This is a genomic window from Aquirufa sp., assembly GCF_044342065.1.
Classification (GTDB): domain Bacteria; phylum Bacteroidota; class Bacteroidia; order Cytophagales; family Spirosomataceae; genus Aquirufa.
In genome coordinates, this window is record NZ_JBIIQN010000006.1 from 1 (window position 1) to 103,177 (window position 103,177).

The following is a 103,177-nucleotide window of genomic DNA, read 5'->3' on the forward strand; positions in this document are numbered from 1 at the left end:
ATACATCGAAAATGTCATTTAAAAAGACGAGAAAACTGAACAGCGATTTCCAAAAAGTGACCATCTCATTGGCATCACCGGAGTCGATTCTTGAAAGTTCAAACGGTGAGGTAACTCAACCGGAGACAATTAACTACCGTACCTACAAACCCGAAATGGGCGGTTTGTTCTGCGAGCGTATTTTCGGTCCAACCAAGGACTGGGAGTGTCATTGCGGAAAATATAAGCGTATTCGCTACAAAGGCATCATCTGCGACCGTTGCGGTGTAGAGGTGACGGAGAAAAAAGTACGTCGTGAGCGTATGGGCCACATCGAATTAGTGGTTCCCGTAGCACACATCTGGTACTTCCGTAGCTTACCGAACAAAATCGGTTACATGCTTGGATTATCTACGAAGAAATTAGATCAGATTATCTACTACGAGCGGTACTGTGTCGTTCAAGCAGGTATGTACGCGGAAGAAGGAAAGATCGGTAGCCAATACCTTGATTTCTTAACAGAAGACGAGTACTTAGATATCTTAGATAAATTACCTCGCGAGAACCAACACCTGCCTGATGAAGATCCACAGAAATTCATCGCGAAAATGGGTGCTGACGCGTTAAACATGTTATTAACACGCATCGACTTAGATAGCTTATCGGCTGATCTTCGTCACGCGGCTGATACAGAATCTTCTCAACAACGTAAGGCTGAGGCTTTGAAGCGTTTGAAAGTAGTAGAAGCATTCCGTGAATCAGTAGGTCGTATCGACAACCGTCCTGAGTGGATGATCATCAAAATGGTTCCAGTAATTCCACCAGAATTACGTCCATTGGTGCCATTAGATGGAGGTCGTTTCGCGACATCTGACTTGAACGATTTATACCGTCGTGTGATTATCCGTAACAACCGTTTGAAGCGTTTGATCGAGATCAAAGCGCCAGAGGTAATCTTACGTAACGAAAAACGTATGTTGCAAGAGGCTGTTGACAGTTTATTCGACAACTCACGTAAAGTAAATGCGGTTCGTTCGGAAGGTAACCGTGCCTTGAAGTCTCTTTCTGATATGTTGAAAGGTAAGCAAGGTCGTTTCCGTCAAAACTTATTAGGTAAGCGTGTCGATTATTCAGGTCGTTCGGTTATCGTGGTAGGTCCAGAATTGAAAATGCACGAATGTGGTCTTCCAAAAGACATGGCAGCTGAATTATTCAAGCCGTTTGTTATCCGTAAGTTGATCGAACGTGGTATCGTAAAAACAGTTAAGTCTGCGAAGAAGATTGTTGACCGTAAAGATCCAGTAGTTTGGGATATTTTGGAAAACGTCATGAAAGGACACCCAGTTCTTTTAAACCGTGCTCCTACGTTACACCGTTTGGGTATCCAAGCATTCCAACCGAAATTAATCGAAGGAAAAGCGATCCAATTGCACCCATTAACTTGTACGGCATTTAACGCCGACTTTGACGGTGACCAGATGGCGGTTCACGTTCCACTAGGACATGAAGCGATTTTGGAAGCCTCTTTATTAATGCTTGCATCGCATAACATCTTGAACCCAGCGAATGGTGCGCCTATTACGGTACCATCTCAGGACATGGTGTTAGGTTTATATTATGTAACAAAAGGACGTAAGTCGACACCAGATCACAAAGTGGCTGGTGAGGGATCTCGTTTCTACGGATTTGAGGAGGTTGTTATCGCCTTGAACGAGAAGAAATTGTCTAAGCACGCGAACATCGTGGTGAAAGCTACGGTACGTAAAGAAGATGGTACATTGGTTCAAGAAATGGTGGAAACTGTTGCGGGTCGTGTATTATTCAACTTATGTGTTCCTGAGCAAGTAGGTTACATCAATGAGTTATTGACGAAGAAGAAGTTGCAACAAATCATCTCACACGTTCACAAGATCTGTGGTATGGCTCGTACAGCGCAATTCTTGGATGATATCAAAGAATTAGGTTTCCAACAAGCCTTCCACGGTGGTTTATCGATGGGTATTGGTGATGTTCAAATTCCTGCGGAGAAAGCTTCATTAGTGAAGAAAGCACAGGATGATGTTCAAGCAGTTTGGGACAACTACTTAATGGGTTTAATCACAGATAACGAGCGTTACAATGCAGTTATTGACATCTGGACAAAAGTTAACTCGAAAATTACCGAGACTTTGATGAAGCAGATGGAAGAGGACAACCAAGGATTTAACGCGATCTACATGATGATGCACTCTGGAGCCCGTGGTTCTCGTGAGCAAATTCGTCAACTAGGGGGTATGCGTGGTTTGATGGCGAAACCTCAGAAGAACTTACAAGGTTCGGTAGGTGAAATCATCGAAAACCCAATCCTTTCTAACTTTAAAGAAGGTCTTGACGTATTAGAGTACTTTATCTCAACACACGGTGCGCGTAAAGGTTTGGCAGATACTGCCTTGAAAACAGCCGATGCGGGTTACTTGACACGTCGTCTACATGACGTGGCTCAAGACGTTATCGTGAATGAAGAAGATTGTGGTACGTTACGTGGTATTGAAGTATTCCCATTGAAAGACAATGAGGAAATCATCGAGCCATTATCTGAACGTATCTTAGGCCGCGTTTCTGTACATGACGTTATTGATCCAGTTTCTGGTGAAATGATCGTTGGGTCAGGCGAAGAGATCACTGAAATTGCAGCACAAAAAATCGACGAAACAGCTATTGATTCGGTAGAAATTCGCTCGGTATTAACTTGTGAAACACGTAGTGGTGTTTGTGCGAAATGTTATGGACGTAACTTGTCTACGGCACGTATGGTGAACATCGGTGAGGCTGTTGGTGTAATTGCATCACAATCCATCGGTGAGCCGGGAACACAGTTGACATTACGTACCTTCCACGTGGGTGGTACAGCTCAAAACGTTTCTTTGGATGCGAGCGTGAAAGCGAAGTTTGATGGTATTGTCAACTTTGAAGAAGTTCGTTCGGTAAGTTCAACGGATGCAGATGGTAACCCAACTGAAATCGTTATGGGTCGTTCGGGTGAAGTTCAGATTGTTAACCCAGCAAATAAGCAGGTGTTGATTTCGAACAACGTACCTTACGGTTCATTCCTACGTGTAAAAGAAGGGCAAGCGATTAAAAAAGGCGATGAAATTTGCGTTTGGGATCCTTACAATGCCGTAATCTTATCAGAAGCTGAAGGTAAAATTGAATTCGAGGCAATCGAAGAAAACAATACCTACAAGGAAGAAGCTGATGAGCAAACAGGTATGCGTGAGAAGGTAATCATCGAATCGAAAGATAAGACGAAAAACCCATCCGTATTGGTTGTTGCTAAAGGCAAGGATAACTTGGTTTACAACGTACCGGTAGGTGCGCGTTTGGCGATTGACGAAGGAGATAAAATCAAAGCGGGTCAAATCATCGCGAAGATTCCACGTGCGGCAGGTAAAACACGTGACATTACGGGAGGTCTTCCGCGTGTAACGGAGTTATTCGAAGCGCGTAATCCATCTAACCCAGCGGTTGTTTCTGAAATCGATGGTGTTATCTCATACGGTGTTATCAAGCGTGGTAACCGCGAGATTATCGTTACGCCAAAAGAAGGAACAGAGCGTCACTACTTAGTACCATTGACTCGTTTTATTTTGGTACAAAACAATGACTTCGTACGTGCAGGTATGCCATTATCTGATGGAGCCATTACCCCTTCTGATATCTTGAAAATCAAAGGACCTACAGCGGTTCAAGAATACTTAGTAAATGAGATTCAAGATGTATACCGTCTTCAAGGGGTAAAAATCAACGATAAGCACATTGAATGTATTGTACGTCAAATGATGCAGAAAGTTGAAATCCTAGAGCCAGGTGATACGCAATTCTTACAAGGTCAAAACGTAGATCGTTTTGTCTTCCGTCAAGAAAATGATACCATCTTGGATAAAAAAGTAGTTACTGATGCAGGTGATTCAGAAAAGTATAAAGCAGGTATGATTCTTTCAGCACGTGCTTTACGCGATGAGAACTCATCATTGAAGCGTCGTGATATGAAGTTGATGAAAGTTCGTGATGCGCAAGCAGCGGTATCTTCTTCAAACTTACAAGGTATCACACAAGCATCTTTAGGTACAGATTCATTCATCTCAGCTGCATCGTTCCAAGAAACAACGAAAGTTCTTTCTGAAGCATCGATTCGTGCAAAAGTGGACACCTTAGACGGCTTGAAAGAGAACGTTATCGTAGGTCACTTGATTCCAGCTGGTACAGGTGTACGTCGTTATAAAAACATCTTAGTAAACTCAGCAGATGAGTTGAAGCAGTTGGAAAAAGCGACAGCATCTGAAGTAGAAGAAGTAAAAGAATTAGCAGCAGGTAACTAATTTAACTAGCCGCTTTTGCGTTGAGAACCCTGAACATTTCCGTTCAGGGTTCTTTTTTTATCAGCTTCTTGATAAATACTTTTTTCGAATAAGGTTTTCTCGTTTTCCTTGCCAAATTATGGGCATGGTCACTATCAAACAACAAGACGCAAAAGATTGTGGAATCGCCTGCTTGGCCGCTATAGGCAAGCATTATGGCTTACACCTTCCTATGGTTACAATTAGGCTCTGGGCGCAAACGGATTTGCAAGGAACCAACTTGCTAGGTATGTTACATGCAGCTAAGCAGATGGGCTTCGAGTCGAAGGCTTTACGCGGAACGCGCGAGCAATTAATTAGCCTTCCATTACCAGCAATCGTCCATGGCGTGATTGAACAACGCTTAACGCACTTTATGGTGATTAGTGAGCTGAATGATCACTATGTGAAGGTCATGGATCCTACCTTTGGAGAAACACGGAAAATAACCTGGCCTGAGTTTGAGAAATTTTGGACGGGAATAGTCTTATTGATCCAGCCAGCAGAAAATTTTCAAGCCTACAATGCGCAAACTCCGCTATATGCACGTTTCTGGAAAATGATTTATCCCTTCAAGTTCCGGCTTTTGTTTAGTTGGCTAGCTGCAACATTCTATACTTTTTTGGGTCTGACTACGAGTCTATTTATCCAACAAATTGCGGATGTTATCATTCCGCAAAAAAACCTTGACATGCTTCAGCATTATGCCATAGGAATGGCGGGCATTTTATTGCTTCAATTCGGCTTTCAAGCGTTTAAATCACACTATGTATTGGATACGGGACATCAATTAGACCGTGGAATCATGGGAAGTTATTTTTCTCATATTTATAATCTGCCACAACGATTTTTTGATACATACCGAGTAGGTGAAATTATGTCACGCGTGAGTGATGCGGTCAAAATAAGGCATTTTGCGAATGAAGTTTTACTTGATATTCTATTGAATGCCAGTATCGTTTTAACAGCTTTTGGGGTATTATTCTACTGGGATGCCCGCTTGGCTTGGTACATGAGTAGCATGATTCCGCTGCACTTACTTGTATTTTATTTTGCTAGCCGCTGGAATAAGGAACAAGAACGCAATATGATGGAACAAACGGCTCATCTAGAAAACCACCTGGTAGAATCCCTGAGCAACATACGAACACTCAAGCTTTTTCAAGCCCAGGACTTTCTAAAGCAAAAAACCATTCATTTACTCGATAAGTTTCTAGGGATGGTTCTTCAATCCAACCGGCTGAATTTTTTTTCTGACTTTATGGTTCAATGCATCCGCGCATTTTTCACCTTGTTACTCCTTTGGAAAGGGGGAGAATTGGTAATCCAAGAAAGCCTAAGCATAGGTGAATTATTTGCTCTTTTTGCCTTGTATGGCTATTTTTCAGGACCTTTGGCTCAGCTTATTCAAGCAAATAAAGCGCATCAATCTGCCCACATTGCAAGTGAACGCTTTCACGATGTGATGGAAATGCTTCCAGATGATGTAGGGCTAAAAAAACCACATGCCGACTTTACGAATATATCATTCCAGCAAATCAGTTTTCAATATGGATTTAGAAGGAACATACTAAAGAATTTAACTATTCAAATTAGGGCCGGAGAATTCACGGGGATTGTTGGTGAAAGCGGCTCCGGTAAAAGCACCATTTTCCATTTACTTCAAAAAATTTATACCCCCCAAACGGGAAAAATTTCTTGGGATGGTGAATCTTTTGATTACATCTCGACAGAGCAATTACGTGCGAAAATTGCTTGCGTTCCTCAAGAAATCGCATTATTTAATGGAAGTATTAGTGAAAACATTGCCTTGGGAGAAATCTCACCCAATGTAGATCGCGTTAAAAACCTATCTAAACGTATCGGATTAGATCCCATTATCAAGCAATTCGAACACGGATTAGAAACGATCATTGGTGAAAATGGTATTGCATTATCAGGTGGCCAAAAACAACGAATTGCAATTGCGCGCGCGCTTTACCGCCAACCTGAAGTACTACTATTGGATGAAGCCACAGCTGCTTTGGACTCCACGGCCGAAGCTCAAATACTTCAGGTCATTCGGGAAGAAGTGCGAACCATAGTATTGATTAGTCACCGCATGCATAATTTCAAAAATGCAGACCTCATATATGTGATTGATGCCGGGACCTGTGTGGAATCAGGTAATCACAGCACCTTAATGGAGGCAAGAAATGTATATTTCAATTTATGCGAAAAACAAAATGCCATTTTGGTTTAATCTGTCCACACACTTTTGTAAATTCAAATCTTATAACTATTGACCATGGAAAACCCTACAGAAGAGAACCAATTAAATATCGAATTGCCTGAAGAACTAGCGGAAGGCGCTTATGTAAACTTGGCATTAATTGCCCACTCCCCATCCGAATTTGTCATGGATTTTATCCGCATTTTACCTGGGATTCCGAAAGGAAAAGTAAAGTCCCGCGTCGTTATGACACCGGATCATGCCTACCGCTTGTTGCAAGCATTGCAAGAAAATGTTCAACGTTATGAAGATAGTTTTGGCACGATAAATAAAGAGGGAGGAGATCCAGGCTTCCAATTTCCCATGTCATATAATGGGCCCATAGGCGAGGCGTAATCGTTTTAAAAAAATTATCTATACCAAAGCCCGAATTATTTCGGGCTTTTTGGGTAAAAAAGGGTTTATTTAGCCTTTTAACCTGAAAGAACAACTCTAACATTAGGCATGTCCATATTAAATAAACAAAATTTAGCAGCCGGATTTTCTTCCAAAATAAAGGTTCTGTATCCTAACCCAGCCGTCTTTGACTATCCTGAAAAAGTCTTGCAATTTGGAACAGGGGTTTTATTGCGCGGGCTAGTTGATTATTTCATTGATAAGGCAAATAATGCAGGTCAATTCAAAGGTCGAATAGTTGTGGTTAAATCAACGGATCGTCCAGGCGCTGACACATTCACTGAACAAGATGGGCTATTCACTCAATGTATCAAAGGCATCGAAGAGGGTGTTGCCATCGAGGAAACGATTATTAATGCCTCCATCTCCAGAACAATAACAGCTGCTACGGCTTGGAATGAAATTTTAGCATGTGCTAAAAGTCCTGATATGCAGGTTATTATTTCGAACACCACGGAAGTAGGCATTCAATATCATGCAAATGATCCCATTGAAGGAGCTTGTCCAAAATCATTCCCAGCTAAATTAGTAGCATTCTTGTATGCCCGATGGCAACATTTTAAAGGTGCGCCCAACACGGGTATGGTCATCATTCCTACCGAGTTAATCATCAATAATGGGGATGCGCTGAGAGAAATCGTGTTTAAATTAGTTGCTGACCATCAATTACCTGATGCGTTTACCACTTGGTTACAACAAGAAAACCATTTCTGTAATTCATTGGTGGATCGCATTGTACCTGGTGCCCCAGATGCAGAAACGGCCGCCACACTTTATAAAGACTTAGGCTATGAAGACAAAAACATGCTTGTTTCAGAGGTCTATAGATTATGGGCTATTCAGGGTGGCGCAAAGGTTCGGGAAGTATTAAGTTTCGCCAAAACCGATTCGGGAGTTGTCATAGCAGAGGATATCGAAATACACCGTGAGTTAAAATTACGTTTATTAAACGGTACGCATTCCTTGATGTGTGGAATGTCTTACTTGTTGGGTTTTCGACTAGTGAAAGACGCCATGGCAAATAGCTATTTGAGCAAATTAATCATGAATTTAATGCTAAGTGAATTAGCCTTAGCCATTCCATATAAAATGGATTTTAAAGTGGCTGATCGTTTTGGTCGGGCGGTGTTAGATCGTTTCAAAAACCCATTCATCAACCATAAATTGATTGATATCACGGTACAATACACAACGAAAATGCGCATGCGTAATATTCCTTTGTTGGTGAATTACTACAAGGAATTTGGCAAGGCACCAGAGCTTTTTGCCATGGGATTTGCGGCATATTTACAATTCATGCAGGCTGTGAAGGAAGAAAACGGCAAATATTACGGAGATTCAAATGGTGAATTGTATCCGATTAATTGCGATTATGCTGGGTACTTTTACGAGGCATGGAAAGATTTTGATTTGAATAAAGTATTATCAGACACTAAACTTTGGGGTGAAGATTTAAGCGCTTTGCCTGGATTTGTGGCGGCTGTACAAAAATACATTTAAGGACTTCTGGAATAATTATGAAAGCATTTTTAAACGAAGATTTTTTATTACAAACGCCAACGGCGCAAAAACTTTATCATGATTTTGCGGCTAAGATGCCCATCATCGATTATCATAATCACTTGGTGCCCCAACAAATTGCGGAGGATAAGCAATTCGACAATATTACCCAAATCTGGCTATACGGTGATCATTACAAATGGCGTGCGATGCGTGCGCATGGGGTAGATGAAAAATACATTACTGGTAATGCAAGCGATGAGGAGAAATTCATGAAATGGGCGGAAACGGTTCCATATACGATGCGTAATCCTTTGTATCACTGGACACATTTGGAATTACAACGGTATTTTGGCGTTACGGAATTGCTTAATGCGGAGTCTGGCAAACGCATTTACGATCATTGTTCCGCTTTGCTCCGCACAAAAGAATTCTCTGTAAAAAATCTATTGCTAAAAATGAATGTGAAGGCGCTATGTACGACGGATGATCCGATTGACGATTTAGCGTATCATAAGCAAATCGCAGCGAGTGGTTTTAGCATTAAAGTCCTGCCCACATTCCGTCCTGACAAAGCAATGGGGGTAGATGATGAAGTGATTTTTGTCGAATATGTGCAGGCTTTAGCAGAGGCGGCTGGTCACTCGATTCGCAGTTTATCAGATTACAAAGCAGCGATCAAATCTCGCCATGATTTCTTCCATGATGCAGGATGCCGCTTAAGCGATCATGGCTTGGAACACATCTATGCGGATGAATTTACAAGTGAAGAAATCGAATTGATATTTGAGCGTTTAATAACGGGAAAGCTAATCAGTAAAAAAGAGAAGTGGCAATTTAAATCGGCCATGCTTGTCTATTTCGCCCATTTAGATCATGCTCGGGGTTGGACGCAGCAATTCCATTTAGGCGCTTTGCGTAACAACAACGCGCGATTATTAGGCGCATTGGGGCCCGATACTGGGTTTGATTCGATTGGTGATTTTGAACAAGCAAAACCCTTGTCAGCATTTTTAAATCATCTTGATTCAACAAACCAATTGGCAAAAACCATTTTGTATAATTTAAATCCAAGAGATAACGAATTATTTGCGGCCATGACGGGTAATTTCCAAGATGGCACCCTTGTAGGAAAAATACAATTCGGGTCTGGTTGGTGGTTTTTGGATCAAAAAGATGGTATGGAAAAGCAGATTAATGCACTTTCAAACATGGGTATGTTAAGTCACTTTGTCGGCATGTTAACTGATTCGCGTAGTTTCCTATCTTTCCCGAGACATGAATATTTCCGAAGAATCTTATGTAATTTACTTGGCCAAGATGTAGAAAACGGTGAATTGCCGGCAGACATCCCTTGGTTAGGGAAATTGGTTGAGGACATCTCTTACAAAAATGCCTCGTCATTTTTTAATTTTGAATAAAGCATGAAAAAAGTAGTAACGTTTGGGGAAATTATGGGGCGATTAAGCCCTCCGGGCTATAGCCGAATTATACAGACACAAAACTTCAATATTACCTATGGTGGTGGTGAAGCTAATGTAGCTGGAGGTTTAGCACATCTTGGTATACCGGCTAAGCATGTGACGCGTTTCCCGGCGAATGAGTTAGGAAAAGCAGCTGCAGGATATTATGCTCAAGTGGGTGTTGATACTTCGCATATTGTTTATGGAGAAGGACGTTTGGGTTTATACTTTGTGGAGTTTGGAGCAGCGATGCGCCCGAGTAAAGTGACCTATGATCGAGCAGATTCTGCATTTGCCAACTTGAGTCCATCGGAATTTAACTGGCAAGAAATATTTAAAGATGCGTGCTGGTTCCACTGGACCGGCATTAGCCCAGCGATCTCAGAATCGGCAGCTCAAGCTTTACGCGAAGCAATCTCGGTAGCTAATGCGATGGGAATCACAGTTTCTGCCGATGTAAATTATCGCAAAAATTTGTGGCAATATGGGAAAAGCGTACAAGAAGTTATGCCGGACTTAATTGAAGGTTGTGACATCATTGTTTGTGGAAAAGGAGATGCGGAGGATATTTTAGGCATCGTGCCAGACGACAGTGTAAAAAGTGGTTGGCATTCCATTTGCAAGCAAATCATGGCCCAATACCCGCGTTTGAAAAAAATCATAAATACCAAACGAGGTCAAATTTCCGCCTCGCAAAATACGCTTTCAGCGGTGTCCTTTGATGGAGATAAAGTGTTGAAATCTGAAACAGTTGAAATTAGTCAAATTGTTGATCGCATTGGTGGCGGCGATGCCTTCATGGCGGGCTACATTTATGGAAATCTAATTTACATGGATGAAGCAAAGTCTTTGTCATTTGGAGTAGCAGCCTCCGCGTTAAAACATACCATAGAAGGCGATATCAATCGAGCGAATTTGGATGAAATTGAATTAGTAATGAAAGGCGATCTGACTGGTCGCTTAAACCGATAATCATGGCAAGAAATAGTTCTTCAGTTGTATACCAACGAATTACCGAAACACCCATCGTACCCCTTTTTTTTAATGCGGATTTAGGTGTCGCTAAACAAGTCTTAAAAGCTTGTTATGATGGCGGAATTCGCGTATTTGAGTTTACGAACCGCGGTATAGAAGCCCCGGTAATCTTTGCCAAACTAATCGAATTTTGTGAGAAGGAGTGTCCAGATTTAGTCTTGGGTATTGGTACAATATATGACGCAAAGCAAGCATCTGAATTCATTCAAATGGGGGCTGATTTTATGTTGCAACCTTTCACTACGCCGGAAGTAGGCGAAATTTGTGCTAAACACGATGTACCTTGGATGCCAGGTACGATGACCTTAACGGAGATCCGTAATGCGGAGGTCCTAGGTGCTAAAATTGTGAAAATTTTTCCTGGTAATGTGGTTGGACCAGGATTCGTTAAAGCTATCAAAGGACCCATGCCACATAGTAAAATCATGGTAACGGGTGGCGTTGAGCCAACGCACGAAAGCATGAAATCCTGGTTTGATGCGGGTGCGGCAGCGGTAGGAATGGGCTCACAATTATTTCCTCCAGCCTTAATAGCCAAACAAGATTATCAAAGTATTTCGAATACCATCAGTGATTTAATACACATTTATAAGGGCTTAAAATAAGCCTTAAAAACCCCATAACCATGAATAAAATTGGAAATTATCGTTGGAGAATAAGTTCATTGCTCTTTTTCGCGACAACAATCAACTATTTAGACCGACAAGTAATTAGTCTATTAAAGCCGTTAGTAGCACATGAGTTTGGATGGGATGGACCAAATGGTGAATCAAACTATATGTATGTACATATGGCCTTTCAAGCATCTTATGCGATTGGACTTTTAGGGTTTGGTGGTATTATAGATCGCATCGGTACAAAATTAGGGTATACCATTTCCATCATTGCATGGAGTTTAGCGGCCATGCTACATGCGTTGGCTTCTGGTACTATGAGTTTTGCATTTATGCGTGCATTGTTGGGATTGGGAGAATCGGGTAATTTCCCTGCTGCCATTAAAACGACAGCAGAATGGTTCCCTAAAAATGAAAGAGCCTTAGCAACCGGTATTTTTAACTCAGGAGCTAACATTGGGGCAGTCGTTGCGCCGATCGTTGTACCTTGGATTTTTAGTCAATTCGGATGGCAAATGGTGTTTATTGCTACCGGTGCCGTTGGTTTTATTTGGTTGATTTTTTGGTGGTTATACTATGAAGTCCCTTTGAAACAAAAGAACCTAACTAAGGAAGAGTATGATTACATTCATGCGGACATGGATGAAAAAGATGAGAATCAAGAACCGGTTAAATGGGGACGATTATTTAGATTTAAACAAACCTATGCGTTCTTATTTGGCAAATTATTAACAGATCCCATTTGGTGGATTTTATTAACTCAGTTACCTTCCTACTTTAAGAGCCAGTTTGGTTTGGACTTAGGTAAACCTAGTCTAGAATTAGTGGTTGTATACACTGCAACAACGGTAGGTAGTATTGGTGGGGGCTGGCTATCTGGGATGCTTATTAATAAAGGATGGGCATTTTACAATGCCCGCAAAATTTCCATGTTAGGATTTGCTTTAGCAGTAGTACCTATTATGTTAGCCAGCTATTGTGATAACATTTGGCAAGCGGTTGCCTTGATTTCATTGGCGGCGGCAGCGCATCAGGCTTGGAGTGCGAATATTTACTCCATTGCTACGGATATGTTCCCTAAGAAAGCGGTAAGTTCTGTCATTGGAATTGGGGGAATGGCTGGTTCCGTAGGCGGAATTATCTTTTTCTTTTATGTAGGTTCGCTATTGGATCATTACAAATTAATAAATGAATTAAATGCAGGTTATAACTACATCTTCTTATGCTGTGGCCCTGCTTATTTGTTGGCTTGGGCAATTATCTATACGCTCGCACCTAAATTAGAAACAGCAAGGATCGACGACTAGTCTCACTATTTCGCGGAATATAATTTAAGGTTTGGTGAATATTATTTGGTCACCAAACCTTAATTTTTACGTAACATTCTATTAATCAAGGCTTGATAGTTAGCATGTATTTTTGTTAAACGAAAATATATGCCATGCGGCCAACCTACAAGACCATCGTCATCTCCGACTTACACCTAGGGAGTAAGGGAGCAAAAGCCAAAGAGGTAAACGAATTCCTTCGGACACATTCCTGCCACCAGCTTATCTTAAATGGAGACATCATTGATGGCTGGCAATTGAAAAAAGGGGGCTCTTGGAAGAAAAAACACACTGGATTCTTTCGTGCCGTATTAAAAATGATGGACCGTTTTGATACGGAGGTCATCTACTTACGCGGAAATCACGATGATTTTTTGGACCAAATTTTGCCTTTGAAAATTGGTAAACAATTCTCGATCCGACAAGATTACATGTTGAGCTCGCACGGCAAAAAATACTTCATCACACACGGTGATATTTTCGATAGCATTACCAGCCAAATGAAATGGCTAGCCTATTTGGGAGATATCGGTTATACCTTTCTATTGTGGTTGAATAAGTGGTACAATCAATACCGTACTTGGCAAGGAAAACCCTATTATTCTTTATCGCAAGTCATCAAGCAGAAGGTAAAAGCGGCCGTAAATTTCATTTCGGATTTTGAAGAGAAATTAACAGAATTAGCCAAAGCTAAAGAAGCCGATGGCATTATATGTGGACATATTCACAAAGCCGAAATCAAACAAATAGACGGGATTACCTACATGAACTCAGGGGATTGGGTAGAATCATTAACCGCTTTAGTTGAGACACATTCGGGAGAATGGCAATTACTTGATTACACCACATTTGATTTAAAAACAGAACTAAGCGACATATTATGGGCAGATTCATCTTTACCGTTCAAGGCGAAGGTCGCGGGCATTTAACCCAAGCAATCTCGCTAACTCAAATTGCCCGAGAGGCGGGACACGAGGTCGTTGGCTATGCTGTTGGTTCATTTGAAGGCCGAAAAATCCCACCATTTTTTGCAGAATTTATTGGAGATACCCCCATCATCCAATACGAAAGTCCCTCCATTAATTATGGCAAAGGGAAATCGGTGCAGCTCGGAAAAACTGCCCTGCAGGCGTTTACGAAATTTGGCACTTATTGGAAAAGCGCGACACAACTAGGTGATTTCATTGATGAATTAAAGCCCGATGGTATTGTCAACTTCTATGAGTCCATCACCGGATTATACTTTCTAAAATCTGGATCTAAAACGCCATGCATGTCTATCGGACATCAGTACCTTTTATTAAATGAACATTTCGAATCCATTGAAGAAAAAGCCTTAGATCGTTTTTTACTGAATATCAACACCAAGATTACGGCGATAGGTTCTCGGAAATTATTGGGTTTATCCTTTCGACCAATCCCGAACGATCCAAAACGTAACATCATAACAGTTCCTCCTCTGCTTCGTCAAGAGGTTAAATCAATTCAACCGCAAGCGGGGGAAAGCTGGCTAGTATATTTAACTCACTACCGCTTAGCGGATGAAATCATGGCTTGGTCAGAAAAACATCCGGAAGTTAAATTGGATTGTTTTTGGGATAATCCGACGCGTAAAACAGAATATGCATATTCTGAATCGTTAACTTTTCATCCCATCGATGCAGAAAAATATTTGGAGAAAATGACGCATTGCGCAGGTTTGATTTCGACAGCAGGTTTTGAATCCGTAGCTGAAGCGATGTACTTAGGTAAACCTGTAATGATGGTTCCTGTACCGAATCACATTGAACAAATGATCAATGCACACGATGGAGAATTATCGGGCGCAGGCGTACGAGCAGGGTCGTTTGACCTAAATGTTTTCAACGATTATTTACCACATCATAAACTCGTGCAAGAACGCTATCAGTACTGGGTTTCTCAAGCTAATTTTGGCTATCTATTGACCGACTTAATTCGTAAACCTTTTCATGCTCCGAAATTTAGTCCGAAGAATGAAGGGGGCTTATCTACCACGTGGTAAAAATTAAGGCAGCTATAACACCTGCCTTACATATTGCTAAAAATTAACTTGTGCTTGAATGCGGAGCAAATTTCCGGTTTGTAAATTTTCTTTTAATTTAAAATCCTCCGCACGCCTTGTTGACATAGTATACATCGTCACAAGCTCAAAATTCTTGTTTGGCTGCCATTCGATTCCAATCTCCGTTTCATTTACTCGGTAACTCCGGGCGTCCAGTTCATGTTTTTTACCCCCTTCATAATTCTGAATACGTAAAAAAGGAATCAACACCTGTTTGTTAAGGTCAAGCTTATAAGAAAAGGTAGCATATCCCCCAGAAAGCCTTCTGTTTTCGATGCTGCCTGTTTTCTTGTCAAATTCGGGGCCTGTTCCCACATTGTATTCTGCTTGAATACCAAAAGGCTTCGGATATAAAACAAAACTAGCAGCTACGCGCTCATCGAGATATGTTTTCGTACTATTTGATTTCACTCCCGCGCTCAACTGATCGGATGCCATGGTCCATTGACCAGAATATGCCTGAATCCCTGCCTCAATAACTTGATTTTTAATTTCCAACGGATAGGATAACCTTGCCACAATATGAGGCTCATCATTTAACTCAGGTTTATTGGCTGTCTGACCATTATACGCACCAAAGGCAAATACACCATAATCTCCAGACCCTTTTAATCCATCATTCACCAATGAACTAAATAATTTTCTCGTTTTAGCAGGAGCCCAATAGAAAAAAACTCCTAAATCACGTTCATTGGATGCCGCACTATTCAAAGCATCATTCCGATCCAAAGGCAGCCGATTTTGACTTGACTGCATATTTTCAAAACCAAAAGGTATTTTACTTTGACCTACACGGAAACGAAATTCATTATCCTTATCTAATCCTAAATCAAAATATGCATCCCGCAATTGACCGAAATGTAAGCCTGTTGAAGAAGCGCTACTTGCGAAATCAGGTTGAATGTAAAAATAAACACGCTCATTAATCTGGCCGCTGAAAATAATGCGGAGTCGGCGAATAAAAAAACCTCCATTATCTCCTATACTACGGTCGCCTTGCTCAGACTTCAACTTATCATTTGTTTCAAACAATCGGTTGTAGCGTACTTGGCCATATCCACGAATACTGAAGGAATCATACCATTTTTTAGTACTTGGTGCCGACTGGCCTACGGAATCTAAAGACAAAAGCATAGCTAGTGTCCCGAAGAAAAGGGAAACTTTTTTCATTTTTATATTGGTGTTTGATATGCGTGTCCTTGTACTCAAAGTACAAGGACCTTACTAGAATTTACCCCGCAATCCAGCGGAAAAGAACAAATAAAGTTGCTGAAAGAATAATTGTAACAGGGAGCGTTAATACCCATGCCATAACGATATTTTTTACCGTTCCCCCTTGCAAGTTTTTAATTCCACGATTCGCAACCATAGTTCCTGCGATACCTGATGATAATACGTGCGTTGTACTTACGGGCCACTTGTAAGCTGTTGCTAATCCAATGGTTATCGATGCAATCAACTCCGCAGAAGCTCCTTGCGCATATGTCAAGTGGTTTTTCCCAATTTTCTCACCGATGGTTACAACGATTCGTTTCCAACCAACCATAGTTCCTAGACCTAATGATAATGCCACAATCCACATCACCCAAGCAGGTGCAAAGTCTGTTACGCCAGCAATCCCTGTTGACGAAGTCGAACCAAAACTAAAGAATGGTGCCTTATCTCCGGCAGTTGCTTTCTTTAAAATCTTCTTATCTCCTGCAGATAAATCTACCGACTCGCTTTCTAATAATTTCTTAGCATGTTTATTAATATTCAAAGCAGCTTTGCGAATATCAAATTTCTGTATTGTGGTCAATTTTGCGGGCGATAAGCCCGAAGCAATAATTACATCTAAATCAGTACTTGCGTCCATGATTTTATGATAGCTTTCACGTTCCTTTTCAGAAAGAGGTAGCGTGTCAATTTTAGCGGTAACAGCCTTAACTGTTGACAAACTAGCTTTCACCTCATTTAGATTTAAGTTTGTATTCACCGCAAAATATCCGGGTAAAAAGGCAATCAAAATAACCATAACTAATCCAATCCCCTTTTGGCCATCATTTCTACCATGAAAGAAAGAAACTAACGTACATGTCGTCACTAAAATAGCTCGAATCCACATCGGTGGAGGAGTGTCCTTTTTGGGTTCCTTAAATATAGCCTTGTTCTTGATCGACTTCTTTAAGATGTACATTAAGATAATTGCCGCAGCAAAACCAAACAAAGGAGATAACAATAAGGCTTGACCAATCTCAATCGCCTTATCCCAGTTGATGGCAGAAACACCTTTTGTAGAATTTTCAGGCAATAGGGCATGACCCACACCAATACCTATTATAGATCCAATTAAAGTATGAGAACTAGACGCCGGTATACCAAGATACCACGTTCCAAGATTCCATAAAATAGCGGATAATAATAGCGCGAGAGCCATTGCCATCGAATGATACACATTAGAATCAATGAGTAGTTCAGTGGGTAACAATCCGATAATACTCATCGTAACACCTACTCCGCCTGTCAATAAACCTAAGAAATTCATGAATCCTGACCATACAACAGCTTGCGTTGGTTTCAATGAATGCGTGTAAATTACCGTTGCCACCGCATTAGCTGTATCGTGAAAACCATTCACAAATTCGAAGGCACACGCTGCAAATAGGCAGAAAAATAACAAGAATAGCAAAGTTGGATCGAGTCCGAACATGATAGGTTTATTTATATTGGTGATAATTACGGCACAAAAGTAGGCCTTCATCATCTTTCCAATGTTAAGAAATTGTTAACAAAGTGTAATCTAAAGATTACGTTTACATTTTTTTAATCTAACGCTGCTCACTTTTAAATGTCAATCCCATGGTTGAAGCAACTTTATGAATCAACTCTTTTTGATAGATCTGCTCAGAAGTTTTCACCTCTCCCAAACTAGGCACATTCGCGCCGATCATGGCATACCATATTTCATGGCAGTCTTTCACTTTCTCGCCATGCGATGTCCATTCTGATTTAATGGCATCACCACGTCCATGATCGGTTGTAACCAACAAGGTAGTTTTTCCCTTATAATCAAGATCTGTATTCACAAAATTCCAAATCTCAGCAATAAAGGCATCTACCCGGTGGGCGGCATCTAAATAATGATTATAAGTTCCCTCATGCGCAAATTCATCCGTATCGCCGTACGAAATATACATTGCTTTGGGCTTTTTATTTTTTAAATAATCCATTGCTTGGTAATGCGTAAAAACGTCCAATACCTCCGCGTTGCCAAAAGCCCGAAAAGAATCTTTTGTCATGCGGGAAAGCAATTCGCTATCTTTCGTTTTGACATAACTTTGATAGGAATCAAATGCATTAATTACGGGAAAACCGGAACGCTTCTCATTCAAGATCCGATCAAATGCATCCCAAGCACCAAAAGCGGCTACCTTACCTTTGTAGGCTGGTAACGCGTTCAAGTACTCAAAAAAGTTTGTGTTGGGGTTAGGCTTGTAATCATTCGCATTAACTGCGGTATCTACTTGCCCCGTTAAAATCTCGCTGTATCCAGGATACGAAAACCAATACGGATTAGCTACATTAACCAGAGAGCCAGCAGCCCGATTTCCGTGTATTTGACCTTGTTTCTGCATGGTAGACCACATAAAGGGCAATAATTTCTTTCTGCTCTCTTCCGCTGTTTTACCTCCATAGGTTTCAACTAATCGAAGGCTATCCCCGTGGTGATACTTCTTTGATTTAACTATTTCGGCGTCTAATCCGGTGAATACCTCTTGCCAACGAAACCCGTCAGTCGTTATCACAATCACCCGATGATCAACTGATTGTTGGCCTATCGCACCAAAAGAGAGCAAAGCCGCTAGTAAGGTATATTTCCACTTCATGTTAAAAAGGTTTGGTTTCTGACTCAAAGCTAATTTACACATTTAACCCAAAGATTAACAACGTGTAATTTTCTTGATTGACAAGAAATGTCGGCAGGAAACCTACCGACATTTACTTCAATACACCAATATAAAATCTTAATTGCCTTTTGTTGGAAAACGAGTCCATCCTGTCGTCCAGCTTGGCTTTTCTAGTTTTAAAATTTCAGCATTTGTAGACTCAATCTCCGTGTTTCCATCTGCCAAGGCCTTTGTTTTCACATCCGCAGAACTGATGATTGACGTTGCTCCACTAATAAAATTCCTTGAGGTATTGGTGGTAAAGGTGCCTATTTTATTGTTTTTGAAGATTGACTTCCCATCCTTATAGGCTTGTGCTGTCTCATTACTTTCCAAGCTAAAGCCCCCTTTCATGTAGCCTATAAACGTGGAGTTACTTACTTCAAACTGAGTAGCACGTCTCCAACGCATCGCTAGGTTGTGATTAGAAAGTGCCGTTGGATCATTTGGTCCAATTAATGTTAGGTTATCTAATACTGGACGCGTAAACGGAGTCGCTGAAGAGCCTGTTCCGTCATTATCGCATTCGATTCCATTTCCTGCATCGCCTGTATCTACGAATTGTGGATCACGTCTTGAAATAGAGAATGAAACTTTACCCGTGTACCCAAAATCAAAATCATAATCATCGTCCGCTGTTGCATAGGCATATAAATACTTAGGGGATACCGTTCCTCCAAAGAATTCAAATGCATCGTCATTGGCATAGATTGTCTGTACATTTTCAATCACCGTCTTGCTACCTACAGCTCCCAAAGTCAAGGCATTGATTTCAGAGTTAGGTAAAGCGGCAATACCCGCGTATTCAATACGCACAAATTTCATCACACCACTGTTATCCTCATCATTTGAGCCGCCATAAGCGCGGCCAATACCTCCTTCTATAGTAGGCTCCGACGTACGGTTCGTTTTGGCTCTTCCTAGGATTACGATTCCTCCCCAATCCCCTGGAGTACGTTCGCCAGCAGGTCTACCAGAGGTAAATACGATTGGCTTAGCTGCAGTACCTTCAGCTTGAATTTTAGCCCCTCGCTCGATGCACAAAGCGCCCTTCTCCGAGATATCACTTTTAATAACTGTTCCAGGTTGAATAATTAATGTAGCTCCATCGGTTACGTAAACGTATCCTTTTAATGTCCACTCCTTGTCCGCAGTCAAAGTAGTCGTTACAGAAATGTTACCACTTAACGTAGTTGTGGATGGCACGTTGATAGGGGCAACATCGCCACCTAAATCCTTTGAGCAGCTAAATGTCGCTAAAGCTGCAACGATAAAAAGTAATTTTTTCATGTTAGAAGTTGTAATTAACGGTGAGTGAAACAGATGTTTCGTTGTTTGTTTTTATTAAATCACGTGATGGCTTTTGGTAGAAAACAGTAGGCTGAGCAAGCATATCGCTTACCGCCAATTTAATTTCCCCCTTATTATATTTTCTTAAGAAAACGATATCAATAACGTCTCTTGAGTTTTCAAAAATGTCTGGATACCCTTGAAAACCAACTGATGCAATACGATCACCAACTCGGTTATAGGTTAGGTTGATGGTATTATTTCCTTTATGGAAATTTAACCCTCCATTCAATGCATAATTAGATTGGCCTTGCAACTGGCGTTTAACACCTTGCACTTCAACCTCCGATTGAATTAATGCCATGTTTGAGTAAAGATCCAACCAAGAATTAATCGACTTTCTGAATTCCATTTCTAAACCATAAACAATGGCGGATGGAGGATTCGTGTAGGTCAAAGCTAGATTTGAAGGAACTGAACCATCGGCTACAATTTGCTCAATAGGTTTAATGAATTTTTTTCCAAAAACGCCAACAGAGAAGATCTCTCCCGCGTTAGGATAGAGTTCCCACTTAAAGTCCACATTGTAGATATCGGATTTTTCTAGGTCTTTATTTCCTAATAACTGCGCGTTACGAACGAAGTCATAGTAAGCAAAATTCGCTACCTCACGGAACTCCGGCCTAGCTAATGTTTTACTTAAAGAAGTTCTCCATTTCGTTTTCTCTGTAGCAGCATAGGTTAAATTCAACGAAGGTAAAAGATCTAAATATTCCCGTTGAACGTTTACTTTTTGGCCACTAAAGTCCGCCGTCCCAATCGTAAATACGTTATATTCTGTTCTCAAACCCGTGTTTAGCTTAAGTAAACCGATTTCTTTTTCGTACATCACATATCCACTTGCTAAGTCAAAATCCGCCGTGTAACGATCTGTATTATTCGTTATCTCACCTAACATATCGATGGTTTCATACCGGAAAACACGCGCCTTGAAATTTCTGTATTTCTTCAAATAACCCATCCCTACCTTAAAATCACCTATGGACTTATTTATCGCTGCATTCCCTGAATTTTCATCCATCACACTCCAAAAACGGTAAGTATCTCTCCATGCTGTTAGGAATGGATCACCCGAGTTCAAATACGATGCAGTTGGATTTACACGGTAATCGGGCTGATCACGAAGCATTAAGTTATAGCCCACGTTAAAATCCCAAGTCTTGATTTTCGCATCAAACTGGGTATTAACTACCATTTTGCGAATCGCATTTGAAGAATTACTGAATACATTCTGTACGTTATCGTAGTTCTCTCCTGTTCTATTTAAGAAGTAATCTTCTGTTTGGTAATTCGCGATAGTTTTCCAACTATAACGATTTTCGCCTAAATAAACCACATTCAATAAACCGCTTAACGACTTCGTTTGGGAGAAGTTAATGTCTTTGTATTTATAGGCTAAATCCGTAGAGGACAAATAATCAATCCGCTCGGTTGTATTTGAGGAGAAGGTATTTCTTGCAGTAGAACTAAATAATACGTTCCAATTATTTTTCTTTACCCCAAAAGAAACACTACCGTTGATATTGGGAATACTTGATGACTCGGTGATCCCTGGTGAATCAATCAATTTGGTATAGGCACGCTTATCTCCGTTACCACTCACTCGAAAAGTATTTGTCGCAGGGAAAATAGACGGGAAAGCGACAGATTCAATTAATTTAAAGTTTTGAAAAGTAGATAAAGAACCATAACTCACCCCTAAGGAAGCAGAGGCAAAATCACCCGAAACTTCTTTAGTTGTAATCTGAACTAAACCTCCAGCAAAATCACCAGGCAAATTAGCCGCAGCCCCTTTATTAATAATAATATTATCAATTAATGCCGTCGGAATAATGTCAAAAGAAAAGGCACGACGATCTGGTTCCGTTGAAGGCAATTGTGTTTTATTTAATAAGGCAGAATTATAACGATCTGCAAGACCACGTACAAGTACGAATCTATCATTCTGGATCGTTACACCACTCACACGCTTCAACGCGTCACTTACGTTTCTATCGGGGGTTTTCTTAATTGATTCAATCGATAAACCATCTGCCACAATGTAACTGGCTTTTAACGTATTAATTAACGCAGATGCCGTTTCCTTCTTAACTACAGTCCGTACAACTACGTCAGAGAGTAACTTGCTATCCTCTTCTAATTCAATAGAAACGATGACGGGTTCAGAACCAACGACAAATGAATTGTTGACAAATTCTTTGTACCCCACATAACTTGAACTTAACGTATACTTCCCTGGGGCTACATTTTGAAATATAAATTTACCATCGACGTCAGACGATGCTCCAATGTTTTTCCCTGAAGTAGGATTCTTTAACCAGATCGTAACACCAATAAGTGTCTCTTTAGATGATTTTACAACTCCTGAAACTTGAGTTTGACCAAAAGAAAGTAAAGGTATTAAAAATAATAAAATGAATAATTGGTGTTTAAATGAATACATGATGGAATTGGTGTGAAATAATTTATTGCTTGAATTAATCATGCAACAAAATTATACTAGCCAATTCTGGATACGATTAAGCCAATGTAAGGCTTTCGTTATGTCAATGTTAAAAGGATATTCTTACACTTAACAATTCCGTAACATGAAATCCTCCATTTAATTTTTTGACTAAATTTCAACAAATCAAAGGCGATTTATAGTACTATTTGAAGAATTATAATTTTTTTAAGAAGAACTTTCTTGAAAAAATTAAATTTTACACGGAATTAATTTGGAGGTAATGTAGAAAGCCTAGTTTTGGGTCAACAAACGGAAATAATTCCGCCTAAGTTTAAAACATCAAGCATTATGAAAAAGCTCATCATTTACGCAGTAGCTATTGCCTACTTCACAACGAGCATGTCCATGACTTCTAACGCAATGGCAACAGAAGTAAGCTTACCCGTAAGCATCAACCAAGTGGGAAAAATGAAATTCCTCGTTAGCGCTGATCCGAATTCGAAACTTGTTGTCATCATTACCGATGCAGATCAAAATATCATACACCGAGAAGCTATCGTGAACCAGAAACTCTACAACTTCTCGAATTTACTTGACGGGAAGTATAAAATGGAAATCATGAATGCCAAAAAGCAAGTCATCCAAACCAAAACATTTAACATACGTACTGAAACGAAACGCGATTTAGTCGCTGTGCAGTAAGCAAGTCATCAAGTGAAAGATTAAGGATAAAAGGGCGCGGATTTTCTGCGCCTTTTTTTATCAATTCGCACATCAAATTACCCGTCAAAATTTCCTATTTTTGCTCCCCCCATTGATACTAAAATAATTACCCTATGGATTACCTGGCAGGTCTGAATGAGCCCCAACGAAAAGCTGTTGAACACATCGATGGTCCCTTAATGATCATTGCGGGTGCCGGCTCAGGGAAAACCCGCGTTTTGACCTATAGAACCGCCCATTTAATTGCCAATGGCGTCGATGCGTTTAGTATTTTGTTGTTGACATTTACCAACAAAGCCTCTGGGGAAATGCGTCATCGTATTGAAACCGTGATTGGGGCGCAAGCCAAAAACATCTGGATGGGGACATTTCACTCCGTCTTTGCCAAAATCCTGCGATTTGAGGGAGAGCGTTTGGGGTATACATCGAACTTCTCGATCTACGATACAGATGATTCAAAATCGCTTATCCGTGCGCTTATCAAAGAACAAAATCTCGACGATAAAATTTATAAAGTCAATCTAGTTTTAAACCGTATTTCCAACGCAAAAAACCGATTGATTGGACCAGAACAATATATCAATAGCCCTGTTTTAGAACAAGAAGATCGCTATGCCAAGATCCCCATGATGGGGCAGCTTTACAAGTTGTATTGTGCACGCTGCTTCCAAGCTAATGCCATGGATTTTGACGATTTACTCTTCCAAACCAATATCCTCTTCCGTGATCACTTGGATGTGTTGCATAAATACCAACATAAATTCAAACATGTCATGGTGGATGAGTTTCAAGATACCAACGTATCTCAATACCTGATAACCAAAAAACTTTCGGCTGTTCATCGCAATATTTGTGTAGTAGGTGACGATGCCCAGAGTATTTATGCCTTCCGTGGCGCTGATATCCAAAATATTTTAAACTTCGAGCGGGACTATTCTGATTTGACCACTATCAAACTAGAGGAGAATTACCGGTCAACCAAAGCCATTGTTGCCGTAGCAAATTCGGTGATTTCAAGAAATAAAAACCAACTGAAAAAAGACGTATTTACTTCCAATGAAGATGGTGACCAGATTGAAATCATCCGAGCAGGAAGTGACAACGAAGAAGGGCGGATCATCGCATCCACAATTTTTGAAACCTGCCAAAAACAAGGCTTGCGCTTCTCCGATTTTGCTATTTTGTATCGTACAAATGCGCAATCACGTTCATTTGAGGAATCACTTCGTCGCTTAAATATCAAATACCGGATCATCGGAGGTTTGTCATTCTACCAACGAAAAGAGATCAAAGATGTCTTGGGTTACTTGCGTTTTGTTGTGAATCAACAAGATGAAGAAGCATTTAAGCGGATCATAAACTTACCCAAAAGAGGAATCGGGGATACCACCATTGCGAAAATTTCGGTAACGGCTGCTGAACAAAATTCAACGGTTTGGGAAGTTGTATCCAATATCAATCAATTTCAAGGCGTGCGTGGCACGGCTCCGATTGAACAATTCGCCGACTTGATTAAGTCGTATAAACTGATGGTCGAAGTCGAGCAAAAAGATGCCTATGAAGTGGCCAGCCATGTGGCAAAAACCTCGGGGCTAGTTCGCGAATTGTATGAGGACAAAACGGTGGAAGGATTAGCGCGCTACCAAAACGTGCAAGAATTACTGAATGCCATCAAACAATTTGTCGATTCGGAGGAAAATGAAGATAAATCGCTATCGACCTTTTTACAGTCGGTTTCCTTGCTAACGAATGCAGATACCACCGAAGATCCAAACGACAAGGACAAAGTAACCTTAATGACGGTTCACTCGGCCAAAGGCTTGGAATTTAAACAGGTGTTTTTGGTAGGTATGGAAGAAGACCTTTTCCCAAGCCAAATGATGTTGCAAAGTCAAGCCGACCTTGAGGAGGAGCGTCGTTTATTCTACGTAGCGATTACCCGAGCCGAGAAAAAACTGATGATCTCTTATGCGGAATCCCGTTACCAGTTTGGCCGTTTAAAGAGTTGTGAACCGAGTAGGTTCATTGATGAACTCGATAGCACTTACCTAAAAATGGCGAAAACGCCAGGGAAAAAAGACACCTCTAATTTCCGCCCAGTACAAAAAACGGGATTTGTGGAAAAATCCACGAGTGCGAGCGCGGCACAGTTAATTCAAAAACCGAAGCAAAATACGAATTACCAACATGTTCCTTCGGCAAATTTTATTCAATCTGACCCGATGAGTTTAGAAGCAGGCCAAAAGGTGGAACATCAGAAATTTGGGTTTGGAACCATACAGAAATTAGAGGTCAATGGAGCCGAACGCAAAGCACATATAGTATTTGAAAAGGGCGTAGGTGAAAAAACCTTGTTACTCAGTTTTGCGAAATTGATGATTATCGCTTAGCCGTATAGTATATGTGTGCTGGGCTAGATAATGTAGCTATTTCTGAGATTGTGGCGTAACCTTTATTTAAACCATCAAAAGCCAATGCTTCCCCTTGAGGTTCTAAGATGCTTGGTACTACACGCGGTTTACGACGCAGCGCATCGGCAATACTTTCTTTTTTTTCCTTTTTCCAATAATATATTTCTAAGTAATTTCTTACAATAATTTCCTCGTTTGAGGACGCGACATTCCCATCTGTGATGTAGTAAATTTTCTTCAATAGGCTTAGGTTTGATGTAGGCACAGAAAAATTCAATTCACAGATAAATTGTGCTGTTTGAATTCCATGATAAGCAAACGCATCTGAAGGCAATCGATACAGCCGCTTATGGTCTTCCCTTTTTGAAATAAAATAAAGCTCCCCGGAAATTTGATCAATAAGCATGCACTCCATGTCGCGTGAGCCGTCAGGTAATTTAAACTCAAGACTTTGTGTGGCTTTTATCACCCTACGAAGTGGATCGGTTAATTGGAGAGAGGGCTCCAAAAAGCGATGAACGTGGTAACTCGAATTCCGTGCCAAGTTATCCCCTATGTCGGCAACATATAAATAGGTTTGCCCTGTACGATTACGCCAGCGACCCATAGCTTCCCAGTCTCGGTTATGAAGTCCCGCTAACGTAAACTCAGCCTTGCCTTGACCTGTTTGACTTACCAAAAACATCCTATTTAAATCTTTCGAATCATTGATTACCCAATAATGTTCTGGATTGCGCTGGGACGCCACCATACCGGAGGCCTCGTCTATCTCTATGTTGGCCAATATCCCTAAATCCTTCGTTCCTTGAAAATTCGTTCGTGTAAACTCTTCTTCAGCGATGTAAAATGACTGACACGCCCAAACGAGTAAACCCACTAAAATAACTTGAACGCGACTCCTTCTTCTCACTTTTTCTTAAAATAATATAAGTGTGTGGGAGATAAATCAGGGGATTCTGAGATTGTATAATAACCAGAACCGTTGTGAGAATAGCTTACGCCTTCACCTTGCGGTTCTAATTTGTATGGAACTGCTTTTGCTGTACGAAGTAATGCCTCAGGTATACTCTCGCCGGCTTTACGTTTCCAATAATAAATCCCTATGTAATTACGAATCAGAATCTCGGTATTGTCTGGTGAAACGCATCCTCCGGTGATGTAATAGGCTTGTTGAATTTTTAAGTCATTTGTAAAGGGAACTGAAAAAGACAAATCCTGGACATATTCAGCAATGGTATTTGTTCCATTTACGACTTGCGATGCTGGAATTTTGTATAAACGCTTGTTGTTTTCTCGTTTGGAAATAATAAAAATATCTTTTGTTTTCTGGTCTATGAGCAAGGTTTCCATATCACGAAACCCATCAGGTAGGGTAAACGAAAGCTTCTTTACATCAGTCAATACGGTATAGGAATTACTTGTAATTTTCAAATCTTTAAACCAATAGATTACATAATTGGGGTTATTCAAAAAATTATCCCCTATGTCGGCAACATACACTGTCGCAGAGCCATTTGCTTCCCCTACAACCGCTAAATCTTCCCAATCACGTTGGGTTGCGCCACTTAGCAGGTATTCTTTTTTCCCTTTACCTAAGGAATCAATTAAATAAAGCATGGGGCCTTGAGGGTCTGAATCATTGGTTACCCAAAAATATCCTGGATTTTCCCGACTAGCCGCGATTCCGGACGATTCAGTTAATCGGGTGTTTTCTAGAATGCCTAAATCGAGAGCGTCATTGTACGAAGACTCCCCAGCCTTAGGGTCAGTAGGTTCTGGCATGAACTTGATGCAAGATGACAAACACAGGCTCATCAAGGATATTAATCCGTATGTTATTTGCTTAAACCTCATTCTCAGACACTTTTTCCTCTTTTTTTGTACTACTTACTTTTACCTTCTTGATGCGACGTGCATCTACTGACTGAATTTTAAATTTAAACGATTCATAGGTGAGCTCCTCCCCTGAATTTGGAATACGCCCAAACAATTCTATCATTAATCCTCCTAAGGTTTCGCTTTCTCCCTTCGCTTTTTCAAAGTAAACAGATTCCAAATCAAAAACTCGACAAAAATCATTTAAGGATGTTTTAGCTTCGAATAAATAATTTTGATCATCGAGTTGTTTATAATCGGCAGTTTCAACATCAAATTCATCATTAATTTCGCCTACAATTTCTTCTATAATATCTTCCATGGTAACTAAGCCTTCCGTTTCTCCATATTCATTCACCACGACCGCCATGTGTACACGCTTCTCTTGAAAATCATAAAGTAAATCATCAATTTTCTTATTTTCTGGAACAAAAAAAGGCTGATGAAGTAATGAAATCCAATCAAACTTTTCGTCTTCCTCCACGTGAACAAGCAAATCTTTGATGTATAAAATACCTTCTATTTTATCAATGGTTTCTTTAAAAACTGGAACGCGTGAGTATCCATTCTTATTTATCTTATCCATCAATTCATGAAAGTCCATTTCGGTGTCAAAAGCCACAATATCGCGTCGTGCTTTCATGACTGACTTCACGGATGTATTCCCAAAATTTAAAATCCCCCGTAGGATATCCTTTTCTTGCTCTGTCGTATTTTCATCCGTTGTAATCTCCAATGCATGATTTAACTCATGCGCGGTGAGGGTATAGGATTTCTTTTCAATACGTTTTTCAATCAGATTCGAGATAGCTAAAAGCGATTTAGAAAGCGGAGTAAATACCCAAGTAAAAAATTGAATTAACGTAGCTGAGAACGTCGCAAATCGAATATTATTTTGTTGGGCCCAAACCTTCGGAATCAATTCGCCGAAAAAGGTGATGATGAAGGTTACCCCAAATAGTAAAAACAAGGTAATAACTAAAGCTATTTCTGGATCCTCTGGAACACCTAAAATCATCCCCGTCAAATAATTTGAAAGTGTAATAAAGATGATATTCACGAAATTGATTGCAATTAACAAAGTAGCGAGAAGCTGTTGTGGCTTATCCAACAGCCGACTCACAGCCTTTTCTGCAGGATTATCACTCTCTCGTAGCGCTGAACGCTGATCTGCATTCAGTGAAAAAAATGCTACCTCAGAACCAGCCAATAGGGCTGAAAGTAAGAGAAGAGCAATCAAAAGAAGCCCGATAAAAAACACCGAACTAAGGGACAGATTGGGATCTACGAAGCCCAATAAATGAATGGGAAAGGGGTCAGCCTCCATAATTTTTGTGCACAATAAGCACAAATTTAAGAAAAAGGGAATAGAGTCATCCTAAATTCCCCATTCTTATTTAAAATTTAAAATGGCAACACATCGTCATCCTCTTGCATCACACTTGGAAATGGGTTTTCATTCGCCGCAGGGGCATTTAAATTTACTGCCTGAGGCTTTGGACGTTCAGGTAAATCGTTTCCTTTTTCATTCCTTCCACCAATTAAATTCATGCTCGTAGCGCGAATTCGATAGCCACGAACGGTGGCCCCCGTTTTATCTTGCCATTCCTCCGAACGAATTTTTCCTTCAATATAGACCTGATTGCCTTTTCGCAAATATTGCTCGGCGATGTTAGCCAAATTATCCCAAAGCTCTACCCGATGCCATTCGGTTTGTTCGACGCGTTGTCCATCTTTTCCTGTGTAGGCCTCAGACGTTGCGATATTGATATTCGCCACTTTGACCCCATTGGGTAATGCCCGCACTTCGGGATCTCCCCCCAAATTGCCTAATAAAATTACTTTGTTTACGCCTGCCATAATTGTCTTGTTTAAAAGGTTAGGTAATTGAACAGCCAAATGTACTGCTTCTAGCCTTCCAATATTTCCTTCAGTGCAATATTATCAGTAATCAGATTTAATAACAAGACAGGCTTGCCTAATTGCTCGAATTCGGATGACAAAATCCATTGATAATTATCGGGCAATTCAAAAGTATAATTGGTCGGTAATCGAACCAACCAAGCTTCTGATACTATTTTCTGGTGGCTTAATACATGAATCCCTGGACTTTCTAAAGGAAGAGCAAAGGGCATAATCAGTGACAAAAAAGGATATAAATTTATTGCTTCTGAAAGATCAGTTGACTCCACACAAAAGAACTCCCAAAGCCCTTGCCAAATATCTTTGGCATGCCGCTGATGTACAAGCAAGCGGCCTGATTGTTCAATCACCACATATTTAAAATGACGTATTCGTTGGGCTTTTGCCTTTGTCTTGACAGGAAGATCTTGAATCCGACTGTTTCGGTAAGCATAACAAGTGGTAATGAGTGGGCATTCAACACAATTGGGGGCTGGACTACATAGCAAAGCGCCAAACTCCATAATGGCTTGATTGAAGCGAGCAGGGTCAGACCTTGGAATTAATTCCTGGGCAAGCGAGGTAAATTCTTTACGGGCAGAGGCGTGTAAAATATCCGTTTCAACCCCAAAATATCGAGCTAAGACACGAAATACATTTCCGTCGACCACTGGGCTTGCTTCACCAAAGGCAAAAGAAGCGATGGCTGCAGCTGTGTAGGGCCCTACGCCTGGCAACTGAAGTAACTCAACATAGGTATTTGGAAATTTTCCAGCTCGTGTTTCCACTAAAAATTTGGCTGTTTTGTGCAAATTTCGGGCCCTGCTGTAATAACCTAAACCCTGCCAAAGGCGAAACAAGGTCGTTTCATCGGCAGCTGCCAAATCAAAAACGGTAGGAAAAGCTTCAGATAAGGTATAGAAATAGGGCAACCCCTGAACGACACGAGTTTGTTGCAGGATGATTTCTGATAACCAAATCAGATAAGGATCTTGCGTTCTACGCCAAGGAAGGTCTCTGGCATGGTCTTTATACCAAGAAATCAAGGTTTCAGCAAAAGGATGCGCTTGGCTTTTTTTCATAGCTTGTTCAAAGATAGTTGGCCAATCAGAAGCAAAAAAATAAATATCGCTTTTTCATTTGCCCCTTTTAAAGAAAAACCTTACTTTTGTATCCCTTTTGAAAGCAAGAGGGAACGAAATAGAATCAACGATTTAATAAAGACTCATTACCGTGACTAAGGCAGATGTAATTGCTGAGATTTCCAGCAAAACAGGGATAGATAAAAAAGATGTATCTGAAACGTTAGAAAACTTCTTTGAGGTTGTTAAAGACAACCTAGCGAAACAAGAAAATATTTATGTTCGTGGTTTCGGAAGTTTTATAAATAAGAAAAGAGCGAAGAAAATTGCTCGTAATATTTCTAAAAACACGTCAATTACAATTGATGAGCATTATGTGCCAAGCTTTAAGCCTGCCAAAGTGTTTATCGAACAAGTTAAAACAAGCACTGACCCTGCGAAAGCTTAATCCATTTTGAATTAAGTTTAATGGTCAATAAAATGAAGAAGACAACAGGAATCATTTTATGTTTAGGCCTAGCAATAAGTGCCCTCATCTTCCAATTACCCAAAGGGAATGTGAGTAATAAAACGGAAACCTCTGTGGCTGGAGGGGCCAACCGAGATGCTGCGGCAAAAGAATCTGCGCAAAAGGAATCCGAAACCAGCCATGCAACTCCATTAACACCGGAGCAGCAAAAACAAATTGCAGGTTTAAAAGTAAAGCTGCAAGAAGCCAAGACAGAAGCACAGCAAGTTGACGCATTAGAAAAACTCGCAAGTGCATTCATTGGCGCTGATAAATATGATAGTGCCGCATTTTATGCAGCAAACTACGCAGATAATCATGCAAGTTTGACGCATATTTTACGCGCCGGACAACTGTATTTTGAGGCACAAACCTACGCGATCAACGCCAAAAAGGGTCAAAACTTAGGCGAAAAAGCGCGTAATTATTTTGAAAAAGCGTTGTCAATTGATCCGAATAACCTTTTGGTTAAAACGAATTTAGCGATGACTTATGTAGATACGCCTACCCCAATGAAAGGCATTAGCCTTTTACGGGAAGTGATTGAACAGGAGCCGACTTTCGTGCCGGCGATTTTCAATTTGGGTATATTAGCCATTAAATCGAATCAGTTTGGCAAAGGTCAAGAACGATTCACCCAGATATTGAAGCTGGAACCGAACAATTACAAAGCCGCCTTAAACCTCGGATTTTGTTTGGCCCAGTTAGATAAAAAAGAAGAGGCCAAAAAAGTTCTTAAGCGCGTTCTGAACGAAAGTAAAGATGCTGAAGAAACAAAAGCCGCAAAAGAATTGCTAGCAGAAATGTAGCATTAAATACTGTAGAGGCGCCGTTTTATGTGCCTTCGCAACATTAGAAAGCTGAAAATCAGCTTGGTAAATTATTAAAAACTTAAACGCTAAAAGCTATGCCTTGCGGAAAGAAAAGAAAACGTCATAAGATTTCAACGCACAAAAGAAAAAAACGTCTTCGTAAGAATCGTCATAAGAAGAAGTAATATAAGGTTAACAGTTTCATTATGAGATTGTAAGCAAAACCCAAGAACAGGCATTTTATTTAGCAATAAATAGCCTGTTTTTGGCGTTTAATTTCCTGTATATTTTATATTCGGACTTAGGTCTGAATTAAACCTTCTTCTTGTAAAATTGTGAGCAATGAATTAATCATTAATTCTACACCCAAGGGTGATAGAATAGCCCTTTTGCAAGACAAAAGGATTGTAGAATACCACATTGAACAATCTGAACCCCAATTCTCTGTCGGAGATATTTACCTGGGGACGATTAAAAAATTGGTATCTGGATTAAACGCCGCCTTTATTGATATTGGTTATGAGAAAGATGCATTCTTGCATTACCATGATCTTGGACCTAATTTGGCCACACTCCAAAAATTCACACGCGATGTCCTGAATAAAAAAGGGAAAAACGTTAAGTTGGAAAATTATAAGTTGGAGTCTGAAATAGACAAATTAGGTAAAATCGATAAAGTGCTGACTCGAGGACAATTAGCACTTGTGCAGGTTGTCAAAGAGCCTATCTCAACGAAAGGCCCGCGCCTTTCTTGCGATATTTCCATAGCTGGACGCTTTTTGGTGTTGGTCCCATTTTCAAATGGGGTCAATATTTCGAAAAAAATAACGTCAAAAGCAGAGCGGAACCGACTTCAAAAATTAATGACGTCCATCAAACCCAAAAATTATGGGGTGATCGTTCGTACCGTTGCTGAAGGCAAAGCCGTGGAAGAAATGGAGCGCGACTTGAAAGAGTCCATCGCGAAATGGGAGGAGGGAATCAAAAAGTTAATTGATGCCAAACCCACAGATCGTATTATCGGCGAAATGAGCCGTGCAACATCCATGTTACGCGACTTATTAAACAACGATTTCGATAATGTAATTGTGGATAGCCAAGAGCTTTACAATGAAGCCAAGGATTATGTACACAACGTAGCTCCGGAAAAAGAAAAGATTGTTAAGCTCCACGTAGGTAAAACAAAATTATTCGAACAGGTAGGCATTGAAAAGCAATTGAAAATGCTGTTCGGCCGTTCGGTATCCTTACCAGGTGGAGGCTACTTAATTGTAGAACATACCGAAGCATTACACGTTATCGACGTTAACTCGGGAAATAAATCAAATTCGGAAGATGATCAAGAGGCTACGGCTTTAAGTGTCAACCGGGAGGCTGCCAAAGAGATAGCGCGTCAATTACGCTTACGCGACATGGGTGGAATTATTGTGATTGACTTCATCGACATGAAGAAGGCGGAAAATCGCAAATTGATTCAAGACATCATGCGCGATGAAATGCGAGGAGATCGATCTAAATACACCATTCTTCCCCTGACAAAATTCGGCTTAATGCAAATTACGCGTCAACGGGTTCGTCCGGAAATGAATGTGTCAACGCATGAAACCTGCCCAAGTTGTGGCGGTACAGGATCAATTACAGCGAGTATTGCTGTATCTGAGATTGTAGCACAGCATGTGGAACATTTGGTATTGAAACAAAATGAGAAGAAATTAACTATTTTGGTTCATCCATTCTTGCATGCCTACTTCACCAAAGGATTCCCTTCCATTCGAATGAACTGGTTTTTAAAGTATAAAACCTGGATTTCCATGATGGAAGACTCCTCGTTTGGCATTACAGAATTTAAATTCTTAAACCAAAACGGAGATGAAATCGAAATCTCTTCTTAGAATACTCATTGTATGTCAATTAACACTGCCATTGGCCTTTCAAGCGGAAGGTCAATGGTGGAAGTTAACTGAAGACGCCGAAAAAGAGCGCTCAAAAGGCATGCTTCTGTTAACTTCGGAAGTACAAATTGAAGCCACTACCGCTATCAATCAAATGTACAATTATCACTTTCCTGAAGCGGAAAGAGAATTCAATTATCTTAAGGTTAAATATCCCAACCACCCGCTTCCCGACTTTCTGCTTGGGTTAATGCAATGGTGGAAAATAGTTCCCAATACGGAAAATGAGGTATATGACAACCGATTAATCGAGTACATGGATAGCAGTATCAGCAAAGCCGAGAAAATCTGGGACGATACAGAGAATCCTGAAGCGGCCTTTTTTATGGCTGCGGCATACGCCTTTAAAGGGCGCTTACATGCAGAACGTAAGAACTGGACACGCGCGACACTCGCTGCAAAAAATGCATTAAAATACTTAGAACATTCGCGCAAATTTGCTGACTTCAGCCCTGAGTTGATGTTTGGCGATGGTCTATATAATTATTATTACCATTTCATTAAACAGAATTTTCCACTCTTGCGACCTGTTCTATGGCTTTTTCCCAAAGCCAACAAAATGCAAGGCGTCGCTCAATTGGAAAAAGTTAGCTACCAAGCATTCTATACCCGTACCGAAGCGCGTTATTTCCTTTTGCAGATTTATGCCATGGAAAATATGACGGATAAGTCATATGACTTAGCCAAGTATACGCATGAAAATTACCCGGATAACCCATTTTTCCATCGCTATCACGCGCGTGCTGCGTTTATTGTCGGGAAAATGGATGAGGCAATGGAACAATCTAAAGAAATTCTAGCACGAATCGCCAGGCACCAAGTAGGTTATGAAGCCGTTTCAGGTCGATATGCAAGTTATATTTTAGGCTATTACCAACTGTATGTCTATAAAAATCGGGCAGATGCTAAACAGTTATTCCAGCAATGCATGGACTTTAGTAAGCAGACTAATGCAATGGAGTCTGGCTATTATTGGGCATCTGTCCTGGGATTAGCTCGAATCGCTTTTCAAGAGAATGATTACGACAAGACAGTCGACTATTGTAAGGAGGTTTTAGATAAGGCTGAAAAGAAATCGGCCCAACACGTGGAGGCCAAAAAATTATTATCAGAGGCAAAAAAGGCCCGCAGAAAAAGGAAATAATTGCGTTGGTGAGAATTTAGTACCTTTGTAATTATATGGAAATGAACGCCGCATTGATCAAAAAATACTTTCCGGAAATTACGGAAAAACAAGAAGCACAATTTGATATGCTCCTTCCATTATACAAGGAATGGAATGAAAAAATCAATGTAGTTTCGCGTAAGGATATTGAAAACTTGCTGCTTCATCACGTGTTGCATTCCTTAGCCATAGCCAAATTTCTGCCTTTTAGACCCGGCACCGAAATCCTCGATGTAGGTACAGGAGGTGGATTCCCAGGCATCCCTCTAGCTATTCTGTATCCTGAAACGCATTTCCTTTTAGTTGATAGTATTGGCAAAAAAATCAAAGTGGTGGAAGGTGTAGCCGAGGCTTTAGAATTAAGTAACGTTGAGGCAAAACACATGCGCGCAGAAGACGTAGATCAAGATTTTGAATTTATTATTAGTCGGGCAGTAACCCGACTGACGCCATTTTATTATTGGGTCAAAAATAAAATCAGCCCTAATCATTTTCATACGCAACGTAACGGATTATTGTTATTAAAGGGGGGAGAATTAACAGAAGAAATCGCTGAATTAGGAAAAAAGGTGAAGGTTACTGCACTGACATCTTATTTTAAAGAAGAATTTTTTGAAACCAAAAAACTCGTTTACGTGCCGATGTAATTAGGATTTTATGCAGAAACGATCAGTCGCATTATGTACGTTTAATGGTGCAGAATTCCTTTCGAAACAATTGGAATCCATCAAACAGCAGACCCTGCCTATTCACGAAATGGTGGTTTGTGACGATGGATCGTCCGATGAAACACTAGCCATTTTAGAGCGATTCAGCAAGCAGGTTCCATTTTCGGTGCAGGTACATCAAAACCCCGTTAACCTGGGAAGTAGTAAGAATTTTGAAAAATGCATTAAGCTCTGTGAAGGGGATTTGATTTTTCTTTGTGATCAAGATGATGTCTGGGAACCTCAAAAAGTAGAGCAAATTGTGCACTATTTAACTGAACATCCTGAACATGAGGCGGTCTTTTCCAATGCTACCATGATTGACCAGGCTGGATTTCCTACGGGAAAAACCTCATTTGATCAAATTGAATTTACAGCTGAAATTCAGTCAATATGGCAAGCCGGAGGCTCATTCCGCATCCTACTAAAAGGATATATTGTAACTGGGGCGGCATTAGCTATCAAAAAAAGAGCATTAAAAAACATTTCTCCGGTTCCCAACATTACAAAAGAACTCATACATGATGGTTGGATTGCACTCAATTTGAGCATAAACAACCAAATCGGCTTCATTAATACCTGTTTAATTCAATACCGAGAACATTCAAACCAACAAGTAGGTTTTAAAAGCAAACCAGCACGTGTTTCGTTATTGAAACGCTTTACACGCGCTCGAGAGGAAAAATTAAGTACATTGCGCAAAAAAGCCGATATTGCAAATGCGATGCTGTTGCATTTTGAAGGGCTACCTCACGTAGAATCGAAAATCATTGCAGCATTAAATTCCCGGGAAGCCTTTTATCGTATGCGCGCAAACCTCCCGGCGAATCGATTGGCCCGGATTGTACCAGTAATTAAACACGCATTAAATGGTTCTTACAAGGAAGAGGAAGGCGGCAAGTGGTGGCGGCCAGTACTAGGCGATTTAGTAGAATAAATATGGAAAAAGTAGCCATAGTCATCCCACTTTATAAATCTCAATTAAATCTTGGGGAAGAACTCTCCTTACTTCAATGTATAAAAGTTTTGGGAAAACACCCGATTCGATTCGTAGCTCCCGAATCACTTGATCTTTCATTTTTATCTACTTGGATAGATGATATACAATCCATTCGATTTAATGACGATTATTTTAAAAGTCCAAAGACCTATAATAAACTATTAACTAGTCAAGAATTTTACCAAGCTTTTTTAAATGTTGAATACATCCTAATTTACCAATTAGATGCGTATGTATTTGAAGACAGGCTCTTAGAATGGTGTGGCAAAGGATATGACTATGTAGGAGCGCCTAAGCTAAGAAAGCACCACGTAGCAAGTCAGCCATCATGCCTACCGGTTTTAATGAATGGTGGAATATCATTGAGAAAAGTGAAACCTTTACTGCGGTATATCCGCCTATACCAACTGTTTTTTAATGCCTGGTTAGCCAATGAAGATGCCATGTTTTCATTTGCTCAACGGCGCGTATATCCATTTCGATTTCTCCTAAAATTGCCAAGTTGGAAAGAGGCAATGTCATTTGCGATAGAGCAAAATCCAGAAACCTGCTATAAAATATTAGGCAAATTACCTTTTGGATGTCACGCATGGGAACGTTACCAACCCCGATTTTGGAAACAATTTATCCCTACGAAATTTTAACTAACAAATTAGACTGCTTCAGGTTGAAAAAGTAAACGCATGGTGCGTACTTTCCGACGAGAAATCGGAATGATTTCATCATTGATTAACCGAATAGCTTTTTGAGATTTAAAGTCAATGTGGCGTATCGCAGCTGGATTAATTAATGCTGACTTGGACGGACGAATAAAGCCCCCATCTTCGAGTACATCAGCAAAGTATTTAAGGGTTCTGCAGGATAGAAATTTTCTTCCATCCCGCATGATGATATGTGAATAGTTGCCTTCACCTCGAACTAACAGAATATCAAATGCAAGGACATGAGTTCCATCAAGAATGAAAGCAGGCAAAGCAAGCAACTTCTCTTCAAACAACATAAATTCTCTAATTAATAGCCTATTGGGGTCTATTCGAAATTAGACTACTTCAAGCCCAAAAAGGAAAAAAATTGAGTTATTTGCGTTATTGCTTATTTTTGGTCTTTATTCATTTATTAAAAGGCTGGCAGGTAAATGTGTAATATGTGAATAATGACATAGATTTGCCAATAAAGGTCATCAAGTGCCTTATGTAAGCCGAATAAAACAACACAAAGCGGATAGTAAACATGATAAAAAACGATATTATTGCATCGCGAAAAACAAGATATATATGAAAAACAGAAGATTTGGTAGAACCAATTGGCAAGTAAGTGAAATGGGATATGGTATGTGGGGCTTAGCGGGTTGGACGGGCTCAGATATCCAAGAAGTAAATCAATCACTGGATTTGGCAGTTGATTTAGGTGCAAATTTTTTTGATACCGCTTGGGGATATGCCGAAGGTAAAAGCGAAGAAATTTTAGGTGGATTAATCAAACGAAACCCCGGGAAAAAATTGTACGCGGCAACAAAAATTCCACCGAAAAATTTCATTTGGCCATCAAAGTCACATTTCAAATTGGCGGACTGTTTCCCAGCTTCACACATTATCGAATACACAGAAAAAAGTCTGAAAAATTTGGGCGTTGAGCAAATTGACCTTCAACAGTTCCACGTTTGGGAAGACGCTTGGGCACAAGATGAAGAGTGGCAAAAAGCAGTGGAACAATTAACTGCCGCGGGGAAGGTGGCGCATTGGGGAATTTCCGTTAATCGATGGGAGCCTACCAATTGCTTAAATACGCTAGAAACAGGCTTAATTTCGTCTGTTCAAGTAATCTACAACATCTTTGATCAGAATCCAGAAGATTTGTTATTCCCCTTATGTAAGAAACTTGATGTGGGAATAATCGCTCGAGTACCTTTCGATGAAGGAAGTTTAACAGGCTTAATGACATACGATACAACATTCCCGGCAGATGACTGGCGTTCAACGTATTTCGTACCTGAAAATCTTATATCAAGTGTTGATCATGCCAATGCCTTAAAACCACTGGTTCCCGAAGGTATGAATTTGCCTGAAATGGCTTTGCGCTTTATTCTTTCTAACCCTGATGTAGGGACGATCATTCCAGGGATGCGAAAGCAAAATCACGTAAAAAGTAATATTGCGTGTTCGGATGGGAATGGCTTAGCTAAGTCCCTTGTCGAAGAACTACGTGCACATCGCTGGGATCGCCAACCTACTGAATGGTCCCAATAGATTGATCAAAAAGCTCTTTAAGCTTAGGCTCTTCACGAAATCCCGATGTTTTTTGGATTAATTTTCCCTGACGAAAAACCAAAAAACTCGGGATTTCGTCAATTCCATGGGCTTGTAATATAGCTTGATTTCCATCGGCTTCTACTTTTATGACAGTCACCTTGCCTTTGTACTCCCCTGCCAATTTATCAACCATTGGCATCATTTTAAGGCATGGGGCACACCATTTTGCATAAAAATCCACCACTACAGCATCATTTTCTTTCGCTAATTTTTCAAAGTCAGTAAGACTCCAGGCGGCATCGTGCTGAACGGCAGGCACACCCTCCAGCGGCATCATTTTGGTAGTCCATTTTAAGTACCCTCCTTTCAGTTCGGTAACTTGAAAGCCTTTTGAACGCATGAGTTCGGCAGCTTGTGCGGACCTGCCACCTGAGAGACAATAAATTAAAACGGGTTTACTTTTATCTAGTTTATCTACTTCCTGACCGAAAGCCTCAGACCGAAAATCAATATTTCGGGCTTTTGGTAAATGACCGCCGCCGAACTCCCCAGCGGTTCGCACATCCAGCAAAAGTGCTTGAGGAAGTTCAGTAATTTTGGTCGAAAAGGATTCAACCTCAAGCACTTGTGAAAATGCTTGACCTGTACAAAAAGTCAAAAACAGGACTAGAAAGGAAAATTTTTTCATTTAAATGAGATGACAGGTTATATAATCATGAATAAACACAAAAACGACGGAAATTATTTAAATTTTGCGTTATTTTGCAAGGCAATTTAAGCAATTACATCGTAATCATTTATTCACAATAACAATAAAAAGATGAGTGCAATACAGTACGTACACGCCAGACAAATTTTAGATTCACGCGGAAATCCAACAATCGAAGTAGATATTAAAACCGAAGACGGTGCTTTTGGAAGAGCTGCAGTTCCTTCAGGAGCTTCTACAGGTATCCATGAGGCGGTTGAACTTCGTGACGAAGATAAATCCGTTTATGTTGGTAAAGGAGTTTTAAAGGCAGTTGAGAACGTAAATAGAGCTATTGCTGAAGAATTGTGGGGCTTAGAAGTTTCAGAGCAAAACATGATTGATCGTTTAATGATAGAGTTAGACGGCACATCAAACAAAGGAAAATTAGGCGCCAATGCCATTTTAGGTGTTTCTATGGCAGTTGCTAAAGCAGCGGCTCAAGAAGCAGGCCTACCATTATATCGTTACATTGGGGGTGTCAACGCAAACACATTACCTGTGCCCATGATGAACATCTTGAATGGTGGTTCTCATGCTGATAACTCAATTGATTTCCAAGAATTCATGGTAATGCCAGCGAAAGCTGAGTCATTCTCGCATGCTTTGCGTATGGGAACCGAAGTTTTCCACGCATTGAAAGGGGTATTGAAATCAAAAGGCTATTCGACAAACGTAGGTGATGAAGGTGGTTTTGCACCAAACATCAAGTCGAACGAGGAAGCAATCGAAATCGTATTGCAATCAATCGAGAAAGCAGGTTACAAGCCAGGTGAAGAAATCTTCATCGCCATGGATGCTGCTGCTTCTGAATTCTATGATGAGAAAACAGGTCTTTATACCTTCAAAAAATCTGATGGTAAGCAATTGAACAACATGGAAATGGCTGCTTACTGGAAGACTTGGGCTGATAAATACCCAATCATTTCGATTGAAGATGGTATGGCAGAAGATGATTGGGCGGGCTGGGCTGAACAAACTAAATTGATCGGTTCGAAATGCCAACTAGTTGGTGATGATTTATTCGTTACTAACGTGAAGCGTTTACAAGAAGGTATTGAAAAAGGAGTAGCAAACGCTGTTTTAGTTAAAGTAAACCAAATCGGCTCTTTGACTGAAACGATTGATACGGTTAACTTAGCAAAACGTAATTCATATAAAAATATCATGTCACACCGTTCAGGGGAGACAGAAGATGCAACAATCGCCGACTTAGCTGTGGCATTGAACACGGGCCAAATCAAAACTGGTTCAGCATCTCGTTCTGACCGTATGGCTAAATACAACCAATTACTACGTATTGAAGAAGAATTGGGAGCGAATGCCTATTTCCCAGGATTAAATTTCTAAATAATACATGGAGCGTATTAAACAGCTTTTTTTGGGACCAAACCGGTTTTATTGGGTTTCAACTAGCATCCTTCTCGTATGGATGCTTGTTTTGGACTCCAATGATATAACCGTTCAGTTTCGTCTTTGGAATGAGTTACGACAGCTCGAAAATGAAAAAGTGTATTACCAACAAAAAAAGAAGGAACTCGAAAAAGAGCGCCGAATGGTTATCGGCAATCCATCCTTGTTGGAAAAATTTGCGCGTGAAAAATATCTGATGAAAAAACCCAAAGAAGATATTTTTGTGATTGTTGATGAAAATAATCAACCCATAGAACGCTAACAAAAAAGCCCTTCAATTGAAGGGCTTTTTTTATATCTTAATATCCTTACTTGAGATGGGAGACTTCTCGGCAGGGTTTCCTTTCCAAATACTCCAAGGATCCGTTTTTTGACGAGTTAAATTTGCCCCCATGGCAATTAATGTTCCCTCTCCTATCGTGGTTTGATCACGGATTGTAGCGTTCACTCCAATAAAACTATAATCCCCAACGTGACAACCACCAGATAGAACAACATGTGAAGTAAAAAATACATGATCCCCTATCGTACCATGATGACCAATATGGTTTCCAGACCATAAAACAACATTATTGCCAATCTTAACGTAAGGCTGAATAGTATTGTCTTCTAAAATAAAACAATTTTCACCAATCTGATCTGTCAAAACCGTCGCACGGGTACTGACATAAGAAATGTAAGAATAACCCTTTTCCAAACCTTGCTCATAGACCCGCGCCCGAACACGATTCATATTTTTCTCCGTCAATGGTGCAAAGAATTTGTATTCCGCTGGCGAATAAACCTGCTCAACAGTCTCAAATGGAACTAAAGGCAACCCATGAAAGATTGGCTCTTGAATGAAATCTTGCTCAACCGTAAATGCCACTACTTCATGTTCTGAATCGTTTTGCAAATAATAGAGTGCAAGTTCTGCAGTCCGCGTATTACCAAAAATGATAACTTTAGCCATAGATTACTTTAAAAGTTCAAAGGTAGAAAGAGAAACTCTAATTCCTCAACGTTGAAGAAAGTTATTTAGTAAATGGTCGCCAATTCAACAATATTTGCTTTAGGCCTCTAAATTTCCCGATTAAAACAAGGCAACACCTGTCATTTCTTTGGGTTGCGCTACTCCCATCAACTTTAAAATAGTAGGTGATACGTCGCCTAATTTGCCATTTTGCAGTTCTGGATGAAAATCATTGTCAACTAAAATACAAGGAACCAAGTTGGTTGAGTGCGCCGTGTTTGGAGATCCATCTTCATTCATCATTACATCCGCATTTCCATGATCCGCAATGATAATGAATGAGTATCCATGTGCTAAACCCGCCTTTACAACAGCCTCCGCACAGGAATCCACGGTTTCAACCGCCTTCACAACCGCTTCAAATACACCGGTATGCCCCACCATATCTGGATTCGCAAAATTCAAACAAACAAAATCAACCTCTTCTTTTTCCAATTCAGGAATTAAAGCATCGCGTAAATCTGCTGCCGACATTTCCGGCTGTAAATCGTACGTGGCGACTTTAGGTGAATTGCGCAAAATATTTTCTTGACCCTTAAACAATTGTTCACGACCACCTGAAAAGAAGAAGGTTACGTGTGGATATTTCTCCGTTTCAGCAATCCGAATTTGCTTTTTACCTGCGCCTTCTAACACTTCACCCATCGTCATAGGTAAATTCGAATCATTGAAAATCACCTTTACATTTTGGAATTCTTTATCGTATTCTGTCATCGTCAGATAATACAAATCCAATTTGTGCATATTTTCCTCGTGAAAATCCCGTTGTGTTAGGGCTTGCGTAATTTCACGACCACGATCCGTACGGAAGTTGAAACAAATCACCACATCTCCAGCTTGAATTTTTGCCAAAGGCATGCCATCAGCATCCGTCGCAATGATAGGTTTGATAAATTCGTCCGTCACACCCGCATCATAGCTAGCTTGAATAGCCGCCAAAACATCTTGTGTAGGCGTTCCTTCGGCGCCGACCATCGCATGGTAAGCCAAAGCAACACGTTCCCAACGGTTATCGCGGTCCATCGCAAAATAGCGACCCGTCACAGAGGCAACCGCTGTCCCTGTTTTCTTGGTATGCTTAACTAAATCGGTCATGAACTTCATGCCTGATTTAGGATCCGTATCACGCCCATCTGTAAACGCATGAACAAAAACATTAGACAAGCCTGCTTCAGAAGCAGATGTCAATAATGATTTAAGATGTTCGATGTGCGCATGAACACCGCCATCCGAAACCAGTCCCATGAAGTGAATAGATTTATTTTCTTTTTTAGCATAATCAAAAGCCTTGGCTAACTCTGGCTCTTGACCCAACGTATTTTCGCGTACTGCTTTATTAATGCGCACCAAATTCTGATAAACCACGCGGCCAGCTCCTAAATTCATGTGTCCCACTTCTGAATTGCCCATTTGGCCTTCAGGAAGTCCAACGGCCTCACCTGATGCTTCTAACTTCGAATGTGCATATTTTTTATACAAAGAGTCTACAAAAGGGGTCTTTGCTGCATCAATGGCGGAAACTTTTGGGTTGGTTGCGATTCCCCAACCATCTAAAATCATGAGAACGACTTTCTTATTCACTGGTAGTATATTTAATTATCGTGTAAAAATAGCCAAAAAGCTATAAACGCGCACGCATTTGTTTGGCTAATGCCAAAATATCCTCCCCTTCAATCGTTTTATTGGATGAGCCAAAAATAGAGACTTCCAACATCGCTTCGCCTAACTCTTGCAAGGTACATGCCATGCCGGGAGCAAGCTTGCGCAAAATCGGGAAAATCCAATTGATGTATTTATAAAAAGCCAATGCATTTTTCAATCCGGGAGTTGGCTTAATCATAGCAGGCCTGAAAGAATAATAGTCGCCAAAGCCTAAATTGGATAAGTCATTTTCTGTTTTACCTTTAACACGAGCCCATGCTAAACGGCTTTGTTCAGCCGAATCGGTTCCTGATCCAGAAATATAACTAAAGGACATATGGGGATTTTCATCGTGTAGGATTTTGGCGAAGCCTAAAGTAAGATCATACGTTTTTTGTTTGTATTCGTCGGCATTCATCCCCACTGAAGAAACCCCTAAGCAAAACAAGCAAGCATCATAGCCTTTAATTGTTTCACGCATTTGCTCCGGTTTTAAAAAATCAGGAAGTAGATATTCTTTAACTTTTGGATGGCTTATTCCGCAAGGTTTGCGATTAATAACAAGTATTTGTCCAACAAAAGGGGATTGAATTGCCTCATGTAGAACACCTTCTCCTACCATCCCTGTGGCACCCGTAATGATTAATTGTTTTTGTAAATTTTCCATCGTAGAATTGAATAATATTTAAATCTATTTATGACTTCGAGAAGAAATTTCCTCCAACAAGCCGGTTTGGCAACAGCTGCCAGCAGCCTTTTACCTAATGCAAAAACGTCCATGACCTTCATTCACCACGTCTTGTTTTGGGCAAAAAACCCAAGTAATGAAGCCGAAAAGGCTCAATTATTAGCGGCTTTAAAACAATTAGGCACCCTCCCTATGATTCAAACAGCACACGTGGGAAGGCCTATTGTCACGGAATTTGATAAAGGGGCAACGGATGGAAGTTATACCTTTTCTGTCGTATTGGTATTTGAAAATGCGACAAAAGAATCTGAATATCTCTACCATCCCTTGCATAAAAAGTTCATTGATGACAACAAACACCTCTGGGGAAAAGTTCAAGTCATAGATTCTGAATTAATCTAAAATAGTCAAAAAGCGAATTGACTCGTTTCGGAAGAGGCCTTACATTTAGGGCATGAAACCACATACCCGAAAATTATATCAATTGGCACGTGCTAAATTACATTTGGGTGAGCAAGATGGCATCAAGTTTATTGATGGTATCCAGGCGGAAGTTCAAGGGTCTACGCAAGATTTTGTAAATAAAGATTTTGTACGCCAAACGGTTGCGGAGGCGAAAAGCGAACTAGTCAAGTGGATGTTTATTTTTTGGGTAGGGCAAGGTGCTGTGACTTATATGATTGTATCGCTACTGATGAAAAACTGATAAATAATGGGCTATTCTGGTTTCGAATTGACTCTTCGATCAAGTAAGTATAGATTTATCACATGGAAGCGAAATCAATTCAATTGTATCAATTAGCGCATAAAAAACTCCACTTGGGGGAAAAGGAGGCTATGGAATTTGTGGATGTTATTCAAGATACGATTGAGGGCCGGACCATAAATTTTGTTACGAAGGAATACTTGGATGTTCGACTTATGGAGTTGGAACTAAAAATATTAATGAAGATTTCCGAGACAGAAAAAAATATTCTTCGTTGGATGTTTACCTATTGGATTGGGCAACTAGCGGTAATGGTCGGATTTTTATATCTTTTTGTCAAGCACTAGGCCTTACGTTTCGCGAGGACAAACATCCCTACAACAGAAATAATTAGCATACCTAAACTGGCAACATCCTGCCAGCGAAGCATCTCGGGGTGATTCAGTAGATTAGCCCATGATGCCGCCTGGGTACCGGTCCATAAAGCAACTAAGGTTCTTGGAAGCATCCCCAATGTACCCCCAATAAAAAATTGCCGCAATGGAACTCCCAAAAATGCCATTAAGGCATTGGTGATGGCGAAAGGAAATACGGGAGATAGTCGGGCCAAAAACACCCAAGCAAAAGATTGTGCCTGGACATTTGCTAAAAATTTACCTGCCTTAAATTTCACACGAATCAATTCAATCAATGCCTCCCCCTTCATCTGTCGTGCCATAAAATAACCCAGTAAGGAAGCAATGGCATAGGCTATTATCAGTGGCAGCAAACCCGCCCATCCCCACACATAACCTGTAAATAGAGCAAAAAAGGTCGTAGGACAAAGGGCTAATCCCATGATGAAAATGGCTGAAATCCAGAAAAGAATTAATTCAACCGTGGAGAAACGAATGAAAAAGTCAGGATTTGCTAAGGCAAAATAGCCGAGGAAAAGACTAAATAGAACAGGTAATGCGCCCATCCAAATCAGGTATACTATTTCAAGAAGAATCCGACGGTTTGTAGGCATAGGGCCAACAAATATACGCTTCTTTTCATAATCCAAGCCCTTTTGCCTACCTTTACAGGGCATTTTGCCCTTTTAAATTTGTCCATGGAAATCGCAATCATCAAATACAACGCCGGAAATGTGCAATCGGTCATGTACGCCCTGGACAGAATTGGGATGAAATATCAATGGACTGATGATGAAAAGGTGATTCAATCTGCGGATAAAGTCATCTTTCCTGGAGTAGGCGAAGCAAGCACGGCTATGGCTTACCTGCGCGAAAAGGGACTAGATCAATTAATTCCGTCCTTAAAACAACCTGTATTAGCAACCTGTATAGGTATGCAATTGTTGTGTCGCGAGTCAGAAGAAAACAATACGACTTGCATGGGCGTTTTTGATGTGCCAGTGAAGCGATTTATTAGCTCCGATTTGAAAATACCACATATTGGTTGGAATTCAATCCAAGCTTTTGGTGAAAATATCCTAATGGAAGGACTCAAAAAAGAAGAATACGTGTATTTTGTTCACTCGTTTTACGCACCCGTAAATCCTTATACTACAGCTTCTTGCGATTATGTGCAACCTTTTTCTGCCATGTTGCAAAAAGACAATTTTTACGCGGCACAATTCCACGCAGAAATTTCGGGTATGGCAGGTCAAAAAATCATCCAAAACTTCTTAGCGCTTTAATCTATGTTTCAACTCATTCCAGCCATTGATATTATTGGAGGACAATGCGTTCGATTAACGCAAGGAGATTACCAACAAAAGAAGGTATATAGTTCTGACCCCTTAGAAATTGCAAAAGCATTTGAAGGAGCCGGAATCCAACGTTTGCATTTAGTCGATTTGGATGGGGCAAAAGCTAAAGAGATTGTAAATGCAGCCGTTTTAGAACGCATCGCATCAAATACATCCCTTCATATTGATTTTGGAGGAGGGGTACAATCCGACGAGATGATTGACCGTGCATTTTCAGCTGGTGCAGCTCAAATTACGGCTGGGAGTATTGCCGTACGAAATCCGGAACTCGTTCATGGTTGGTTTCATAAATACGGCACCGATAAAATCATCTTAGGAGCAGATGCACACAATGAACAAATTGCGGTGTCTGGTTGGCAAGAAAATTCCAACATTTCAATCTTTGATTTCCTAACGGATTATCAAACAGCAGGTGCTCAATACGTTATTTCTACGGATGTCGCGAAGGATGGTTTATTGCAAGGCCCAAGCTTTGATTTGTATGAAAAAATTCAGGCGAATAATCCGGGATTAAAGATTATTGCAAGTGGCGGGGTTGCCAATATGCAAGATTTAGAACAATTGCGTGCGATGAATTTATTCGGGGTGATTGTGGGAAAAGCCTTTTATGAGGGGCGCATTACACTAGAAGATTTAGCCACCTTTGCCAAAGAATCGCTATGCTAACGAAACGAATAATTCCCTGTTTAGATATTAAGGAAGGTCGAACGGTGAAAGGCACCAACTTTGTGGATTTGCGTGACGCGGGAGATCCAGTAGAATTGGGGGCATTGTATGCAGAACAGGGGGCTGATGAATTGGTTTTCTTGGATATTACGGCTACGGTCGACAACCGAAAAACCTTGGTTAACTTGGTTCGCGAGGTGGCACGGAATGTCAATATCCCATTTACAGTGGGAGGTGGAATTAGTAGCATTGAAGATGTTTCGGCATTACTTAATGCAGGTGCAGATAAAGTATCCATTAATTCGTCGGCTGTTCGTCGGCCGAAATTAGTAGATGAACTCGCCTTGCAATTTGGTTCACAATGCATCATTGTTGCCATCGATACGCGATTCGTAGATGGGAATGACTGGGTGCATACGCACGGTGGAAGAAACATTACTGAAATACAGACGATGGCGTGGGCCAAAGAAGTGGAATCGCGCGGCGCAGGTGAAATATTATTGACTTCTATGGATGCCGATGGGACAAAGGCTGGATTTGCAAACGACTTGACATGTCGGGTTTCATTGCAATCATCAATCCCAATAATCGCTTCAGGTGGAGCGGGGACAATGGAGCACTTTTATGAGGTATTTACGGAAGGGAAAGCGGATGCTGGTTTGGCAGCGAGCATCTTCCACTTCAAAGAAATTGAGATTATCGAATTGAAAAAATACTTGGCGAGCAAAGGAATTCCGATGCGGATATACTAATTTAACCTTATGAGTTTACAACCTGATTTTTCTAAAGGACTTATTCCTGCTGTTATTCAAGATGCACAGACGCTTAAGGTTTTGATGCTTGGATACATGAACGAAGAAGCATATACGAAAACACAAGCCGAAAAGCGTGTCACCTTTTTTTCACGCTCAAAGAATCGCCTTTGGACGAAAGGCGAAACTTCTGAAAATTACTTGGATGTAGTCCGCGTTTCTGTTGATTGCGATCAAGACACCATTTTAATCCAAGTAAATCCGGCTGGGCCAACTTGCCATACAGGAGCCGATACTTGTTTTAATGAATCAAATACCGATAATGCAGCCTGGCTAGATCACTTGAAACACATTATTCGATCTCGTAAAAATGCCTCCGCAGACACTTCTTACACGGCATCATTATTCGAAATGGGCACGCATAAAGTTGCCCAAAAAGTAGGCGAAGAAGCGGTTGAATTAGTGATTGAAGCCATGATGAATAATGATGAATTGTTTAAAGGGGAAGCCGCTGATTTAATTTTCCACTTATTGGTTTTATTAGAAGATCGCGGAATCGGATTGGAAGAAATCGTTAAGACATTACAAGCTAGACACCAGAAATAACATGATTGGATTTATCATTCGTTACATCATCATTGCCGGCGTGGTATTAATCATTCCACGCTATTTAAAAGGTATCACAGTCGATGGATTTACTACGGCATTCATTGTTGCCTTAGCTATGGGATTTCTAAATTCCTTCGTTAAACCTATCCTGAAAATTATCAGTTTCCCGATAACATTTTTGACTTTAGGTCTATTTTCTTTGGTTATTACCGTTGCAATGGTTTACATCGTCGAAGCCTACGTTGACGGATTTAAGGTCAATGGATTCATTGCACCTTTGATTTTCAGTTTTGTGATTGGTATTACAAACTCCTTCGTCGGTCTATTCACTAAATAATCCCCCTTACCTTTGGCAATCCTCCAAGGTTTGCCAAAGGTACAAGTTGATTAATAATTTTAAACGGTAGATGTCAATTTTATCAAAAAATTGAAGACTGTAATTCCTTGAATTCTACTAACTTCGTGATATACTGACGGGGTCAGGAACCACCAGAAGCGTATAATAAGACCTATTTCAAAATGAAGAAATTACTAGCCCTTATCTTGCTAAATATCGTATGCCCGTTGGCATTAATTGGCCAACAATTAATGCCCCAACCGCAAAAAATTGAATTCTCACCCGGAAAATTACGCCTAGCAAAAACGGGTACGTTATTGGTTGAAGGAACAAATGACTACAGCACGATAAAGGCAGCCAATCGAGCGGCAGAACGTTTCAAAAAATTAAGTGGTGAACCGCTTGGGGGGAAGGTTAAAATTCACTCCCTTGTCAAAAAAGGAAATGAAGAATATCACCTACGAATCAGCCAAGATGGTATTTACATTGTATCAGGAGGGCCTATAGCAAATAATTGGGCATTTGAAACCTTGACCCAATTACTCCAAAAAGATGCAAAAGGTAGCTATTTACCTTATGTGGAGATACATGATTTTCCGGCGTTCAAATGGCGTGGGATGATGGTGGATGTCGCCCGTCATTTTATTCCCTTGAATGTATTGAAGCGAAATGTGGATGCCATGGCTGCCGCTAAAATGAACATGCTTCACCTCCACTTAAGTGACGATGAAGGTTTTCGGATTGAATCAAAAGTCTTTCCAAAACTTCATCAAATGGGCTCCAACGGAAAATACTATACCCAAGAGGAAATCCAAGATCTTGTCAACTATTGTTCTGATCGTGGCATTATGGTCTATCCGGAATTTGACTTACCTGGTCACAGTCAAAGTTGGTTTGCAGGCTATCCTGAATTAGCCAGTGAGGAAAAAATCTACCAACCCGGACCTCGATTTAACGTGTCGGTGGATAAACCTCTAAACACCATGCAAATCATGCAAATGATGGCAACGGCTTCCTTGCCAACCATTGACCCGAGCAAGGAGTTAACTTATGAATTTTTAGATGCCTTGATCGCAGAAATGAAGTTCCTATTCCCTTCTGGATTCATACATTGGGGCATAGATGAGAGCAATGGGGTAGCATGGAAAAATAATCCGAAAATTGTTGCCTTCATGGCGGCGAATAATATGGCAAATACACATGAATTGCAGGATTATTTCTTACAGCGAGTGAATAAGATTGCTAAAAAATACGAGCTAAGGTCGATAGTTTGGGAAGAGGCATTCAATGAAAAAACACCTAAAGATGTCATCATTCAGCCTTGGAAACCCGGCATGATGGGACCTAGCGTCGGTATTGACGCCATTCAAAAAAATGGAAACGAGGGAATCCTATCAAGAGGGTTTTACTTAGATACATTCTTACCCGCTCATTATCATTATGAAAATAAAGAAATCACACAAACCAGTCCATGGAGAGGGGGTGAAGCTGCCATTTGGTCGGAAATTGTGGACGAAAATGTATTTGAAGGTCGGGTATGGCCACGTGCGTTGGCTATTGGAGAGCGCCTATGGACTAATCCAGAAAAAAGCGATGTAGATAATATGTACACCCGTTTGTTTCATGTGGAGAACTATTTATCCAAACTCGGATTACAATCTAGCCATGGGAAAAAATTGGCAATTTCAAATAACCCTCTACTAAAAGATTTTTTATCCATTTTAACACCAATTCGAGGCTACAAACGATTGATGAGCGAGATGACAGTCCCACTTGAAAAAAGACCTACCGCATTTACCGAACTTCGCGATGTTATGCCATCTGATTCTAAAGAAGCCTTTGAGTTTAGAATGAAAGTGAAAGCCTATTTACTAGATGGTAAAAAAGAGCCTATTCAAAAGGAATTAAATAAGTGGGCTAGAATCAATGCCAATACCATACCAAACCTGCAACCTTTAGCTGAAAACCTCTCTAAGATCAGTCAAAAAACCCTACTTTTCCTCGATAATTCTGACTCCGCTTTGAAACAAGTACTATTAGATGAAATCAAATCTTCTAGAAAGCCTTCCGGTAGTTTAGAGGTTGGCATTTGGGATGAGATTGAAGCCATTGTTTCGGGCCAACTCAAGGATCGCCCGACCAACTTCCCTTTATTTTGAAATTAAAGTACCCAGCAGTTTAAAAAGAAAGGTTTAAAAACGAATCAAGATGAAAAATATCCTAATAGCCTTGCTTGTACTGTGCATGAGTGGAACAGTTTTGGCAAAAGGCCAGCTCCCTCGTACGATTGTAACGACAGATGGAGAAATAGATGATGTGGATACGTTCATCCGCATGTTATTGTATTCGAATGAATACCATTTAGAGGGTTTGGTATATTCGAGTTCCATGTGGCATTACAAAGGTGATGGAAAGGGGACCAAATTTACCTCTGAAATGGAAATGACGCGCAAGATGTATGGCTCGAAAACAGATTTGCGCTGGCCCGGTGTGCATTGGATTCAAGACTTATTGGAAGCCTATGCACAGGTGCATCCAAATCTGATTTTGCATGACAAAAACTACCCAGCACCTGCATATTTATCAAGCTTAGTCAAAGTGGGCAACATTGATTTTGAGGGTGAAATGGAGCAAGTAACAGAAGGGTCTGACTGGATCAAAACCAAACTTTTAGACAAAAATCCAGAACCTATTTATTTGCAAGCCTGGGGAGGTACTAATACAATAGCCCGGGCGTTGAAGTCAATCGAGGAACAATATGCTGCTGATAAAAATTGGCCTACTATAAAAGCCAAAATTTCGAACAAAGCAATCATTTATACCGTGATGGATCAAGATGCGACCTACAAAAAATACATCGGAGTGCATTGGCCAGAAATTCGCGTATTCTACAATGCGCATCAATTTGGCAGTTTAGCGTATCCATGGAAACGTATAATGCCCAAAGCCGTACAGCCTTATTTCGAAGGAGCTTACATGGCGAATAAGATCATTTTGGACCACGGACCCTTGCTAAAAATGTACTATTCCTACGGAGATGGTCAAAAACAGGCTGGCGACGATGAGCATATTCACGGGGATCCTACCAAGCTGATAAACGCACAATGGGGAACATTTACCCCATATGACTTCATTTCAGAAGGAGATTCTCCGGCCTTTCTGCATCTGGTGGATGTTGGGCTAAATAATTTAAATAATACTTCCTATGGTGGTTGGGGAGGGCGTTTTGTAGCCTCCGAAGGAAATCCATACCGCTATGAGGACAGTGAAAAAGCAGCAGATTTTAACCCAGAGACGGGGAAATATGATGTCAATTATTCCCAAACAAGGTGGTTGATTGCCGCACAGGAAGACTTCGCTGCAAGGGCAGATTGGTGTGTGAAATCATATAAAAATGCTAATCATCCGCCTCAAATTACGGTTAAAGAGGGAATGTTTTTGACGGCAAATCCCGGCCAAGAGCTCTTGATAAATATTGAAACACGTGATCCAGATCGGAATGGAATTACACTAAAAGCTTGGGCGTATCCAGAAGCAGGTTCTGGCAGGGCAGGTGTGGCACTTGGCGGAAAAATGGCAACCCTATCCATTCCGAATTCCGCAAAAAAAGGAGATACCTTCCATGTCGTAGTTGAAGGAACGGATAATGGAATCCCTGCTTTGACGCGCTACCGCCGAGTTGTCATCCAAATCCGTTAGATACCTTCGAATTCCCCTCGCTCTAGGTTTTTACGAACTTTCCCAGCTTCAAAAATTTTACCATTCATGGAAATATAAACGCCTGGAGGGAGAATTTGAACAAATGCGAGTGCACTTCCTAGATTAAACATCCCATCGGAAGAACCAAATTTATATGGGATCATGGCGCCGGTTAAAACAATCGTTTTATCTGAGATTTGGTTTGCCAAAAATTCTGCTGTTTGCGTCATGGTGTCTGTACCATGCGTAATGAGGATGCGGTCGCTAGATGCTTTTGCGCAAGCTTGCTGGATTTTCGCGCGCTCATTTTGGGTAAATTCAAGCGAGTCCTTCATGAAAAGTGTTTCAATCTGCAGGTCGAGTCTACTGCGCCCTTTTTCGAGCATTTCTTGAAGATGAGTTTCTTTGAAGTAGAGTGAGCCATCAAGTTCATTGTATTCCTTGTCAAAGGTTCCTCCGGTGACTAATATTTGAATCATTTTAGTTTAATTTGTCGATGAATGTTTAAAACTACATGGTCCAAATACAAATTGCAACAACAGAACAGGAATTAGTAGGCATATTAAACCTGCAAAAAGCCAATTTAAGAAAAAACATCTCGGATGAAGAAGCCCTAAGTCAAGGCTTTTTAATGGCTGAATATGACTTAGCCTTTTTGCAGAAATTAAATGAAGCAAGCCCCGGTATTATTGCCAAAGATGGAGATGCCGTGGTCGGATACAGTTTGGTGGCTTTACCCGAAACGGCTCGCCAACATCCCTTATTGGCAGATTTAGTTCAGAACATCGAGCGATGTGTATATCGTGGAAATCCCATCGAAAATTATGCGATCGTCGCTCAATTATGTGTGTCAAAGGATTATCGGGGTCAGAATTTGGTCCAAAAACTTTACGGGAATTTTCGGGATTATTATGTTGATCAATACACGTATTGCGTGACTGATGTGGCTCAAGCGAATGCCCGCTCGTTAAAGGCACACAAAAAACGGGGTTTTCAAGTGATCGATACCTTGTCCTATGGAGGAATCGGATGGGATATTGTGTTGTGGGATTGGAATTAGGTAGATCCTACTGAATCCGATGTAACAGCATGACACTTAAAATACTCCGATCGTAATAATTTAAGTTTGGCCGCTGCTGAAAAGCATGCAAATATCCCACATCAGCGCTTAGATTATTTAAAATTGGGATACTTAGGCCCACAAACATGCGATGCTGATCTAAAACGTTTTCCGGGTTTTCTTGACCCGCGTTTAACAAGATCTCTGTATTAATCTTTCCTTGAATACTTTTTACTAATGGGAATAGCGCCTGAATGCGGTAACGAAATCGATAATTGCTCAAATTCACCGCTTCTGTTAGCTGGGTCCGACTGGCATCAGTCCCACGATTAAACCGCATCTCGGAACGAAAACGGTGATCGATACGAAATGCCGCCCAATCATGTTTATAAACCACATCCGCATGTGGACGGTATTCCGGAATGGCTAATCGGTTAGTTGTATGTGGATCATTGGGTGTATTTAAAAAAAGCGCCGCACCCGCTGAAAAATCCCAATTTTCACCAACAACCCGGTGAAGGTGAGCGCGAAAAGCATGTTGATGATGAACGAGCGGGTCTACAAAATGCCTCGTGTGCACTTCTCCCTGCACAAACCACTGATTATTAATTGGATAAGCTAAATAATACCCGTACCAAACCTGCGATTGATGCTCAATTTTCTGTTGGGCAAACAGCCCAAACAGTGGAAACAAAAAGAAAAATAAACTCTTCATTCCACAAAGATAAATTTTATTCTATAAAAACGATAGATTAAATATAGATATAATTTTACCTAGCGAAAAATTAGTTAAATAGTACGTATGCGACCGCAAGTGTCACAAAGACATTAAACAACTGCGCGATTAAAAAAGCGTATAAAGGCTTCTTCCCTTCTTTCGAAAACAAGTCTGAAAACTTCGTTTCCAAACCGATACTCGTGAATGCCAAAGCAAACCACAATCCCTGCAACGATTTGAAACCTCCCTTTACCTCATCGATGGTCTCCGAGGAAATCACGAAGGAGAAAAGCAACGATGCGGCAATAAAGCCTATAACGAACTTAGGAAAGCGCTCCCAAATAACGGCGACAGTTGGCTTGGATTCCTTCACGGTTGCCGACTGGTTATTGGTCATTGTCCAATAGATCGAGATGGCAAATGCAGCAAATCCCAAAAGTACGTTTTGCGAGAATTTCACAATCGTCGAAATCTTCAAGGCCTCCTCGCCCACCATCGTTCCCGAAGCAATGACTGCTCCCGTCGTATCGATGGTACCGCCTAACCAAGCACCCGTCACCTCTTGTGATAGACCTAAGGCCTGAGCGATTAATGGCAAGAAAATGATCATCGGGATAGCCGTGATTAAGACAATCGAAATCACGTAAGAAAGCTTTTTCGAATCTCCCTTGATCGCGCCTGAGGTTGCAATCGCAGCAGAAACACCACAAATAGACACCGCACTCGATATCATAATGGCAAACTCTTCGTCGATGCCCATTTTTTTGGAAACCCAAAAAGCAAAGTACCACACCGAAATAACCACCACCAAAGCTTGAATTAAACCGAGCGATCCTGCTTTCAAAATGTCCCCAAAAATCACACTCGTACCCAATAAGATCAAACCAATTTTTACGAATAATTCCGTCGAAAGTGTTTCCGTTAACCAGGCCGGTAAGGTGAAGAAATTGCTTAACAACAATCCAATTGTTAAGCTAAAGATCACCGCTTCCAGATTCCAATTTTTTAAAAATGCATTGCCTGCTAAAATTAGCGCAAGGCTGGTTAACACAAAAACAATGGGAAATCCTTGCGCAGTGCCCTTTATTGACTTGCCGAGTAACCGTGCGGATAGGAGTGCAATGGCATACGTTATACCAAATACCTGTACCAATTTTAAAAGATTTTTGCCCGAAAGTACCATTTCTGTCAGTTCGGATGTCGTTTCCCAGCCGAAAGATGGGGTAGGTATCAGAATACCAAGAAGTGCGATAATAATGAGAAAAAATCCAAGAAAAACGACCGTCCAATCCTCTGTAAGTAGTTGTTTGTTAGCTATCATGTTTTTGGTATAAAATGGTGTTGGAGGTGACGCTGCCGGGGTCTGCGACCCCGGCAGCGTCTACCCGACAGCAAGTTCCAATTATTTTCTAAAAGTTTCCTGATATTTTTAACGTGCCGGCGTGATTACAATGTTTCTATATTCTACCGGACCATGATCCCCTTGAATCATAATCGGACCTGGTGCAGCCTCATCGCTATCCATCGCGCCGCCTGTGATGCCAGGAATGTTTTGCTCGATGATCACTTTTTGACCATTTAAGGTAACTGAAACCTTACGTCCCACTAAAGTGATATCGTAGGTTTGCCATTCACCCGATGGTTTTGCTGCTTGGAACAAGGGATCGATAAAACCATATATTCCGCCTAAAAAAATGCTATATGGCTCCTTTCCGTAGCTATCCTCCACCTGAACCTCATAGCGACCACGCAAATACACCCCGCTATTACTTCCTGGCGGCAAACGAAATTCAATATGCAATTTGAAATCCGTAAACTTTTGCTCGGTACAAATATTCGCTCCCGAAGCCGCACTCTTCATCACGCCATTCTCCACAACCCACTGATTCTTCGGGCCCAAAGCCTTCCAACCAGTCAAATCTTTTCCATTCAATAATGATATTGGCTTATCCCATGTAGGCTCCGATGAACGCCACAACGAAGGCGCGCGAACACCTGTAAATGCCATCGATTTCCCGTTTGGCTTAACCAATGTCCCCGTTAATTTTCCATCTTTCAAATCTCCCTCAAATGACAAATACGCATCCTCCTTCTCCCACTGTGGTGGAATCTTAAACGACACATGGCCATCCTTAAAAAACACTTCAGCGATCGGACGCGCCGAACCGCCATCCCCCACAAAATGCCCAGTCAATGTCCGCAATCCAGAATGGCGAACCTGCAACCAAGATGGTGCCGTCGACACACCTCCGTTCCGATTTTCCATCGAAACTGTTAAATCCCACGCACCTTCTAACGGATGGTGCTCCTGTGCCAAAGCACTGGAAGAAAACGCAAGCAATGCAATCAATAATTTTTTCATAGGTCTACGATTTAACCGCCTCCATTTTAGGCGAAATGAAATGAATAAGCAACCACGCAAATAAATACGCGCAGCCACAAGCCACAAATATAACATTATATCCGGCCGACAAAGCCTGGTCTGCCTTGTAGGAATCTAAAATTACGCCAATAATATACGGGAAAATCACACCGCCTAATGATCCAGCCAAACCGCCAATCCCCACCACCGAAGAAACCGCATGCTTGGGGAACATGTCGGATACAGTGGTAAAAATATTCGCCGACCATGCCTGATGTGCTGAAGCCGCAATGCTAATTAAAAATACCGCCTGCCAAATATCCGTCGCCCAACGCGCCCCGATAATCGGCACGGCACACAACGCAAAAAAGAACATCGAATATTTGCGCGCCTTATAAACCGGCCAGCCTTTCTTGATAAAATACCCGGAAATATATCCTCCGCCAATACTACCGATCGACGTGCAGGTAAACAAAATCGCCAAATGTAAACTCGGCTTTTTCAAGTCCAAAGCGAAAGTCGTCGAGAAATACGACGGCAACCAAAACAAGAAAAACCACCAGATCGGATCGGTGAAAAACTTGCCAACGATGAAAACCCAGGTTTGGCGATAACCGAAAAGTTTGCCCCAAGCAATGGGCGCAACTTCGGTCACATCTTCCTCCTCGTTTTGAATGTGCGCTAATTCTTCGGGTGTCACGGATTTGTGCTTAGCCGGAATCTCATAAAACCACCACCATAAGGCCAACCATATAAATCCGATCGCCCCCGTAATCAGAAACGCCTCCTCCCAGCCATAAGCTCCCAAAATCCACGGCACCATAATCGGCGCAACCATCGCTCCGATGTTTGCGCCCGAATTAAAAATTCCTGTTGCTAGCGCTCGTTCTCTTTTAGGAAACCACTCCGCTACCGTCTTAATCGCCGCCGGAAAATTTCCCGCCTCGCCAGCTCCCAACGCAGCACGTGCCGCACCAAAACCAAAAGTCGTCTTCGCCAAGGCATGCGCCATCGCCGCAATCGACCAGATAATGATGGATATCGCATACCCCATTTTGGAACCGATTTTATCGATTACTTTTCCAAAGGCCAACAATCCGATTGCATACGACGCCGTAAAACACATCACGATGAAACTGTAATCGGTCTCCGACCAATTCAACTCCTTCTCCAGCGTAGGCTTCAATAAGCCGATCACCTGGCGATCCAAATAGTTAATCGTCGTCGCAAAAAACAAGAGGGCAACCACCACCCACCGATAATTTCCTTTCATTAGAATCCGATTGAATTCCCGCCGTCAACCGGGATTGAGACGCCTGTTACGTAATTGGATGCATCCGATGCTAAATACACCGCGGCCCAACCAATATCCTCCGGTTTCCCGAAATAGCCCATCGGCGTGCGATCCATCGCCTTGTGCTTCCGATCCGGATCCGAATTCATCGCAGTCCGACTCATCGCCGTTTCAATAAATCCGGGCGCAATCGCGTTCACGCGAACGCCTTTACCCGACCACTCGGAAGCCAGCACTCGCACCAACCCATAAATACCGGTTTTTGACGACGCATATGCCGCCACGCGATCGATTCCATAATAAGCCGCCATGGACGAAATCATGATGATCGAACCTTTTCCTCTTTCCAACATATGTTTCCCCACTTCACGCGTTAGCGCAAAAACAGCATTCAAATTCACATTGATGATATTGGCAAAATCAGCATCCGAAACTTCCACCGCATGCCGCTTCATATTTATCCCAGCATTATTCACCAAAATATCGATGCCCCCATGTTTCGAAATAATCTCATCTACTAACGACGATGTCAAACTCAAATCCGACACATCGTTCACCGCATAATGGGCTCCTGCACCTAGGCTAGCCGCAGCTTCTTTGAGGACATCTGCGCGCCGACCGGTTATCACGACCGTTGCGCCGGACGCTAAAAAGCATTTCGCGATGTCGTATCCGATTCCGGTTCCGCCACCCGTGATGAGCGCAACGCGCCCCTGTAATGAGAATGGTTGTTGCATCTTATTTTAGCTGATAAATTCGTACAATTTCTTTTATTTCTGCCAAAGTCCGCGCAGGCGTCCCGTAGCTAATAGGTAATTTCGAGTAGGTTTGAAAGTACAGTAAATTCGCATCGCGCCATAAAACCGACTCGCGTTGCTGCGCCGCTAATCGCCCCCGCACATCCGCAAAAATTTCCGGATCGACCTTGCCTTGCAACGAATCCCAATCCCTTTGCATAGCCTCCACTTCCTTCAAACCTGTGTTGTACCGATAGCAGAATTCGTCCCAAAGGGTTTGGCCAGAGGATAATTTATCCTTCCAACCGATGTGATGAAACCACAATACGTAATCCAAATCTGTTTTAGCCGGATCGTTCCATTGCTTCGCTACCTCCGGGTGATACAAACTCAAGGCATTGCTGCCGGAGGCTTTTCGATCAAAACCTAGGCCAACCGAATCCGCGCGGTGGTAATAAATCGACGTCCAGTCGGGCCGTTGGCTGCGCTCCAACCACGGTTCTGGTCCCCAATGAATTCCTTGACCCATCACGTGGTGCAAGCCTAGCGGCGTTGTAAATTTCACATAGGTATCGCGGGATTTCATCAAGATATCCGCAGCCGTTTTCGCCGCTTTTTCATCGCGCGTCAAGGTCTGTTTCACCCACTCATCCGCAATTTGTGAAGAACTTAACGTATGATTCCACGCTAAACGCCCGAACGCATACCAGTTGGCCTGCGACATCAAATGCCCCGTCCAATTCCGATCCGAACCCGTATTCGCGACACCCGCCATCATGGTAATGTGCTCATTCCCTAAACTTCCGTCGATGACTTTCGCGACGGTAGATCCTTTCCCGTTTTGGTACGTATCCGAATCCAAGCATTCTTTGAACAGAATCGATTGGTAAAAAATATTCGTGCTGAAACCCGTGTATTCTTGGGTGATTTGAAATTCTAAGGCCAAAGGCGTCTTCGGCATCGCGCCAAATAACGGGTGAAACGGCTCCCGCGGTTGGAAGTCGATCGGACCATTTTTCACCTGAACAATTACGTTTTTAGCAAAGGTGCCGTCCAGCGGTTTGAAGTCATTATAGGCTTCTTTGAATCGATCGCCTTTTGGATTAGGTGCATACACAAAGGCGCGCCAGATGACAATTCCGTTGAAAGGTTTCACGGCCTCGGCGAGCATGTTTGCGCCGTCGGCATGAGTGCGCCCAAATTCCTGCGGACCGGGTTCGCCCTCGGAATTTGCTTTAACCAAGAATCCACCAAAATCAGGAATGTAGCTGTAAACCTCTTTGGCTTTTGAAGCCCACCAGGCACGAACCTCAGGGTCTAAGGGATCCGAGGTTTTCAGTCGGCCTAGGATTTTAGGGGATGCAAAATTCACCGACAAAAATAATTTAATCCCATACGGACGAAACACGTCGGCAAGGACTTTGACTTTCGCTAAATATTCGGGTGTCATGAAACGCGCGGAGGCATTGACATTGTTGACCGAAACCGCGTTGATCCCGATGGACGCATTTGCGCGGGCATAATCTGTGTAGCGCGGGTCGATCGTCTCCGGTAATTCGTACCATTTCCAAAGCGATTGACCGGCGTATCCACGCTCGATGGTTCCCATCACATTGTCCCAGTGGTTGAGCATGCGCAATTTTACTTTGGGCAAAGAGCTGATATCTGCCAACGGCTTTTCTTGTTGAATCATGCGCAACAATTCGAACACACCATAAAGAATACCGCGGTCGGAACTGGCTTTTATGCGGATGGACTTGCGGCCAACAATACTGGCACCTTCGACGGTAATTTTTGCTTTTTGGTCGACCTGAATCTCAAATCCTTCCGCTGCAATTTTCGAATCCAACAGAAATTGAATGGTTCCATTTTTCGCTACACTGGAAGGCGAAACTCCTGTCAAACCTTTCAATCCATGGGTCAATTCTTTCCGCGCCGTCTCTAATATGGGTGTGGAAGGAAACTCCGAAGACACGGATTGTACATAGGGCGCATAGCGAGAAGCAGATGCTACTTTGTCAAATTTTAACCATAAGCGGTAGCCGTCATCTGCATTTAATGCAAAACTACAAACGACCAAAAAGACCGCTAAAAAGGAGCGAATCGCTAACTCAAGTCCGCGGATTTCAGCCAAACCTCGTAATCGTCCGATGGCCGAATAGCCTGGATAGGTTTTCTTGTTCAGATCATCGAGCATTTGGTGACCATGGTCGGGGCGCATCGGAATGCCTTCGCCTCCTCTTCTTTTTTCCTCCTGCACTACGGCTTTCACCACTTCAAACATATCTACGTCGCCCGTTAAATGCGGCGCTTCGTGAAAAATCAAGGGATCATTTTGTTCCCGAAAGGTTGCACGCAAATGCAGGAAATGAATGCGATCAGCGAACCGACGAATCATGTGGGGCAAATCATTATCTGCCCGAACGCCTAAAGATCCGGTACAAAATGTAATGCCATTCGCACGTTCCGGAGATGCAGACATTAACGCCGCCAAATCTGATTCTGTACTTACGACACGGGGTAGACCTAATAAAGGAAAAGGAGGGTCATCCGGATGGATGCATAAATTGATGCCTAATTCTTGTGCCAAAGGTGCGATGGAACGCACGAAATAGTGCAGATTGTCGCGCAATTGATCCGCAGAAATAGCCTTGTATTCGTCTAAAAGACTTTGGAAATTCTCTAATTGAAACGCTTCTTCGGAACCTGGTAAGCCTAGCAGCGCGGTGTTTTTCAACTCTGCTTTTTCCTCGGAAGACATCGAAGCGAAACGCTGCGCCGCCGTTTCTTTTACAGCCGTAGTATAATCTTTCGAGGCTCCAGGGCGTTGTAAAATATGCAAATCAAAAACGGCAAAATCGGTCCATACAAAACGCAACGCACGGGCGCCGTCTGGCATCTCGAAGTTCAATTTAGTCCGCGACCAATCCAGCACGGGCATGAAATTATAACACACCGTTTTGATGCCGCAGGCGGCTAAATTTTGCAAAGAGGTTTTGTAGTTTTCGATCAAGCCATCGCGTGACGGCAATGCCTTTTTAATTCCCTCGTGGACCGGAAGCGATTCTACCACTGACCAATGCAAAGGAGACCAATCGGTATTGCCCGCTTCAATAATGGAAATGCGTTCTTGAATGGCTTCGATGGGCCAAACCTCTCCCACGGGAATTTGATGTAATGCGGTAACAACTCCGGTACACCCGGCTTGTCGTATATCCATCAACGAAACCGGGTCGTTCGGACCGAACCAGCGCATCGTATGTATCATGTAAAATTGTTTAGAGGCTTTCGCTTTGTAAAGCGCAAAATGCACAAAATTTACTAGAAATATGCATCATTTGCATAATCTCCCTTTAATGATAAAAGCCCGTTAAATTTGTAGAGACGCGATACTTCGCGTCTTGTTATAAATGAGTAAGACGCGAAGTATCGCGTCTCTACAAACTAAAGAACACCGGCCAGCTTAACCACCCACGCATACTGACATGGATTAGTGCCAGGAGTTAATGCTGGCGGAGCGATGCTCAGAGTGCCGTTTTTAAACGTACTTTTTACCGGAACAGAAGATCCCAATAGACTCACAGAAACGGGCTTCTTTAAACCCGAAACCTGCAACGCAGCTGTTGGAAATTCCGTCGTAATCAAATACAAGTCGTTGCCTTTTTGCGTGAAATATTGCTTTGTTGCAGGAGTAACTTTAGGAGCTTTATCCCACTTACGTGAGCCATAAATTCCTTCGCCGTTTACCTTTAACCATGATCCGATATCCGTCAGACGCTGCTGCATGATTACTGGAATACGCCCATCGGCCGTTGGCCCAATGTTCAACAATAAATTCCCACCACGGGCTACTTTATTGATCAACATGTGCACCAATTGCTCCGAGCTTGAATAATCTTCCAAATTCTCATTTCGGTTATAGCCAAATGAGCCTGCAATTCCGCGGCACTCTTCCCATGGTTTACCAAAATCCAACCCATTGGCATCGCCGTTGTGCACCAGGTCATATTCCGTGGTGTAGAATCCGCCATGTTTGGAACGGGTTTCTTTGCCCCAACGGTCATTGACAACTACCGAGTTTTTCACTGGGGAGTCGTTGTATAACCACGATAAAAATTCGGTACTGCGTAATTTGTCCGACGTATAATCCCACTCGCCATCTGTCCAAACTAAATCCGGATGGTAGGTATTCACCAAATCCTTCATCTGCGGGAACATGTGTTGGTCGATGTATTCGTTCAACGTCTCCTTTTTATACAAGGGATTATACCATTCCAATAATGAATAATAATAACCCATTTTGATATTTTTATTCTTTACAGACTTGGTTAAGTCGCCCAACAAATCACGATGCGGACCTACGTCCATGGCATTCCAATTCCACGATTGTTTCGATGGCCAAAGCGTAAATCCTTCATGATGCTTAGAAGTCAGCACGACATACTTCGCGCCGGCATTTTCAAATAGCTGCGCCCACTCATCCGGCTGAAACATTTCGGCTTTGAAGTAATTCACAAAATCAGGGTATTTGACATTTGGGCCAAAAGTCTTGTTGTGAAAATTCGTAAAAAACGATTGCGTTTTATTCGGCTCTTGCCAGCGGCGCCAGTACCATTCTGCATAGCGATCATACACACCTACTTTGTCACGACCCGTAGGCGAATACGCCGGAACGGAATACAAACCCCAGTGAATAAATATGCCAAATTTGGCATCTTCGAACCAGGCTGGGACAGGCCGACTGTCAATCGACTCCCAATTGTTTTGATAGGTTTTCTGAGCAAAAAGGCCGCTGGAGATTAGGCAGAGGCCTAGGAATAAAGACTTGATTTTCATGAGGTTTAGAATTATTGAAGGCTAATTTAATTAAAATTGCTAATTTCAGAAACCTAAACCAATTTAATCCTGATGCAAACTTGGACCTGCACCCAGCCGGGAAATTTTGAATTACAAGAGACCGAGATGCCGCCTCGCACTTCCGGCTACTCGCTATTGAACGTGCGGGCCATTGGAATTTGTGGAACCGACATACATGCCTTCGCTGGGAACCAGCCCTTCTTTCAATACCCTCGAATCTTGGGTCATGAATTAGCGCTTGAGGTGGTTGAGTCGGAGAGCTTCGTGGCAGGGGAATTGGTGACGATTATTCCTTATTTTAATTGCGAAACTTGCGATGCGTGCCAACAAGCCAAGCCGAATTGTTGTGAAAAAATCCAGGTTTTTGGCGTACACATTGATGGCGGCATGCGGGAGTATATATCGGTGGAGGACCGTTTTATATTACCTGGGAATGGCCTATCTGCTGAAGAACTTGCATTAGTGGAACCTCTTTCCATCGCAGCTCATGGGGTGAGAAGGGGAAAAATTCAGGCGGGCGAAAAGGTATTGGTCATGGGAGCTGGACCGATCGGATTGTTTACGATTTTGATGGCTAAAATTCAAGGAGCTGAAGTAGAGGTATCTGAGCCGAATGCGGCGCGTTTGGCATTCTGTGAGGCACACCTTGATGTAAATGCCGCAACGCAAACCAGTTATCAAACTGTCATAGATGCCACCGGAAATAAAATAGCGATTGAATCAGGGTTTGCTAAAATCGCTCATGGGGGGCAATACATACTCATTGGGCTTCAAAAAGAATCGATATCATTTGTCCACCCCGAGTTTCACAAACGTGAAGCCACGCTGATGAGCAGTCGGAATGCGACGATCGAGGACTTTCACTATGTGATGGATTTATTGCGAACAAAGAAAATTGATTTGAAACCTTTTATCAGTCATCGAATGGACTGGTTGGAAGTGGGGAATGAATTTCAAACCATCCATGAGCCGGCAAGAAAAATCATCAAGGCTATTATTCAAGCAAAAAATTAGGGCGAACCTTTCGATTCGCCCCGCATTCTTATTTCATATACACCTTATCTAAGAAAAGATAACGCGCGTCATTCATCGCTTTTTCCGCTCGGGAATTTGTATCGATAATCATGACAGGAGGTGTTGCATCTCCCGCTTTGGCAGCAGGCCATTCAGGTAATTTGTCTGAATTGGGGTTATAGGTTTTAACGAAATTTGTAAAGTAATTCAACATCGTATCCGACACTTTAAAGTCATCAGCCGTCCAAGCATATTCCTTCACTAAATGTAGGTTTCCCATCGCATATTCGATTTCACAGGCATGCGGCGCACCTACCGCTGGCGGAGGTGTTTGAACAGGGCCTTCTCGACGAACCGTACCACCGGCTAAGGCAGAAACGGTATTTTGATCTACCAAAGGAGGACGTAATTTGCTATACAAATAGCGATAAACCGGTTGGCTACTATTATTACGATGTAAGTCAAACCACTTCCACGTTGAATAAGAAATGAAACGATCTGCAGCTAAAGCCGTAGCCGACAATTCTACCTCTTTTTCAGAATGAGCTGGATATAAACTCATCACTTTGTCTACATCATTTGGATATTCTTTCTTCACACGTTCTAGGTAATTCTCAACGGTATAAGGTTTGCCTTGCATGAAAGCGCCCCCTGGAATTTCAGCGGAATTCCAGCCCAACAACAATGGAATTTGATGTTGTTCTTTTGCCGCAAAAATTTCAGGCAATTTCTTCGAAAGGAAGTTGCCGTCTAACACGACAGGAAAGCCAAAGCGCTTCGAATCTTGATACATATCATAGATGTCTTTGGTAGACATACCACGTAATTCCTTGATGGATTTCACGCCAGCTTTTTGTAAAAATTCTGCTCCCGATTTTTCCGCATCAGCTAAGCTAACAGGGGCCATCGTTGGTTCAATTCCTCCGCCACTTTCGCCTATCGCTGCATGAATTAAGCCCTTGGAAAGTGGGGATGCCATTTGGTAACTAACAGCGACCGAACCAGCAGATTCTCCCGCAATAGTAACGTGATTAGGATCGCCTCCAAACGCAGCAATGTTCTTCTGAACCCATTGCAAAGCCGCTAATTGATCATAATATCCGTAATTCCCTGACCCTTTATAAGCAGTTTCAGCGCTTAACTCCGAATGAGCCATGTTGCCAAAAACATTCAAACGGTAGTTACAGGTTACAACAACCACACCTTTTTTCGACATGCTTTCGCCATCATAACGCGGCTCGGAACCATCTCCGGCAACATTTCCGCCACCATAGAAATATACTAAAACAGGTAAATTTTGCGTATTCTTTTTTGCCGGTGTCCACACGTTTAGGTATAAACAATCTTCACTTAATCCTTCAGAACGTGACATCATATCTCCGAAAACGATTCCTTGCATGGGACGTGGACCAAACTTCTTGGTTTCCTTAACACCTTTCCATGGAGCTAAAGGCTGAGGTGCCTTCCAGCGCAATTCCCCTACGGGTGGTTTTGCAAATGGTATACCAAAGTACTTTTGAACACCGGTTTTGGTATCATAATTCCCTTCAATAACGCCATGCTGGATGGCCGTTTGAACAGGAAATAAATTAATGGATTGAGCTGAAGCCCATGAACACAATAGGCCAAAGCCCATGGTCAATAACATTTTTTTCATGTGTAATAGGTTTATATTGTCACAATTTGATACAATAATACAAGTTTAACAAAGGCTTTCCAATTTTCTATGTGCCTTTGGCCCGAAGCAATACCTATTTTGCTTTTTGCATTTCATTATATAAGGCCTTATGATTTTTTGATATTGCAAGAATTTAGCCAAAAAGCCCGTAGCTTTGCAAACGACTCTTGCCAACATGCGGATATTAATCTTACATAACTTATTGTGGTCCCAATACAAGTCGGTGATTTTTGAAAAAATTGCTCAAACCTGTGCATCCGGTGATGAAGTATTGGTTGTCCAAACGGCCATTACTGAAAAGGGTCGGGAAGATCTGGTTGATTTTGATGTAAGTACCTACGCGTACCAATTCCCCATTCAATTGCTTAATCGCATCCCATTGGAGCAGGTTTCTCCCTGGAAGACGATGATGGATTGGATCAAAATTATTCGAAAGTTTAGGCCTGATGTCATCAACTTAACTGGATACAGTGAACCAGGTACCCTTGCCGTTTTACTGTTAGCTAGATGCTATGGCATAAAAACAGTCATGACAGTTGAGTCAGTCCAGCATCTTTCTGCGCATGGAAATAGTTTAATCCACCTGCTTAAATCGAGTTATAAAAAATTGTTGCTAAATCTTTGTGACGGTTTTTTCTCCTATGGATTAAATACAAATACATTTCTCTTTCAATCTGGGGTTCCAAAGCGTAAAATTCAGAGCTTTCTAAATGCCTTTGATAAAGTTGCCTTTCTAAAAAACGTAACGCCTCAACAATCGAAACCCCATCCGAAACCGTACCTGCTTTTCGTAGGTCGATTATCCCCTGAAAAAAACCTAGCTGCTTTACTTGACTTGATGAAGCAATTGCCTTTTGATTTAGTAGTAGTTGGGAATGGGCCACAATACGAGGAGTTAACTCAACAAGCCAAATCCATCGAAAATGTACATTTATTGGGTACAGTGGCGTGGTCAAATTTAGCCAACTTATACCAACATGCTGAGGCTTTAATGCTGGTTTCTACGGCCGAAACTTGGGGCATGGTGGCGAATGAAGCTCAGGAGTTAGGGAAACCCGTGATCTGCACATCGGCTTGTGGCTGTGCCAATGACTTAGTTATCGATGGGAAAAATGGATTAGTCGTGAGCGACATTCAGAAACACGAAAACATCGCAAAAATTCAAGCTTTTCTAGCGAATCTTCCTAAAAATAGCGTAGCTATTCAAGCCTTTTCGCAAAAAAATTCCAACATATTTACTGTCGACAAGTTGGCCTCTGAAATGCATGAAGGCTTTCATAAGCTTGTAGCTTCGCGCTAATTTAGCACAAAAGGGTCTGACCATTTTTTGTCTTCATAGACATTTTTTCCCGACAATGTCCGTAAAAATTGGACAACCGCCGTAATTTCACTAGCAGTCATGCGCAACTTTTGTCCGATGTTATTAGGCCTCAATCGCGGATCTAAATTCGTATTTCGGGCTAGTACATTGATATCATTGTAATGCCCTAACATAGCATTTAAACCTCGAATAGCGCCTGTGTGCATTAAGGTAGAATTTAACTCTCCAGAGGGATTTGTTAAGTCGCGTAAAGATGGTGCGCGCGTCACATTCACATCGAAGCTTGAGCCTCCAATGACGCCAATAATTCCATTATTCCGGCTATTAGGGTCAATGTCAAATTCAGGTGCTTGATGACAGCCTTGGCATCCAAAGCCCCCTCCGATACGCTCGCTATTTGCATTAAACACCGGTGGAGTAAGGAAAAGAGCTTTACCTTGGTTTTCAATTGCAGTAAAATTTGGGAAAGGAGCTTGATCATTTGGGGTTTGTGCCCGTCCCACGTCATATTTAGCATCAAAGGATTGAATGCTTCGAATAAATTGAGCTAAAGCACTTTGCATACGTGTTTCAGTTACGCGATTATCACCATAAGCCCAAGTGAACAATTCGGGATAATAGGGGATTGCTTGTAATTTTGCTAGCAAAGTAGTCATATTTCCCCGGCCCGATTGGCCACTAAATCCCATTTCCAAATGATCTTGAATGGGTATGGTAGTTTGAGCTTCTAAACTATTAGCTCGTTCATCCCAGAAAAATTTCCTTTCATTCGCAAAACGCGCATTGATTAAGCGCATCGAATGGCGGACTGTTTTCCCATTGGATACCCCCAAGCTTTGTATTGCCGTATCTCCAAAAGCAAATGCTTGTCTATGGCAAGATGCGCATGAAATGTTATTGTCAAAACTTAAATTTTTATCATAGAAAAGTATCCGACCAAGGGTAGCTTGTTTGTCGATAATTCCGTTACCACCAACATTGTCTTTTATTAGATAAGCAGGTTTCGACTGATTCGCATAATTCGGTAGCGCATTGAAATCAATCGAAGAACCGAAGGTGGATTTGGCGACAATCAAAGGTTCTAAAACATCAGCTAGTTGGTCTGTAGTTTGTGTACAACCAACTACTGTCAAAACAAGAAAAATTAACCTTATCCGCACATGTTTTCGTTTAGATACGCAAGATAAATCAATTTCTTCCGGCTAAAATGAGTGGGTAGACCTACCAGACAATTGTGGTGTTCAAGGGCACAATTAGATGGATTAGGCAGGTGAAAAATGAATCAGGAATTACTTTTTCTTTGGTAAAGCAGTTTGAGCAGGTATAGCTACTGCGCTATCCAAACGCGCATTTTTCTGCATGTCTTTTTGAAGACTGTCAATAGCAGCTATGATGAATTTCACCTGCGCGTGAGGCAAATTGCTTTGATCCGCAATCAACTTGATATTATTCAAGTTGTTCCAGTGATAATTGACCGTTGGCTCCGGCATACGCATCGTAATGAACTTCTCTGCGGCAAACGAAAACAAGGCTACTGAAGCCCCTACTAACAAAATCTTTTTCATAGCTTGGGTTAAACTGGGATGAACATCCAAATGTAACAAATTCCAACAGAATTCGTAAGCGGAGGGAATACCATCGCCTGTTAAGTTTGCGAATAATATTGGTCAATGACGGGTAATGCTAAATCGCCCCTCAAGGTTAAAGTGGAGATTTCATTAATTCAAAATAGCTAGCGACAAAATAGCCATTTTCAATTTTTCCTTGAACCCGCGCCTTACGAATCGCCATACAAAACCCATCCGCAGCATGTGCATCTCCGTGATCGTCTAAATTTGTACCTTTTACCTCATACGCTTGCCCATCTTTCTTAACTGCTAAATAACATCCTTTTTTAGCCATCTGAAAATTACATGAACCGCAAGATGTCTCCAGGGTGTCAATTGCCCAGCTTGGATTTATTTTCCCGAAAGGCTTTTGTGCGAAGCCAGAAAATGAGAGTAGGATAAATCCAATTAAATAGTTTTTCATATGAAGTATTTTTGTGCAAAATAAGCGTTTATCTTTGAGTTTATAAATGATTTCACGCATGAATTGGATTAAAGAATTTAAAGCTTTTGCCATCAAAGGAAATGTCATCGAATTATCGGTCGCGGTGGTCATTGGAGCAGCCTTTTCTAGCATCATCAATTCCCTTGTTTCCGACATCATCACACCTTTAATACTAACCCCTGCTATTGAAGCCGCCGGTGTTGCCGACATTGATAAACTTTCATGGGGTGCCGTTAAATATGGAAAATCATTGGCAGCCATAATTCAATTTATCCTCATTTCATTCGTACTTTTTGCGATTATTAAAACCATAAATAAGGTTAACCTTGTTGATGTACCCAAAGAAGAAAAAAAGAAAGACCCGCAAATCGAATTACTTAAAGAGATCCGGGATTTACTTAAAAAATCCTAAATAGACAGGCAAGATCAACTTGCCACAGAAGTCAAGAATTTTTTGATTCAACCAGTTTTAAATTAATTCGATTTCCTGGCAATTTTTCGTTCTCCCAAAATCCATAATGGCGAATTCCCATCCACATTTTTATCGGGTGTTTTCTCAGCAAAACTTCGGATGTGTTCCACAGCTTTTGTCATGTCATCTGTGAATAAGATGTGTTGGAAATCCGTAGCCCCAACTGTCGCTTCCTGAATAAGTGACTCAAAATAACGCATCAATTGTTCGTGATATTCAAGCCCCATCACAACGACTGGAAAGTTTTTCATTTTGCCCGTTTGAATAAGGGTAATTACCTCAAAAAATTCGTCCAAGGTGCCTAAACCGCCTGGCATAATGACAAAACCCGAAGAGTATTTTCGCAACAGTTCTTTGCGAACAAAAAAGTAACGAATATTCACCATGCGATCCAAAAAAGGATTGGGCTTTTGTTCGAAAGGTAATTCGATATTACAACCTAAAGATAATGCTCCTGCATTTTTTGCTCCTTTGTTTGCCGCTTCCATAATTCCTGGGCCTCCTCCTGTCATAATGGCAAAACCCTGCTTTCCCAGTAGCGTGGCAAGTTCTTCTGTTACTTGGTAATATACATCTTCCTTAGAAAATCGCGCCGAACCAAAAATCGTAATACAGGGGCCAACAAAATGGAGGTTCCGAAATCCTTTGATAAATTGGAATAAGACATCTAAGGAAAATAAAAACTCTTTCCACCTCGATCGCGGCCCTGCCAAAAAAGCATTTTCAGAATTGCTGTTCATAGATTAATCTTTAGTTCAAATCTAATGCTAAATTGTTAGTTTTGTTTTCCTTTTAGATAATTCAATATGAAAACCTACGAATTTCATGCAGCAGATTCCCGTGGCGCCGCAAACCACGGATGGCTACAAAGCTATCACACGTTTAGTTTTGCTAATTATTATAATCCTGCACGCGTCCATTTTGGAACATTGCGCGTGTTGAATGACGATACGGTTTCGGGAGGTATGGGATTTGGTCAACATCCGCATGACAATATGGAGATTATCAGCATCCCACTATCCGGTGATTTAGAGCATAAAGATAGCATGGGAAATACGACCGTTATTCGCCATGGGGACATTCAGGTAATGAGTGCCGGAACGGGCATTTACCACAGCGAATACAATCACAGTAAGGAAGAGACTGTTAAATTTCTACAGATTTGGGTATTCCCAAATAAGAAAAATGTTACGCCGAGATATGATCAAGTTACCTTGAATGTCGCCGATCGCCAAAATCAATTACAACAGATTTTATCCCCGAGTCCAGAAGATGCGGGCGTTTGGATTCATCAAGATGCTTGGTTTCATTTAGGCAAATTTGATCAGGATTTACAGGCCAACTATTCCATAAAAAAACCAGGAAATGGCGTATATGTTTTTGTGCTCTCGGGTAGCTTTGACCTAGATGGTCAAACCTTGGCGACGCGCGATGGCCTCGGTATCCGAGATGCTGCTGCTATCGAAATTAAAGCCTTGACATCTGATGCCGAGATTTTACTCATGGAAGTTCCAATGCAAATCTAACGCAATGAAAACCATTGCCGTCATCGGCGGACACACCGAAATCGTAGCGCTATTGGTCCGCTTAATTAATCAATACGATGCCACCGAAGCCCTTGCATTTTATAATGCCGAGGAACTTTTGGAAGCTTCATTCGATTTAGTTCTACTCAGTAGCGGGGTTTCTGAAGCCGATGAGGCAATCATCCGCGCTCATGTAAACCAACCAATCATCCAAAATTATGGCGGAGGAAGTGGATTGTTGCGTGCGGAGTTGTTACCCTTTTTATCCTAGTTTTTTTGAATACACCATTTGACTCCTTGTTCAATGAGCTTTAGGTAGTCAGGATTTTGCCAAACGGCTGCTGAGTGGCCCATCGATGTATAAAAGGTTTTGCCTTTCCCTACGGTTCGGTACCAAGCCACAGGATGAATAGCTCCCATTCCAAAATTCTTATCCGATATCCATAGCATATTCCCGTTAGGGATAACCATGTCCCCATTGATGGAATAAAGAATCTGCATTTCTTTCGGCTGATTAAAAAAAATGTACCATTCATCCATACTACTCCATTGCTTTGCTAAACTTTTTGAAAACAAGGTGTCGACATTTTCAGACATCCGTACATCGGCTTGTTGGAACTGCGGATTCAAAGGATGATGTGAAAACTTAGCTCCAAGTAGGTTTTTCTCATACCAATCCCAACGGTGTGAATCATCTCCCGCACCATGAATTCCCATTAGCGAGCCACCCTCTTCCACATATTTTTCCAGAGCTATTTGTTGCTCATCGTTCAAAACCCGTCCTGTTGAATTATCAAAAATGACCAAACTAAATTGCTTTAATTGTTTCGCATTAAATACACCCCCATCAGCAGTCTCATAGACAAAATACTGGTGTTTTTTACCCAAGTCTTTGAGCAAAGGAATTGAAGCATCGATGGACTCAGCATGACGGAATCCAGTTGTTTTCGTGAATACCAAAATAGCGGGTTTACCTGCCGGAAATTGAATAGCAGGGATTTCTGTTTCGTAACTTACGGGGAAACCGTACTTCACTTTATACAGAAATGTTCCCATAGCTACAGACAACATGAGGATAATTGCAAGTATTGTCCAGCCAATAATTTTAAAGAATTTTTTCATTTGTTAATCGTTTATCGGTTTTCTAGTCGTTCATGTCATTCCCTTCCTTTACCTTTGGCAATTCTCCAAGGTTTGGCAAAGGTTAATAGTCGACAGCATAATCCTTTGGAAATACTTGGCCAGTCCAAGCTTTTTTCTGCGTCCATTCAGCATCGGCATCAGCCCAAAATGGGTGTGCAGCAGGTAAACCCAAAGGTAAAAAAGCCGCAGAAGTCATGTACATACTTCCTGTATTCGAGTATGTATCTGCGATATTCGCTTGATTTGCGCCAACCAATCCCAAGGTCAACCAACCATCTCGGTCAAATGTAGACGCAACAAAAACCCGTTTAAATACAGCCGTCAATGCTGAGCGAACCTGCGCTAAACTAATTTCCTCGGGCAATGAATTTTCTAAAGCTAATTTTGCTAAAGGTTGAAATAACCCTACTCGATAGGTTGAGGATCTTCCCACCACTAAAAATGTGCCCTCGGGGGAGATGTATCGCTCCTGAAAACTTGCGTACCGCTGCATCCTTTTGTAAGCTAAATCAAAATCGGCCTTAGATAAGCGCCCTTTAGCAAGATTAACCCGCATGACATCGATTAGCATGGGATGTATCACAAAACCATTATAATGGTCAAAATGAAATTTATCCCCATCCTTGTACCATCCATCGCCCACATACCAAGACTGTATTTTGGCAATTGCCTGATCAATGCGTGCAGCATCAAAGGGTTTTCCGATGAACAACAAAAAGCTCTCAATAGTCGCTGCAAACAATACCCAATTATTATTGGGTGGAACAATCTGCCTTATTGTAGTAAACTCACGGATGTAATTCATTTTAGTCTCAGCCGATAAAGGTTCCCAGAGGGCTTGCGGAGCTATTAAAAAAGCTTGGGCGATAAAGGCCGCATCCACTAAGGGCTGTTTAGAAGTAGGAGAACCCCAATATAAATAATCGGGGCTGAGAGGGTCCGCTGCACGGGCAAGGGATGCCAAGGTTTGCGCTTTCATGCGCTTCCGAATATTGGTCTCCTCCCGAGCGGCGGCAGAACTATCATCATCGGGTAGCGAAAGAAAAGGACCAATTCCAATTAACAAACGTCCAAAGGCTTCCATGTAAGCAACCTCTGACCTCCGCTTATCCCAAGTCGGACTGTAAGCAATAATCATATTTTTTCTCAACTCCCCTTTCGACATATTTCTCAAAATAGGGGCTGCGATTTTATCCAAAAGGTTTACCCAATAGCTACGGTCATTCTGCACTACCGCTTTATTTTCAGCTTTGGCAGAAATAAAAGAGAGGGAACTGAACAAAGATGACCATTGTATAAATTTTCTTCGTTGCATAGATTTTATGGAATAATTGTAGCCCTAAATTAACCGGAATAAATTAAAAAAAGCATGTAGTTTTGATAATTCAAAACCTGATATGCTTCTACTCGCGATTTCTTGGGCCTTGTATTTTTTTATCCATAGCGCCTTAGCTAGCCTTTGGTTGAAAGAAAAAGTACGCTCTTATTTACCGAGCATCTTTAGTTACTATCGAATCATTTACAATATGATTGCGATCTTGGGTTTATTGCCTTTGCTTGCTTGGAGCATTTCGAAGCCCATCAATATGGAAATACCTTTCCATCAAATTTTGGGCGGACTAATTAGCCTAATCGGCCTATATTTCATGCGTAAGGCCTTTCAGTCCTTTGATATGGCAGAATTTCTAGGATTGAAGTCGGATGGCGATGCCCTATTAGTTACCAAAGGAATGTACGGGTACGTGCGGCATCCGCTTTATTTTGCCAGCATACTGCTAATTGGAGGATTGTTTTTGCTATTCCCTAGCCATACGATGTTAATGGTTATGTTGGTCAGTTATGTCTACATCATTATTGGGAGTAAATTGGAGGAACGAAAGCTTCGAAAGCAATTTGGACAGCCCTATAAAGACTATGCCAAACAAGTAAAAGCATTGATTCCATATGTCTATTAGCGAAGTGAACAATGTGCCTGAAATGTTCACATCGAAAAAAGATATCCAATACGATTGTTGGCTTTTCTTCTATCCTTGATAAAGCGAAAAAGAAGGTAATGTGCGTCGAAAAATCGTATGCGAAAAAGTGCTTGGAAAGCAGTTAGATAAAAAACCTACTACGAAATCATTTTTAAAATGCAACGAAAAGACCTACATTTATCGTCCTAAACAAGAAGCTATGAATACTAATTTCAACGAGTTTAAGCGTATCATAACAAGCCCCGTTTTATTCAAGTTTTTTATATTTAAAAACCTCTCAGCGGCTTTTTGGTCGGGATTAAATATCCACCATTTCGACGAAGAGACCTGCGTGGTACGTGTAAAATTATCGTGGTTTAATCAAAACCCCTTTCGTTCTATGTATTTCGCTGTGGAAGCGATGGCCGCTGAAATGAGCAGTGGAATGCTAGCATACGCACAAGTACATAAACGGAAACCGGCAGTCAGCATGTTGGTCGAAAAAGTTGAGGCTACGTTTGTCAAAAAAGCTACTGGAACCCTATTTTTTACCTGTGAAGATGGCAAAGCCATGGAAGCCATTGTTGACGAAACAGTCAAAACGGGCGAAGGAGTTAAATTGACATCCAAGGCCATAGGTAGGAATATAGATGGCGTGATTGTTGCTGAATTTACCTTTACTTGGAGTTTTAAGGCAAAATCTACATGAATCATCCCATTATGACTAGCTTGTGGATTGATAAACAAGCCAAAGAAGCATTTACATTCTACCAGTCGGTATTTACCGATGTTCAACTTATTTCAGAAAATCCATTTACCGTCAATTACACATTAGCGGGGAAACGATTCATGCACCTAAACGGAGGACCAGATTATAAAATCAATCCATCAATTTCTTTTTACTATAATGTAGAAAATGAGGCCGAAATTGATCGCATATGGGCGAGCTTAACAGAAGGAGGTAAGGTCATGATGCCATTAAATACCTATCCGTGGAGTAGCAAATACGGCTGGGTGGCAGATCGATTTGGCGTGAATTGGCAATTAATGTTGGACCATGTCAGTGCTGACAAGGTATATCCGAACATGATGTTTACGGGGGGTAATAATGGCAAGGCGGCTGAGGCCATTGCATTTTATACATCGATTTTCCCCAATTCAAAATCAATCATTCAAAGTCCTTATGGGGAAGGTGGCGCAGATGTTGCTAGCTATTTAAATTATGCCCAATTTACTTTAAACAATCAGGTATTTGGTGCGATGGACAGTTCACACATGCACGAATTCACCTTCAATGAAGGGGTATCTCATGTAATTGTCGTAGATACGCAGGAGGAAATAGATACCTATTGGGATCAATTAACGACTGGCGGTTCGCCCGGAAAATGCGGTTGGCTGAAAGATAAATACGGCGTATCTTGGCAAATTGTACCTAGCTGTTTGGGGAAATTCATGTCGAATCCGGAGACGGCTCCGAAAGCAACCTATGCCTTTTTACAAATGTCAAAATTCATCATCACCGATTTGGAAAAGGCATGTGAAAATTAACTAATTTTGTTGCCAAAATAACCCCAAGGTAATGCAAAAACCCTATGATTTTCTGATTGTTGGCGCCGGTTTTTTCGGCAGTATTTGTGCAAGAGAATTGACCAATCAGGGCTATTCCTGTTTAGTGATAGAAAAACGTAATCACATTGCTGGAAATTGTTACACAGAAAAGCGTGACGATATTCATTTGCATGTTTATGGGGCACATATTTTTCATACGTCAAATGAGAAGGTTTGGCATTGGATAAATCAATATGCGAAGTTCAATCATTACACGAACCGACCAATAGCCAATTACAAAGGAGAGCTATTCGCCTTACCGTTTAATATGTGGACTTTTAATCAGTTGTGGAATGTAAACACCCCTGAAGAAGCGCAAAAAATTATAGCGGAGCAAGGAAAGGACATTGTGGGTGAACCTCAAAATTTGGAGGAGCAGGCGATTAAATTGGTGGGTAAAGATATTTACGAAAAGCTAATTAAAGGCTACACGGCAAAACAATGGATAAAGGATCCGAAGGAATTACCAAAAGAAATCATCAAGCGATTGCCCGTACGTTTTACTTTTGATACAAACTATTTTAATGATCGCTACCAAGGCATTCCTGAAGGTGGCTATACGCAAATATTTGAAAAGTTATTGGAGGGGATTGAAGTTCGTTTGAATGTGGATTATTTAGCAGACAAAGCGAGGTATAATGCGATGGCCAATAAAGTGATTTATACCGGCCCTATTGATTCGTATTTTGATTATCAACATGGCGAATTGGAATACAAGACAACGCGTTTTGACCACGTAAAACATGATTATCCAAACCACCAAGGCGTAGCGGTGATGAACTATACGGAGGCTGAAATTCCGTATACGCGTATCATTGAACATAAGCATTTTGAGTTCAATGAAACGCCAAGCACGTGGATCAGCTATGAATATCCGGAGCCTTATAAAGCTGAAGTGACGGAGCCTTATTACCCTGTGAATGACCAGGTGAATAATGAATTATTCCAGAAATATCGCGAATTAGCCGACCAGGAACCCGATGTATTTTTTGGAGGACGCTTAGGGGAATATAAGTATTACGATATGCATCAAATCATCGATCGAGCCTTGACGATGGTGGAGACGTTTATCCCCGCTTAACCTTTGCCAATCCTCCAAGGTTTGGCAAAGGTAGTGGGAAAAAAGTTCAAGAAATTGATAATTATCCCATCAAGGCTTTCATCTTTTTCGCGATGAAATTCGTTGCATATTCTGGGGCTAAGCGGGACAAGAAATCCATGAATTTGGAATCAGAACCTACCAAAATTCGGTATTGATCCGCTTCCATACCCTTTAAAATATTGCGCGCAGCTTCGTTGGCGGGCATAGCAGTCATGCCAGAAGAATCGGCAGTCACCGGTATCTCAATACCTGAATTTGTAGTAATATTCGTCGCGATTGCACCCGGAAAAACCACTGAAACACGTACCGAAGTTTCCTTCAGTTCCGCATACAAACCTTCCGTAAATAATTTCATGGCAGCTTTAGCAGCGCCATAAATACTTTGGCCAGGAACGGGAAGAAAGCCGCCCATGCTGGATATGTTAACAATATGCGCTACAGGACGCTCCAATAAATAGGGAAGAAATGCTTTGGTCACAAAAACGCAACCAAAAAAGTTCACGTTCATCACGTGCTCGATTTGTTCAAATGTCAAGTCATTCACCTTCACGAACGGCTGAATGATACCCGCATTGTTGATAATGCCATCAATCTGCCCAAAGTGCTTGATTACCTCTTCAGGCAAGGCAAGCACTTTGGTTCGATCGGTAATGTCTACTTCTAAAGCTAGAAATGTGTTGGAAGTTCCCGAGCAAACTTGTTGGGTCTCCAACAAAGCAGGCAAATACCTATCCAATGCGGCAACTTTACCCCCTTTGGCCATGATTTGGTGCGTCATTTCGCGTCCCATTCCACTGCCAGCTCCAGTCACTAAAAATACTTTTCCAGCTATTTTCATGGCTATATAAATTTAAAATTTTAAACAGCCTATGACTATTTATTCTTTTACGCGAGCGGCTTTTGCTTCAAACATCCCCATTAAGGATCCTTTCAAATTATCTGTATCCACCTTGGTCAACTCTGTATTCACATCATATCCTTGAATGGAAAAATACATAACAACTTTGTCGCTGCTATCCTCAATCTTAGTAATGTCAATCAATGGAAGTGTATCGTCACCAACAATCTTTAATTGGCCTGTTAATACACCATCTTTACGAATCAAATTCGTCGCAAATGTCACATCTCCATTCGGAGTTCCCATCACCATGATTTTCCACTTTCCAGCGAAAAAATCAGTCGGGTCTGGCTTAGAAGCAAATGTTGAAGTAGAAAACAAAGTCGTCAAAACAAATACAAGCGCAATAAACTTTTTCATGATCAATTGATTTTTAGGGTTTAAAAGAAAACAAATATAGAAACTATATTAATATTGTCTAATCTTGATACATTAACTATATTCAAAACATGAAAATTATCGCATGTATCCTTTTGAGTTTGTCGGCTTTAGGCCAACAAGTCATCAAACTCTATCCGGGCAAAGCTCCGGGATCCGAAAATTGGAACTGGGAAGTGAAAGAATTCACCCCCATGCCCAATAACCGAATGTTATTCGATGTATCAGAACCTACATTAACCATTCACCCAGCTGCACCAGGCAAAGGAAATGGAACATCCATCATCATCGCGCCCGGAGGAGCCTTCCACATTTTATCGATCGATTCTGAAGGTCATGATGTGGCCAAATGGTTAAGCGCTCGCGGGATCACCGCTTTCGTTTTGACCTATCGCGTGGTGAAAACCAACGGACCAAATCCATTTGCAGAGTTAATGCCACTTATGAAGGATTTCAAAAAGCTTGATGAAATCAATGCGCCCGTTGTGGAAATGGCTACGCAAGATGGAATCGAGGCCATTAAATATGTGAAAGCAAATGCGAAGCAATTAGGTATTGACCCGAACAAAATGGGCTTCATGGGATTCTCGGCTGGCGGTACCCTGACGATGAATGTATTATTAAGTGCCCCTCAAGAATTAAAACCGAATTTCATCGCTCCCATCTACCATTACGCAGGTGCAGTGACCGGAAAAGAGATGCCAAATGCTAAGACGCCTGCCTTCATCGCTGTTGCTGCCGATGACGATTTAGGTTTCGCACCTCACAGCATTCGTTTATTCGAACGTTGGACTGCCGCTAAACACCCAAGCGAAATACATGTCTATGAAAATGGAGGCCATGGATTTGGGATGCGGAAAAACAATAAGGCGAGTGATAACTGGACTATGGATTTTGAGAATTGGTTGAGAGTAAACAAGTATTTATAAAAATCAGACTTTAGTTTGAGCCCACTTACCTTTGCCAAACCTTGGAGGATTGGCAAAGGTAGTGCGGGGAGAGCAAAATTTCGAACAGGAAACTGATAAAATTGAACACATGCAAAACATTATTTTAGTCCTTTTCATTTCAGTGTCGCTAACGGTATTCGGCCAAGTCAAGCTTCCTTCACTTGTTAGCGATGGCATGGTACTTCAACATAGACAAGCCACCATAATTTGGGGCTGGGCCAAGCCCGATGAAAAAGTTCGCATCGATACTCGAAATAAATCCATCAAAACGCAAGCTGATAAATCGGGCAAGTGGCAGGCAGAACTGCCAGCATTTGCTGCAGGGGGGCCTTTTGATATTCGTATAAATGACATCGTTATTCACAACGTACTTTGGGGGGAAGTTTGGCTCTGCTCGGGACAGTCCAACATGGTTTTACCCATGGAACGCATAAAAGAAACCTATCCATCTGAAATTGCCCAGGCGCAAAATCCCCTGATTCGTAATTTCTTCATCCCAACAATCATTAGCAAAGACATCGAAAAAGACGATATCCCCAATGCCAAATGGCTCGAAATCAATCCTGAAAATATCTTGAAAATGGGAGCGGTGACTTATTTCTTTGCCCAAAAACGCTTTGAACAAACACACGTTCCTATCGGCATTATTAATGCCAGTGTGGGCGGATCACCCATCGAATCTTGGATTAGCGAATCCGGCCTAAAGCCCTTACCGATTCCCACACAAAAACCCTTCGTATCGAGCCCAGCGCCCATCGAAAAGGATCGCGGAATGCGTGAAGGGAAAAAATGGTTTGATACAAGTTATGTAGCCAAGGGATGGAAAAACTATTTTATCCCAGGATTTTGGGAAGATCAAGGCCTCAAAGACCTGAATGGAATCGTTTGGTTTCGTAAAGAAATCGATATCCCACCGGGACAGGAGAATGAAGTAGGAAAACTTTTTATGGGACGTATTGTGGATGCTGACGAAATGTATGTAAACGGTACACGCGTGGGCAACATTACCTATCAATATCCCCCACGACGCTATCAAATCAAACCAGGTATCCTACATGCGGGTAAAAATCTATTGGTCATCCGTGTCAGCAATTCGGCAGGAAAGGGAGGCTTTGTACCGGACAAACGTTATGAACTTGTACTAGGCGAAAAGACGATTTCGCTCGTAGGAAATTGGCAATATAAAGTAGGCGATGTTTGGACCCCAAATCCCCAAGTTTCAACAGCCCAAATGTACCAACCCAAAACCCTTTACCAAGGAATGATTAGCCCTATTTTGCCCTATACGCTTAATGGGATTTTGTGGTATCAAGGAGAATCCAATGGAGGCGATCCCACGAATTATGGGAAGAAATTAGCGGTATTAGCAGGTGATTGGCGAACGAAATTGAACCAAGCCAACTTGCCCTTTATCTATGCACAATTACCCGGTTTTGGTGACCGTCAATTACTTCCCGTGGAAAGTAATTGGGCCATCCTTCGCGAGGAGATGCGCCAAGCAGAAAGCCAAATTCCCAATAGCGCCATGGTCGTAACCATCGATCAAGGGGAATGGAACGACATTCATCCGCTGAACAAAAAGCCAATTGGAGAACGAATGGCTTTGGCGGCAAATCAACTCATCGAAAAAGTCGCATCCGCCAGTTCAGGCCCTCAAATAGAAAGTGCCAGCAAAACTGGGAATCAAATCATCCTACGTTTCAAAGCCCAAGGGGGAAATCCGACAATCGATACCCGAAATGAAGACGAATTGCAATATTTTGCCATAGCTGGCAAAGATCGAAAATTCGTTTGGGCCAAAGCGCGCATTGAAAATAATATGGTCATCATTACTTCAGATGAGGTAAATGAACCTGTCTATGTTCGCTATGCCTGGTCTGATTTTCCAGAAGGAAACCTCGTGAATGAACAAGGATTTCCAGCATCACCGTTTGAGATTTCGATTAATTAATGGATTGTGCTCGTCTAAATGCCGAAGGTGACATCTTCTCAAAACGGTGAAAAACCCGATTAAAATAGGACAAACTCTCAAAGCCACATTCGAAACTGCATTCGGTTACATTTTTATCTTGTAAGAGTAATTGTTTGGCATAGTTTATCCGAAAGCGATTCACAAAATCCGTATATGTAAGATGCGTCGTTTTCTTAATGTAGCGACAAAAAGCCGGTACCGTCAAACTCACCTCCGAGGCCATCGCTTCCGTGTCAATTTTTTCCTGAAAATGCGTCTCTACGTACTGATAAATTCGAGCCATCCGCTCCTGCTGCTTTAAAACTTGTTGGCCCGCAATCGCTCGAACCCCCAGCGTCATTGCCGAATCACTTTCTGCCAATAATTGAAAAATATGCAACAACTCGATAAATTGATCAAAGCGATTCAAGGTTGGAATCATCTTCATTCGCGCCCCCACCTGACGTTTTGTTTCGCCCTCAAAGGCTAATCCCGATTTTGCACGTTCCATCAAGGCCTGAACCTTTTGCATCTCAGGTACCTGAGCCATTTTGACTTGAAAATAATCGGGCGGAAACTGAATGACCACCGTTTCCACGCGCGTTTTCGCCCCGTAATCAAAATTCAAATGGGGAATGTTCGACCCAATTAATGCCAAATCTGAACCATAATAGGTAGAAACATGATCCCCAATGTGCCGAATCCCCCGCTCTGCCTCAACATAGACCAACTCGATTTCTGGATGAAAATGCCAATAGAAAACCTCGTTCAATTGCGGTGTGAGCAATAAACGAAATGAGCTATCCGCATCCGGATTAATTTGTTCTAATTTCAATTTCATTAACCCAAATATGCACAATTATTCAACATTATGTAAAAAATTATCAATAGAGTACAAAAATTCGTCAATAAGGCGTTAATGGTCTATTCAGAAAATGCAGAGATTTGTCAATATAAACCATACCAACTATGCAAAACGAGACCATGATTCCCAACAATGGCCATTATGACATTCCGGGAAACCCCTCTACCGCTAAGAGTAGCAACTTGCAATTAAATGACCGATCAAATGGTACCCCCCTCCGTGTATTGAGCGAAGAGGACTGGGCGTTTTGGAAACACAATGGTTACGTCATTATCAAGCAAGCGGTTCCTCGCGAACAAGCACAGGAAACGGCCAAATTCCTTTGGGAATTCGAAGAAAAAGATGCCCATAATCCGAACACCTGGTATACCGCTCCTCGTGCGGAAATGAAAATGAAAGAACTAGGAGGAACTGGAATGGTCGAATGCTACAACAATCAGCACCTTTGGAATAACCGACAAATGCAACGCGTTTATGATGCCTTCGTAGATATTTGGGGAACCGAAAAATTATGGGTCACGATCGATCGCGCGAATTTAAATTTCCCGATTCGCCCCGGCCACGAATACAAGGCTTTTATTCACTGGGATTATGACCCGGAAACCAAACCTGTTCAGGTGCAAGGGGTACTCGCACTGGAAGACCAACTCGATGAAAATATGGGAGGCTTTCAATGTATTCCTGAGCTATTCAGAACCTATGATACTTGGAAGCTAACACAACCGGAAGATCGTGATCGTTTTAAACCCGATACGTCTAGCTTTACCCCGACCAAAGTCAAATTAGAAGCAGGCGATTTATTAATCTTCAACAGTTTACAACCCCACGGTATCCGAGCGAATAACAGCGATAAAGTTCGTTGCGCGCAATACATCTCCATGATGCCTGCCGAAGAGGACAATGATTCTCTACGCGAATGGCGTGTGAATTCCTGGAAGAACCGCATCGCCCCCGAGGGTTATGCATTCCCAGGTGACCCGCGTAATTGGGAACAAACCAAATACGAAACGGCAAAACTAAATTCCTTAGGTGAAAAAATTCTCGGCTTAAGAAAATGGGAATAAATGTTAGAAATCGTAACCGTATTATTTAAAAAAAGCCCGGCATTATAACCGGGCTTTTTAAATTAACCTAACGCTTTTCGAGCTTGTCCATCCGGGTTATTAACCAATGCACTTTGATCGTCCAAAATCATCGTCTCGCCATTTGCTTTGGTATACGGCTTCCAATTTGGCAAGCCTCCGCCGTTTGGATTTCCCGTTTTGACAAAGTTCAAAAAGGACTTCGCCATTTTAGTAGACAATGCGCGAGGGCGTTTGCCTCCGCCGGTATGTGTCAACATCAAATCCGTATTATAAAACCAAAAACAGATATCATCGCAATGGAACGCACGCATCCGACCATCGAAAAGTGGTGGCTGCCAGCCGAACCATGAAACATAAACGGGCGCTTTGCCTTGAGCGAATTTGGCATCTGCCGCGGCAATGGCACCCTTTCGGTTTGAGTTAATCATCGCCCAAAGTTCAATCGGCTTAGCATTCGGAAAGTTTTGATGGAATGCCTCCACAATCGCCGCAGATTGATCTCCAAAACGCGACTTGATTTTATCCACAACCCCAGCCAAACTAATGGATTCTAAACTCGCGTCCGTACGCGATGGACTGAACTCATGAAACGTTGTATTGATGATCAACGGTATATCAGCCGAAAAATGATTCGGGTCGCTAAAGAACGGTTGGTCATTCATCGTCACGCCATCCGCCACCGGCGAAAATCCTCCGCGTGCTATGCCCATTTTCTTAGCCTCCTCATTCATTTTCTCCACCGCACGCGAGGTAATATCAATGTATTCACGCCAAGGAATTTGTTGGAGTTTTTCGATTTCACCCGGTTTCAAACCAGCCTCCTCCATCACTTTCACACCAAGTTTCTCCGCATATTCTTTATTGACACCTCCTAGCGAAGTTCCAGACAAAGCAACTGCCTTATGAAACAAACCTTTGGCAGCTGACATATTCATCAATGTAGTCACTTTCGCGCCACCACCTGACTGACCAATAATGGTCACGTTTCCAGCATCACCACCAAAATGTGCAATGTTATTCTTCACCCATTCCAGCGCGGCAACCATATCTAAATTACCCACGTTCCCGGAATGTGGATGTCCGCCTACAGCTTTGAGATGTGAATATCCAAAAGGCCCTAATCGGTGATTGATCGAGACAAAAACAACATTCCCTAAGCGAGAAATATTCTCCCCGTGATAGCCATCTTGCTCGATCGCATTTCCATTCGTGAATCCACCGCCATGCAACCATACAATTACCGGTCGCTTACTCGAATCTATCGCTGGCGTCCAAACATTCAGACGCAAACAGTCTTCTGAAACGTCATCGTAATTCCAATGATCCACAAACGAAGCATACGCATTTGCATAGCGCTTCTCCATAATTTGTGGAGCCGTATTTCCCCACCAAACACACGGTTTTACCTCAGACCAAGCCGCAGGTTTTTGCGGAGGCATAAAGCGATTTTTACCACTCGTATCCGCACCATACGGTATCCCCAAAAACTGATTAATTCCACGTAAAATAAATCCACGCACCTGGCCATATTCAGTTTGTGCAACCGCAATTTGATCCCCCACAAATAGGACTTGATCATCTGCATTGGCCACAACGGAGCTTGATACTCCCTTCCCCACACTCAGTGATGCGGCACCCAATCCCAAGGACTGAATAAAATTTCTGCGATTTGATTTCATAATTAATATAGGTTGTTTATTTAATTCCATAAATTTTTACTTGGCGCATGGACCACGGAATTTCATCTGCCTCTTTCGTCAGACCCTCCGCTAATTTCAACCGCACATATTTTGTTTTCACTTGGTCAAAACTCACCATATTATCCCCTTCTTTTCCTTTCCAATTCGCCACATGGGTATTCCAAGTAAGTCCATCCAACGAAGTTTCCAGATGCATCACCCGAGGATAGGTTGCAATCATTGTTGGCGCTACACCGGGCGTCGGCTTAGGTGGACGTTTAAAGGTCGTATTGGACGTGAAATGAAATTCAGACAAGTTGATAGACTGCGGAAATTCAATCTGATACCACATGTCTTTGGCTTGCGTAATTCCGGTCGACCAACCCTCATAATTTGTCGCACTGCGTGGTGAGGCATTGCCCCCCACACGCGTAGAAACGGTATTACTTGCCGTAAATTTCCAAGCCGCATCGGCAGGGAATTCCTGCGGAACAACTTTCATCAGTGCTTCATACTTATACATCGATGCTTGCTTGGCTGTCTTTGCCCGAATCGCAGCGACTTGTTGGGCCGTTACAAACGACGCATCATTCGACAACCCATTGCGGATATACGAAACAACATCTGCGATCCATTGATCCGACTGCTCTTTCATCGGTTGCATCATGCCACCTGCATAATTTTTCCCATCTACAACTCCATCTAACCCATGCAATAAAACCCGCACAGCATATTCAGGATGTGACTGAATACGGAAACTTCCTGCCAAAGCCGGAGCTAATAGTTTATTATTGCCAGCCGATTTCCCCATGCCATCATTGCCGTGACATTGTGAGCAAAGTTCCGCGAAAACCAATTCACCACGTGCCAAAATTTCCTTTTGATCCTTACTCAATTCGGCGGCATTAAACGGCCCATTTTGGCGTGGTTTTGGGGGTGTGATGGTTTGTTCGCCCACCAACTTCACCCCACCGCTTGGGTGTTTCACCAAGCTCGCTTTCACATGTTCCGCCAGTTCAGGTACCTTCACAAACTTCGAAGAGAAGATGGCTTGCATCGCCACTTCAGGATCAGCGTCCAACATACTTTTTTGATAGGTGGAGGCAAACGATTTGTCTCCCGCTTTGTACAATGTTTCGGATGCTTTCAATGCTTGGATTCGCATGCGTGGATTTGCATCTGCAACTAATGATTGAACCGTTGGCGCTGTTAAAGCACCCAAGCCCTCAAGCGTCCAAAGTGCATGAATTCGACCATTTATCGTCGACCCTTTTAATGCCATTTGTTTTAAAGCTGGCACGACCGATTTGTCTTTTCGCAATACCAAAACCTGCTGCGCCATATCTTGCCACCAGCCGTTGGGATGATTTAGGTAGGTAACAAGTGTTGCTGATTTTTCATCGTACATGCGTGCCGGTTTCTTATCACGCTCTTGACCTTCATAGGTAATGCGCCAAATACGCCCGAGACCCACCACTTTATCTAACTGATATTGGTCGATTTTCAATCGTAAATAGGAGTCTTTGGGCGTCCATTGCCCCTCTTGAATGATGCCGTGATACATATCCACAATGTACATGGTTCCATCGGGTGCGGTAGCCATGTCAACTGGACGGAATAAGGGATCCGTTGATTTTAAAAATTCTGATTTTTGGTCTTGAAAAACGTTGTGTAAAGTCGTCAATCCATCTTTCACTACGGGATTAATTTGACGGACTATTCGAGCCACAGGTTCCCCATAAAATAGTTGGCCCCGTAACGAAGCCGGTAAACGATCTCCCCGGTAAATATCGTTTCCAGCTGATCCGGTCACGCGATTCAGCGAACCATCCGGCTGACGAATTTCATCCATTCCGCCTTGCATATCGGCAACTTTAACAGCGGCACCCCAAGGAACTTCAAAACCTTTGGCTAATTCATTTGGGACATCATAATTTCCATATTGAATCGGGAATTGGAAATGTGATGGTACACCTGAAGCGCCTCCTTGAAACCATAATTTACCATTGTCATCTTGGGTAATTCCCCATTGAGCCCGATTGGCACCGGTCTTTTCCCGAATAATACCATTCGGCGTTTCACGAATACGAAAGGCATTTACGGTACTGTATAACCAATTGTCCATGCCATAAAACAAGAAGGCTTGTTGGTGCTCCACATTCCCCGACCGACCATATTTCGTAGTAAAAAGCTCTTTTTTATCGGCCTTCCCATCTCCATTGGTATCGGTATATTTATAGATATTATCGGTATCAGACTCCATGGTCAAAACAGCATCTTTTCCATACGGGAGTACGAAACGAGGGAAGATCAATTTATCTACAAACGTAGTTCCGGTCTCATAGACGCCGTCGTTGTTTTTATCTTCCCAGCGCGAGATAACGCTGATGGGTTCGAGTTCGTTTTTGGAATCGGCGTCCAACATATATGAGCGCAATTCCAATACATACATGCGACCATTACCATCAAATACAATTTCTCCGGGTTGTTGGATTGCAGGCTCCGTCAATACGGGTTGAATTTTATATCCGGGAGGCAGCTGAAAGCGTTTGGCTTCTTCTTCTACGGACAAAGGCCTAACGGGATCTTTAGGTGATAAGTCAATGCCTTTCCAATTTTCATCGTTGGGATCTACGCCTGCGGGTAAACGCAGCGAATCCAGTGGATTAAATGCTGTTTTTGCAACATTAAAGGAGGTTAAAAGGGAAATCGACAGCGTCCCGAAAAGACACCATGCGGCTATTTTTTTCATGACAATTAATTACTAGGTTTAGAATTAATGACAAGGAAATCAGAATTTCACTGAATTACAACAGGTTAGCGCGAATAAGCAGGGCAGACCCGCTGAAAAATTTACCTTTTAATAAACGTTTAATCTTATATTTTAATAGGTACTGGTCATATCCTCCTCTACACAAATGATGTAGTCGGCCTTCAAAAAGTGCTCTGGAAGCAGTGAATCAATCTCTTTTTGAGTAACAGTAGCGATGGTCGCGATCTTGATATCGGATTTAGAACGCTTCAAATACCAAGATATCCCTTCATGGAAATCCGAATGGTAGGAGCCATTATAATGAATAAATAAAGTGCCTGGAGTCCAGTTTGAGAAAATAAAATGGGCCATCGTCGCATCTTTCAACGCTTGGGCTTTCGGCATATTCGGTGAGGTGTGTTCGCCCATCATGGTCAACATTTTTTGATAGCCCGGTAGATTAGCATCGTAGGCAATGGGCAACGGAGCAATACAAGCCTTCTCTTCCATAGACAGATTTGATAAACTTTCAAAACCTCCACGCGCCACCGAACTAGCATATTTTCGAGGGACATTGGTCGCGATGAAGGGGATGTTTTTCTCTTTGGCAAAGTTCACCAGCGGCGCATAATCCGTCCGATAATTTTTCCACAGTCGGGCCGATGAATCGAGCCCTTTCGCAGTTATTTTACCATGTAAGTAACTCGTTAAGGCTTGCTGATTATCCTGCTCAAACATCTCCGCACCTAAGATGAGTTGGCGTTTTTCCGCACAAGCCTGCGTAACTTCAAGCTCCAACCAATGGCTGATGGGGTTATTATGTAACTCCCCAAATAAGACAACATCTTGTCGTTGAAGTTGCTTGAGCATTTTTTCAAAGCGTAGTTTTTTCCCTTGGGCATTGTATAAAACATAAGCAGGCTTATCGCGCGCCTGAAGGGTCAAGGATAAGGTCAGAAAAAGTACCAATAATCTCATAGGAAAAGGAATAGCTTTGGCTAAAGTACGAATATTCCCAAACATTGGGCGTACCTTTGCGCTTTCAAAAATGCCGCATACCTATGCTTACTTCTGCAAACCGCACGAAAATCATCTTAATTCTCGGAATACTTTCGGCGATCGGGCCTTTGTCCATCGACATGTATTTACCCGCATTTAAAAATATCGCACATGCCTTGAATTGTTCGCAGGAGGAAATGGGCTTTACTCTGTCGAGTTTCTTTTTTGGAATTTGCATGGGGCAATTAATAAGTGGCCCATTACTAGACCATTTTGGGCGAAAAAATGTATTGTACATTGGCTTATCGATCTATGTTTTAAGTTCGATTGCCTGTGCGTTTGCCCCATCTGTGGAAGCGTTAATTGTTTTCCGTTTATTCCAAGCCTTGGGGGGTAGTGTGGGCATGGTGGCTCCCAATGCCGTTATCCGCGAGACGTTTGAGGAAAAAGAACGTCCTAAAATCATGTCCTTTATGATTTTAATTTTAGGTGTCTCACCCATTCTTGCCCCATCATTGGGGAGTTTATTGTTGACAATCGCCAGTTGGAAAGCCATTTTCCTCGTGCTAGCAGGAATCTTATTGGTCATCATTTTCTTAATCAGATCGTGGCTACCGGAGAAAATTAACCATGAAAAAAAGGGACCATTTAGGATAACTACTATTGCCAAAGCCTACCGGGCGCTTTTTAAAGAAAAAGAATACTTGGTATTTGCCTTTACTGGTGCGATTGGTGCGGGAAGTATTTTCACCTACGTAGGAGGAGCACCATTGACCTTTTTGACGTATTACGGAGTTAGTGAATCGAAGTTTGGCTTCTTGTTTGCGATTGTGGCGTCGGGGATTATTTCAGCGAGCCAACTGAACCGGGTGGTACTTAAAAAGTACACCAGCTTACAGGTTTTGCGCGTGACCTTACCTACGCAATTAGCATTAGGTTTATTGTTATCGATTTTAGCCAAATTCGAATTGTTGACCATGGAATTAAACATCTTCCTCTTGTTTTTAATTATGGGTTGTCAAGGATTTAACTTCCCCAATGTGGCGACGCTTGCCCTACGTCCCTTTCACCGCGGAGCCGGAACGGCATCAGCGATGTTGGGTTCCATCCAAATGGCTTGGGGAGCCGTTTGCTCTATGCTTGTGGGGCTTTTGTTTGACGGCACACCGTTCACGATGGCGATTATCATTTTCGGGTGCGCTGTATTGGCAAATACAATCTTATTCATCGTTGGCCGTAGAATAATTGTAACAAAATAACGCCATTCCCTTTGGGATACGTTTTTACTAGAAAAATCCCTGTGATTGACCAAGTTTTTGACGCTTACCACCAAAATTAACTTATATTAACATGAGCACTAAATGTATTTCACCTCTACAGGCAATAGGTTTAGCATTATATTAAAAAGTATTTTTAATTTTACCGAACTAACAAAATAACATGGCGCCATCCAATCCGTTTAATCGAATTGTCAACCTGGTCAATTTGCATAAAAAAGAAGTTGTTTCCATTTACCTCTTCTCTATGCTTAGCGGTTTAATCGATTTGAGTTTGCCATTAGGCGTACAAACAATCATTGGATTGGTAATGGGTGCCACTATGGTAAGTTCCATCTATGTCTTGATTTTCTTAGTTGTTTTAGGCGTTCTTCTCGTAGGAATCCTACAGCTTAATCAAATGAAGATCATCGAGACTATTCAGCAACGCGTATTTACAAGTTATGCGTACATCTTTGCTGATACCATCCCGCGTTTGGATTTAAAAAAAATGGATCACTATTTCATCCCCGAGAAAGTGAATCGCTTTTTTGATACCATTAATATTCAAAAAGGATTTGCCAAATTACTATTAGATATTCCCATTGCCACCGTACAAATTGCATTTGGTATACTTTTGCTCTCCTTGTATCATCCTCTGTTTATTTTATTGGGCATTTTCCTCATTGTCCTCTTGGTATTGATTTTTAACTTAACAAGTAAAAGAGGTATTGCAACTAGCATTCAAGAATCGAATTACAAATACGAGGTCGTAGGGTTTTTCAATGAAATCGGCCGAACCCTAAAATCCTTCAAATTCAGTCAAGGTTCGGACATGAATTTTAAAAAAACCAACGAACAAACACGTGGGTATTTAGAAGCACGGACTCAACATTTTCATGTCTTATTATTTCAATACAAAACATTAATATTCTTCAAGGTTAGTTTAACTGTTCTCATGTTGACGTTGGGGACATACTTGTTGATTGAACAACAATTAAATATTGGTGAATTTATTGCCGCCGAAATCGTCATTTTAATGGTCATCGGTGCAGTAGAAAAACTCATCACGAGTTTGGATAGTGCATACGATGTAATCACTGGTCTAGAAAAAATTGCAAGTGTCACCGAAAGTCCCTTGGAACATTCTGGAACAATGGAATTGAACGCCGAAAAAGGCATAGATGTGCAGTTGGCCGATTTCAGTTTCTCATTCGACGAGGATAAAAAAGTGCTAGATTCGATTAGCTTACACCTAAAACCTGGACAAAAGGTATGTGTTACAGGACCAGAGGGCTCAGGGAAGTCGATGTTACTGCGTATACTAACAGGAAATTACCAAGACTTTCAGGGTAGTTTTCAAATTAACCACTTCCCTATTCACAATTACAGCCTTAAAAGTCTACGCAAAAACACGGGAATATTACTTCACGGGCAAGAGATTTTCGGTGGTACGCTTTGGGAGAACATCAGTTTAGGTCAAAAAGAAATTACAGGCGAAGTAATTTTGGCCAAAGCCCAGCAACTTGGATTTGAAGATATATTAAGTCATTTCCCCGCTGGTTTCGAGTCAGTTATTGAGCCGATAGGTAAAAAAACGCCACAAACCATTGTTCGGAAAATTTTATTACTCCGAGCTCTTTGTGGTGATAAAAAACTACTTTTACTTGAAGAGCCTTGGGCAGGAATGGAAACAAAAAATAAGGAGATCATTAAAAAACACCTTTTGAGTTTACCTAAGGATATCACAGTCGTTGTCGTTTCAGATGATGCGGATTTTAGTCGAATGACAGACCAACAAATTAACATGCACCATGGAAAAATTTAATGCTTTTGACCACATCTACCAAGAAAGGAAAAGCACTGAGATTAAGCCGTGGCTAATCACGTTGCTGATACTTACGCTAGCGCTCATTTTTTTACCTTGGACTCAAAACATACGTAGCAAGGGAAATATCACGAGTATTTACCAAGAGCAAAAACCGCAAAAGATATATAGTCCAATTGCTGGAAAAATCAGTCGGTGGTGGGTACGAGAAGGTGATACAGTGCGAGCAGGTGATACGCTGGCTAAAATTACCGAGATTAAAGGGGAGTACCTTGACCCGAACCTGATACCGCGAACACAAGAGCAGCTTACGGCAAAAGAGGGTTCGCTTCGGTATTACGAGCAAAAAGTACTGGCGACCAACGATCAAATTCAAAACCTAAGACGCTCATTAACGTTGAAGCAAAATCAGGTTGACAATAAGATAAAGCAATTACAACAAAAAATTACGGGTGAGCGAGCGGAGCTTGAGGCTGCACAGAATGACTACAATCTTTCCAAGGACCAATTCGAACGTAATCAAAAAATGTACCGCGAAGGTTTGATATCGCAAACACAATACCAACAACGCAGTGTCGCGATGCAGAATTCGCTCGCTAAAAAGACAACGGCAGAAAATAAAGTAAATCAAACCTTGCAGGATATTGCTAACGCCCAAATTGAACTTCGAGGCGTTGATCAAGAATACAGTGAGAAAATTAATAAGGCCGAAGGAGAACGATTCCAAAGTTTAGGCCAAGTTGAAACCAACAAAGGGGACATTGCTAAACTTGAGAATCTGGTAACAAATTATACCATTCGGAATGGGATGTACTACATCATTGCCCCACAATCAGGGCAAATTATTAAAGCAACAAAATCCGGTTTAGGTGAAATTATCAAGGAAGGCGAAGATTTGTTAACGATCGTTCCAGATAATAACAATATAGCAGTCGAGATTTTTGTGCGGCCTGTCGATTTGCCTCTTGTCGTTCGCGGTGAAGAAGTCCGCTTAATTTTTGATGGATATCCTGTAATCTTATTTGCTGGCGGATGGCCAAATCAAAGTTTTGGTACCTTCCCAGGTAAAATTCGAGCTGTTGAAAATACCATCAATGACGAAGGGCTCTTCCGGGTCATTGTAGAGGAAGATCCCAAAGGGAAGAGATGGCCAAGGCAACTGCGCATCGGTGCAGGGGCACAAGGAATTGCCCTATTAAACGATGTACCTATTTGGTATGAATTATGGCGAAACATCAACGGATTCCCGCCTGATTACTATCGAGGCAAAACAGCAAAAAAGGATAAGAATGAAAAATAAAGCCTTGCTTTTACTGCTAATATTTAACGTAAGTTTTGGCCAGCAAAAAACGTTAAGTTCCTCCGAATATTGGCAAATTGTTCAAAATTTCCATCCCATTGTTAAGCAAACTTTGATTGAAATTAAACAATCTGATGCCTCACTGACTATCGCGCGTGGTGCTTTTGACCCTATTTTGGAACATTACAGTACGCAAAAAACCTTGGATGGGAAAAATTACATCGATTACCATGCGCCTTCCCTTAGCATTCCTACCTGGTATGGAATCGAGTTCAATGCAGGAATAGAAAATATCAGAGGAACGCGACTTGATCCAAGCCAAACTTTTGGCCAAACGAGTTATATCGGCGTTCAAATTCCATTAGCTAAAAACCTATTGATGGATAAGCGGAGAGCGGTCCTTCAGCAAGCCAAAATTTTACAAAAAATGGCGCTTCAAGACCAGCGCACCGAGCTAAATAAGCTACTATTAGATGCGATGGAAAGCTATATTTCTTGGGTTAGAAGTTACCAAGCTTGGCAGTTGGTACAGGCCAACTACATTAATGCGTCCAAGCGTTTAGAGTTTGTTAAGAAGAGTGTAGAGTTTGGCGATAGACCTGCTATTGATACCTTAGAAGCCTTGACTCAAAAACAAACTTTTGAGAATATGTTGACAACAAAGGTATTAGAATTGGCGAATGCTCGCATCGGTCTCTCCGCCTACCTTTGGAATGTAGAAAGCAATCCAGTAGATTTAGCCGAGGACGTGATTCCAACGCCAAACGATGTGGTTAATTTACTTGCAAATGCTGACCTCAATCTCCAAAGTCTTATTGATAAGGCGATGCAAAATCATCCAGAACTCAATAACTACCGAAATAAATTAGCCGTATTGGGGATTGAAAAAAGGTTAAAGTTTCAAAGCTTATTGCCCAAATTTGATTTAAGCTATAACCATTTGTCGAGAGGTGGCCCATCACTAATGGGTGCTTCATTCTTGGAAAACAACTATAAATATGGCGTTAAATTTGAATTGCCACTCCGTCTTTCAGAAGGTCGCGGTGCCTATCAAGCAGCCAAGTTAAAAATCGAAAATGAGCAACTTAATTTGAATCAAAAACAGGTTCAAGTGGAGATTAAGATTCGAAATTATTTTAACCAATTTGAGGCATTACAAAAACAAATTCAAACACAGCAATTGGCATATACCAACTTTCAATCACTTGTAAAAGCAGAGGAGCAACGATTTGATAACGGGGAATCTTCTTTGTTTCTAATCAACAGTCGGGAAATGAAATCCCTTGAAGCTGCAGAGAAGTTGGTAGACCTAAAAGCCTATCTCCAGAAAACTACATTTGCCTTGCAGGCGAGTGCGGGAATACTATACGAAAACTAGGCTTTTCGATTTTTCACTAAATCAAACGCATCGTCGTAATCCGTACGTAACGTTCCCATCAAACGATCCCAGAATAACAAATAAAGGCCATAATTGCCCTTGAAATATTTATGGTGCTGGTTGTGGGCGACGGAGGTATTAACCCAGCGACCGATGGTCGTCCGACTAAATCCCTTTGGATAAAGCTCCCAGCCTAAATGTCCATAGATGTTATACACGATTGAAAAGAAGAAGAAAATCGGCACATGGGACACGTGCATTGGAATCGTAAAATAAAAAATCAAGATGATTCCATTTTCTAAAATCGCCTCCAAGGGGTGAAAAGCATAGGCCGCCCAAGGGGACGGATTCGTAGATTTATGATGCACCAAATGAAACCACTTGAATAATGCTGGATGATGCATAATCCGGTGGATCCAATAAAAATACGTATCATGCATGACAAACATGATCGGGAAAGCCAATAGGTAATAAGCCCAGCCAAAATCAGCAATCTCCTTGTAAATCGTCGTAAATGGCCGAACCGCTGGGTCAAAGACTACAGCCGTGACAATCACAGCAAAAATAACCATACTCGAAAAGGAGTACATAACCTCCCGCAAATAGTCTTTGGAAGCGGGGAAAGCTAGCTGAATTTTATAGCGAGCAATGCGCGGGCGAAGTAGGTAATAAAAAAGCAAGAAAATAGCCCCAGCTACCATGAAATAGCGGACACTAACTTTGCTAAATATTTCAATAAACTTATCAGCTGAGAAAAACATGGACGCAATTTACGATTAAAATCTATTTTTTACGTCCCCACCAATTCGCTAAAACAGACGCCGTTATGTTCTGCATCGAACCAAATATACCGGGCACTAGGCCCATCGTCGCCATGAAACCCATTTTAGCTGCAATTCCCGTAGCTAGTCCTGCATTTTGAAGGCCTACCTCAAAGGCAATTGTCCGCGAATCTTGCTCATTAATCCCCATCCATTTGCTAATCTTATATCCGAAAAAATAGCCCAATAGATTGTGAATGAGTACAATTAAAATCAATAGCCAACCGATTGATAAGAGCGTATCGTGACCCGCAGAAACCGTCAATGCTACAATGAAAATGATGGACGCCATTGATAGTATCGGTAACAAATTATCCAGCCACTTCTGTTTTCCATAGGCATATTTATTGTACACCAAGCCAGCGATAACTGGGAAAATAACAATCTGTAAAATATGCCAAAACATGTCCCAGAAGTTGATGGGTACCAACTGGTTCGCTAAAACTTTCATCAATAAAGGAGTCACTAACGGGGCTAACAAGGTTGATATGGCCGTAACAGTTACCGATAATGCCAAATTCCCTCCCGATATATAGGCCATCACATTTGATGCGACGCCACTTGGCGAACAACCTACGAGAATAATCCCAGCCGCTATTTCAGGAGGTAAGTCGGTCGTCATAGCCAAAGCCACTCCAATGCCCGGCATAATTAAATAGTGGCAAAAAATCCCGGCAAAAATAGGTTTGGGGGATTTGGCAATCTCAACAAAACGTGTCAAATTCATGTGAATACCCATACCAAACATGGTAATAACAAGTAAAGGTGTTACTAATTTCTTTAAGGGAAACCCATGAAAATCCACCAAATTTTCCGGGAAATTTAACGCATAAGTGGATGCCGCAAAAATGAAAAAGGTATAAGAAAATCCTTTCAAAATAGGAAAACCCTGAAAGCCAATGGCGAGTAAAACAAAACAAAGCATGAAACCCATAGCAGCGCCTATTACTCCGAAAAACAAACAGCACGCAGCTGCTAATGCTGCAATAAAACCTAGAACCAAACAGGCCTTAAAAAAAACTGGCTTCATTTATTTATCGTTTAGAATGGACTAAAAATAGTAAATAAAATTAGTAGCCTAAAATCGCTTAGGCTAACTTTAACAACTTATGCCAAATCAAACCAAAATGTACATGAACCCAGGCGCAGCCCATGGCATAAAATTATCCAACAGGGGCTTATGAAAATTTTCTTATTACTTCTTCTTTCATTTACCCTATTTTCTCAGGAAAAATACCAAATAACAGGTATTGTTCAAGATATTAAATCTGCTCAAGCCATTCCAGGAGCGAGTGTGTATCTGGAAGGGTCGACCATAGGAGCACAAGCTGATTCATTAGGTAACTATAAATTGAATCGCATAAGTGCGGGAAGACATCGCTTAGTCGCTTCGTTTGTTGGCTACAAACCCAAAATATTCATTATCGAATTATTGAAGGAATCCCAAGTGATCAACATTTCGTTGGAGGAAGACAGCAAAACACTCGACGAGGTTCGAGTAAGTTCCAAACGTGATAAAGCTTGGGAGAGACAAATACGAAACTTTGAAAAGTCTTTCTTGGGTGATAACTATAATCGGAAAGAAGTTCAAATACTGAACAAAGAAGTGGTAGACTTTAATGAGGAAGATGATCGATTGGTAGCTACCGCTATTGCTCCATTGGTGATAGAAAATTACAGTCTTGGATACAAAATTACCTATACGCTAGACCGACTAGAAAAGACCAGCAATCTTACTTCGTTTCGGGGATTGGCACGTTATGAAATTCTAACCGCGACTACCCCAAAACAACAAAAAAACTGGGATGAAAATAGGAAAGAAGCCTACCTCGGATCACTCGCTCATTTTTTGAAAGCGCTATTTGAAGATAACTTAGAGGCAGAAGGGTTTAATGCTTATTTGCTAAAACCTGGTATCCAAAATACTTCTGCTGGAAGAAAGGGTGTATTTTATGACATATCCACGAATCGCCACTTCCCTTTTAAGCCTGCTGAGTTGATAAAGCCTTATCAAGTTAGTGATCTATATATCTTGGATACCCAAAATGCCATTGAATTGGTTTATAACCAACGACGCGTTCTTAGGCCTGTTTTTCCCGATGCCCCGTATCCTTACACCATATTAATTCCCAAAGGACTTGTGTTAATAAGCCCATCTGGAAATTTATTAGATCCCTTCTCGCTTGAAATGCGGGGAGACATGGGGCGCATCGGGATGGCAGAATTATTGCCCCTCGATTATACGCCATAAAAAAAGGCGCCCTTGCGAGCGCCTTTTCCTTATTTTAGTTTCATATTCAGCGGATCCCACTGAATGATTTTCTTATTGAAATAACTTTCATTACAAGCCAAAGCCGGCGCTGCTGCTCGGAAACCGAATGTCGCATCTTCTACGACCTGCTTGCCTGTACGAATCGCATCAAAGAAATTCGTAAAGTGATCCACGTGCTCATCGTATCCCGCTGGCGCTTTGAAAATCACATCTTCTTTGATCGGGCGCTTGCGTTGTGCTTCTGCCCATTTGGCATTATATTCCTTCGTCATTTCATCTTGCATGCTTTTCGAGAATGTAAACACCGAATCATATCCGCCAAAGCCTGGTGCCTCCGGCATAATGCTATGCGTCACAGAAATCGTATTTCCCTTCACGTTCATTACGCCTTCTGAACCAACCAAACGAGTCACCTCTTGACCACCCGTTCCACTGACAAAGTTAACTTGCAAGGTTAATTGGAAAGCAGGATGCTGAGGCGTATCTGCATATTGCATCACACCCGACATCACATCGGGTAAATTACGCCCATCTTTCCAATAGCTAAATTGTCCGGTAGAGAAGATGGTTTCGGGTCCGTTTGAGTTCGTCATGAAGTGTGTTCCACTCAATAAGTGAATGAATAAATCACCCGCAACGCCGGTTCCAACTTCTTTAAATGCACGCCACCAGAAGAATTTCTTGGCGTCAAATTCCATTTTGGCCGTTGCCTCGATGAAGCGATTCCAATCACAAGTAGACGCATCCGCATCTTTAGGTATGGTATATTCCCACGCACCAATCGAACTTTGACGATCGTATACGGCATTGACCATGTTGAGCTTTCCGATTTCGCCGTTGGCCAACATCTCCTTCGCCTTTGCTAAACCAATGCTGCTGACGCGCTGAGAACCAACTTGTAATACCTTATTGTATTTCTTTTGTGCATCGATCACGCGCTGGCCTTCGCTGATTTTGTAGACCATCGGTTTCTCGACATATACGTGCTTGCCTTTCGCGAGTGCATCGATTGTGATGCGTGCATGCCAAACGTCATGCGTGGCGATGATCACCGCGTCGATATCCGGGCGGTCTAATAATTCTTTGTAGTTACGGGTGGTATAAAGATCCTTGCCATAAAGTTCTTTGGCATTTTCGATACGACCCGTATATAAATCACAAATTCCGGCTAATTCTACGCCAGGTACTTTCAAGGCTGAGGCTAAATCAAAGTGGCCTTGCACCCCAAATCCAATGACACCTAAGCGGATTTTATCGCCTACCGATATCGGTTTTTCATAACGTAAAATTCGCTCTTCTGCTTTTTGTTGAGCTGCAAATGATTGTAAAGGTGCCGCGGCGGCTACCATACTTGTTGCACCGATTTGCTGCAGGAATCGTCTGCGTGATGCGGAACTGTTATCTTTCATAAATAGGTTATTTTTTCGACTGCTAATTTACAAATCTTCTAATGCGTATCGCACATAGGCGAACTTTTTTCCATCGGGACTCCAAGAAGGAACGTTGATCGTGCCCTGTCCCCCATAAAATTCCTCCGTTAAATCTTTAATTTGCTTCGTTTTCAAATCCAACAAGCGCAATTTGATTTGTCGGCCAAACGGATGCGCCTGTAGCTGATCTTCCATGTAGGTAATAATCGTAGCCACTTTATTGTTGGGGGCAATGTGCGCAAACCAATTTGAATAGTTGTCAAAGGTCATTTGCTCAGGCTCAGAACCATCTGCCTTCATGCGCCAAATTTGCATCATCCCAGAACGATATGAATTGATGTAAATGTATTTCCCATCAGGCGAGTATTCGGGGCCATCATCTAAGCTTTCGTTGGTCGTCAACCGAATTTCTTCACCTCCATCCGTAGACATGGCATAAATATCAAAATTCCCGTTTCTAACTGCGCAGTAGACCATTGTTTTCGCATCTGGCGAAACGCCGTGCCAATAAGAAGGTGTCAAAGGGGTCAACTGGACAGGTTCTCCACCGTCTGCGGATACCTTATAGATGAAGGACGATCCGCCTTTAATCTCCGGCTTACCACTCGAAATAAATAAAGTTTTTCCATCAAAGGTATAGCCATGGTCATTGTTGGCCTTCTGCACCGTCCCCGTATTCAGTTCGCCTAATTTCTCCCCCTTAGGGCTTACTTTTTCAAGTTTCCCGTAGGCATTGATGAGTAAAAACGATCCATCATGTGACCAGTTGGGTGCTTCAAAATGCCGTTTTTCTTCTAAAATTTTCTCTGATTTCCCCGACTTGAGGTCATAGATATACAAGGAGCTGATGACTTTTTTGCCCGCGGGCACCTGAGCCGATAGCGAGCTGGCGATGAGCGCCAGGGCAAGTATTTTTTTCATGGGAGGTTTAGATTTACGTAAGTTTACGCAGAATCGGATGAGATTCCTATCCTGATTTCCCCCCTTACCTTTCTCCCCCACCTTTGGGGCCCTTACCTTTGGCAATCCTCCAAGGTTTGCCAAAGGTAGTGGTTTGCTGGCTTTACTGATTTTGAAAAACTGATAATTAAAACCAGTTTATTGGAAAGAAAAAACAAAGGGAAATACAAAACTTACTAGCGCTGCCCAAATCGCATAAACAGGCAAAAAGTAGGTCATACTAGCCTCCACATCGCCTAGGTTCTTTTGTCCCCGGATCAAGCCTAGTAGCTCGCGGGTCACCAAAATCAAATGAATCAAAACCAGGATATTACTTCCAAAAACAGCTAATCGATTGGGGGTAATACCTAATTCCAACAAGCGAAAAGCGATGGCAGAAAGTGCAATCCCATTATTAACAATCGCCAAAACAGCTAGGGTAACAAGCGAAATCCGTTGGAAAAATGATGATGATTCCTTCGTCGCTTCACTCACGGAGAATAATACCAAGGCCATAACACCTACCAATACCCCGTTAAAAATCAGTAAGAAATCACGATCGTTGTACGGATCTTTCCCCGAATAAATGAATGCACACAAAAACAAAATTAACATCACGGTGACCAGTGGTGTAAAAATTCGGGCAATTACAGGTGAAATTTTACTGACGAGTGTGGGGTTTTGATGCACTAGCAGCGTCGCAAGCAAAGGCACAGAAGGTAACACAGAAAGCACCAAATAACGGAAATAAAAATCCTCAATTTTAATGTCAATCAAGTTGAAAAGATTAATCGTTAAGGCTGTGAAAAGGCCACCTGCCAACAAGATTACTGCACTCATGACAAGCAAGTCCCCATGAAAACGCAAAAAATTGACGCGCTTTTTAACTTCTGCCCTTTGAGCTCCACTGAAAACATAACCGACTAAAAACCACATCAACAAAGGGACATGCAAGCAAGTCAAAATCAAGGTATTGCTCGACAAATTATCCGGAAGCAAATTCACAAAAACAACGGAAAAAAGTAACAGTACTACTGGCCATAAAAGACGTTGGAAAGGCAGTCCCTGCTTAAAAACAAAAAAACCAGCCATGCCAGGCAACACAAAAAATGCCATGTTTCGCGGATAATAGAAATCATGCGAGATGGAGAACAGATCTGGCATTTGCATGAAAAATGCAACAATCAACGCAGCAATACCCACAAAAACCCAATCTCTCAAGTTCCCCCAGGTAATTTCTGATTGAACCCCGCGCAAGCGCTCATACCAAAATTGCGCAGCAATTTCCGACTGAACATCAGGATAGATTTGTTGAAATGCAGCTGTAAAAACAGCTGGGTTAGCCCGGTATAATTTTTCTAATACCTCAGGCTTATGTAAATTTTCTTTAATGCGATTTTCCATGCTATGATTGCATTTGTTTGATGAATTTCTCCAAACTAAGAAGGTGCTGAGCAAAGGCCTGCTTACCTAATTCCGTGGCGGCATATTGTGTATTGGGCTTACGGCCGATAAACTGCTTACGCACCTCTACATAACCCAGTTTTTCTAAAGCCTGCATGTGACTCGCTAAGTTACCATCGCTTAATTGAAGCGATTCCTTCAAACGCGCAAAATCCAGTTCGTCCTGAACCACCAGCAAGGACATCATCCCCAGTCGGACCCGACTTTCAAAAGCCTTATTCAGATCTTGAAATAAATTAGACACGTTCGTATCGGGTATAAATGATGAAACCGTAAAAAATATGAACCAGACCAAATCCGAGCGCCCAAATCAATATCCCATACGCTAAAAAGGCCGTTGCCAAAAGACCTAAAATGATAAAGAATAGGCCAACTGACCGTACGGCGTCCAAGGTATATTTACTCGCACTGAATAACCCTAATCCATAAAATAGAAGTGAAACAGGGGCCGCAAGTGAAACTAATCCCACTTGCATTAATAGTATAGCAAAAATACCTCCCGTAAGTACCGGAATGGCTAGGCTATAGGTGAGGCGTTTGGCCGCATTATCCCACGCCCGCTTGCCTGATTCGCGTGCATTGCGCATTGCCATAAACAGCCCAATCCCCACACAAATTATAAACAAGGAACTGATAAGGATGATGAGAAGAGTCTGATGTGATGAATGCCACATCCGTTCCAACGCCTCTGACTCAAATGGCGAAATGCCCGTCATCAGATAAGCAAAACAGACACATACCATCGATAGGATTCCTGCCAAAATTCCCGATAAACCACTAATCGATTTGAATCGAGAAGCTTGATCCATCATATCCCGCATCTCTTGGATGGCGGCCAACTGTTCTTCGTGATTT

At 41.7% G+C, this 103,177-nt stretch carries 94 protein-coding genes; 50 read left to right on the forward strand and 44 right to left on the reverse strand.

Going from position 1 to position 103,177, the window contains the following annotated elements; all coding sequences use genetic code 11:
• Window positions 1-11: 11 nt before the first annotated feature.
• The 10 genes from rpoC to ACIQZ2_RS03695 all read left to right on the forward strand — a co-directional run bounded on the left by rpoC (window position 12) and on the right by ACIQZ2_RS03695 (window position 14,986).
• On the forward strand, window positions 12-4,337 hold the full coding sequence (gene rpoC, locus ACIQZ2_RS03650) for a DNA-directed RNA polymerase subunit beta' (RefSeq protein ID WP_395767485.1): 4,326 nt from the start codon (window positions 12-14) through the stop codon (window positions 4,335-4,337).
• Between the two features lie 124 nt (window positions 4,338-4,461).
• Window positions 4,462-6,597, forward strand: coding sequence for a peptidase domain-containing ABC transporter (locus tag ACIQZ2_RS03655; RefSeq protein WP_395767486.1), 2,136 nt, complete (start codon window positions 4,462-4,464; stop codon window positions 6,595-6,597).
• 45 nt (window positions 6,598-6,642) lie between these two features.
• Complete coding sequence (locus ACIQZ2_RS03660; protein WP_395767487.1) at window positions 6,643-6,963, forward strand: DUF3467 domain-containing protein; 321 nt, start codon at window positions 6,643-6,645, stop codon at window positions 6,961-6,963.
• A 108-nt stretch (window positions 6,964-7,071) separates the two neighbouring features.
• The gene (locus tag ACIQZ2_RS03665) at window positions 7,072-8,523 is read left to right on the forward strand and encodes a tagaturonate reductase (RefSeq protein WP_395767488.1); all 1,452 of its coding nucleotides are present in this window, start codon (window positions 7,072-7,074) and stop codon (window positions 8,521-8,523) included.
• Window positions 8,524-8,540: 17 nt separating this feature from the next.
• The gene (uxaC, locus tag ACIQZ2_RS03670; protein WP_395767489.1) at window positions 8,541-9,944 is read left to right on the forward strand and encodes a glucuronate isomerase; all 1,404 of its coding nucleotides are present in this window, start codon (window positions 8,541-8,543) and stop codon (window positions 9,942-9,944) included.
• 3 nt (window positions 9,945-9,947) lie between these two features.
• A complete protein-coding gene (locus ACIQZ2_RS03675; RefSeq protein ID WP_395767490.1) occupies window positions 9,948-10,958 on the forward strand; it encodes a PfkB family carbohydrate kinase in 1,011 nt (336 codons plus the stop codon).
• Window positions 10,959-10,960: 2 nt separating this feature from the next.
• A complete protein-coding gene (locus tag ACIQZ2_RS03680; RefSeq protein ID WP_395767491.1) occupies window positions 10,961-11,626 on the forward strand; it encodes a bifunctional 4-hydroxy-2-oxoglutarate aldolase/2-dehydro-3-deoxy-phosphogluconate aldolase in 666 nt (221 codons plus the stop codon).
• 20 nt (window positions 11,627-11,646) lie between these two features.
• On the forward strand, window positions 11,647-12,942 hold the full coding sequence (locus ACIQZ2_RS03685; RefSeq protein WP_395767492.1) for an MFS transporter: 1,296 nt from the start codon (window positions 11,647-11,649) through the stop codon (window positions 12,940-12,942).
• 134 nt (window positions 12,943-13,076) lie between these two features.
• Entirely contained in the window at window positions 13,077-13,892 is an 816-nt protein-coding gene (locus tag ACIQZ2_RS03690; protein ID WP_395767493.1) for a UDP-2,3-diacylglucosamine diphosphatase, read from the forward strand.
• Window positions 13,844-14,986 (forward strand): glycosyltransferase family protein, encoded by a 1,143-nt coding sequence (locus tag ACIQZ2_RS03695; protein ID WP_395767494.1) that lies wholly within the window; start codon window positions 13,844-13,846, stop codon window positions 14,984-14,986. The genes ACIQZ2_RS03690 and ACIQZ2_RS03695 overlap by 49 nt, the downstream gene beginning before the upstream one ends.
• 36 nt (window positions 14,987-15,022) lie before the next feature.
• Here ACIQZ2_RS03695 and ACIQZ2_RS03700 read toward each other — a convergent pair whose 3' ends face one another.
• The 5 genes from ACIQZ2_RS03700 to ACIQZ2_RS03720 all read right to left on the reverse strand — a co-directional run bounded on the left by ACIQZ2_RS03700 (window position 15,023) and on the right by ACIQZ2_RS03720 (window position 22,807).
• A complete protein-coding gene (locus tag ACIQZ2_RS03700; RefSeq protein WP_395767495.1) occupies window positions 15,023-16,216 on the reverse strand; it encodes a porin in 1,194 nt (397 codons plus the stop codon).
• 61 nt (window positions 16,217-16,277) lie between these two features.
• Entirely contained in the window at window positions 16,278-17,735 is a 1,458-nt protein-coding gene (locus tag ACIQZ2_RS03705) for an inorganic phosphate transporter (RefSeq protein WP_395767576.1), read from the reverse strand.
• 118 nt (window positions 17,736-17,853) lie between these two features.
• Window positions 17,854-18,912, reverse strand: coding sequence for an alkaline phosphatase family protein (locus ACIQZ2_RS03710; RefSeq protein WP_395767496.1), 1,059 nt, complete (start codon window positions 18,910-18,912; stop codon window positions 17,854-17,856).
• A gap of 138 nt (window positions 18,913-19,050) precedes the next feature.
• Complete coding sequence (locus ACIQZ2_RS03715) at window positions 19,051-20,262, reverse strand: T9SS C-terminal target domain-containing protein (RefSeq protein ID WP_395767497.1); 1,212 nt, start codon at window positions 20,260-20,262, stop codon at window positions 19,051-19,053.
• A 1-nt stretch (window position 20,263) separates the two neighbouring features.
• Window positions 20,264-22,807 (reverse strand): TonB-dependent receptor domain-containing protein, encoded by a 2,544-nt coding sequence (locus tag ACIQZ2_RS03720; RefSeq protein ID WP_395767498.1) that lies wholly within the window; start codon window positions 22,805-22,807, stop codon window positions 20,264-20,266.
• A gap of 309 nt (window positions 22,808-23,116) precedes the next feature.
• On the opposite strand from ACIQZ2_RS03720, the gene ACIQZ2_RS03725 reads away from it, so the two are divergent.
• Both ACIQZ2_RS03725 and ACIQZ2_RS03730 read left to right on the forward strand, forming a co-directional pair.
• A complete protein-coding gene (locus ACIQZ2_RS03725; protein ID WP_395767499.1) occupies window positions 23,117-23,470 on the forward strand; it encodes a hypothetical protein in 354 nt (117 codons plus the stop codon).
• A 134-nt stretch (window positions 23,471-23,604) separates the two neighbouring features.
• Window positions 23,605-25,881 carry an ATP-dependent helicase gene (locus ACIQZ2_RS03730; protein ID WP_395767500.1) on the forward strand — a complete coding sequence of 759 codons (2,277 nt, stop codon included), beginning with the start codon at window positions 23,605-23,607 and terminating at the stop codon, window positions 25,879-25,881.
• Here ACIQZ2_RS03730 and ACIQZ2_RS03735 read toward each other — a convergent pair.
• The 5 genes from ACIQZ2_RS03735 to mutY form a co-directional block, all read right to left on the reverse strand.
• On the reverse strand, window positions 25,871-26,812 hold the full coding sequence (locus ACIQZ2_RS03735; RefSeq protein ID WP_395767501.1) for a hypothetical protein: 942 nt from the start codon (window positions 26,810-26,812) through the stop codon (window positions 25,871-25,873). The genes ACIQZ2_RS03730 and ACIQZ2_RS03735 overlap by 11 nt on opposite strands.
• The gene (locus tag ACIQZ2_RS03740; RefSeq protein ID WP_395767502.1) at window positions 26,809-27,684 is read right to left on the reverse strand and encodes a hypothetical protein; all 876 of its coding nucleotides are present in this window, start codon (window positions 27,682-27,684) and stop codon (window positions 26,809-26,811) included. Before ACIQZ2_RS03740 ends, ACIQZ2_RS03735 begins: the two co-directional genes overlap by 4 nt.
• A gap of 61 nt (window positions 27,685-27,745) precedes the next feature.
• Complete coding sequence (gene gldE / locus ACIQZ2_RS03745; protein WP_395767503.1) at window positions 27,746-29,104, reverse strand: gliding motility-associated protein GldE; 1,359 nt, start codon at window positions 29,102-29,104, stop codon at window positions 27,746-27,748.
• 77 nt (window positions 29,105-29,181) lie between these two features.
• Window positions 29,182-29,637, reverse strand: coding sequence for a single-stranded DNA-binding protein (locus ACIQZ2_RS03750; protein WP_395767504.1), 456 nt, complete (start codon window positions 29,635-29,637; stop codon window positions 29,182-29,184).
• A gap of 50 nt (window positions 29,638-29,687) precedes the next feature.
• Window positions 29,688-30,761: an A/G-specific adenine glycosylase gene (mutY, locus tag ACIQZ2_RS03755; protein ID WP_395767505.1), complete on the reverse strand. Its 1,074-nt coding sequence runs from the start codon at window positions 30,759-30,761 to the stop codon at window positions 29,688-29,690.
• Window positions 30,762-30,912: 151 nt separating this feature from the next.
• Here mutY and ACIQZ2_RS03760 point away from each other — a divergent pair, with 151 nt between their 5' ends.
• From ACIQZ2_RS03760 to ACIQZ2_RS03790, 7 genes are all read left to right on the forward strand, one after another.
• Window positions 30,913-31,209 carry an HU family DNA-binding protein gene (locus ACIQZ2_RS03760; RefSeq protein WP_315574277.1) on the forward strand — a complete coding sequence of 99 codons (297 nt, stop codon included), beginning with the start codon at window positions 30,913-30,915 and terminating at the stop codon, window positions 31,207-31,209.
• 32 nt (window positions 31,210-31,241) lie between these two features.
• A complete protein-coding gene (locus ACIQZ2_RS03765; RefSeq protein WP_395767506.1) occupies window positions 31,242-32,078 on the forward strand; it encodes a tetratricopeptide repeat protein in 837 nt (278 codons plus the stop codon).
• 338 nt (window positions 32,079-32,416) lie between these two features.
• A complete protein-coding gene (locus ACIQZ2_RS03770) occupies window positions 32,417-33,973 on the forward strand; it encodes a ribonuclease E/G (RefSeq protein WP_395767507.1) in 1,557 nt (518 codons plus the stop codon).
• A complete protein-coding gene (locus tag ACIQZ2_RS03775) occupies window positions 33,951-35,177 on the forward strand; it encodes a tetratricopeptide repeat protein (protein WP_395767508.1) in 1,227 nt (408 codons plus the stop codon). The genes ACIQZ2_RS03770 and ACIQZ2_RS03775 overlap by 23 nt, the downstream gene beginning before the upstream one ends.
• Before the next feature lie 35 nt (window positions 35,178-35,212).
• A complete protein-coding gene (rsmG, locus tag ACIQZ2_RS03780; RefSeq protein WP_395767509.1) occupies window positions 35,213-35,845 on the forward strand; it encodes a 16S rRNA (guanine(527)-N(7))-methyltransferase RsmG in 633 nt (210 codons plus the stop codon).
• Window positions 35,846-35,855: 10 nt separating this feature from the next.
• Entirely contained in the window at window positions 35,856-36,842 is a 987-nt protein-coding gene (locus ACIQZ2_RS03785; RefSeq protein ID WP_395767510.1) for a glycosyltransferase family 2 protein, read from the forward strand.
• Between the two features lie 2 nt (window positions 36,843-36,844).
• Entirely contained in the window at window positions 36,845-37,549 is a 705-nt protein-coding gene (locus ACIQZ2_RS03790) for a DUF5672 family protein (RefSeq protein ID WP_395767511.1), read from the forward strand.
• 8 nt (window positions 37,550-37,557) lie between these two features.
• Here ACIQZ2_RS03790 and ACIQZ2_RS03795 read toward each other — a convergent pair whose 3' ends face one another.
• Window positions 37,558-37,905 (reverse strand): LytTR family DNA-binding domain-containing protein, encoded by a 348-nt coding sequence (locus ACIQZ2_RS03795; RefSeq protein ID WP_395767512.1) that lies wholly within the window; start codon window positions 37,903-37,905, stop codon window positions 37,558-37,560.
• Between the two features lie 274 nt (window positions 37,906-38,179).
• Here ACIQZ2_RS03795 and ACIQZ2_RS03800 point away from each other — a divergent pair, with 274 nt between their 5' ends.
• Window positions 38,180-39,151 carry an aldo/keto reductase gene (locus ACIQZ2_RS03800; RefSeq protein ID WP_395767513.1) on the forward strand — a complete coding sequence of 324 codons (972 nt, stop codon included), beginning with the start codon at window positions 38,180-38,182 and terminating at the stop codon, window positions 39,149-39,151.
• Here the strand turns inward: ACIQZ2_RS03800 and ACIQZ2_RS03805 are convergent.
• On the reverse strand, window positions 39,132-39,842 hold the full coding sequence (locus tag ACIQZ2_RS03805; RefSeq protein ID WP_395767514.1) for a thioredoxin domain-containing protein: 711 nt from the start codon (window positions 39,840-39,842) through the stop codon (window positions 39,132-39,134). The two genes, ACIQZ2_RS03800 and ACIQZ2_RS03805, sit on opposite strands and share 20 nt — an antisense overlap.
• Window positions 39,843-39,974: 132 nt before the next feature.
• Between ACIQZ2_RS03805 and eno the strand changes: the two genes are divergently transcribed.
• A complete protein-coding gene (gene eno, locus ACIQZ2_RS03810) occupies window positions 39,975-41,252 on the forward strand; it encodes a phosphopyruvate hydratase (protein ID WP_377977410.1) in 1,278 nt (425 codons plus the stop codon).
• A gap of 7 nt (window positions 41,253-41,259) precedes the next feature.
• A complete protein-coding gene (locus tag ACIQZ2_RS03815; protein ID WP_395767515.1) occupies window positions 41,260-41,577 on the forward strand; it encodes a septum formation initiator family protein in 318 nt (105 codons plus the stop codon).
• A gap of 30 nt (window positions 41,578-41,607) precedes the next feature.
• Here ACIQZ2_RS03815 and ACIQZ2_RS03820 read toward each other — a convergent pair whose 3' ends face one another.
• From ACIQZ2_RS03820 to ACIQZ2_RS03830, 3 genes are all read right to left on the reverse strand, one after another.
• Window positions 41,608-42,267: an acetyltransferase gene (locus ACIQZ2_RS03820; protein ID WP_395767516.1), complete on the reverse strand. Its 660-nt coding sequence runs from the start codon at window positions 42,265-42,267 to the stop codon at window positions 41,608-41,610.
• 120 nt (window positions 42,268-42,387) lie between these two features.
• Window positions 42,388-43,908 (reverse strand): 2,3-bisphosphoglycerate-independent phosphoglycerate mutase, encoded by a 1,521-nt coding sequence (gpmI, locus tag ACIQZ2_RS03825; RefSeq protein WP_395767517.1) that lies wholly within the window; start codon window positions 43,906-43,908, stop codon window positions 42,388-42,390.
• A gap of 40 nt (window positions 43,909-43,948) precedes the next feature.
• On the reverse strand, window positions 43,949-44,635 hold the full coding sequence (locus ACIQZ2_RS03830; RefSeq protein WP_395767518.1) for an epimerase: 687 nt from the start codon (window positions 44,633-44,635) through the stop codon (window positions 43,949-43,951).
• 30 nt (window positions 44,636-44,665) lie between these two features.
• Here ACIQZ2_RS03830 and ACIQZ2_RS03835 point away from each other — a divergent pair, with 30 nt between their 5' ends.
• From ACIQZ2_RS03835 to ACIQZ2_RS03845, 3 genes are all read left to right on the forward strand, one after another.
• Entirely contained in the window at window positions 44,666-45,058 is a 393-nt protein-coding gene (locus tag ACIQZ2_RS03835) for a Dabb family protein (protein WP_395767519.1), read from the forward strand.
• 52 nt (window positions 45,059-45,110) lie between these two features.
• Window positions 45,111-45,362 carry a hypothetical protein gene (locus tag ACIQZ2_RS03840; RefSeq protein ID WP_395767520.1) on the forward strand — a complete coding sequence of 84 codons (252 nt, stop codon included), beginning with the start codon at window positions 45,111-45,113 and terminating at the stop codon, window positions 45,360-45,362.
• A gap of 62 nt (window positions 45,363-45,424) precedes the next feature.
• Window positions 45,425-45,709, forward strand: a complete 285-nt coding sequence (locus ACIQZ2_RS03845) for a hypothetical protein (protein ID WP_395767521.1) — start codon at window positions 45,425-45,427, stop codon at window positions 45,707-45,709.
• On the opposite strand, the gene ACIQZ2_RS03850 is transcribed toward ACIQZ2_RS03845, so the two are convergent.
• Window positions 45,706-46,371: a TVP38/TMEM64 family protein gene (locus ACIQZ2_RS03850; protein ID WP_395767522.1), complete on the reverse strand. Its 666-nt coding sequence runs from the start codon at window positions 46,369-46,371 to the stop codon at window positions 45,706-45,708. The genes ACIQZ2_RS03845 and ACIQZ2_RS03850 overlap by 4 nt on opposite strands.
• 84 nt (window positions 46,372-46,455) lie before the next feature.
• Here ACIQZ2_RS03850 and hisH point away from each other — a divergent pair, with 84 nt between their 5' ends.
• From hisH to ACIQZ2_RS03885, 7 genes are all read left to right on the forward strand, one after another.
• Entirely contained in the window at window positions 46,456-47,043 is a 588-nt protein-coding gene (gene hisH, locus ACIQZ2_RS03855) for an imidazole glycerol phosphate synthase subunit HisH (RefSeq protein WP_395767523.1), read from the forward strand.
• A gap of 3 nt (window positions 47,044-47,046) precedes the next feature.
• Complete coding sequence (gene hisA, locus ACIQZ2_RS03860) at window positions 47,047-47,781, forward strand: 1-(5-phosphoribosyl)-5-[(5-phosphoribosylamino)methylideneamino]imidazole-4-carboxamide isomerase (RefSeq protein WP_395767524.1); 735 nt, start codon at window positions 47,047-47,049, stop codon at window positions 47,779-47,781.
• Window positions 47,775-48,533 carry an imidazole glycerol phosphate synthase subunit HisF gene (gene hisF / locus ACIQZ2_RS03865; protein ID WP_395767525.1) on the forward strand — a complete coding sequence of 253 codons (759 nt, stop codon included), beginning with the start codon at window positions 47,775-47,777 and terminating at the stop codon, window positions 48,531-48,533. The genes hisA and hisF overlap by 7 nt, the downstream gene beginning before the upstream one ends.
• A 9-nt stretch (window positions 48,534-48,542) precedes the next feature.
• Complete coding sequence (hisIE, locus tag ACIQZ2_RS03870; RefSeq protein WP_395767526.1) at window positions 48,543-49,139, forward strand: bifunctional phosphoribosyl-AMP cyclohydrolase/phosphoribosyl-ATP diphosphatase HisIE; 597 nt, start codon at window positions 48,543-48,545, stop codon at window positions 49,137-49,139.
• Window position 49,140: 1 nt separating this feature from the next.
• Window positions 49,141-49,479 (forward strand): phage holin family protein, encoded by a 339-nt coding sequence (locus ACIQZ2_RS03875; RefSeq protein WP_395767527.1) that lies wholly within the window; start codon window positions 49,141-49,143, stop codon window positions 49,477-49,479.
• 182 nt (window positions 49,480-49,661) lie between these two features.
• On the forward strand, window positions 49,662-51,638 hold the full coding sequence (locus ACIQZ2_RS03880) for a beta-N-acetylhexosaminidase (protein WP_395767528.1): 1,977 nt from the start codon (window positions 49,662-49,664) through the stop codon (window positions 51,636-51,638).
• Window positions 51,639-51,687: 49 nt separating this feature from the next.
• Window positions 51,688-53,178, forward strand: a complete 1,491-nt coding sequence (locus tag ACIQZ2_RS03885) for a DUF1593 domain-containing protein (protein ID WP_395767529.1) — start codon at window positions 51,688-51,690, stop codon at window positions 53,176-53,178.
• Here the strand turns inward: ACIQZ2_RS03885 and ACIQZ2_RS03890 are convergent.
• A complete protein-coding gene (locus ACIQZ2_RS03890; protein WP_395767530.1) occupies window positions 53,175-53,657 on the reverse strand; it encodes an asparaginase domain-containing protein in 483 nt (160 codons plus the stop codon). The two genes, ACIQZ2_RS03885 and ACIQZ2_RS03890, sit on opposite strands and share 4 nt — an antisense overlap.
• A gap of 35 nt (window positions 53,658-53,692) precedes the next feature.
• On the opposite strand from ACIQZ2_RS03890, the gene ACIQZ2_RS03895 reads away from it, so the two are divergent.
• Entirely contained in the window at window positions 53,693-54,238 is a 546-nt protein-coding gene (locus ACIQZ2_RS03895; protein ID WP_395767531.1) for a GNAT family N-acetyltransferase, read from the forward strand.
• Between the two features lie 7 nt (window positions 54,239-54,245).
• Here ACIQZ2_RS03895 and ACIQZ2_RS03900 read toward each other — a convergent pair whose 3' ends face one another.
• The 7 genes from ACIQZ2_RS03900 to ACIQZ2_RS03930 form a co-directional block, all read right to left on the reverse strand.
• Complete coding sequence (locus ACIQZ2_RS03900) at window positions 54,246-54,953, reverse strand: DUF2490 domain-containing protein (protein ID WP_395767532.1); 708 nt, start codon at window positions 54,951-54,953, stop codon at window positions 54,246-54,248.
• Window positions 54,954-55,023: 70 nt separating this feature from the next.
• Window positions 55,024-56,277, reverse strand: coding sequence for a YeiH family protein (locus tag ACIQZ2_RS03905; RefSeq protein ID WP_395767533.1), 1,254 nt, complete (start codon window positions 56,275-56,277; stop codon window positions 55,024-55,026).
• Between the two features lie 108 nt (window positions 56,278-56,385).
• Window positions 56,386-57,318: a DUF1080 domain-containing protein gene (locus ACIQZ2_RS03910; RefSeq protein WP_395767534.1), complete on the reverse strand. Its 933-nt coding sequence runs from the start codon at window positions 57,316-57,318 to the stop codon at window positions 56,386-56,388.
• 4 nt (window positions 57,319-57,322) lie between these two features.
• On the reverse strand, window positions 57,323-58,591 hold the full coding sequence (locus ACIQZ2_RS03915) for an MFS transporter (protein WP_395767535.1): 1,269 nt from the start codon (window positions 58,589-58,591) through the stop codon (window positions 57,323-57,325).
• Window positions 58,591-59,349 carry an SDR family NAD(P)-dependent oxidoreductase gene (locus tag ACIQZ2_RS03920; protein WP_395767536.1) on the reverse strand — a complete coding sequence of 253 codons (759 nt, stop codon included), beginning with the start codon at window positions 59,347-59,349 and terminating at the stop codon, window positions 58,591-58,593. Before ACIQZ2_RS03920 ends, ACIQZ2_RS03915 begins: the two co-directional genes overlap by 1 nt.
• Window position 59,350: 1 nt before the next feature.
• The gene (gene uxuA / locus ACIQZ2_RS03925) at window positions 59,351-62,617 is read right to left on the reverse strand and encodes a mannonate dehydratase (RefSeq protein ID WP_395767537.1); all 3,267 of its coding nucleotides are present in this window, start codon (window positions 62,615-62,617) and stop codon (window positions 59,351-59,353) included.
• A gap of 176 nt (window positions 62,618-62,793) precedes the next feature.
• Window positions 62,794-64,185, reverse strand: coding sequence for an alpha-L-fucosidase (locus tag ACIQZ2_RS03930; RefSeq protein ID WP_395767538.1), 1,392 nt, complete (start codon window positions 64,183-64,185; stop codon window positions 62,794-62,796).
• 72 nt (window positions 64,186-64,257) lie between these two features.
• On the opposite strand from ACIQZ2_RS03930, the gene ACIQZ2_RS03935 reads away from it, so the two are divergent.
• Window positions 64,258-65,220 carry a zinc-binding alcohol dehydrogenase family protein gene (locus ACIQZ2_RS03935; protein WP_395767539.1) on the forward strand — a complete coding sequence of 321 codons (963 nt, stop codon included), beginning with the start codon at window positions 64,258-64,260 and terminating at the stop codon, window positions 65,218-65,220.
• A 28-nt stretch (window positions 65,221-65,248) separates the two neighbouring features.
• On the opposite strand, the gene ACIQZ2_RS03940 is transcribed toward ACIQZ2_RS03935, so the two are convergent.
• Window positions 65,249-66,877, reverse strand: a complete 1,629-nt coding sequence (locus tag ACIQZ2_RS03940; protein WP_395767540.1) for a carboxylesterase/lipase family protein — start codon at window positions 66,875-66,877, stop codon at window positions 65,249-65,251.
• A 196-nt stretch (window positions 66,878-67,073) separates the two neighbouring features.
• Between ACIQZ2_RS03940 and ACIQZ2_RS03945 the strand changes: the two genes are divergently transcribed.
• Window positions 67,074-68,198, forward strand: a complete 1,125-nt coding sequence (locus tag ACIQZ2_RS03945) for a glycosyltransferase family 4 protein (protein ID WP_395767541.1) — start codon at window positions 67,074-67,076, stop codon at window positions 68,196-68,198.
• Here the strand turns inward: ACIQZ2_RS03945 and ACIQZ2_RS03950 are convergent.
• The 3 genes from ACIQZ2_RS03950 to ACIQZ2_RS03960 all read right to left on the reverse strand — a co-directional run bounded on the left by ACIQZ2_RS03950 (window position 68,195) and on the right by ACIQZ2_RS03960 (window position 70,250).
• The gene (locus ACIQZ2_RS03950) at window positions 68,195-69,379 is read right to left on the reverse strand and encodes a cytochrome-c peroxidase (protein WP_395767542.1); all 1,185 of its coding nucleotides are present in this window, start codon (window positions 69,377-69,379) and stop codon (window positions 68,195-68,197) included. The genes ACIQZ2_RS03945 and ACIQZ2_RS03950 overlap by 4 nt on opposite strands.
• Before the next feature lie 129 nt (window positions 69,380-69,508).
• Window positions 69,509-69,784 (reverse strand): hypothetical protein, encoded by a 276-nt coding sequence (locus ACIQZ2_RS03955; protein WP_395767543.1) that lies wholly within the window; start codon window positions 69,782-69,784, stop codon window positions 69,509-69,511.
• A gap of 136 nt (window positions 69,785-69,920) precedes the next feature.
• Window positions 69,921-70,250: a DUF6370 family protein gene (locus ACIQZ2_RS03960; protein WP_395767544.1), complete on the reverse strand. Its 330-nt coding sequence runs from the start codon at window positions 70,248-70,250 to the stop codon at window positions 69,921-69,923.
• Between the two features lie 58 nt (window positions 70,251-70,308).
• Here ACIQZ2_RS03960 and mscL point away from each other — a divergent pair, with 58 nt between their 5' ends.
• The gene (gene mscL, locus ACIQZ2_RS03965; protein ID WP_395767545.1) at window positions 70,309-70,683 is read left to right on the forward strand and encodes a large conductance mechanosensitive channel protein MscL; all 375 of its coding nucleotides are present in this window, start codon (window positions 70,309-70,311) and stop codon (window positions 70,681-70,683) included.
• Window positions 70,684-70,745: 62 nt separating this feature from the next.
• Here mscL and ACIQZ2_RS03970 read toward each other — a convergent pair whose 3' ends face one another.
• Window positions 70,746-71,483 (reverse strand): TIGR00730 family Rossman fold protein, encoded by a 738-nt coding sequence (locus ACIQZ2_RS03970; RefSeq protein ID WP_395767546.1) that lies wholly within the window; start codon window positions 71,481-71,483, stop codon window positions 70,746-70,748.
• Between the two features lie 66 nt (window positions 71,484-71,549).
• On the opposite strand from ACIQZ2_RS03970, the gene ACIQZ2_RS03975 reads away from it, so the two are divergent.
• Window positions 71,550-72,269, forward strand: a complete 720-nt coding sequence (locus tag ACIQZ2_RS03975; RefSeq protein WP_395767547.1) for a pirin family protein — start codon at window positions 71,550-71,552, stop codon at window positions 72,267-72,269.
• 4 nt (window positions 72,270-72,273) lie between these two features.
• Window positions 72,274-72,540, forward strand: a complete 267-nt coding sequence (locus ACIQZ2_RS03980) for a hypothetical protein (protein WP_395767548.1) — start codon at window positions 72,274-72,276, stop codon at window positions 72,538-72,540.
• On the opposite strand, the gene ACIQZ2_RS03985 is transcribed toward ACIQZ2_RS03980, so the two are convergent.
• Window positions 72,537-73,391, reverse strand: a complete 855-nt coding sequence (locus ACIQZ2_RS03985) for a ThuA domain-containing protein (RefSeq protein WP_395767549.1) — start codon at window positions 73,389-73,391, stop codon at window positions 72,537-72,539. The genes ACIQZ2_RS03980 and ACIQZ2_RS03985 overlap by 4 nt on opposite strands.
• An 82-nt stretch (window positions 73,392-73,473) precedes the next feature.
• Window positions 73,474-74,727, reverse strand: coding sequence for a DUF2264 domain-containing protein (locus tag ACIQZ2_RS03990; protein WP_395767550.1), 1,254 nt, complete (start codon window positions 74,725-74,727; stop codon window positions 73,474-73,476).
• Window positions 74,728-74,809: 82 nt separating this feature from the next.
• On the opposite strand from ACIQZ2_RS03990, the gene ACIQZ2_RS03995 reads away from it, so the two are divergent.
• From ACIQZ2_RS03995 to glf, 4 genes are all read left to right on the forward strand, one after another.
• Entirely contained in the window at window positions 74,810-75,367 is a 558-nt protein-coding gene (locus ACIQZ2_RS03995; protein WP_395767551.1) for a methyltransferase family protein, read from the forward strand.
• Between the two features lie 220 nt (window positions 75,368-75,587).
• Window positions 75,588-76,076 carry a DUF4442 domain-containing protein gene (locus ACIQZ2_RS04000; protein ID WP_395767552.1) on the forward strand — a complete coding sequence of 163 codons (489 nt, stop codon included), beginning with the start codon at window positions 75,588-75,590 and terminating at the stop codon, window positions 76,074-76,076.
• Window positions 76,073-76,915 carry a VOC family protein gene (locus tag ACIQZ2_RS04005; protein ID WP_395767553.1) on the forward strand — a complete coding sequence of 281 codons (843 nt, stop codon included), beginning with the start codon at window positions 76,073-76,075 and terminating at the stop codon, window positions 76,913-76,915. The genes ACIQZ2_RS04000 and ACIQZ2_RS04005 overlap by 4 nt, the downstream gene beginning before the upstream one ends.
• A 31-nt stretch (window positions 76,916-76,946) precedes the next feature.
• Entirely contained in the window at window positions 76,947-78,056 is a 1,110-nt protein-coding gene (gene glf, locus ACIQZ2_RS04010) for a UDP-galactopyranose mutase (protein ID WP_395767554.1), read from the forward strand.
• A gap of 61 nt (window positions 78,057-78,117) precedes the next feature.
• Here the strand turns inward: glf and ACIQZ2_RS04015 are convergent, their stop codons facing one another.
• Both ACIQZ2_RS04015 and ACIQZ2_RS04020 read right to left on the reverse strand, forming a co-directional pair.
• Window positions 78,118-78,915: an SDR family NAD(P)-dependent oxidoreductase gene (locus ACIQZ2_RS04015; protein WP_395767555.1), complete on the reverse strand. Its 798-nt coding sequence runs from the start codon at window positions 78,913-78,915 to the stop codon at window positions 78,118-78,120.
• A gap of 39 nt (window positions 78,916-78,954) precedes the next feature.
• Window positions 78,955-79,335 (reverse strand): hypothetical protein, encoded by a 381-nt coding sequence (locus ACIQZ2_RS04020; protein WP_395767556.1) that lies wholly within the window; start codon window positions 79,333-79,335, stop codon window positions 78,955-78,957.
• An 89-nt stretch (window positions 79,336-79,424) separates the two neighbouring features.
• Here ACIQZ2_RS04020 and ACIQZ2_RS04025 point away from each other — a divergent pair, with 89 nt between their 5' ends.
• Window positions 79,425-80,282 carry an alpha/beta hydrolase gene (locus ACIQZ2_RS04025; RefSeq protein WP_395767557.1) on the forward strand — a complete coding sequence of 286 codons (858 nt, stop codon included), beginning with the start codon at window positions 79,425-79,427 and terminating at the stop codon, window positions 80,280-80,282.
• A 109-nt stretch (window positions 80,283-80,391) separates the two neighbouring features.
• Window positions 80,392-82,254 (forward strand): sialate O-acetylesterase, encoded by a 1,863-nt coding sequence (locus tag ACIQZ2_RS04030; RefSeq protein ID WP_395767558.1) that lies wholly within the window; start codon window positions 80,392-80,394, stop codon window positions 82,252-82,254.
• Here the strand turns inward: ACIQZ2_RS04030 and ACIQZ2_RS04035 are convergent.
• Entirely contained in the window at window positions 82,247-83,095 is an 849-nt protein-coding gene (locus ACIQZ2_RS04035; RefSeq protein ID WP_395767559.1) for an AraC family transcriptional regulator, read from the reverse strand. The two genes, ACIQZ2_RS04030 and ACIQZ2_RS04035, sit on opposite strands and share 8 nt — an antisense overlap.
• Before the next feature lie 128 nt (window positions 83,096-83,223).
• Between ACIQZ2_RS04035 and ACIQZ2_RS04040 the strand changes: the two genes are divergently transcribed.
• On the forward strand, window positions 83,224-84,183 hold the full coding sequence (locus ACIQZ2_RS04040; RefSeq protein ID WP_395767560.1) for a phytanoyl-CoA dioxygenase family protein: 960 nt from the start codon (window positions 83,224-83,226) through the stop codon (window positions 84,181-84,183).
• Window positions 84,184-84,245: 62 nt separating this feature from the next.
• Here the strand turns inward: ACIQZ2_RS04040 and ACIQZ2_RS04045 are convergent, their stop codons facing one another.
• The 3 genes from ACIQZ2_RS04045 to ACIQZ2_RS04055 all read right to left on the reverse strand — a co-directional run bounded on the left by ACIQZ2_RS04045 (window position 84,246) and on the right by ACIQZ2_RS04055 (window position 89,613).
• Window positions 84,246-85,883, reverse strand: coding sequence for a carboxylesterase/lipase family protein (locus tag ACIQZ2_RS04045; protein WP_395767561.1), 1,638 nt, complete (start codon window positions 85,881-85,883; stop codon window positions 84,246-84,248).
• Window positions 85,884-85,899: 16 nt separating this feature from the next.
• Window positions 85,900-88,635 carry a c-type cytochrome gene (locus ACIQZ2_RS04050; RefSeq protein WP_395767562.1) on the reverse strand — a complete coding sequence of 912 codons (2,736 nt, stop codon included), beginning with the start codon at window positions 88,633-88,635 and terminating at the stop codon, window positions 85,900-85,902.
• A 132-nt stretch (window positions 88,636-88,767) separates the two neighbouring features.
• Window positions 88,768-89,613 (reverse strand): ChaN family lipoprotein, encoded by an 846-nt coding sequence (locus tag ACIQZ2_RS04055; protein WP_395767563.1) that lies wholly within the window; start codon window positions 89,611-89,613, stop codon window positions 88,768-88,770.
• 83 nt (window positions 89,614-89,696) lie between these two features.
• Here ACIQZ2_RS04055 and ACIQZ2_RS04060 point away from each other — a divergent pair, with 83 nt between their 5' ends.
• From ACIQZ2_RS04060 to ACIQZ2_RS04075, 4 genes are all read left to right on the forward strand, one after another.
• Window positions 89,697-90,893, forward strand: a complete 1,197-nt coding sequence (locus ACIQZ2_RS04060; protein ID WP_395767564.1) for a multidrug effflux MFS transporter — start codon at window positions 89,697-89,699, stop codon at window positions 90,891-90,893.
• Window positions 90,894-91,074: 181 nt separating this feature from the next.
• On the forward strand, window positions 91,075-92,718 hold the full coding sequence (locus ACIQZ2_RS04065; protein WP_395767565.1) for a peptidase domain-containing ABC transporter: 1,644 nt from the start codon (window positions 91,075-91,077) through the stop codon (window positions 92,716-92,718).
• Window positions 92,705-94,018, forward strand: a complete 1,314-nt coding sequence (locus tag ACIQZ2_RS04070) for an HlyD family secretion protein (protein WP_395767566.1) — start codon at window positions 92,705-92,707, stop codon at window positions 94,016-94,018. Before ACIQZ2_RS04065 ends, ACIQZ2_RS04070 begins: the two co-directional genes overlap by 14 nt.
• A complete protein-coding gene (locus tag ACIQZ2_RS04075; RefSeq protein ID WP_395767567.1) occupies window positions 94,008-95,396 on the forward strand; it encodes a TolC family protein in 1,389 nt (462 codons plus the stop codon). The genes ACIQZ2_RS04070 and ACIQZ2_RS04075 overlap by 11 nt, the downstream gene beginning before the upstream one ends.
• Here ACIQZ2_RS04075 and ACIQZ2_RS04080 read toward each other — a convergent pair.
• Both ACIQZ2_RS04080 and ACIQZ2_RS04085 read right to left on the reverse strand, forming a co-directional pair.
• Window positions 95,393-96,157, reverse strand: coding sequence for a sterol desaturase family protein (locus ACIQZ2_RS04080; protein WP_395767568.1), 765 nt, complete (start codon window positions 96,155-96,157; stop codon window positions 95,393-95,395). The two genes, ACIQZ2_RS04075 and ACIQZ2_RS04080, sit on opposite strands and share 4 nt — an antisense overlap.
• 22 nt (window positions 96,158-96,179) lie before the next feature.
• Window positions 96,180-97,247: a bile acid:sodium symporter family protein gene (locus ACIQZ2_RS04085; RefSeq protein ID WP_395767569.1), complete on the reverse strand. Its 1,068-nt coding sequence runs from the start codon at window positions 97,245-97,247 to the stop codon at window positions 96,180-96,182.
• A 150-nt stretch (window positions 97,248-97,397) separates the two neighbouring features.
• Here ACIQZ2_RS04085 and ACIQZ2_RS04090 point away from each other — a divergent pair, with 150 nt between their 5' ends.
• A complete protein-coding gene (locus ACIQZ2_RS04090) occupies window positions 97,398-98,468 on the forward strand; it encodes a carboxypeptidase-like regulatory domain-containing protein (RefSeq protein ID WP_395767570.1) in 1,071 nt (356 codons plus the stop codon).
• Between the two features lie 29 nt (window positions 98,469-98,497).
• Here ACIQZ2_RS04090 and ACIQZ2_RS04095 read toward each other — a convergent pair whose 3' ends face one another.
• The 5 genes from ACIQZ2_RS04095 to ACIQZ2_RS04115 all read right to left on the reverse strand — a co-directional run.
• Window positions 98,498-99,898 carry a Gfo/Idh/MocA family protein gene (locus ACIQZ2_RS04095; RefSeq protein WP_395767571.1) on the reverse strand — a complete coding sequence of 467 codons (1,401 nt, stop codon included), beginning with the start codon at window positions 99,896-99,898 and terminating at the stop codon, window positions 98,498-98,500.
• Window positions 99,899-99,925: 27 nt separating this feature from the next.
• The gene (locus ACIQZ2_RS04100; protein WP_395767572.1) at window positions 99,926-100,840 is read right to left on the reverse strand and encodes a TolB family protein; all 915 of its coding nucleotides are present in this window, start codon (window positions 100,838-100,840) and stop codon (window positions 99,926-99,928) included.
• A gap of 177 nt (window positions 100,841-101,017) precedes the next feature.
• The gene (locus ACIQZ2_RS04105) at window positions 101,018-102,262 is read right to left on the reverse strand and encodes a hypothetical protein (RefSeq protein ID WP_395767573.1); all 1,245 of its coding nucleotides are present in this window, start codon (window positions 102,260-102,262) and stop codon (window positions 101,018-101,020) included.
• A gap of 1 nt (window position 102,263) precedes the next feature.
• The gene (locus tag ACIQZ2_RS04110; protein WP_395767574.1) at window positions 102,264-102,566 is read right to left on the reverse strand and encodes a winged helix-turn-helix domain-containing protein; all 303 of its coding nucleotides are present in this window, start codon (window positions 102,564-102,566) and stop codon (window positions 102,264-102,266) included.
• Window positions 102,559-103,177 (reverse strand): hypothetical protein (locus ACIQZ2_RS04115; protein ID WP_395767575.1); only part of this gene is annotated, 619 nt, incomplete at its 5' end. The genes ACIQZ2_RS04110 and ACIQZ2_RS04115, both read right to left, overlap by 8 nt.

Coding starts and splice junctions, on each gene's coding strand:
- ACIQZ2_RS04100 (WP_395767572.1), bottom strand. CDS start 100,840: ATGAAAAAAATACTTGCCCTGGCGCTCATCGCCAGCTCGCTATCGGCT.
- ACIQZ2_RS03715 (WP_395767497.1), bottom strand. CDS start 20,262: ATGAAAAAATTACTTTTTATCGTTGCAGCTTTAGCGACATTTAGCTGC.
- ACIQZ2_RS04095 (WP_395767571.1), bottom strand. CDS start 99,898: ATGAAAGATAACAGTTCCGCATCACGCAGACGATTCCTGCAGCAAATC.
- rpoC (WP_395767485.1), top strand. CDS start 12: ATGTCATTTAAAAAGACGAGAAAACTGAACAGCGATTTCCAAAAAGTG.
- ACIQZ2_RS04055 (WP_395767563.1), bottom strand. CDS start 89,613: ATGAGATTATTGGTACTTTTTCTGACCTTATCCTTGACCCTTCAGGCG.
- ACIQZ2_RS03910 (WP_395767534.1), bottom strand. CDS start 57,318: ATGAAAAAATTATTGATTGCATTGCTTGCGTTTTCTTCCAGTGCTTTG.
- hisF (WP_395767525.1), top strand. CDS start 47,775: ATGCTAACGAAACGAATAATTCCCTGTTTAGATATTAAGGAAGGTCGA.
- mutY (WP_395767505.1), bottom strand. CDS start 30,761: ATGAAAAAAAGCCAAGCGCATCCTTTTGCTGAAACCTTGATTTCTTGG.
- ACIQZ2_RS04000 (WP_395767552.1), top strand. CDS start 75,588: ATGAATACTAATTTCAACGAGTTTAAGCGTATCATAACAAGCCCCGTT.
- ACIQZ2_RS03875 (WP_395767527.1), top strand. CDS start 49,141: ATGATTGGATTTATCATTCGTTACATCATCATTGCCGGCGTGGTATTA.
- uxaC (WP_395767489.1), top strand. CDS start 8,541: ATGAAAGCATTTTTAAACGAAGATTTTTTATTACAAACGCCAACGGCG.
- ACIQZ2_RS04085 (WP_395767569.1), bottom strand. CDS start 97,247: ATGAAGCCAGTTTTTTTTAAGGCCTGTTTGGTTCTAGGTTTTATTGCA.
- gldE (WP_395767503.1), bottom strand. CDS start 29,104: ATGGAGGCTGACCCCTTTCCCATTCATTTATTGGGCTTCGTAGATCCC.
- ACIQZ2_RS03815 (WP_395767515.1), top strand. CDS start 41,260: ATGGAGCGTATTAAACAGCTTTTTTTGGGACCAAACCGGTTTTATTGG.
- ACIQZ2_RS03690 (WP_395767493.1), top strand. CDS start 13,077: ATGCGGCCAACCTACAAGACCATCGTCATCTCCGACTTACACCTAGGG.
- ACIQZ2_RS03750 (WP_395767504.1), bottom strand. CDS start 29,637: ATGGCAGGCGTAAACAAAGTAATTTTATTAGGCAATTTGGGGGGAGAT.
- ACIQZ2_RS03705 (WP_395767576.1), bottom strand. CDS start 17,735: ATGTTCGGACTCGATCCAACTTTGCTATTCTTGTTATTTTTCTGCCTA.
- ACIQZ2_RS03895 (WP_395767531.1), top strand. CDS start 53,693: ATGGTCCAAATACAAATTGCAACAACAGAACAGGAATTAGTAGGCATA.
- ACIQZ2_RS04025 (WP_395767557.1), top strand. CDS start 79,425: ATGAAAATTATCGCATGTATCCTTTTGAGTTTGTCGGCTTTAGGCCAA.
- ACIQZ2_RS03680 (WP_395767491.1), top strand. CDS start 10,961: ATGGCAAGAAATAGTTCTTCAGTTGTATACCAACGAATTACCGAAACA.
- ACIQZ2_RS03900 (WP_395767532.1), bottom strand. CDS start 54,953: ATGAAGAGTTTATTTTTCTTTTTGTTTCCACTGTTTGGGCTGTTTGCC.
- ACIQZ2_RS03830 (WP_395767518.1), bottom strand. CDS start 44,635: ATGGAAAATTTACAAAAACAATTAATCATTACGGGTGCCACAGGGATG.
- ACIQZ2_RS03800 (WP_395767513.1), top strand. CDS start 38,180: ATGAAAAACAGAAGATTTGGTAGAACCAATTGGCAAGTAAGTGAAATG.
- ACIQZ2_RS03970 (WP_395767546.1), bottom strand. CDS start 71,483: ATGAACAGCAATTCTGAAAATGCTTTTTTGGCAGGGCCGCGATCGAGG.
- hisIE (WP_395767526.1), top strand. CDS start 48,543: ATGAGTTTACAACCTGATTTTTCTAAAGGACTTATTCCTGCTGTTATT.
- ACIQZ2_RS03685 (WP_395767492.1), top strand. CDS start 11,647: ATGAATAAAATTGGAAATTATCGTTGGAGAATAAGTTCATTGCTCTTT.
- ACIQZ2_RS03905 (WP_395767533.1), bottom strand. CDS start 56,277: ATGATAGCTAACAAACAACTACTTACAGAGGATTGGACGGTCGTTTTT.
- ACIQZ2_RS03885 (WP_395767529.1), top strand. CDS start 51,688: ATGAAAAATATCCTAATAGCCTTGCTTGTACTGTGCATGAGTGGAACA.
- glf (WP_395767554.1), top strand. CDS start 76,947: ATGCAAAAACCCTATGATTTTCTGATTGTTGGCGCCGGTTTTTTCGGC.
- ACIQZ2_RS03930 (WP_395767538.1), bottom strand. CDS start 64,185: ATGAAAATCAAGTCTTTATTCCTAGGCCTCTGCCTAATCTCCAGCGGC.
- ACIQZ2_RS03960 (WP_395767544.1), bottom strand. CDS start 70,250: ATGAAAAACTATTTAATTGGATTTATCCTACTCTCATTTTCTGGCTTC.
- ACIQZ2_RS04070 (WP_395767566.1), top strand. CDS start 92,705: ATGGAAAAATTTAATGCTTTTGACCACATCTACCAAGAAAGGAAAAGC.
- ACIQZ2_RS03790 (WP_395767511.1), top strand. CDS start 36,845: ATGGAAAAAGTAGCCATAGTCATCCCACTTTATAAATCTCAATTAAAT.
- ACIQZ2_RS04050 (WP_395767562.1), bottom strand. CDS start 88,635: ATGAAAAAAATAGCCGCATGGTGTCTTTTCGGGACGCTGTCGATTTCC.
- ACIQZ2_RS03725 (WP_395767499.1), top strand. CDS start 23,117: ATGAAAAAGCTCATCATTTACGCAGTAGCTATTGCCTACTTCACAACG.
- ACIQZ2_RS04015 (WP_395767555.1), bottom strand. CDS start 78,915: ATGAAAATAGCTGGAAAAGTATTTTTAGTGACTGGAGCTGGCAGTGGA.
- ACIQZ2_RS03920 (WP_395767536.1), bottom strand. CDS start 59,349: ATGCAACAACCATTCTCATTACAGGGGCGCGTTGCGCTCATCACGGGT.
- ACIQZ2_RS03775 (WP_395767508.1), top strand. CDS start 33,951: ATGAAATCGAAATCTCTTCTTAGAATACTCATTGTATGTCAATTAACA.
- ACIQZ2_RS04030 (WP_395767558.1), top strand. CDS start 80,392: ATGCAAAACATTATTTTAGTCCTTTTCATTTCAGTGTCGCTAACGGTA.
- ACIQZ2_RS03845 (WP_395767521.1), top strand. CDS start 45,425: ATGGAAGCGAAATCAATTCAATTGTATCAATTAGCGCATAAAAAACTC.
- mscL (WP_395767545.1), top strand. CDS start 70,309: ATGAATTGGATTAAAGAATTTAAAGCTTTTGCCATCAAAGGAAATGTC.
- ACIQZ2_RS03795 (WP_395767512.1), bottom strand. CDS start 37,905: ATGTTGTTTGAAGAGAAGTTGCTTGCTTTGCCTGCTTTCATTCTTGAT.
- ACIQZ2_RS03980 (WP_395767548.1), top strand. CDS start 72,274: ATGAAAACCATTGCCGTCATCGGCGGACACACCGAAATCGTAGCGCTA.
- ACIQZ2_RS03955 (WP_395767543.1), bottom strand. CDS start 69,784: ATGAAAAAGATTTTGTTAGTAGGGGCTTCAGTAGCCTTGTTTTCGTTT.
- ACIQZ2_RS04040 (WP_395767560.1), top strand. CDS start 83,224: ATGCAAAACGAGACCATGATTCCCAACAATGGCCATTATGACATTCCG.
- ACIQZ2_RS03945 (WP_395767541.1), top strand. CDS start 67,074: ATGCGGATATTAATCTTACATAACTTATTGTGGTCCCAATACAAGTCG.
- ACIQZ2_RS03835 (WP_395767519.1), top strand. CDS start 44,666: ATGACTTCGAGAAGAAATTTCCTCCAACAAGCCGGTTTGGCAACAGCT.
- ACIQZ2_RS04005 (WP_395767553.1), top strand. CDS start 76,073: ATGAATCATCCCATTATGACTAGCTTGTGGATTGATAAACAAGCCAAA.
- ACIQZ2_RS03720 (WP_395767498.1), bottom strand. CDS start 22,807: ATGATTAATTCAAGCAATAAATTATTTCACACCAATTCCATCATGTAT.
- uxuA (WP_395767537.1), bottom strand. CDS start 62,617: ATGATACATACGATGCGCTGGTTCGGTCCGAACGACCCGGTTTCGTTG.
- ACIQZ2_RS04105 (WP_395767573.1), bottom strand. CDS start 102,262: ATGGAAAATCGCATTAAAGAAAATTTACATAAGCCTGAGGTATTAGAA.
- ACIQZ2_RS03820 (WP_395767516.1), bottom strand. CDS start 42,267: ATGGCTAAAGTTATCATTTTTGGTAATACGCGGACTGCAGAACTTGCA.
- ACIQZ2_RS03840 (WP_395767520.1), top strand. CDS start 45,111: ATGAAACCACATACCCGAAAATTATATCAATTGGCACGTGCTAAATTA.
- ACIQZ2_RS03975 (WP_395767547.1), top strand. CDS start 71,550: ATGAAAACCTACGAATTTCATGCAGCAGATTCCCGTGGCGCCGCAAAC.
- ACIQZ2_RS04065 (WP_395767565.1), top strand. CDS start 91,075: ATGGCGCCATCCAATCCGTTTAATCGAATTGTCAACCTGGTCAATTTG.
- ACIQZ2_RS03940 (WP_395767540.1), bottom strand. CDS start 66,877: ATGAAAAAAATGTTATTGACCATGGGCTTTGGCCTATTGTGTTCATGG.
- ACIQZ2_RS03765 (WP_395767506.1), top strand. CDS start 31,242: ATGAAGAAGACAACAGGAATCATTTTATGTTTAGGCCTAGCAATAAGT.
- ACIQZ2_RS03655 (WP_395767486.1), top strand. CDS start 4,462: ATGGTCACTATCAAACAACAAGACGCAAAAGATTGTGGAATCGCCTGC.
- ACIQZ2_RS03740 (WP_395767502.1), bottom strand. CDS start 27,684: ATGCCAGAACCTACTGACCCTAAGGCTGGGGAGTCTTCGTACAATGAC.
- rsmG (WP_395767509.1), top strand. CDS start 35,213: ATGGAAATGAACGCCGCATTGATCAAAAAATACTTTCCGGAAATTACG.
- ACIQZ2_RS03660 (WP_395767487.1), top strand. CDS start 6,643: ATGGAAAACCCTACAGAAGAGAACCAATTAAATATCGAATTGCCTGAA.
- ACIQZ2_RS03890 (WP_395767530.1), bottom strand. CDS start 53,657: ATGATTCAAATATTAGTCACCGGAGGAACCTTTGACAAGGAATACAAT.
- ACIQZ2_RS03990 (WP_395767550.1), bottom strand. CDS start 74,727: ATGCAACGAAGAAAATTTATACAATGGTCATCTTTGTTCAGTTCCCTC.
- hisA (WP_395767524.1), top strand. CDS start 47,047: ATGTTTCAACTCATTCCAGCCATTGATATTATTGGAGGACAATGCGTT.
- ACIQZ2_RS03730 (WP_395767500.1), top strand. CDS start 23,605: ATGGATTACCTGGCAGGTCTGAATGAGCCCCAACGAAAAGCTGTTGAA.
- ACIQZ2_RS04035 (WP_395767559.1), bottom strand. CDS start 83,095: ATGAAATTGAAATTAGAACAAATTAATCCGGATGCGGATAGCTCATTT.
- ACIQZ2_RS03985 (WP_395767549.1), bottom strand. CDS start 73,391: ATGAAAAAATTCTTTAAAATTATTGGCTGGACAATACTTGCAATTATC.
- ACIQZ2_RS04080 (WP_395767568.1), bottom strand. CDS start 96,157: ATGTTTTTCTCAGCTGATAAGTTTATTGAAATATTTAGCAAAGTTAGT.
- ACIQZ2_RS03805 (WP_395767514.1), bottom strand. CDS start 39,842: ATGAAAAAATTTTCCTTTCTAGTCCTGTTTTTGACTTTTTGTACAGGT.
- hisH (WP_395767523.1), top strand. CDS start 46,456: ATGGAAATCGCAATCATCAAATACAACGCCGGAAATGTGCAATCGGTC.
- ACIQZ2_RS04075 (WP_395767567.1), top strand. CDS start 94,008: ATGAAAAATAAAGCCTTGCTTTTACTGCTAATATTTAACGTAAGTTTT.
- ACIQZ2_RS04045 (WP_395767561.1), bottom strand. CDS start 85,883: ATGAAATCAAATCGCAGAAATTTTATTCAGTCCTTGGGATTGGGTGCC.
- ACIQZ2_RS04060 (WP_395767564.1), top strand. CDS start 89,697: ATGCTTACTTCTGCAAACCGCACGAAAATCATCTTAATTCTCGGAATA.
- eno (WP_377977410.1), top strand. CDS start 39,975: ATGAGTGCAATACAGTACGTACACGCCAGACAAATTTTAGATTCACGC.
- ACIQZ2_RS03785 (WP_395767510.1), top strand. CDS start 35,856: ATGCAGAAACGATCAGTCGCATTATGTACGTTTAATGGTGCAGAATTC.
- ACIQZ2_RS03665 (WP_395767488.1), top strand. CDS start 7,072: ATGTCCATATTAAATAAACAAAATTTAGCAGCCGGATTTTCTTCCAAA.
- ACIQZ2_RS03995 (WP_395767551.1), top strand. CDS start 74,810: ATGCTTCTACTCGCGATTTCTTGGGCCTTGTATTTTTTTATCCATAGC.
- ACIQZ2_RS03710 (WP_395767496.1), bottom strand. CDS start 18,912: ATGAAGTGGAAATATACCTTACTAGCGGCTTTGCTCTCTTTTGGTGCG.
- ACIQZ2_RS04090 (WP_395767570.1), top strand. CDS start 97,398: ATGAAAATTTTCTTATTACTTCTTCTTTCATTTACCCTATTTTCTCAG.
- ACIQZ2_RS03700 (WP_395767495.1), bottom strand. CDS start 16,216: ATGAAAAAAGTTTCCCTTTTCTTCGGGACACTAGCTATGCTTTTGTCT.
- ACIQZ2_RS03935 (WP_395767539.1), top strand. CDS start 64,258: ATGCAAACTTGGACCTGCACCCAGCCGGGAAATTTTGAATTACAAGAG.
- ACIQZ2_RS03850 (WP_395767522.1), bottom strand. CDS start 46,371: ATGCCTACAAACCGTCGGATTCTTCTTGAAATAGTATACCTGATTTGG.
- ACIQZ2_RS03695 (WP_395767494.1), top strand. CDS start 13,844: ATGGGCAGATTCATCTTTACCGTTCAAGGCGAAGGTCGCGGGCATTTA.
- ACIQZ2_RS03915 (WP_395767535.1), bottom strand. CDS start 58,591: ATGAAAGGAAATTATCGGTGGGTGGTGGTTGCCCTCTTGTTTTTTGCG.
- ACIQZ2_RS03880 (WP_395767528.1), top strand. CDS start 49,662: ATGAAGAAATTACTAGCCCTTATCTTGCTAAATATCGTATGCCCGTTG.
- ACIQZ2_RS04020 (WP_395767556.1), bottom strand. CDS start 79,335: ATGAAAAAGTTTATTGCGCTTGTATTTGTTTTGACGACTTTGTTTTCT.
- ACIQZ2_RS03675 (WP_395767490.1), top strand. CDS start 9,948: ATGAAAAAAGTAGTAACGTTTGGGGAAATTATGGGGCGATTAAGCCCT.